Source organism: Ohtaekwangia kribbensis (genome assembly GCF_042676245.1).
GTDB classification, from domain to species: Bacteria; Bacteroidota; Bacteroidia; order Cytophagales; family Cyclobacteriaceae; genus Ohtaekwangia; species Ohtaekwangia kribbensis.
The window spans coordinates 2,018,498-2,133,840 of sequence record NZ_JBHTKA010000001.1 but is presented as its reverse complement, the minus strand read 5'-3'; the positions used below and the strand labels follow the sequence as shown (position 1 = coordinate 2,133,840).

96 protein-coding genes (2 of these 96 running past the window's edge) are annotated in these 115,343 nt (G+C 44.4%); 44 read left to right on the top strand and 52 right to left on the bottom strand.

What is annotated here, in order from left to right:
- The 5 genes from nuoL to ACFQ21_RS08595 all read left to right on the top strand — a co-directional run.
- Positions 1–1,767, top strand: the 3' portion of a protein-coding gene (nuoL, locus tag ACFQ21_RS08615) for an NADH-quinone oxidoreductase subunit L (protein ID WP_377577681.1). 147 nt of this gene lie to the left of the window's left edge; only the last 1,767 of its 1,914 coding nucleotides appear in the window; the start codon falls outside the window, past its left edge; it ends in the stop codon at positions 1,765–1,767.
- A 58-nt stretch (positions 1,768–1,825) separates the two neighbouring features.
- Positions 1,826–3,298: a complex I subunit 4 family protein gene (locus tag ACFQ21_RS08610; RefSeq protein ID WP_377577679.1), complete on the top strand. Its 1,473-nt coding sequence runs from the start codon at positions 1,826–1,828 to the stop codon at positions 3,296–3,298.
- Between the two features lie 3 nt (positions 3,299–3,301).
- Positions 3,302–4,678, top strand: coding sequence for an NADH-quinone oxidoreductase subunit N (locus tag ACFQ21_RS08605; protein WP_377577676.1), 1,377 nt, complete (start codon positions 3,302–3,304; stop codon positions 4,676–4,678).
- A gap of 105 nt (positions 4,679–4,783) precedes the next feature.
- The gene (locus ACFQ21_RS08600) at positions 4,784–5,215 is read left to right on the top strand and encodes a CBS domain-containing protein (RefSeq protein ID WP_377577674.1); all 432 of its coding nucleotides are present in this window, start codon (positions 4,784–4,786) and stop codon (positions 5,213–5,215) included.
- A gap of 274 nt (positions 5,216–5,489) precedes the next feature.
- Positions 5,490–8,774 carry a DUF7948 domain-containing protein gene (locus tag ACFQ21_RS08595; RefSeq protein WP_377577671.1) on the top strand — a complete coding sequence of 1,095 codons (3,285 nt, stop codon included), beginning with the start codon at positions 5,490–5,492 and terminating at the stop codon, positions 8,772–8,774.
- A gap of 119 nt (positions 8,775–8,893) precedes the next feature.
- Here the strand turns inward: ACFQ21_RS08595 and ACFQ21_RS08590 are convergent, their stop codons facing one another.
- The gene (locus tag ACFQ21_RS08590) at positions 8,894–9,316 is read right to left on the bottom strand and encodes a hypothetical protein (RefSeq protein WP_377577668.1); all 423 of its coding nucleotides are present in this window, start codon (positions 9,314–9,316) and stop codon (positions 8,894–8,896) included.
- A gap of 319 nt (positions 9,317–9,635) precedes the next feature.
- On the opposite strand from ACFQ21_RS08590, the gene glpK reads away from it, so the two are divergent.
- The 3 genes from glpK to ACFQ21_RS08575 all read left to right on the top strand — a co-directional run bounded on the left by glpK (position 9,636) and on the right by ACFQ21_RS08575 (position 13,464).
- The gene (gene glpK / locus ACFQ21_RS08585) at positions 9,636–11,132 is read left to right on the top strand and encodes a glycerol kinase GlpK (protein ID WP_377577666.1); all 1,497 of its coding nucleotides are present in this window, start codon (positions 9,636–9,638) and stop codon (positions 11,130–11,132) included.
- Between the two features lie 22 nt (positions 11,133–11,154).
- Entirely contained in the window at positions 11,155–12,717 is a 1,563-nt protein-coding gene (locus ACFQ21_RS08580; RefSeq protein ID WP_377577664.1) for a glycerol-3-phosphate dehydrogenase/oxidase, read from the top strand.
- Positions 12,718–12,801: 84 nt separating this feature from the next.
- The gene (locus tag ACFQ21_RS08575) at positions 12,802–13,464 is read left to right on the top strand and encodes an HAD family hydrolase (RefSeq protein WP_377577661.1); all 663 of its coding nucleotides are present in this window, start codon (positions 12,802–12,804) and stop codon (positions 13,462–13,464) included.
- Between the two features lie 62 nt (positions 13,465–13,526).
- Here ACFQ21_RS08575 and ACFQ21_RS08570 read toward each other — a convergent pair whose 3' ends face one another.
- Positions 13,527–14,648 (bottom strand): Fic family protein, encoded by a 1,122-nt coding sequence (locus tag ACFQ21_RS08570; protein ID WP_377577658.1) that lies wholly within the window; start codon positions 14,646–14,648, stop codon positions 13,527–13,529.
- A gap of 258 nt (positions 14,649–14,906) precedes the next feature.
- Here ACFQ21_RS08570 and ACFQ21_RS08565 point away from each other — a divergent pair, with 258 nt between their 5' ends.
- From ACFQ21_RS08565 to ACFQ21_RS08525, 9 genes are all read left to right on the top strand, one after another.
- The gene (locus ACFQ21_RS08565) at positions 14,907–16,598 is read left to right on the top strand and encodes a ribulokinase (protein WP_377577655.1); all 1,692 of its coding nucleotides are present in this window, start codon (positions 14,907–14,909) and stop codon (positions 16,596–16,598) included.
- Positions 16,599–16,640: 42 nt separating this feature from the next.
- Complete coding sequence (locus ACFQ21_RS08560) at positions 16,641–17,342, top strand: L-ribulose-5-phosphate 4-epimerase (RefSeq protein ID WP_377577652.1); 702 nt, start codon at positions 16,641–16,643, stop codon at positions 17,340–17,342.
- Positions 17,343–17,388: 46 nt separating this feature from the next.
- A complete protein-coding gene (locus ACFQ21_RS08555) occupies positions 17,389–19,398 on the top strand; it encodes a glycoside hydrolase family 127 protein (protein ID WP_377577649.1) in 2,010 nt (669 codons plus the stop codon).
- Positions 19,399–19,427: 29 nt separating this feature from the next.
- Positions 19,428–20,918 carry an L-arabinose isomerase gene (araA, locus tag ACFQ21_RS08550; RefSeq protein ID WP_377577646.1) on the top strand — a complete coding sequence of 497 codons (1,491 nt, stop codon included), beginning with the start codon at positions 19,428–19,430 and terminating at the stop codon, positions 20,916–20,918.
- A gap of 171 nt (positions 20,919–21,089) precedes the next feature.
- Positions 21,090–22,778, top strand: coding sequence for a sodium:solute symporter family transporter (locus tag ACFQ21_RS08545; protein WP_377577644.1), 1,689 nt, complete (start codon positions 21,090–21,092; stop codon positions 22,776–22,778).
- A gap of 38 nt (positions 22,779–22,816) precedes the next feature.
- Positions 22,817–23,506, top strand: a complete 690-nt coding sequence (locus ACFQ21_RS08540; protein WP_377577640.1) for an NUDIX hydrolase — start codon at positions 22,817–22,819, stop codon at positions 23,504–23,506.
- 268 nt (positions 23,507–23,774) lie between these two features.
- Positions 23,775–25,319 (top strand): alpha-N-arabinofuranosidase, encoded by a 1,545-nt coding sequence (locus tag ACFQ21_RS08535; protein ID WP_377577637.1) that lies wholly within the window; start codon positions 23,775–23,777, stop codon positions 25,317–25,319.
- Positions 25,320–25,331: 12 nt separating this feature from the next.
- Complete coding sequence (locus tag ACFQ21_RS08530; RefSeq protein ID WP_377577634.1) at positions 25,332–27,311, top strand: alpha-L-arabinofuranosidase C-terminal domain-containing protein; 1,980 nt, start codon at positions 25,332–25,334, stop codon at positions 27,309–27,311.
- A gap of 13 nt (positions 27,312–27,324) precedes the next feature.
- Positions 27,325–28,302: an arabinan endo-1,5-alpha-L-arabinosidase gene (locus ACFQ21_RS08525; protein WP_377577631.1), complete on the top strand. Its 978-nt coding sequence runs from the start codon at positions 27,325–27,327 to the stop codon at positions 28,300–28,302.
- A gap of 10 nt (positions 28,303–28,312) precedes the next feature.
- On the opposite strand, the gene ACFQ21_RS08520 is transcribed toward ACFQ21_RS08525, so the two are convergent.
- Both ACFQ21_RS08520 and ACFQ21_RS08515 read right to left on the bottom strand, forming a co-directional pair.
- Positions 28,313–28,957: an MgtC/SapB family protein gene (locus ACFQ21_RS08520; protein WP_377577628.1), complete on the bottom strand. Its 645-nt coding sequence runs from the start codon at positions 28,955–28,957 to the stop codon at positions 28,313–28,315.
- Positions 28,958–29,073: 116 nt separating this feature from the next.
- Positions 29,074–29,889, bottom strand: coding sequence for a head GIN domain-containing protein (locus ACFQ21_RS08515; protein WP_377577626.1), 816 nt, complete (start codon positions 29,887–29,889; stop codon positions 29,074–29,076).
- A 111-nt stretch (positions 29,890–30,000) separates the two neighbouring features.
- On the opposite strand from ACFQ21_RS08515, the gene ACFQ21_RS08510 reads away from it, so the two are divergent.
- Positions 30,001–30,621, top strand: coding sequence for an IMPACT family protein (locus ACFQ21_RS08510; RefSeq protein ID WP_377577623.1), 621 nt, complete (start codon positions 30,001–30,003; stop codon positions 30,619–30,621).
- Positions 30,622–31,161: 540 nt separating this feature from the next.
- Entirely contained in the window at positions 31,162–32,376 is a 1,215-nt protein-coding gene (locus tag ACFQ21_RS08505; protein WP_377577620.1) for a TCR/Tet family MFS transporter, read from the top strand.
- Positions 32,377–32,680: 304 nt separating this feature from the next.
- On the opposite strand, the gene ACFQ21_RS08500 is transcribed toward ACFQ21_RS08505, so the two are convergent.
- The 5 genes from ACFQ21_RS08500 to ACFQ21_RS08480 all read right to left on the bottom strand — a co-directional run bounded on the left by ACFQ21_RS08500 (position 32,681) and on the right by ACFQ21_RS08480 (position 36,678).
- Positions 32,681–33,418: a LytR/AlgR family response regulator transcription factor gene (locus ACFQ21_RS08500; protein WP_377577617.1), complete on the bottom strand. Its 738-nt coding sequence runs from the start codon at positions 33,416–33,418 to the stop codon at positions 32,681–32,683.
- Positions 33,415–34,473 carry a sensor histidine kinase gene (locus tag ACFQ21_RS08495; RefSeq protein WP_377577614.1) on the bottom strand — a complete coding sequence of 353 codons (1,059 nt, stop codon included), beginning with the start codon at positions 34,471–34,473 and terminating at the stop codon, positions 33,415–33,417. Before ACFQ21_RS08495 ends, ACFQ21_RS08500 begins: the two co-directional genes overlap by 4 nt.
- Positions 34,474–34,498: 25 nt before the next feature.
- On the bottom strand, positions 34,499–34,843 hold the full coding sequence (locus tag ACFQ21_RS08490) for a DUF4288 domain-containing protein (RefSeq protein ID WP_377577611.1): 345 nt from the start codon (positions 34,841–34,843) through the stop codon (positions 34,499–34,501).
- 86 nt (positions 34,844–34,929) lie between these two features.
- Positions 34,930–35,709, bottom strand: a complete 780-nt coding sequence (locus tag ACFQ21_RS08485) for a LiaF transmembrane domain-containing protein (RefSeq protein WP_377577608.1) — start codon at positions 35,707–35,709, stop codon at positions 34,930–34,932.
- Positions 35,710–36,309: 600 nt separating this feature from the next.
- On the bottom strand, positions 36,310–36,678 hold the full coding sequence (locus tag ACFQ21_RS08480; RefSeq protein WP_377577605.1) for a LiaF transmembrane domain-containing protein: 369 nt from the start codon (positions 36,676–36,678) through the stop codon (positions 36,310–36,312).
- Positions 36,679–36,841: 163 nt separating this feature from the next.
- Here ACFQ21_RS08480 and ACFQ21_RS08475 point away from each other — a divergent pair, with 163 nt between their 5' ends.
- Together ACFQ21_RS08475 and ACFQ21_RS08470 are read left to right on the top strand one after the other, a co-directional pair.
- The gene (locus ACFQ21_RS08475) at positions 36,842–37,411 is read left to right on the top strand and encodes a hypothetical protein (protein WP_377577603.1); all 570 of its coding nucleotides are present in this window, start codon (positions 36,842–36,844) and stop codon (positions 37,409–37,411) included.
- Positions 37,412–37,418: 7 nt separating this feature from the next.
- On the top strand, positions 37,419–37,976 hold the full coding sequence (locus tag ACFQ21_RS08470) for a hypothetical protein (protein ID WP_377577600.1): 558 nt from the start codon (positions 37,419–37,421) through the stop codon (positions 37,974–37,976).
- Between the two features lie 124 nt (positions 37,977–38,100).
- Here the strand turns inward: ACFQ21_RS08470 and ACFQ21_RS08465 are convergent, their stop codons facing one another.
- The 3 genes from ACFQ21_RS08465 to ACFQ21_RS08455 form a co-directional block, all read right to left on the bottom strand.
- Entirely contained in the window at positions 38,101–40,806 is a 2,706-nt protein-coding gene (locus ACFQ21_RS08465; RefSeq protein ID WP_377577597.1) for a family 78 glycoside hydrolase catalytic domain, read from the bottom strand.
- A 70-nt stretch (positions 40,807–40,876) separates the two neighbouring features.
- Complete coding sequence (gene nudK, locus ACFQ21_RS08460; protein ID WP_377577594.1) at positions 40,877–41,452, bottom strand: GDP-mannose pyrophosphatase NudK; 576 nt, start codon at positions 41,450–41,452, stop codon at positions 40,877–40,879.
- A 108-nt stretch (positions 41,453–41,560) separates the two neighbouring features.
- A complete protein-coding gene (locus tag ACFQ21_RS08455) occupies positions 41,561–42,211 on the bottom strand; it encodes a 3'-5' exonuclease (RefSeq protein ID WP_377577591.1) in 651 nt (216 codons plus the stop codon).
- Positions 42,212–42,397: 186 nt separating this feature from the next.
- Here ACFQ21_RS08455 and ACFQ21_RS08450 point away from each other — a divergent pair, with 186 nt between their 5' ends.
- The 5 genes from ACFQ21_RS08450 (at position 42,398) to ACFQ21_RS08430 (ending at position 47,369) form a co-directional block, all read left to right on the top strand.
- Positions 42,398–44,065, top strand: coding sequence for an APC family permease (locus ACFQ21_RS08450; protein ID WP_377577588.1), 1,668 nt, complete (start codon positions 42,398–42,400; stop codon positions 44,063–44,065).
- A gap of 342 nt (positions 44,066–44,407) precedes the next feature.
- A complete protein-coding gene (locus ACFQ21_RS08445) occupies positions 44,408–44,923 on the top strand; it encodes a DUF4442 domain-containing protein (protein WP_377577585.1) in 516 nt (171 codons plus the stop codon).
- 60 nt (positions 44,924–44,983) lie between these two features.
- Positions 44,984–45,463, top strand: coding sequence for an Mpo1 family 2-hydroxy fatty acid dioxygenase (locus tag ACFQ21_RS08440; protein WP_377577582.1), 480 nt, complete (start codon positions 44,984–44,986; stop codon positions 45,461–45,463).
- Positions 45,460–46,407 (top strand): GNAT family N-acetyltransferase, encoded by a 948-nt coding sequence (locus tag ACFQ21_RS08435; RefSeq protein WP_377577579.1) that lies wholly within the window; start codon positions 45,460–45,462, stop codon positions 46,405–46,407. Before ACFQ21_RS08440 ends, ACFQ21_RS08435 begins: the two co-directional genes overlap by 4 nt.
- Complete coding sequence (locus ACFQ21_RS08430; RefSeq protein ID WP_377577576.1) at positions 46,404–47,369, top strand: glycosyltransferase; 966 nt, start codon at positions 46,404–46,406, stop codon at positions 47,367–47,369. Before ACFQ21_RS08435 ends, ACFQ21_RS08430 begins: the two co-directional genes overlap by 4 nt.
- A 1-nt stretch (position 47,370) precedes the next feature.
- On the opposite strand, the gene ACFQ21_RS08425 is transcribed toward ACFQ21_RS08430, so the two are convergent.
- The 3 genes from ACFQ21_RS08425 to ACFQ21_RS08415 all read right to left on the bottom strand — a co-directional run bounded on the left by ACFQ21_RS08425 (position 47,371) and on the right by ACFQ21_RS08415 (position 50,590).
- Positions 47,371–48,177 carry a phytanoyl-CoA dioxygenase family protein gene (locus ACFQ21_RS08425; protein ID WP_377577574.1) on the bottom strand — a complete coding sequence of 269 codons (807 nt, stop codon included), beginning with the start codon at positions 48,175–48,177 and terminating at the stop codon, positions 47,371–47,373.
- A 5-nt stretch (positions 48,178–48,182) separates the two neighbouring features.
- Positions 48,183–49,097, bottom strand: a complete 915-nt coding sequence (rsgA, locus tag ACFQ21_RS08420) for a ribosome small subunit-dependent GTPase A (RefSeq protein ID WP_377577571.1) — start codon at positions 49,095–49,097, stop codon at positions 48,183–48,185.
- Between the two features lie 254 nt (positions 49,098–49,351).
- Positions 49,352–50,590 (bottom strand): 3-deoxy-D-manno-octulosonic acid transferase, encoded by a 1,239-nt coding sequence (locus ACFQ21_RS08415; RefSeq protein ID WP_377577568.1) that lies wholly within the window; start codon positions 50,588–50,590, stop codon positions 49,352–49,354.
- A 115-nt stretch (positions 50,591–50,705) separates the two neighbouring features.
- Here ACFQ21_RS08415 and ACFQ21_RS08410 point away from each other — a divergent pair, with 115 nt between their 5' ends.
- Together ACFQ21_RS08410 and ACFQ21_RS08405 are read left to right on the top strand one after the other, a co-directional pair.
- Positions 50,706–51,728, top strand: coding sequence for a DUF6588 family protein (locus tag ACFQ21_RS08410; protein ID WP_377577566.1), 1,023 nt, complete (start codon positions 50,706–50,708; stop codon positions 51,726–51,728).
- A gap of 98 nt (positions 51,729–51,826) precedes the next feature.
- A complete protein-coding gene (locus ACFQ21_RS08405) occupies positions 51,827–52,819 on the top strand; it encodes a DUF4421 domain-containing protein (RefSeq protein WP_377578292.1) in 993 nt (330 codons plus the stop codon).
- A 21-nt stretch (positions 52,820–52,840) separates the two neighbouring features.
- On the opposite strand, the gene ACFQ21_RS08400 is transcribed toward ACFQ21_RS08405, so the two are convergent.
- Complete coding sequence (locus ACFQ21_RS08400) at positions 52,841–53,614, bottom strand: enoyl-CoA hydratase-related protein (RefSeq protein ID WP_377577563.1); 774 nt, start codon at positions 53,612–53,614, stop codon at positions 52,841–52,843.
- 291 nt (positions 53,615–53,905) lie between these two features.
- Here ACFQ21_RS08400 and ACFQ21_RS08395 point away from each other — a divergent pair, with 291 nt between their 5' ends.
- Entirely contained in the window at positions 53,906–54,394 is a 489-nt protein-coding gene (locus ACFQ21_RS08395) for a low molecular weight protein-tyrosine-phosphatase (RefSeq protein ID WP_377577560.1), read from the top strand.
- Here ACFQ21_RS08395 and ACFQ21_RS08390 read toward each other — a convergent pair.
- Positions 54,391–55,635, bottom strand: a complete 1,245-nt coding sequence (locus ACFQ21_RS08390) for an aspartate kinase (protein WP_377577557.1) — start codon at positions 55,633–55,635, stop codon at positions 54,391–54,393. The genes ACFQ21_RS08395 and ACFQ21_RS08390 overlap by 4 nt on opposite strands.
- Positions 55,636–55,691: 56 nt before the next feature.
- Here ACFQ21_RS08390 and fbp point away from each other — a divergent pair, with 56 nt between their 5' ends.
- Together fbp and ACFQ21_RS08380 are read left to right on the top strand one after the other, a co-directional pair.
- Positions 55,692–56,714, top strand: a complete 1,023-nt coding sequence (fbp, locus tag ACFQ21_RS08385) for a class 1 fructose-bisphosphatase (RefSeq protein ID WP_377577554.1) — start codon at positions 55,692–55,694, stop codon at positions 56,712–56,714.
- A gap of 63 nt (positions 56,715–56,777) precedes the next feature.
- Entirely contained in the window at positions 56,778–57,818 is a 1,041-nt protein-coding gene (locus ACFQ21_RS08380) for a DUF6807 domain-containing protein (protein WP_377577552.1), read from the top strand.
- Positions 57,819–57,870: 52 nt separating this feature from the next.
- Here ACFQ21_RS08380 and ACFQ21_RS08375 read toward each other — a convergent pair whose 3' ends face one another.
- Positions 57,871–58,290: a DUF5606 family protein gene (locus ACFQ21_RS08375; protein ID WP_377577549.1), complete on the bottom strand. Its 420-nt coding sequence runs from the start codon at positions 58,288–58,290 to the stop codon at positions 57,871–57,873.
- A gap of 98 nt (positions 58,291–58,388) precedes the next feature.
- Positions 58,389–58,997 (bottom strand): ribosome biogenesis GTP-binding protein YihA/YsxC, encoded by a 609-nt coding sequence (gene yihA / locus ACFQ21_RS08370; RefSeq protein WP_377577546.1) that lies wholly within the window; start codon positions 58,995–58,997, stop codon positions 58,389–58,391.
- A gap of 157 nt (positions 58,998–59,154) precedes the next feature.
- Here yihA and ACFQ21_RS08365 point away from each other — a divergent pair, with 157 nt between their 5' ends.
- The 4 genes from ACFQ21_RS08365 (at position 59,155) to ACFQ21_RS08350 (ending at position 63,635) form a co-directional block, all read left to right on the top strand.
- Positions 59,155–61,317 carry an OmpA family protein gene (locus ACFQ21_RS08365; RefSeq protein WP_377577543.1) on the top strand — a complete coding sequence of 721 codons (2,163 nt, stop codon included), beginning with the start codon at positions 59,155–59,157 and terminating at the stop codon, positions 61,315–61,317.
- A gap of 137 nt (positions 61,318–61,454) precedes the next feature.
- Positions 61,455–62,174, top strand: a complete 720-nt coding sequence (gene ubiE / locus ACFQ21_RS08360; protein WP_377577540.1) for a bifunctional demethylmenaquinone methyltransferase/2-methoxy-6-polyprenyl-1,4-benzoquinol methylase UbiE — start codon at positions 61,455–61,457, stop codon at positions 62,172–62,174.
- The gene (gene porT, locus ACFQ21_RS08355) at positions 62,123–62,866 is read left to right on the top strand and encodes a type IX secretion/gliding motility protein PorT/SprT (RefSeq protein WP_377577537.1); all 744 of its coding nucleotides are present in this window, start codon (positions 62,123–62,125) and stop codon (positions 62,864–62,866) included. The genes ubiE and porT overlap by 52 nt, the downstream gene beginning before the upstream one ends.
- Positions 62,867–62,879: 13 nt before the next feature.
- The gene (locus tag ACFQ21_RS08350) at positions 62,880–63,635 is read left to right on the top strand and encodes an SDR family NAD(P)-dependent oxidoreductase (protein WP_377577534.1); all 756 of its coding nucleotides are present in this window, start codon (positions 62,880–62,882) and stop codon (positions 63,633–63,635) included.
- Between the two features lie 15 nt (positions 63,636–63,650).
- Here ACFQ21_RS08350 and ACFQ21_RS08345 read toward each other — a convergent pair whose 3' ends face one another.
- The 12 genes from ACFQ21_RS08345 to ACFQ21_RS08290 form a co-directional block, all read right to left on the bottom strand.
- Entirely contained in the window at positions 63,651–64,307 is a 657-nt protein-coding gene (locus tag ACFQ21_RS08345; RefSeq protein WP_377577531.1) for an alpha/beta hydrolase, read from the bottom strand.
- 73 nt (positions 64,308–64,380) lie between these two features.
- Positions 64,381–64,800: a hypothetical protein gene (locus ACFQ21_RS08340; RefSeq protein WP_377577528.1), complete on the bottom strand. Its 420-nt coding sequence runs from the start codon at positions 64,798–64,800 to the stop codon at positions 64,381–64,383.
- Positions 64,801–64,827: 27 nt separating this feature from the next.
- On the bottom strand, positions 64,828–65,733 hold the full coding sequence (locus ACFQ21_RS08335; RefSeq protein ID WP_377577525.1) for a hypothetical protein: 906 nt from the start codon (positions 65,731–65,733) through the stop codon (positions 64,828–64,830).
- A gap of 68 nt (positions 65,734–65,801) precedes the next feature.
- Positions 65,802–68,885: an ATP-binding cassette domain-containing protein gene (locus ACFQ21_RS08330; RefSeq protein WP_377577522.1), complete on the bottom strand. Its 3,084-nt coding sequence runs from the start codon at positions 68,883–68,885 to the stop codon at positions 65,802–65,804.
- Positions 68,886–69,016: 131 nt separating this feature from the next.
- Positions 69,017–69,379, bottom strand: a complete 363-nt coding sequence (locus tag ACFQ21_RS08325) for a DUF1987 domain-containing protein (RefSeq protein ID WP_377577519.1) — start codon at positions 69,377–69,379, stop codon at positions 69,017–69,019.
- 31 nt (positions 69,380–69,410) lie between these two features.
- On the bottom strand, positions 69,411–69,959 hold the full coding sequence (locus tag ACFQ21_RS08320) for a SiaB family protein kinase (protein WP_377577515.1): 549 nt from the start codon (positions 69,957–69,959) through the stop codon (positions 69,411–69,413).
- A gap of 108 nt (positions 69,960–70,067) precedes the next feature.
- Positions 70,068–73,544: a PAS domain S-box protein gene (locus ACFQ21_RS08315; RefSeq protein ID WP_377577512.1), complete on the bottom strand. Its 3,477-nt coding sequence runs from the start codon at positions 73,542–73,544 to the stop codon at positions 70,068–70,070.
- A 9-nt stretch (positions 73,545–73,553) separates the two neighbouring features.
- A complete protein-coding gene (locus tag ACFQ21_RS08310; protein WP_377577509.1) occupies positions 73,554–74,318 on the bottom strand; it encodes a GAF domain-containing protein in 765 nt (254 codons plus the stop codon).
- The gene (locus tag ACFQ21_RS08305; protein WP_377577506.1) at positions 74,315–74,908 is read right to left on the bottom strand and encodes a chemotaxis protein CheB; all 594 of its coding nucleotides are present in this window, start codon (positions 74,906–74,908) and stop codon (positions 74,315–74,317) included. Before ACFQ21_RS08305 ends, ACFQ21_RS08310 begins: the two co-directional genes overlap by 4 nt.
- Before the next feature lie 20 nt (positions 74,909–74,928).
- The gene (locus ACFQ21_RS08300) at positions 74,929–75,750 is read right to left on the bottom strand and encodes a CheR family methyltransferase (protein WP_377577503.1); all 822 of its coding nucleotides are present in this window, start codon (positions 75,748–75,750) and stop codon (positions 74,929–74,931) included.
- 293 nt (positions 75,751–76,043) lie between these two features.
- On the bottom strand, positions 76,044–77,891 hold the full coding sequence (locus ACFQ21_RS08295) for a GAF domain-containing protein (RefSeq protein ID WP_377577501.1): 1,848 nt from the start codon (positions 77,889–77,891) through the stop codon (positions 76,044–76,046).
- A 119-nt stretch (positions 77,892–78,010) separates the two neighbouring features.
- Entirely contained in the window at positions 78,011–78,475 is a 465-nt protein-coding gene (locus tag ACFQ21_RS08290; RefSeq protein WP_377577498.1) for a cytidine deaminase, read from the bottom strand.
- A 165-nt stretch (positions 78,476–78,640) separates the two neighbouring features.
- On the opposite strand from ACFQ21_RS08290, the gene ACFQ21_RS08285 reads away from it, so the two are divergent.
- A complete protein-coding gene (locus tag ACFQ21_RS08285; RefSeq protein ID WP_377577496.1) occupies positions 78,641–79,972 on the top strand; it encodes a saccharopine dehydrogenase family protein in 1,332 nt (443 codons plus the stop codon).
- A gap of 55 nt (positions 79,973–80,027) precedes the next feature.
- Here the strand turns inward: ACFQ21_RS08285 and ACFQ21_RS08280 are convergent, their stop codons facing one another.
- The 13 genes from ACFQ21_RS08280 to aroQ all read right to left on the bottom strand — a co-directional run bounded on the left by ACFQ21_RS08280 (position 80,028) and on the right by aroQ (position 94,130).
- Positions 80,028–81,896 carry a proton-conducting transporter transmembrane domain-containing protein gene (locus ACFQ21_RS08280; protein ID WP_377577493.1) on the bottom strand — a complete coding sequence of 623 codons (1,869 nt, stop codon included), beginning with the start codon at positions 81,894–81,896 and terminating at the stop codon, positions 80,028–80,030.
- Between the two features lie 11 nt (positions 81,897–81,907).
- Positions 81,908–84,454, bottom strand: coding sequence for a YbcC family protein (locus tag ACFQ21_RS08275; RefSeq protein WP_377577491.1), 2,547 nt, complete (start codon positions 84,452–84,454; stop codon positions 81,908–81,910).
- Positions 84,455–84,624: 170 nt separating this feature from the next.
- Positions 84,625–84,993, bottom strand: a complete 369-nt coding sequence (locus tag ACFQ21_RS08270) for a hypothetical protein (protein ID WP_377577488.1) — start codon at positions 84,991–84,993, stop codon at positions 84,625–84,627.
- Positions 84,994–85,118: 125 nt separating this feature from the next.
- The gene (gene rnhA, locus ACFQ21_RS08265; protein WP_377577485.1) at positions 85,119–85,574 is read right to left on the bottom strand and encodes a ribonuclease HI; all 456 of its coding nucleotides are present in this window, start codon (positions 85,572–85,574) and stop codon (positions 85,119–85,121) included.
- On the bottom strand, positions 85,571–86,143 hold the full coding sequence (locus tag ACFQ21_RS08260; RefSeq protein WP_377577483.1) for a MarC family protein: 573 nt from the start codon (positions 86,141–86,143) through the stop codon (positions 85,571–85,573). The genes rnhA and ACFQ21_RS08260 overlap by 4 nt, the downstream gene beginning before the upstream one ends.
- A gap of 70 nt (positions 86,144–86,213) precedes the next feature.
- A complete protein-coding gene (locus tag ACFQ21_RS08255) occupies positions 86,214–86,918 on the bottom strand; it encodes a porin family protein (protein ID WP_377577480.1) in 705 nt (234 codons plus the stop codon).
- 207 nt (positions 86,919–87,125) lie between these two features.
- Complete coding sequence (locus tag ACFQ21_RS08250) at positions 87,126–88,541, bottom strand: hypothetical protein (protein ID WP_377577477.1); 1,416 nt, start codon at positions 88,539–88,541, stop codon at positions 87,126–87,128.
- A gap of 137 nt (positions 88,542–88,678) precedes the next feature.
- Positions 88,679–89,209: a carbonic anhydrase gene (locus tag ACFQ21_RS08245; RefSeq protein ID WP_377577475.1), complete on the bottom strand. Its 531-nt coding sequence runs from the start codon at positions 89,207–89,209 to the stop codon at positions 88,679–88,681.
- The gene (locus tag ACFQ21_RS08240) at positions 89,206–91,416 is read right to left on the bottom strand and encodes a SulP family inorganic anion transporter (protein ID WP_377577472.1); all 2,211 of its coding nucleotides are present in this window, start codon (positions 91,414–91,416) and stop codon (positions 89,206–89,208) included. The genes ACFQ21_RS08245 and ACFQ21_RS08240 overlap by 4 nt, the downstream gene beginning before the upstream one ends.
- Positions 91,417–91,425: 9 nt before the next feature.
- Positions 91,426–91,803, bottom strand: a complete 378-nt coding sequence (locus ACFQ21_RS08235) for a hypothetical protein (protein WP_377577469.1) — start codon at positions 91,801–91,803, stop codon at positions 91,426–91,428.
- A gap of 195 nt (positions 91,804–91,998) precedes the next feature.
- On the bottom strand, positions 91,999–92,340 hold the full coding sequence (locus ACFQ21_RS08230) for a hypothetical protein (RefSeq protein ID WP_377577466.1): 342 nt from the start codon (positions 92,338–92,340) through the stop codon (positions 91,999–92,001).
- A 152-nt stretch (positions 92,341–92,492) separates the two neighbouring features.
- Complete coding sequence (locus tag ACFQ21_RS08225) at positions 92,493–93,548, bottom strand: aminotransferase class V-fold PLP-dependent enzyme (RefSeq protein WP_377577463.1); 1,056 nt, start codon at positions 93,546–93,548, stop codon at positions 92,493–92,495.
- A gap of 150 nt (positions 93,549–93,698) precedes the next feature.
- Positions 93,699–94,130, bottom strand: a complete 432-nt coding sequence (gene aroQ / locus ACFQ21_RS08220; protein ID WP_377577461.1) for a type II 3-dehydroquinate dehydratase — start codon at positions 94,128–94,130, stop codon at positions 93,699–93,701.
- A gap of 77 nt (positions 94,131–94,207) precedes the next feature.
- Between aroQ and xerD the strand changes: the two genes are divergently transcribed.
- Together xerD and ACFQ21_RS08210 are read left to right on the top strand one after the other, a co-directional pair.
- Positions 94,208–95,116 carry a site-specific tyrosine recombinase XerD gene (xerD, locus tag ACFQ21_RS08215; RefSeq protein ID WP_377577458.1) on the top strand — a complete coding sequence of 303 codons (909 nt, stop codon included), beginning with the start codon at positions 94,208–94,210 and terminating at the stop codon, positions 95,114–95,116.
- 121 nt (positions 95,117–95,237) lie between these two features.
- Entirely contained in the window at positions 95,238–95,786 is a 549-nt protein-coding gene (locus tag ACFQ21_RS08210; protein WP_377577455.1) for a DUF4136 domain-containing protein, read from the top strand.
- A gap of 85 nt (positions 95,787–95,871) precedes the next feature.
- On the opposite strand, the gene ACFQ21_RS08205 is transcribed toward ACFQ21_RS08210, so the two are convergent.
- On the bottom strand, positions 95,872–96,381 hold the full coding sequence (locus tag ACFQ21_RS08205) for a hypothetical protein (RefSeq protein ID WP_377577452.1): 510 nt from the start codon (positions 96,379–96,381) through the stop codon (positions 95,872–95,874).
- A 110-nt stretch (positions 96,382–96,491) separates the two neighbouring features.
- Here ACFQ21_RS08205 and ACFQ21_RS08200 point away from each other — a divergent pair, with 110 nt between their 5' ends.
- Positions 96,492–97,544 carry a quinone-dependent dihydroorotate dehydrogenase gene (locus ACFQ21_RS08200; RefSeq protein WP_377577449.1) on the top strand — a complete coding sequence of 351 codons (1,053 nt, stop codon included), beginning with the start codon at positions 96,492–96,494 and terminating at the stop codon, positions 97,542–97,544.
- On the opposite strand, the gene ACFQ21_RS08195 is transcribed toward ACFQ21_RS08200, so the two are convergent.
- On the bottom strand, positions 97,534–97,992 hold the full coding sequence (locus ACFQ21_RS08195; protein ID WP_377577446.1) for a lipocalin family protein: 459 nt from the start codon (positions 97,990–97,992) through the stop codon (positions 97,534–97,536). The two genes, ACFQ21_RS08200 and ACFQ21_RS08195, sit on opposite strands and share 11 nt — an antisense overlap.
- A 221-nt stretch (positions 97,993–98,213) precedes the next feature.
- Here ACFQ21_RS08195 and ACFQ21_RS08190 point away from each other — a divergent pair, with 221 nt between their 5' ends.
- On the top strand, positions 98,214–99,938 hold the full coding sequence (locus tag ACFQ21_RS08190; protein WP_377577444.1) for a tetratricopeptide repeat protein: 1,725 nt from the start codon (positions 98,214–98,216) through the stop codon (positions 99,936–99,938).
- An 88-nt stretch (positions 99,939–100,026) separates the two neighbouring features.
- Here the strand turns inward: ACFQ21_RS08190 and ACFQ21_RS08185 are convergent, their stop codons facing one another.
- From ACFQ21_RS08185 to ACFQ21_RS08160, 6 genes are all read right to left on the bottom strand, one after another.
- Positions 100,027–102,159: a S9 family peptidase gene (locus ACFQ21_RS08185; RefSeq protein ID WP_377577441.1), complete on the bottom strand. Its 2,133-nt coding sequence runs from the start codon at positions 102,157–102,159 to the stop codon at positions 100,027–100,029.
- Between the two features lie 194 nt (positions 102,160–102,353).
- Positions 102,354–105,014 carry a T9SS type A sorting domain-containing protein gene (locus ACFQ21_RS08180; protein WP_377577438.1) on the bottom strand — a complete coding sequence of 887 codons (2,661 nt, stop codon included), beginning with the start codon at positions 105,012–105,014 and terminating at the stop codon, positions 102,354–102,356.
- Positions 105,015–105,065: 51 nt separating this feature from the next.
- Positions 105,066–105,695, bottom strand: coding sequence for a porin family protein (locus tag ACFQ21_RS08175; RefSeq protein WP_377577435.1), 630 nt, complete (start codon positions 105,693–105,695; stop codon positions 105,066–105,068).
- 75 nt (positions 105,696–105,770) lie between these two features.
- Positions 105,771–106,115, bottom strand: coding sequence for a lipocalin family protein (locus tag ACFQ21_RS08170; protein ID WP_377577432.1), 345 nt, complete (start codon positions 106,113–106,115; stop codon positions 105,771–105,773).
- Positions 106,116–106,493: 378 nt separating this feature from the next.
- On the bottom strand, positions 106,494–107,129 hold the full coding sequence (locus ACFQ21_RS08165; protein ID WP_377577429.1) for a response regulator: 636 nt from the start codon (positions 107,127–107,129) through the stop codon (positions 106,494–106,496).
- Between the two features lie 44 nt (positions 107,130–107,173).
- Positions 107,174–110,647, bottom strand: a complete 3,474-nt coding sequence (locus ACFQ21_RS08160) for a two-component regulator propeller domain-containing protein (RefSeq protein ID WP_377577427.1) — start codon at positions 110,645–110,647, stop codon at positions 107,174–107,176.
- Between the two features lie 144 nt (positions 110,648–110,791).
- On the opposite strand from ACFQ21_RS08160, the gene ACFQ21_RS08155 reads away from it, so the two are divergent.
- The 4 genes from ACFQ21_RS08155 to ACFQ21_RS08140 form a co-directional block, all read left to right on the top strand.
- Positions 110,792–113,263 carry an FtsK/SpoIIIE family DNA translocase gene (locus tag ACFQ21_RS08155; protein WP_377577424.1) on the top strand — a complete coding sequence of 824 codons (2,472 nt, stop codon included), beginning with the start codon at positions 110,792–110,794 and terminating at the stop codon, positions 113,261–113,263.
- Between the two features lie 29 nt (positions 113,264–113,292).
- Positions 113,293–113,934 carry a LolA family protein gene (locus ACFQ21_RS08150; protein ID WP_377577422.1) on the top strand — a complete coding sequence of 214 codons (642 nt, stop codon included), beginning with the start codon at positions 113,293–113,295 and terminating at the stop codon, positions 113,932–113,934.
- A gap of 117 nt (positions 113,935–114,051) precedes the next feature.
- Complete coding sequence (gene pyrF, locus ACFQ21_RS08145) at positions 114,052–114,867, top strand: orotidine-5'-phosphate decarboxylase (RefSeq protein WP_377577419.1); 816 nt, start codon at positions 114,052–114,054, stop codon at positions 114,865–114,867.
- A gap of 309 nt (positions 114,868–115,176) precedes the next feature.
- Positions 115,177–115,343, top strand: the beginning of a protein-coding gene (locus tag ACFQ21_RS08140) for a DUF2851 family protein (RefSeq protein WP_377577416.1). 1,123 nt of this gene lie beyond the right edge of the window; 167 of the gene's 1,290 nt are visible here — the first part of the coding sequence; the start codon lies at positions 115,177–115,179; its stop codon lies beyond the right edge, outside the window.

Here is a 115,343-nt window from a genome sequence, read left to right as displayed (position 1 = left end):
ATCGCACTTTTCTCTACGCTACTTGGCAGACCGGAAAGTGATCGTTCTATATCTCTAACACTCTTTAACTGGATCGCTGCCGGAGATTTCTCGGCTTCGCTTAGCTTTCTGGTTGATCCGCTTTCATCATTATTTCTATTGATCATCACGGGTGTCGGCTTCCTCATTCATGTATACTCGATCGGGTATATGCATCATGATGAAGGCTTCAACCGCTTCTTCTCATACCTGAATTTGTTCGTGTTCTTCATGCTGTTGCTGGTAATGGGCGCGAACTACCTCGTGATGTTTGTAGGATGGGAGGGCGTAGGACTCTGTTCATATTTACTCATCGGCTTCTGGTTCAAGAACCAGGAGTATAACAACGCTGCCAACAAGGCATTCATCATGAACCGAATCGGTGACTTGGGAATGTTGTTAGGTGTAATTTTAATCTTCGTTCACTTCGGAAGTATTCAGTATACGGAAGTATTTGCAAAAGCTACATCCCTTGATACAACGACATTAACACTCATTACCATGCTGTTGTTTGTGGGCGCTATGGGTAAGAGTGCACAGATACCATTATATACATGGTTACCGGATGCAATGGCGGGTCCTACACCGGTATCAGCTTTGATACACGCTGCAACTATGGTTACAGCCGGTATATATATGGTGTGCCGTAATAATTTGCTTTACGCTTTATCACCTGATACCCTGAACTTGATCGTGATTGTTGGATTGGCCACTGCACTTTTTGCAGCAACAATAGCAGTTGCACAAAACGACATCAAGAAAGTACTTGCTTACTCAACCGTAAGTCAGTTGGGATTAATGTTCCTCGCATTGGGACTTGGTGCTTTCACCAGCGGTATATTTCACATGGCCACGCACGCTTTCTTCAAAGCGCTGTTATTCCTCGGTGCTGGTAGTGTGATCCACGCATTAAGTGGTGAACAGGACATTCGTAATATGGGTGGACTGAAGAAGTATCTGCCGGTAACGTTCTTCACATTCTTTGCCGGTGTATTGGCGATATCAGGTATACCTCCGTTTGCCGGTTTCTTCTCAAAAGACGAAATACTCGCGAGTGCATTTGCACATAATAAAATTGTATGGGCTGTAGCCGTGATCGCTTCGTTGCTTACAGCATTCTATATGTTCCGTTTATTTTTCCTCACCTTCTTCGGAAAAGAGAGAGCGAGTAAACATGCTATGGAGCATATTCATGAGTCTCCGAAAAGTATAACCATTCCATTGACAGTATTGGCTATACTTAGTGTTGTAGGAGGATTTATGGGTGTGCCGGAAGCTTTGGGTGGTTCACACTGGTTATCGCATTACCTGCACCCGGTGTTTGCAGCATCGCATGACCTTATACGGGTACATCACCTCAGCCATTCGACTGAATATATACTCATGGGTACTGTGGTGGCCTTTACGATTGTTATGATCATCATCGCGTATGTGCTATACATCAGCAAGGAACAAGTGCCTGCAGCAGAAGGTCAGCCAACCGGTGTTGTGCAACGCCTGCTTGCCAACAAGTACTATGTAGACGAACTATACCATGCTATCGTAGTAAAACCGCTGTACTGGTTCTCCGGTATTTTTGATTCGATCATCGAAAGACTGGGTATCGATAAACTTGTGAATGGCCTGGGGGAAAGTGTTGTAGCCGGAAGCCGTGTAACACGTCTTTTGCAGAACGGAGGTATAGGATACTATATCTTCATGATGGTGATAGGCATTGTACTGATCCTCGCATATGCTGTCATTCGCTGATCATTAGCGGATAACAAATAACGATTAACAGATAACGAACAACGAATAACGATATAAAATGCTTACGCTACTTCTCATATTCTTTCCACTGGTGGCAGCGCTGTTGCTCTTTGTATTCAAACCACAGAGTGCAAAATCCATAGCACTGACAGCAGCATTGCTTGAACTGGTTATTTCACTGGTAGTTGTAGTAGAATTTAATAAAACAGGAGGACCGCAGTTTGAAGTAAATATACCCTGGATCACATCACTGGGATTAAATTTTTCGGCAGCGATAGATGGTATCAGCTTATTGCTCGTGTTATTGACAACGGTACTGGTGCCGCTGATCATCCTTTCATCGTTCAGCAAAACATACGATAAGCCTTCTACTTTTTACGGATTGATCCTGACCATGCAAATGGCACTGATAGGTGTATTTGTAGCGCGCGATGGTTTACTCTTCTACCTCTTTTGGGAAGTAGCACTGATCCCTATATACTTCATCTGTCTCATCTGGGGCGGTGAAGATCGCGGAAGAATTACATTCAAGTTCTTTGTCTATACACTGGCAGGAAGTTTATTTATGCTGATAGGTTTGGTATACCTGTATTTCCAGACACCCGGTACACATACTTTTGATATACAGGCTCTATATGATGCAGGCCGTTCACTTTCATCAACAGAGCAATCACTTATATTCTGGGCATTGTTCGTGGCCTTCGCGATAAAAATGCCTGTGTTTCCTTTTCATACCTGGCAGCCTGATACCTATACCGTTTCACCGGTACAGGGCACGATGCTACTCTCCGGTATCATGCTGAAGATGGGTATATATGGTGTGATCCGCTGGTTGATACCGGTGGTGCCCGGTGGTGTTGCTGAGTGGGGGCTAACAGCCGTGATCATTTCTGTGATCGGTATCATTTACGCTTCCTGCATCGCCATCGTTCAGAAAGATTTCAAACGCCTGATCGCATATTCATCTATAGCACACGTAGGCCTGATATCAGCCGGTATATTTACACTGGATGCTGTAGGCGTGCAAGGTGCTATGATCCAGATGCTGAGTCACGGTATTATCGTATTTGCATTGTTCTATATTATTGAGATCATCTTCGATCGCACCAAGACCAGAGCATTATCTGAATTAGGTGGTATACGCAATGCAGCGCCAATTCTTACAACTGTATTTGTTATTACCATGCTGGGCAGTGTTGCGCTTCCATTCACCAGCGGGTTTGTCGGGGAGTTTTTGCTGATCAACTCGCTCTTCCAGTATAAACCGGCTCTTGGAGCTATAGCAGGTGTAACGATTATACTTGGTGCAGTATATATGCTCAGAACATTCCAGAAGTCGATGTCAGGCGAAGCGAACAGCAGAACTGCTTCCTTTATAGACCTGACCGGACAAGAAAAGCTTGTGCTATACCCAGTGGTATTGCTGATCATTATCATTGGTATATATCCTGCTCCATTGCTGGAGATATCAGAATCCGCTGTCAATACACTTTTACAATCAATTTCAGCAGTTACTGCTTCCGCTAACTAATATATGAACGCATTATTTGTTATCACCGGCTTAGGTATCGTTTCGCTTCTTGCAGAATTTGGTAATCTGAAAAGATGGCTCACGGCTTTCGTGCTTGTTGGCCTGACAGCGGCAGTTATACTGGCAGCTTTAGATTGGAATACAACCCAGCGTTACTTCAGCGATATGCTGGTGTTCGATAACCAGGCTCTTGCATTTACAGCACTCATTTCAATTTCAACGATACTGTGGTTCTGGTTGTCGGTCGATTACTTTGCAACACAAACGCATCGTACAGACCGTACTTCACTTGTGATATTTGCTGTAGTAGGTTCAGTGATCATGGCTTCATTCAACAACATGGCCATGCTGTTCCTGGGTATTGAGATACTTTCTATGTCGCTCTATGTGTTGGCCGGAAGCCGGAAAGATAGTTTATCATCTACCGAAGCTGCGTTCAAGTATTTCCTCATGGGTTCTTTTGCAACGGGCTTCCTGTTGTTTGGTATAGCGTTGATCTACGGTGCTACCGGTTCATTCCATATTCATACCATCGCACAAACTATAGCCGCTAATCCTGCTGGTTTACCTACATTCTTTTATGCAGGTGTATTGCTGATGCTGATTGGCCTTGCTTTCAAAATATCAGCCGTGCCTTTCCACTTCTGGGCGCCCGATGTATATAGCGGTTCACCTACTACCGTAACAGCATTCATGTCAACGGTAGTGAAAGTAGCTGCTATAGGTGCTTTCATTCGTATATTCTCTTCATGCTTCGTAGCTGTTGAATCAACATGGAGCCTCGTGCTGCAGGTAATTATGATTCTTACCCTGGTGATACCAAATATCACCGCGGTATACCAGAACAACGTGAAACGTATGCTCGCATACTCCAGCGTTGGACATGTAGGCTATATATTGCTGGCATTCGTAAGCAGTCCGACCGAGACCGGCACTATATTCTATTACCTCACAACCTATTCTGTTTCATCACTGGCAGCATTCAGCGTGCTTCACCTGGTGGAAGGTAACTCCGAAGAGATAACAGTTGACTACTTCAATGGTCTCTTTAAAAAGAATTCATGGCTTGCTGTAACCATTACAATAGCGTTGCTGTCGCTGGCAGGCATACCTCCGCTGGCAGGGTTCTTCGGAAAGTATATGGTGTTTGCGCAGGCTATCAACCATGGCTATACCAGTCTGGTAATTGTAGCTGTCATCACTTCCCTCATTGGTGTATACTATTACTTCCGCATCATTATAGCGATGTATTTCAATGAGTCGTCAGCGCCTTCTATTACGTTAACAGCTTCACAAAAAATGCTGTTGTTCGTACTCATCGCACTCACCTTTGCACTCGGCTTATTCCCGGATGTCATCATGACGCTGTTCCGCGCATAGTAATTTCAAGATATTTCCATATAGCAATAGCCTGTCCGCAAGGATGGGCTATTTGCTTTTTATACCTGAAAAACTTATCTTCAATCGATTGCTAAAACTTATACTATGGGAAAAGTAAAGGATATCCTCGATTTTAAAGGAAATGCGGTCTATCATGTTGCACCAGATGTTACCGTTTACCACGCCATCGAAGTAATGTGCGAAAAAAATATTGGCGGTCTCGTCATTATTGAAAATGGTAAAATGGTTGGCATCTTCACCGAACGCGATTATGCCCGCAAACTCATCCTGAAAGGAAGATCGTCTAAGGATACACAGATCAGAGACCTCATGACCACCAAAGTATTTACGGTTACACCGGATACTTCCATTGAACAGTGCATGAGAATGATGAGCGATAAAAAATTCCGTCACCTTCCCGTAGAAGAAAATGGCGAACTGGTAGGAGTAATTTCCATCAGTGATGTTGTGCGCATGGTGATAAACGAGCAGAAATCGATCATAGAACATCTTGAACAATATATAGCCGGACAATAAGGGATTCTCATCCCATTTGTCAGGCAACGTTCAGAGCTCTTTTGTCTCCTCCCGGAGATGAAAGTATAGATCCCTTTTGTGTTAACTTTTGGTGTACTATATACCCCGTTCAGATTTTTGGTTTTACAGCAACTTGCTGTTGAATGACAGGAGCAGGGTATCGTACGGGTACCGTCTTTAATCTACACATACATTCCGTTCATCTATTTCACGATCACCTTCGCGGTTGCTTTGCCTATCTATAGCGTTTTACAGGCAAGTCATGGAAAACCGCATGAACCGGAAAATATACGTTCTATTGTCATGGATACTGTCGCTGGTTTTTATACCACACCTGGCGCAGGCTGTTACAGGTTTTATTGAGAATAAAGGACAGTGGCCCGACCAGGTTTTATTTGCTGCCGATATACCCGGTGGCAAACTATATGTAGAACGTGCCCGTCTATTATATGCTTTCGTGGAAAGTCCGGAAAGCATGCATAACCATTTGTCGGAAAATATAGCTGGTAAAGATGTATCGGCTTATCACCTTGATGTTTTGCAGGCGCATGCATTCGAAGTAAAATTCCTGCATGCCAATACTACTGTCAGGGCACAAGGAATGGGAGCCTTGCAAACACAGTATAGCTATATTAACGGGAGCGATCCTTCGGCATGGCAGCAGCAGGTTCGCGCATATGAAACGATTATCATCAGTGACTTGTATACCGGTGTAGACCTGAAACTCTATACGAGCGGCTCTTCTGTAAAGTATGATCTTATTGTGAAGCCCGGTGGACATTTCCATAAAATCGAACTTGCCTATAGCGGATTGGACAGTCTTCAACTAAAAGAAAAAAATCTTCACATGAAGACCAGTCTGGGAGAGATCATCGAGATGAAACCGTATGTATACCAGGAACACAATGGCAGACGCACGGATATACCTTGCAAGTTCAACTTGAAAAACAATCACATTACATTCGATCTCGAACATCGTCATGATCCATCAGCAACACTGGTCATCGATCCGCTGATTATATTCTCGGCATACTCAGGCTCTACTACGGATAACTGGGGCAACACGGCGACTTACGATGATGCCGGTAATGCATACATGGCCGGTATAGTATATGGCACTGGATACCCGGTAAAGACCGGGGCTTACCAGGTGTCATTTCGCGGAGGTACATGGGATATAGGTATCATGAAATTTGATTCAGCCGGAACGAAGATGCTGTATGCTACATACCTTGGTGGAAGCGCTGCCGAAACTCCGCAGAGTCTGGTGGTAAACCATGCCGGTGAATTGTTGATACTGGGTACTACAAGCTCGCTGAATTTTCCGGTAACGAATGGCTCCAGCTTTGGAGGCGGAACAAGTTTTACACCGATGGATGGTGTACCGTATAACAATGGCTCTGATCTGTTTGTTGCCAAGTTAAGCAGTGACGGTACTAAATTACTCGGTGCTACTTATATAGGTGGCTCGGAGAATGACGGTGTGAATTTTGTTTCAGGATCGTTTGATACGCAAACCATGGTGCAAAGTGCCTTGTGTAAAAATTATGGAGACCAGTTTCGCGGAGATATTATTACAGATAGTGATGATAATGTATATATAGCATCCAACACACGCTCATCGAATGTTCCCAATGCGCTTGTTGATTTTGCCGGGGGAACACACGATGCACTCGTGGTAAAGCTGACCGCTGATCTTTCGGAAATAACCTGGAGCCGTTGTCTTGGAGGCTCCGCTACCGATGCGGCCTACTCGCTGAAGCTCGATAAGAACAATACTATATTTGTTGCCGGAGGCACCACCAGCGCAAACTTTGAAGGTATTAATGGTTATAAGAAAACCAAAGGCTCAGACATTGACGGATGGATCGCGCAGCTCTCCAATGACGGACAGCAAATCATTAACGCTACTTACCTCGGAACATCTTCCTACGACCAGGTATATTTTATAGATATCAACAACGATCAGAATATATATGTATACGGACAAACGCAGGGAACATACCCGGTTTCTTCCGGCGTATTTTCTCAAACCGGAGGCGGCCAGTTTATACACAAGCTTTCGCACGATCTGCAGTCGTCTGTATTTTCAACGGTGTTTGGTTCTGGGGGTTATAGTCCGAATATTTCGCCTACAGCTTTCCTCGTAAATGATTGTAACAAGATATATATAGCAGGGTGGGGAGGTGCTTTGAATACAACTACGATACGGTATCGTAATCAATTCGGCCAGGTCGTTACGGTGACGCGTAATTTTGTAGGCGGAAGCACCACCGGGCTTCGTGTTTCTGCTGATGCTTATCAATCCACAACTTCCGGTAATGATTTTTACCTGATGGTACTCGATGAAGATGCTTCTGCATTTTTATACGGAACATTTCTCGGGGGTACGCAATCGGCTACGCACGTAGATGGCGGAACCAGTCGCTTTGACAAGCGCGGTATAGTATATCATGCCGTGTGTGCAGGTTGTGGCGGATATTCTGATTTTCCCGCTGTTAACGCACCGGCTGGCCACGCTACCAATGCGGCACGCACACAATCCGCATGTAATAATGCTATATTCAAGTTTGATCTTGCTACACTTCGTGCAGTATTGCAAACAAACTCGGTTGCATTGGATGATCCGGGCATCGATACACTTTGTTATCCTTCTTCCATTGTCTTTCAGAATTTCAGCAGTGGCGCTAAGTACTTTGTATGGAATATGGGCGATGGCACGGAGATAACCAGGCAGGATACAAGCGCGATCGTATATATTTACACAGCACCGGGAGTATATAAAGTTACATTAACAGCCTACAATGCCGAGACGTGTGAAGGACAGGATATAGCAACGGTTACGGTTTCTGTATTTGATCCGGAGATAGAAGTGTCGGATGACGGCTCCATCTGCAAGGGAAGCAGCTATCAACTCTACGCATCGGGAGGTGTGTCGTATCACTGGACAAACGATAGTACATTTACTTCGTCACTCCCCAACCCCAAAGTAACTCCAACTGATACAACTATATATTATGTTACCATACAAGACGAAGTGGGTTGTGAGGTTTCCGATACAGTGGCCGTAAATGTTATCCCCGGTCCTGATTATAAACTGAACATCGAGAAGCATTACGATTGCTGGAACCGTCCCGTAGTACGATTTAGCTATACTACCAAAGACAGCTATACCTATACCTGGAATTTGGGCGATGGAACAACCGCAACCGGGAAGGACTTTACGCATAATTACCCGGCCGATGGCAGCTATACCGTAACGTTTAAGAGTACAAACGACTATTGCACGTATAATGAAAATATTTCTATGAACATCGTTACCATAAAAGTGCCCAACGTAATTACCGCCAACAGCGATGAACGCAACGATGTACTACAGATACAGGCACCCGACCAGGTAGACCTGAAAATATATAATCTCTGGGGACGACTCGTCTTTCATGACGAAGACTATCACAACACATGGTCAGCCACGGGCCTCAGCACCGGAGTATATTACTACAAGATAGACGTACAAAACGAAGCTTCGTGCAAAGGCTGGGTACATGTTATTAAATAGAAAGTGCCGGGTATAATTCCCGGCACTTCTGATCTATCTAGCTTTGCGTAACGCTGTTACATCTTTGTACCATTCGATTCTTAAGACCGTCAACAAGAACGTACTTTTCTGGTTGGGTGCTATTGCATAACCTCCCTCAACCACCCCAAAGCCGATTCAACATCCTGAAACAAATTTAGCACCAGCGGATTTTTACACTGCCGATGCGCCTCCATATACTCATTCAGGTTTATAGTCGTAAATATATTTTCAGGCACAACTACAGCATAGTATACCAGGCCGCCTGCGTAAGCATTTGCGTTCCAGTACTCCAATACCCAATTCACATCTTCATCGCAGAAAATATCAGAGTTTGTCAGGTTTGTGATCCAGGCCACCTTACCATGCTCAGCTACCTTCTTACGTATTTGTATAAGTCCCTCCTCGCACTGGCTTCGAAAATCTTCCGATAACACAAAGCCCGTATAGGTAGCAATAATGCATGGAACGGAAGCGTCAAAGTCAAGAGACCCGCCATCAATTGTAAAAAGTCTTGCAGTCATGGATATATACTTGTTTATAATAGGATTCAAAAGTATGATTAACCGGTAACAAGAAGTCTCAGTACATTTTCGGGTTCACCATGAATTAAATACGGAGACTATAATCGGTAATTCTACGCTGTCTTTTTACATGTATATTTTGTACTTATAGTAGAAATTCACGAAAGCAAAATAATGCGGTCAACGCGCGAATTGTTGAGATCAAAAACATCGACCTGAAACTCATGCCCTCGGAATGAGCGGTTTTCGGGTCATAAAAAAACTTCATACAAAACTCAGAAATGTATTTAAATTAGGGGATACCAGTATACGCCATGCTATGGATAAATATATTCTCGCACTAGACCAGGGCACCACCAGTTCGCGTGCCATCGTCTTCGATCAACAAGGAACCATTCAGTCGGTTGCCCAAAAAGAATTTCAACAGTTGTTTCCCAAGCCCGGTTGGGTTGAACATGACCCCAATGAGATATGGGCATCGCAGGCCGGTGTTGCAGCGGAAGCCATCGCGAAGATCGGCATCAATGGTAAATATCTCGCAGGCATTGGTATAACCAATCAGCGTGAAACAACTATCGTGTGGGATCGCGAAACAAGTCAGCCGGTATATAACGCCATTGTGTGGCAAGACCGCAGAACATCTTCGTATTGTGACGAACTGAAAGCTCAGGGGCTGTCTGAGACCATCAAGCAAAAAACAGGTTTGTTTATCGATGCATACTTCTCTGCTTCCAAGATAAAATGGATCTTGGATAATGTAACGGGTGCGCGCGCAAAAGCCGAGCAGGGTAGACTTGCTTTTGGTACGGTTGATACATGGCTCGTGTGGAAGTTAACAAATGGTAAAGTTCATGTTACCGATGTTACCAATGCCAGCCGCACCATGTTGTATAACATTCATACACTTTCGTGGGATAAGGAATTGCTGAAAATATTTACTATACCCGAAAGTATGTTACCCGAAGTACGTTCGTGCAGCGAAGTATATGGCGAAACGGGTACAACTATATTTGCGAGTAAAGTACCCATTGCAGGGATGGCAGGCGATCAGCAGGCTGCGTTATTCGGACAAGCGTGCTTTGAACCCGGCATGATCAAGAACACGTATGGCACCGGTTGTTTTATTGTAGCGAACATCGGAACGAAGCCCGTAGTAACAAAAGATTTACTGACCACCATTGCCTGGAAGGTAAACAGCGAAGTTACGTATGCCGTGGAAGGATCGATCTTCATAGGAGGCGCTATCATTCAATGGCTGCGCGATGGTCTGGAATTATTTACTTCATCGGCACAGGTTGAAAAAATAGCGCAGCGTGTAGAAGACTCAGGCGGAGTATATCTGGTACCTGCACTTTCAGGATTAGGCGCTCCGCATTGGGACCCGTATGCACGCGGTCTCATCATCGGGCTTACACGCGGCACAACCAAGGCACACATCAGCCGGGCAGCGCTCGATGCCATTACGTTTGATGTAAAGAGTATAACGGATTGCATACTGGACGAAGCCGGTATATCTTTCCGCGAGCTTCGTGTAGATGGTGGTGCTTCGGTAAATAACATGCTTATGCAACTACAGGCTGATGTGATGGACCGCATTGTTGTGCGACCAAAAATTACCGAGACCACAGCACTCGGTGCTGCATACCTCGCAGGACTCGCAGTTGGTTATTGGAGTGATTTGGCAGAGATACAGAAGTATTGGAAAGAAGATAAACGTTTTACGCCCGGTGCTAACAAAGAGAAACAGCAGAAACAATTCAGAACCTGGAAGCGTGCTGTAGAGCGCGCTAAAAATTGGGCGAACGAGGAAGAGTAATTTCTCAGAAATATATATAGCGATGAAAAGACCCGACATGATCAGCGCCATCGAGCAGCAAGGAGATATACCCTGGGATGTACTCATCATCGGAGGTGGTGCTACAGGGTTAGGTGCGGCTGTAGAAGCCGCATCGCGCGGGTATAAAACATTACTGGTAGAGCAACATGATTTTGCAAAGGGAACTTCGAGTCGCAGTACAAAACTGATTCACGGGGGTGTTCGCTATTTACAGCAGGGAGATATAGGGCTGGTGCTCGAAGCCTTACACGAACGCGGTTTGCTGCGACAGAACGCTCCGCATTTGGTACGCAATCAACAGTTCATCATTCCGAATTATGAATGGTGGAACGGACCGTTCTATACCATCGGCATGAAGGTATATGATATGATGGCAGGTTCGTTAGGTCTTGGAGCGTCCGAACATATATCGAAAGAAGAAACGATGCGGGCCATTGCTAACCTGAAAGAGGATGGCTTGCGCGGTGGCGTAATTTATTACGATGGCCAGTTTGATGACTCGCGTCTCGCCATCAACCTTGCACAGACAGCCGTCAACGAAGGTGGTGTTGTGATCAACTATATGAAAGTAACATCGCTGCTGAAGGATGAAAAAGAATCTGTGAACGGTGCTGTTATAACCGATCAGGAAACCGGCAAGTCCTATACTATATATGCCAGGTCAACGATAAACTGTACAGGCGTATTCTCAGATGCTATATTGAAGATGGATGATCCGCAGGCCGGCCGATCCATTGTACCGAGCCAGGGAGTACATGTGGTATTGGACCGTGAATTTTTGCAAGGTGATGCTGCCATTATGATCCCCAAGACATCGGATGGTCGCGTATTGTTTGCTGTGCCCTGGCACGATAAAGTAGTAGTAGGCACAACGGATACGCTGGTGGAAAACGAAAGTCTTGAACCCCGCGCGCTGCAAGAGGAGATCGATTTTATTCTGAACACAGCGAGTCTCTATCTCACCCGCAAGCCTTCGCGTAGTGATGTAAAGAGTATATTTGCCGGGTTGCGTCCGTTAACAGCAAGCAATAACAAACAGACAAAAGATATATCGCGCAGTCATAAAATACTGGTATCGCTCTCCGGGTTGATCACGGTGGTAGGAGGTAAGTGGACAACCTATCGGAAGATGGGTGAAGATGTAATTGATCGCGCGGTAATGGTGGGCAATTTGCCGGAGCGTAATTCAGTTACCAAACAGCTTTCTATACACGGTGCTATAGAACTTACCCATGCCGATGACCCGCTATATTTCTACGGCAGCGATAAAAAGTATATAGAAGAAATTATACAGGAAGATAAAAGTTTAGCAGAGAAGATTCATTCCTCCTTAAACATAATCAAAGCCGAAGTGGTGTGGGCTGCGCGTTCAGAAATGGCACGCACCGTTGAAGATGTACTGGCGCGCAGAACACGTGCACTTTTTCTGGATGCAGCTGCCAGTATAGAAATGGCTCCGACTGTAGCACAGCTGCTGGCCCGCGTGTTGGGGCGAGATGAAGCCTGGCAGCAAAAACAAATTGCTGAGTATACACAGCTTGCAAACGGATACAGGTTATTGTAAATTCAATGCAGCATACGCTGGCACATTTCTTTGTTGTGTAGTCATGATAACTCCTTAATATTGCATTGAATTAAATAAGGCAGCATGAGTACAAAAGCGTTTATATTCGACCTGAACGGAACGATGATCGATGACATGCATTTTCATTTGAAGATCTGGCATGATGTATTAACAAATGATCTTGGCGCAAAACTTACCCTGGAAGAAACGCGGAGTCACATGTACGGGAAGAATGATGAATTACTCGCACGTGTATTCGGTGAAGGACATTTTACTCCGGAAGAAGTAGCAGAGATATCACTACGTAAAGAAGATAAATACCAGGAGGCATTTAAACCACACCTCGATCTTTTACCCGGATTGTTCGACTTCCTCGAAGAGGCACATCAGCATGGTATACGCCTTGCCATTGGTTCGGCAGCGATTCCCTATAACATTGATTTTGTGTTGGATAATCTTAACATCCGTCACTACTTTAAAGTAATTGTCAGTGCGCACGATGTGTTGCAAAGTAAACCTCATCCGGAAGTATTTGCAAAGGCAGCAGAGTTACTTGGTGTACCTGCACATAACTGCACCGTATTTGAAGATGCTCCCAAAGGCGTAGAAGCTGCTGATAAAGCAGGTATGCAAACTGTAGTGGTCACTACCATGCACACACCGGAAGAGTTTAACAACCGCGCGAACATATTGATGTATACCAAAGACTATAGGAATCCTTTGCTGAAGGAATTGTTGCTCGGATAAAATCTTTATGGAATTTTATATACAAATGATAAACCACGAACCGGTTTATCATTTGTTATTTGTTAACTGATTGTACGTTGCTGATTTTTCACTCTGTAACTCGTACTTCTTCCTCCGCCTTCTTCCTTTTCCAAAACTCCTTTTTCAATCAAGTCCTGTATATCCCGGAGGGCAGTATCCGGAGAGCACTTGGCAATCTTTGCCCACTTGGATGATGTTAGCTTGCCGTCAAGTCCATCCAGCAGTTTGTTAAGCATTTTTCGCTGGCGGTCATTCAAAGAGACTGCCTGATGTCCTTCCCAGAACTTTGCCTTCTGCGTTACAGTTGATAAGTTTTCTTCTGATAATGAAATTGATCTGTCAAGACATTCTAAAAACCATAACAGCCAGGAGGTGATGTCAAGATTTCCTTTCTGTGTTTTCTCCAGTACATCATAGTATGTATTTCGCTCGCGTTGAATTTGTGCAGACATACTATAGAAACGTTGCTGGCTCTCGTCAGCTCTTGCTAACTGCATATCTGCAATGGCCCTCGCGATACGACCATTGCCATCATCGAACGGGTGAATGGTAACAAACCAAAGATGTGCTATAGCAGCTTTGAGTACAGGATCTATCGGTATAGGGTTATTGAACCATTCGATAAACGCATTCATCTCAACATGAAGTCTTGTAGCTTCGGGGGCTTCATAATGAACTTTCTCTCTACCAATAGCACCGGATACAACCTGCATCGGACCTTTCGCATCATCCCGCCAACCGCCTACCTGTATTTTATACATGCCGCTTCTTCCGGTAGGAAACAATGCTGCATGCCATCCGAATAAACGCTCATCGGTTAAAGACACATCATATCGTTGTGTCGCATCTAGCATCATCTCCACTATACCTTCAACATTTCGGTTACTCGAAACTTCTCCCGCTATTTCAATTCCAAGACGTTTGGCGATTGATGAACGTACCTGGTCAACGGGTAATTTCTCTCCTTCAATCTCGCTCGACTTCGTCACATCAAGAGTCAGTGTCTCTAACGTTGCTTCTTCTCTCAACCGAAAACCTAAACCTTCCAGCTTTCCAAGAAGTCGACCTTGCTTATGCCGCACCGTAGAGAGTAGCGATATAAGTTTATCATCCTCCCATTTGAAAGTCGGCCACTCCTTTAATAGATGAATGTAAGTACTCATTCTCCGCAAGATGTGCGGTAAATAACGCCAATAATCTCCGCATTCCCAAGATTTTCTCCGCAAATAATGCGGAGATAAGACGGCCTATTCCCCGCATTTCCCTTCGTCAAAATTGAGTTGACTTGCAGTTTCTGAATTACAAAATTGAGTTAACAAGCAGCTGTTGTAAAAGTTTTCGCGTTTTTTTAAATGTTGATTATACACTTATAAAAATTATCGTATCTTAGCCAACGTTTCAAACGATTGATCATCAAAAGTATGTCGAAGGGTTATGTCATCGGAGTGGATTATGGAACGGATTCCGTTCGCTCCATTATAGTAGATGCAGCATCGGGCGCAGAAATAGCGTCTTCCGTTTTTTATTATCCGCGATGGCGCGATGGATTGTTCTGCAATCCGGCCAAGAATCAATTCCGGCAACATCCGAAAGATTATGTTGAAGGGTTGGAAGCGACTATCAAGCAATGTCTTCAACAGGCAGGTGCTTCGGTGCGCAGCCAGGTAAAAGCAATTGCTGTCGATACAACAGGATCAACACCCGTAGCTGTCGATAAAAATGGAACACCACTCGCTCTTACACCGGGCTTTGAAAATAATCCCAACGCCATGTTTGTGTTGTGGAAAGATCATACCTCAACAAAAGAGGCAGCCGAGATCAATGAACATGCCGAGCGATTCGATGTAAACTACCTGCAATATGTAGGAGGTATATATTCCTCTGAATGGTTCTGGGCAAAATTACTTCATGTGTTGCGTGAAGATGAAGCAGTGCGAAGAGCCTGTTACTCATGGGTAGAACATTGCGACTGGATTCCATATTTACTCACCGGTGGTAATGATGTACATGCGCTTAAACGTGGTGTATGTTCCGCAGGTCATAAAGCATTATGGTCAGCCGACTTTAACGGATTACCTCCGGATGAATTTTTCAGTTCGCTCGATCCGCTTTTAAAAGGATATACTTCGCGATTATTTACCGATACGTATACATCTGATAAACCTGCAGGCAGGCTTAGTAAAGAATGGGCTGAACGTTTAGGACTCGCCACCGATGTTGTGGTGGGTGTTGGTGCGTTCGATTGCCACATGGGTGCTGTCGGTGGACAGATCGAACCGTATCACCTCAGTAAAGTGATGGGTACATCTACCTGCGATATGATGGTGGTGCCGGTAAACGATATGGAAGGTAAACTTGTGCGCGGTATATGCGGGCAGGTAAATGGTTCTATTATACCGGGCATGATCGGACTCGAAGCAGGGCAATCTGCTTTTGGTGATACCTATGCATGGTTCAAGAATTTACTGGCATGGCCGGTTGAGACATTGCTGAAATCATCATCGATCGTAACACCGGATATAGCAGAGAAACTGAAAGCAGAATTACTGGACAAAATTGTTCCGGAGTTAACGCGACAAGCAGCAGCTCTGCCGTTGGATGAAAGCAGCGAGCTTGCTATAGATTGGCTCAACGGAAGAAGAACACCTGATGCAAACCAGGAATTGAAAGGCGCAGTTACCGGATTGAATTTAGGTACCGATGCTCCGCGACTTTTCAAAGCATGGGTAGAAGCTACATGCTTCGGAGCAAAAGCAATTGTAGATCGCTTTAACAAAGAAGGTGTACCGGTAAAAGGTCTCATTGGTATGGGCGGTGTAGCCAAGAAGTCGCCCTATATCATGCAGGTAATGGCCGATGTCATGAACATGCCAATCCGCATTCACAAATCAGAACAAACCTGTGCTGCTGGTGCCGCTATGTTTGCTGCTACCGCTGCCGGTATATATACAAAAGTAGAAGATGCCATGAACACGATGGGACAAGGCTTCGATGCCGAATATAAACCGAATGCATCGGCAGCCGCTATATATGCCAAACGCTATAAACAATACCTGGAAACAGGTCGCCAGCTTGAGAAGGCACCTGCACCGGTATCAACCGTAGCACTATAATTACCAAATCTAAATCTATCATACCGTCCCTATATTTTAAGAATGAGTAAGTACGATTCTATAAAGCAGTCTGCCTATAACGCTAACATGCAGCTTCCTAAACTCGGCCTGGTAATTTTTACCTTCGGGAATGTAAGCGCAGCCGACCGGAAAGAAGGAGTTTTCGCCATCAAGCCCAGCGGTGTTCCCTATGAAGAATTATCACCCGAGAAAATGGTGATTGTGGATTTTGACGGAAAAACAGTGGAAGGAAAACTTCGTCCATCGTCTGATACAAAAACACATGCTGTACTTTATAAACATTGGGAAAAGATTGGTGGTATAGTACATACACACTCAACGTATGCAACGGCCTGGGCACAATCACAGCGTGATATACCTATATTTGGCACTACCCATGCCGATCATAATACGGTAGATATACCCTGCGCTCCGCCTATGGACGATAAAATGATACAGGGTGATTACGAATATGAAACAGGTTTCCAGATCATGAACTGCCTGCAGGAACGCAAGCTTAGTTACGAAGAGATCGAGATGATACTGGTAGGCAACCACGCGCCATTCACCTGGGGTAAAACTCCTGAAAAAGCAGTATATAATAGTGCCGTGCTGGAATCGGTAGCGCAGATGGCATTGCTTACCGAGCAGATCAATCCGAAAGCACCACGGTTAAAAGATGCGCTCATTAAAAAGCACTATGAACGCAAACATGGTCCTGATTCCTATTACGGCCAGAGCTGACTATAGATATCGATCCTCCATGTCAACCCAACACTATGCATAGATCATGAAGAAGCTGTTTTTAATTTTACTGCTGCTGCCAGCGTTACCCGTGTGGTCGCAGCATCGCGATTACCCGATTCAGGCAGTGCCGTTCACGCAAGTGAAGCTATCGGACAATTTCTGGTTGCCGCGCATAAAAACAAATCATACGGTAACTATACCGGCATCTTTTGAGCGCTGTGAAAATACCGGTCGCGTAAAGAACTTTGAGATGGCCGCAGCCAAAAGCGGAAAGTTCTGTACCGTATTTCCGTTTGATGATACCGATATCTATAAAACAATTGAAGGTGCTTCTTTTTCATTATCGCTATACCCGGATAAAAAGCTGGAGCTATACATTGATACACTTATCATGAAAGTGCAGGCAGCGCAGGAGCCAGATGGATATTTATATACTGCCCGCACTATCAACCCCGAAGAACCACACCACTGGTCGGGTAAAGAGCGTTGGGAGAAAGAACGTGAACTGAGCCATGAGCTTTATAACTCCGGTCACTTGTACGAAGCAGCTGCAGCTCATTATCAGGCTACAGGCAAGCGTAATCTGCTGAATATAGCACTTCGTAATGCAGACCTGGTGTGCGCTACATTTGGTCACGATAAGAAACACGTTGCACCGGGCCACCAGGTTGTGGAGATGGGACTGGTAAAACTCTATCGCATCACCGGTAAAAAAGAATATCTGGAAACCGCGAAGTATTTCATAGAAGAACGCGGACACTTCGATGGCTATGATGCCAAGAGTAAAGATCTGTGGAAGAACGGAGCCTACTGGCAAGATCATATACCGGCAGCCGATCAGCGTGAGGCTGTAGGACATGCCGTGCGTGCAGCCTATCTATATGCTGCCATGGCAGATATAGCAGCGCTGACCGATGATAAAGGCCTTTTGAATGCTATCGACTCGATCTGGAATAACGTAGTAACTAAAAAGATATATGTGCAAGGCGGTATAGGAGCGGTTGGTGATGGTGAACGTTTTGGCGAAAACTATGAACTCCCCAATGCAACGGCATACAATGAAACCTGTGCAGCGATTGCCAATGTATACTGGAACCACCGCATGTTCCTGTTGCATGGGGAATCAAAATATATAGATATACTGGAGAAGTCGTTGTACAACGGATTGATCTCCGGTGTAGGCATGGATGGTAAATCATTCTTTTATACCAACGCCATGGAGATCAAAAACAGTTATCAGCATAAACACATGGAAGCCGAGCGTTCAGGATGGTTCCCATGCTCATGCTGTCCAACAAATGTTACGCGACTCATTCCTTCTGTTCCCGGGTATATATATGCACAGAAGGCGAATGATGTATACGTGAACCTTTTTATAAGTGGTACATCTACACTTACGGTAAACAATAAGCAGGTACAGATCGAGCAAAAAAATAATTATCCGTGGGATGGTAAACTTGCTTTCCACATAACGCCCAAAGCAACGCAGGCCTTTACCTTACAGGTTCGCATTCCCGGTTGGACTCAAGGACAAGCCATGCCTTCGAATCTATATGCCTTCGAAAATGCAACGGGTAATAAAGCAACGATCACAATTAATGGTAAGCCGGAAAATTATGCCGTTGCGAATGGCTACGCAGTGCTGACTCGTAAATGGAAGAAAGGTGATGTGGTAGAGGTAAATTTACCGATGGATGTTCAGCGTATTACAGCCAACAAGAAAGTGGAAGACGATCTTGGTAAAGTAGCAATACAACGCGGTCCGCTGATCTACTGCGCGGAATGGCCTGATAACAACGGGAAAGTAAGTAACATTATATTACCGAAGGGCACTACACTTACACCCGAGTATAAAGGTGACCTGCTGAATGGCGTAACCGTATTGAAAGGCGAAACCCCTGCGGTAAAAATCGATAGTCAGAATAATACTATATCAACCGTAAAACAGAACTTCACAGCGATACCCTATTACGCCTGGGCACACCGTGGTAAAGGCGAAATGACTGTGTGGTTTCCTGAAAAAATTACCGATGTGAGTATCATTTCCAAATAGCATTTAAAAAGTATAAAACAATTACGTCAATGACCGATCTGAAAAAATTAGAAGTGTGGTTTGTTACCGGTAGCCAGCATTTGTATGGTGAGGAGACCTTGAAGCAAGTGGCCGAGCATTCTCAACAGATAGCCCGAGCGTTGGATGGTTCCGCTGCGATACCGGTAAAAGTTGTATTCAAACCCGTATTAAAAACACCGGAAGAGATCTATCACCTCTGCCAGGAAGTAAATACAGCGAAGAATTGTATCGGTATAATTGCATGGATGCATACATTCTCGCCAGCGAAGATGTGGATCGGTGGATTGAAAGTCCTGCAGAAGCCATTACTACATTTGCATACACAATTCAACCGAGATATACCGTGGAAAGATATCGACATGGATTTCATGAACCTCAACCAGAGTGCACATGGTGACCGCGAGTTTGGTTTCATTATGTCGCGCATGCGCCTGGAGCGCAAGGTGGTTGTAGGACATTGGGAAGATAAAGGTGTACAGGAGCGCCTCAACGTATGGCTACGTGCAGCCAGCGGGTGGCATGATCTGCAAGGCGCGAAGTTCTGTCGCTTCGGTGATAACATGCGCCAGGTAGCCGTTACCGATGGTGATAAAGTAGAAGCCGAGATTAAATTCGGTTATTCTGTAAACGGATATGGTATAGGCGACCTCGTGAAAGTGATCAACGCAGTATCAGACGATGCCATCGCAAAACTTGCCGGTGAATACGAACAACGATATACACTAGCCACTGCGTTGCGTAAAGGTGGCGACAAGCATAATTCACTACGCGAAGCAGCGAAGATCGAAATAGGACTTCGTACATTTTTGCAGGACGGTAACTTTAAAGGTTTCACCGATACCTTCGAAGATCTGCATGGTCTCGTACAACTTCCCGGTATAGCCGTGCAACGCCTGATGGCCGAAGGCTACGGCTTCGGAGCAGAAGGCGATTGGAAAACAGCTGCATTAGTTCGCGCGATGAAAGTGATGGGTTCCGGCTTGAAAGGCGGTAACTCGTTCATGGAAGACTATACATATCACTTCGATCCTGCCAACCAAATGGTATTAGGTGCGCACATGCTGGAGATATGCGAATCTATAGCAGATGGGAAACCTTCATGCGAAATACATCCGCTTGGTATAGGTGGCAAAGCCGATCCGGTTCGTCTGGTGTTCAACAGTGCACCGGGTGCAGCATTGAATGCATCGGTAATAGATATGGGCAATCGCTTCAGACTATTGGTGAACGAAGTGGAGGCCGTAGCACCGCTGCATGATTTGCCAAAACTCCCGGTAGCGCGTGTACTCTGGAAACCGTACCCCGATATGCCAACCGGTTGTGCCGCTTGGATACTCGCAGGCGGAGCACACCATACCTGCTATAGCCAGAACCTGACTTCCGAACACTTACAGGATTTTGCGGAGATGGCCGGAATCGAATATGTACTCATCGGCAAACAAACCAACCTCTACCAGTTCAAAAATGAACTGCGGTGGAATGAAATATACTATAAATAGTTGCGAGCCGTGAGCTGCGAGCTTCGCGTAGTTTGCAGCTCATGGCGCAATTTGTATTACTAACATGTACTTATTGATCAATAAACTATACTACTAAATAACAACGTCTTGTGAGCAGTTGGCTATCTCGTAGCTAGCAGCTGGCAACTCGTAGCTCAAAACCCAGGTGCCATGAACAAAACCTTAGTCTTCTCCGATTACCTCGTATTTGTTATATACTTTATCATCGTTGCCGGTTACGGGTATTGGGTATACCAGCGAAAGAAAAAAGCGGTTACCGATACGAAGGATTTCTTTCTGGCGGAAGGCTCGCTTACGTGGTGGGCGATTGGTGCTTCGCTGATTGCTTCAAATATATCAGCCGAGCAGTTCATCGGGATGAGCGGTGAAGGATATTTTGTAGGTATAGCCGTTGCAGCGTATGAATGGATCGCAGCCATAGCGCTGATCATTATCGCAGTGTGGTTTATTCCGATATATCTCAAGAACAAGATCTATACCATGCCGCAGTTTTTGAAGACACGCTACAATGAAACGGTAGCGTTGATCATGGCAGTGTTCTGGTTGTTCCTGTATATCTTCGTTAACCTGACTTCTATTTTATACCTCGGTGCTGTTGCTATCAACGGACTGGTAGGAGGGGAGTCGCTGCATATACTCATGATTGGACTGGCTATATTTGCACTGGTGATTACACTGGGTGGTATGAAAGTGATTGGCTATACCGATGTAATCCAGGTAGGCGTTCTGATCATTGGTGGTCTGGCTACTATATATTTAGCATTGACGATTGTGAGTGAAAAATTCGGAATGGGATCAAGTGCTATTACCGGTTTCAAAATTCTGATGCAGGATGCACCGGATCATTTCCGTATGATTCTCGCCAAGCCGGAACCGGATGCTCCACAAGAGTATATCAATAAGTATCTCGTGTTGCCGGGCATTGCCATGTACTTTGCCGGTCAGTGGATTGTAAATTTGAACTACTGGGGTTGTAACCAATATATAACACAACGTGCACTCGGGGCCGACCTGCAGACAGCACGCACCGGTATTCTGTTTGCCGGTCTTATTAAATTGATGATGCCTATCATCGTGATGCTTCCAGGTATAGCTGCGTATGTACTCTACAAGAATGGACACCTGCCGCAATTGGAAGGTGGCAGTAAAGATGGTGCTTACTCTGCCATACTTGGTTTTCTTCCGAGTGGCTTAAAAGGTCTTTCAATTGCTGCGCTCACCGCGGCTATCGTGGCATCGCTCGCAGGGAAGCTCAACAGTATATCTACGATCTTTACATTGGATGTATATAAGAAGTATTTCAATACGAATGCCGATGAAAAGAACATGGTATGGATTGGTCGCCTTACCGTGTTGGCTTCCATGGTACTTGCACTCATCTTTACCTGGGAAGATCTGCTGGGTATAGGGGGCGAAGGAGGTTTTACCTTTATTCAGAAATATACCGGCTTTATTAGTCCCGGGGTGTTTGCCATGTTTATACTGGGTATGTTCTGGAAACGGACTACGGGTGCGGCCGCTATAGCAGGCGTTGTAACGGGTTTTGCACTGTCAGTTTTCTTCAACCAGTTTGCACCAACGGTGTTGGGTAACGAAACAATTTTCTATACGGCGTATCCGAACGGAAAAGGTGGCTATGAAATTCCGTTCCTTATTTGCATGGGGCTCGCCTTCTTCTTTACCATGGTCGTGATGATTGTAATGAGCCTGGCAGGACCGAAAGTGAACCCGAAAGCCTTCGCGATAGACCGCGAAATGTTCAAGGTAAAACCATCAACCCTGGTGCTCATTATACTAACACTTGTGATTTTGACAGCTTTATATGTTAAGTTCTGGTAATATTTTAGATATTTCAGGACACTTAGAGCTATTATCCAATGGACATCAACAAGTATAAGAGTCATGATCGCATCCTGGTTGCTGTAGATTGTATCATTTTTGGCTTCGATGGTCAGCAATTAAAAGCATTGCTGATCAAACGCGGCTTTGAACCCGAGAAGGGTAAATGGTCGCTGATGGGAGGATTCGTAAGTAAAGAAGAGAGCACCGATGAGGCCGCTGCGCGTGTATTGCATCAGCTAACCGGTATGCACAATATATATATGGAGCAACTCCATTGCTTCAGCGATGTTAACCGCGATACGGCAGGTCGTGTTATATCGGTAGCATACTTTGCTCTCATCAACATTGCAGACTATAGTGAGCAACTTCAGTCGGAACACGAGGCGCGGTGGTTCCAGTTGAATAAGACACCCGAACTCATCTTCGATCATAGCGACATGGTAGCGCTCGCCAAAGAAAGACTTCGGCAGAAAGTGTCCAACCATCCGATCGGTTTCGAGCTACTTCCGGAGAAATTTACCTTGCCTTCCCTTCAGAATTTATATGAGGCGATCTACGAAGAGCCTCTTGATAAAAGAAACTTCACACGCAAGATTCTTTCACTCGGCATTCTGAACAAACTTGACGAGAAAGAGAAAGAGACATCCCGTAAAGGAGCTTTCTACTATATTTTCGATAAAGGCAAGTACAATAAACTCCATCAGGAAGGAGTGAAGTTTATCTGATCGTTCCTCAGTTATTTGTTAAATCCCATCAGCTCTCCTTTCGGAGGAAAGCCTGAATTTCTTTTTGCCAATCCTCCGGCAATTCTTTGAAAAAAAATCATGCAATCGTTTTAAAAAAGATAAGTGTATTATATACATTTTAACTGAATAAGTGTAAATTGAATTGTTATTTGAAATAACACATTGATCTGTTGCGCCTACCCGTGGAGCTGATCAATACTCAACGCTTATATATATAGTGTACATATCAATTAAACTTAAACCAGTAATGAAAAAGTATTTCGTATTGTACTGTTTGCTCCTGGCACTCGCATCGCAGAGTACATTTGGCCAGTCGCAAGCCAAACTCAGTTTACAGCCGGGCACGCCTCAGCTTACCATCAATAAACATATCTATGGAAATTTTGCCGAGCATCTTGGTAAATGTATTTACGGAGGTTTCTACGTTGGCGAGAACAATACAAAAATCCCTCACACAAACGGAGTGCGTAACGATGTTGTGGCAGCACTCAAGAAATTAAAAATACCAAACCTGCGCTGGCCGGGTGGATGCTTTGCCGATACCTACCATTGGAAAGATGGTATAGGTCCGAAAGACAAACGTCCTGCCATCGTGAACCGCTGGTGGGGTGGTGTTACGGAAGACAACAGTTTTGGTACACATGATTTCCTTAACATGTGCGAACTGATCGGAACAGAACCATACCTCGCAGCCAATGTGGGGAGCGGAACGGTAGCAGAACTAACGGACTGGGTACAGTATGTAAACTTTGATGGTGTAAGCCCTATGTCGAAGCTGCGCGCGGAGAATGGAAGAGAGAAACCGTGGAAAGTAAAATTCTGGGGTGTAGGCAATGAAGCGTGGGGTTGTGGTGGTAACATGAAGCCTGAGCACTATGCAAATATATACCGCCAGTACGCTACATTTATGGCTGACTCACCTGGCCAACCACTGTATAAAATTGCTTCCGGTGCAAGTTCATCAGACTATAATTGGACAGAAGTATTGATGCGCGATATACCCCACAACATGGTGTCGGGTTTAGCACTTCACCATTACTCTGTAATTGACTGGAACAAGAAAGGGCCTGCTACAGGTTTCTCCGAAGAAACATATTTCCGCACCATGAAGTCTGCACTCTTTATGGAGGAGCTCATCACCAAACACACGGCTATTATGGATAAATATGATCCGCAGAAACGTGTTGACCTGATAGTAGATGAGTGGGGTGGTTGGTACGATGTAGAGCCCGGCACAAATCCCGGATTCCTCTACCAGCAAAACACCATGCGCGATGCTATGATTGCCGGTGCTACGCTAAATATATTCCACAAACACTGCGACCGCGTGCGCATGGCAAATTTAGCGCAGTCGATCAACGTGCTGCAGGCGGTAATTCTTACCAACGAAGAGAAGATGATTCTCACACCTACGTATCATGTACTTGAGATGTATAATGTGCACCAGGATGCAACACTTCTTCCATTGGAATTGCAGACGGTTGACTATACATTCGGTACGGATAAATTACCGGCTATATCGGCATCAGCATCCAAAGATAAAAATGGTGTAATCCATATATCACTGGTAAATATAGATCCTAAAAAAGCACAGGATATTACGCTTACGCTGGATGGAAAAGCTACTGCAGTTACCGGACGTATACTGGCTTCAGCTACGATGACTGATCACAACACGTTCGAAAATCCGGAGAAGATCAAGCCGGCCGCTTTTAAAGGTGCGCAGTTAAAAGGCAACAACCTGCAGGTAAAATTACCGGCATGTTCCGTGGTTGTTCTGGAACTTAAATAATTATACAAAGTCATGAGTATATATCGGTATTGTAAAAACCTATTGGCTATAGGTATAGCATTTGCCAGCGTTACTGCGCAGGCGCAAACAACGGTGCTTACTGTTAAAGCTGATAAACCCGGTGCGGCTATACAGCCAGCCATGTGGGGTATATTTTTCGAAGACATAAACTTTGCGGCAGACGGTGGTATATATGCCGAGCTGGTAAAGAACCGTTCGTTTGAATTCTATGAGCCGATGATGGGCTGGAAAGAACAACGCGATGGTGGCGCAACAGGAAGAGTATTGGTTTTGAACCAGAGTGCTACCATGCCGTCCAATCCACGCTATGCCCATTTCGTGTGGGATGCTTCACAAGGCTCCTATACACTTGCCAACGAAGGTTTCCGTGGCATAGGTATAAAGAAAGACATGCAGTATAATTTTTCGCTATGGGCGAAAGCACCGGAAGGTGATGTTAAACTGAAAGTAGAATTACTTGCAGCCAACGGTACGCCTATTGGCGGAACAGACGTTACAATCTCCGGTAACGACTGGAAGAGACACACAGCATCGTTTACCGCATCGGCTACAGAACCAAAAGGTAAATTACTGATTACGTTTCAGGGTAAAGGAACGCTGGATGGTGACATGATCTCGCTGTTTCCGAATGATACCTGGAAGAACAGGCCCGGTGGTTTGCGTGCAGACCTGATACAGTTACTGGCCGATCTTAAACCCGGCTTCGTTCGTTTCCCCGGTGGATGTATAGTGGAAGGACATGAATTGGACACGCGCTATCAATGGAAGAAAACGGTTGGTAATGTAGAGAGTCGTGAGTTGATCGTTAATCGCTGGAACACGGAATTCAAACATCGCCCGGCTCCCGATTACTATCAGTCATTCGGTGTAGGTTTCTTCGAATATTTTCAACTGGCGGAAGATATAGGGGCCGAGCCGCTGCCGATCATCAACTGCGGCATGGCATGTCAGTTCAATACATCTGAGGTTGTTCCGCTCGATCAGCTTGATCCATATTTACAAGATGCACTCGACCTGATTGAATTTGCCAATGGCGGCACTGATACGAAGTGGGGTAAACTCCGCGCAGATATGGGACACCCGGCACCGTTCAATTTAAAATTACTAGGCGTTGGTAACGAACAGTGGGGACCTCAATATGTGGAGCGCTATATAGTATTTGCGAGTGCTATCAAAGCTAAATATCCGGCAGTAAAGATTGTGACCAGCGCAGGACCATCGCCTGATGGACCGTTGTTTGAATACCTCAACCCTGTACTGCGTAGTCTCAATGTTGATTTTATTGATGAGCACTACTACCGTTCACCGGAATGGTTCCTCAAAAATGCAAGTCGTTATGATACTTATGATCGTAAAGGCCCGAAAATATTTGCCGGTGAATATGCAGCACACACTGAGAAGAAAGTTCAACCCGAAAACAAGAACAACTGGGAGAGTGCACTGGCAGAGGCCGCTTTCATGACGGGACTGGAACGCAACGCAGATATAGTACAGATGGCTTCGTATGCTCCGTTGTTTGCGCACGTGGAGGGCTGGCAGTGGACACCCGATCTGATCTGGTTTGATAACCTTCGCTCTTTCGGTACACCGAATTACTACGTGCAAAAGTTATTCTCGCTCAACAAAGGAACAAATGTACTTTCTATTCTGGCAGGCAATGAGACTGTAGCCGGTAAAAATGGTTTGTATGCTTCAGCGGTAGTGGATAACAACACGAAAGAAGTAATTATCAAGGTAGTAAATACAAGCGATAAAGAACAGGCTGTTGATATACAGATACCCGGTGTAAAGAAAGCTTCTGCTGCCGGAACCATTACTGTATTGAAGAGTACAAACCTCGAGTCCGTTAATACATTGGACAATCCATTTAACATAAAACCGGCCGAGCAAGCTGTCAGCCTGAAAGGTAAAGCTATAAAATCAACGTTGCCGCCTGCATCGGTAACGCTTATAAAAGTTAAAGCGCTATAGTATATAGCACGCGATGAAGAAGATAGTCTGTATACTGAGTTATGTGTATATTATTACTTCATCGCTATATGCACAGGATATTCGCGTACACGACCCTGTGCTGGCAAAAGATGGAAATACCTATTACCTGTTTAGCACAGGAATGGGTATTTCTGTTTTTTCATCCAATGATCTTCAACACTGGCAAAAAGAGAGGCCGGTGTTCGATTCTCCACCTGCGTGGGCTGTTGAGGCAGTTCCCGGTTTCAAAGGACATATATGGGCTCCGGATATAGCGTTTCATAACGGGCTATATTATTTATACTATTCGGTTTCTGCATTTGGCAAGAATACATCGTGCATCGGTGTCGCTACGAATAAGACACTCAATCCTAAGAGTCCGGAGTATAAATGGACCGATTATGGTAAAGTAATTGAATCTATACCCGGTCGTGATCTGTGGAATGCGATCGATCCGAATCTCGCGTGGGACGATCAGTATCAACCGTGGCTTGCCTTTGGTTCTTTCTGGAGCGGTATAAAACTGGCAAAATTAAATAACGATCTTATCACGGTGGCCAATCCGCAGGAGTGGTATACCATTGCCAAACGTAATCGTGATTATAAAACGGCTGACGCCAACGGAGGAGATGCTGCTATAGAAGCTCCGTTCATCTTCAAAAAGAACAACTACTATTATTTGTTTGTGTCTTTCGATTTCTGTTGTAAAGGTGTTGACAGTAATTATAAGATGATGGTTGGTCGGTCAGAAAAAATACAAGGGCCGTATCTCGATAAAGACGGTGTTCGCATGGATGCCGGTGGCGGAACGCTGGTGCTGAAAGGCAATAGTGCATGGCCAGGTGTAGGACATAACTCCGTATATACTTTTGATGGAAAAGATTATTTAGTATTTCACGGATACGATGCTGCCGATAACGGAAAACCCAGGTTGAAGATACTCACGTTGCAATGGGACAGCAATGGCTGGCCGCAGGCTTCTCTTCCCTGAATATATACCGCTAGTATTCGTATGACTTTACGCGTGTATCATGCGAGAGAAATACATTGAAGGCATGCAACTTTTTTTCGCTTCCGAAAACTTCATATAGCAAAATATAATCATCCGTATTTTTCATCTGGCGTTCCTGTAGAAATTTCAGATTCAGTTTCTTTAGTTCCGTCTCCAATAATGCTATGAATGAATCATCCTGTGGTATAGTAATCTTGTACGTGCGCGCCTGGTGAATACGACTGATCACCTGCTTGGCATTTTCAAATACGGTTAGTACGATCAACACAACCACGGAACCAGCCAACGCTATAAAATATTCACCGGCACCTACAGCCATACCCAGTGCCGCGGATATCCAGATCGTTGTAGCCGTAGTGATACCGCTGATGGTAAGATTATCTTTAAAAATTACTCCGGCACCCAGAAAACCTATACCGGTAATAATGTTGGATGCAATGCGATCGGGCGAAGAAGCTCCGATGGAAATGGATATCTCGGTAAAGATCGTGGAGCCTAAACAGATCATGATCATCGTTCGCAACCCCGCAGCTTTGCTCCGGTATTCCCGCTCAATGCCAATTGCTGTACCTATAAAGAACGACAGGAGTAATTGTATCGCTGTCTCATATTCAATTGTAAACTCAGTATCCATACCTAAAAGATAAGAAAAAAGCATGCCTTCCACGTATGCCAATAAAAAAGGCAGCCTGTCTCAAAACAAACTGCCTTTCGCTGCTATAAATATATAGCAGTATATATTTCCGGCTGCTACATCTTTCTTACTTTACCGCTTCCGGCCGAGTGGCTGCTCAACTTTTTAGGATCGCCTTTATAGAGCACGCTTCCGCTTCCGCTGATGTTGGCATCGAGCTCATCGGTAACGTTGATCTCCACATCACCGGAACCGGATATACGCACATCGCATTTGCTGGTAACAAGATCAGCTGCCAGTACTTTACCTGAGCCACTGATTGCTGTTTTAACAGCCTTTGCTGAACCGCTTGCTTCGATCTTTCCGGAACCCGATATACCAAAGTCGGCAAGTCCATCAACAGCCAATGCCAGGTTTACTTTGCCCGAGCCACTTACATCGCTGTTAAAGCTCTTGCATGTACCTTTCACAATAACATCACCAGAGCCCGATACATCCGCTTCTAATGAACCGGTAACTTCTACTTCAATACGCATGGAACCGGAACCACTTACCTGCAGATCCAGATCCTGTGATTTGATTCTTGTCTCAGCTATCAGATCACCTGAGCCACCTACACTTAAACCTTCTATAGTCGGCATGGTGATATATACATTTATATTGTCATCATCATTCCAATGCCAGTTAGACCATTTACCTTTTTTACCGATCACCAGCTTGGAGCCTTCTATTTCAGTTTCAATTTCCTGTAGAAGTTCTTTTTTACCTTCCAGTTCTACTTTGGTGGTGCTGCCCTGGCGCAGGTAAAATTTGCCAGGTACCCGGAATGATACTTTTGTAAATCCTGACACGTTTCGTGTTTCGCGTGTTTGTGCGAAAACGGACGCGCTTGCCAGGAGAATAATGAGTAACAGCGAAGTATATCGTTTCATAATCGTTGGGTTGATACTTTTTACAGACTTATTTCGCAACGTGAAGGTTGCATCGCAAAGCTTATTATTTTTTATTCTTTTCTTTGACGACAGAATTGAGCCTGTCGTTACATGCCTGTATATGCCTATCGAACTATTCAGCAACCTGCTGAAGGTATTTATAAAGAGAAGGGAAGTAAGTTCCTGGCATTTGCATATCCGGTAAAATCAGAAGGAGACATCCGTGAAAAACTGGATGCATTGCGAAAGGAATATTTTGATGCGCGCCACCATTGCTATGCCTGGATGTTAGGACCGGAACGAAAGATGTTTCGTGCGAATGATGATGGTGAACCGAATCACTCGGCAGGCGATCCGATCCTCGGACAAATCCGTTCGAAAGAACTAACAAATATACTGGTGGTGGTAGTGCGTTACTTTGGAGGAACGAAACTCGGAGTAGGTGGTTTAATCAATGCCTATAAAGTGTCTGCTGAAGATGCACTGAACCATGCAACCATTACTGAACTGGAAGTTACCGAACCCATTACCATTCTATATGATTACGCTTCCACTCCGGAAGTAATGAAGCTTGTAAAAGATTTTGATCTTAAAATTATAAGTCAGGATTTCTCCAACGGCTGTAGTATGGAAGCGGAGATCAGGTTGAAAGTAAAAGATAGTTTTACAGAGAAAGTAAAACTCATGAAAGCACTCGGTACTGCGATTGATGTACCAGCCCTGCCGTTGTAAACGCCGTTACGCTTTTCACCGTCCGGGTATATTTCAAAAGAGTGTAAATATTCCCCAAATAATGATGGACATAATCATGCCTATCAGGATACTTAGATTATTTAAATTTCTGTTTGTCATCGTTACCATCGGATTTTATTATAACAATGTGTAAAGATCGTGCCCGTTGCATGTGAACGGGCCATGTAGAAGAAATTTGTATATAGATGTAACGAAATGTTGTTAGAAACGTAAGAGAGCAATTCTGATTGTTTGTTTCCGCAGAGGAAAAGTGCAGAGGCATTTATGTATTGTGTGGCGGTGTGGGCAACGAAGTAATTCTATGCTGTGTCGCGACAGACAAAGTATAGAGAGGTTTGATCTGCGTCCTCTGAGGGCAAAAAAAATCCGCTATATGTGGAGAAGTACAAATTCCTCGTTTACTTTGTGGGGCTTTTTCAGAACGTGATCTTGAGCAACGCGAACATGAGAGTCGTGTTTATACAATTCCCGTATCGGCTTCTGAATTTATTTAGACTTTATCTATAAACATACTACACCATGATCGCGAAGAAAAATGCAGCGCTCGGATTTATCTTTGTTACGTTACTGATCGATGTGATCGGCTTCGGTATCATTATACCGGTAATGCCGCGCCTGATCAGTGAGATGCTGCACGTAGGTATTCCGGAAGCTTCCGAGTATGGCGGCTGGCTCATTGCTGCGTTTGCTATTATGCAGTTTTTGTTCTCACCGTTAATGGGTAACCTCAGCGACCACTTTGGCAGAAGACCGGTGTTGCTGGCATCACTCCTCGGTTTTGGTATAGACTATATATTCCTGGTGTTTGCTCCGAGTATCGAATGGCTTTTTTTAGGCAGGATCATTGCCGGTATAATGGGAGCAAGCTTTACCACCGCCGCAGCCTATATTGCCGACATTAGTGAACCAGAAAAGCGTGCGCAGAATTTTGGTATGATCGGAGCAGCCTTTGGTCTTGGGTTTATTATTGGTCCTGCATTGGGCGGTATACTTGCCAAGTATGGCTTGCGTGCACCGTTTATAGGTGCAGCAGCACTCACGTTGCTTAACTGGCTCTACGGATTTTTTGTTTTACCGGAGTCACTGAAGCCGGAGAACAGAAGGCCGTTTCAATGGGCGCGTGCAAACCCGGTGGGGTCACTGGAATTTTTCCTTCGCTATAAAGTAATTCTTGGTCTGGTTGCATCCATTGTGTTGATCTATATAGCTGGTCATGCCGTGCAGAGTACATGGTCGTACTATACCATGGAGAAGTTCGGTTGGAACGAAGAATGGGTAGGATACTCGCTGGCTTTCGTTGGTCTGATGGTTGCCATTGTACAGGGTGGACTTATTCGCTTCATCATTCCGAAACTCGGACAGCAACGAAGTGTATATATAGGTATAATGCTTTACGCCATTGGATTCTTCCTCTTTGGTATCGCATCGCAAGGTTGGATGATGTTTGCATTCCTGGTGCCTTACTGCCTCGGAGGTATAGCAGGACCGTCTCTACAAGGTATTATGTCAGCGCAGGTTCCTCCAAATGAACAAGGCGAATTACAGGGAGCACTCACCAGTCTCATGAGTCTTACCTCAATTATAGGCCCCGTTATGATGACGTGGATCTTTCATCACTACTCCGATAAAGATTCAGGAGTATATTTCCCCGGAGCCGTAATGATAGCGGGCGCTGTGCTGACTATAGTAAGTGCGTTCTTGGCGCGCCTCAGCCTGAAAAAAAATAGCCACTAGCTTCCGCTGCCAGTAGTTAGCGATGATGCTGCATGTCTATTTTCCAGAATGAATAGCTGTGAGCTTCTGGTCACTAACTGTTAGAAGATCTTGCTGATGTAGCGAGCATCTTTTTTAGTAAAGCAGCAGCTATGGATTATGACAGATTAAAAACCGGACGCTTGCAGCCTGAAGCCTTCAACCTCGCTCAAGGTAACTATATCATAGTATCCGTTAGCAGTAGCGTTTACTAACACGAAGTGTCCTGCAGCCAAGATACCAGCGGCAGCTTTTCTCTTGCAGCTCAAGGCTCGCAGCTATTTCTCTACAGTCCGAGTACTGCTTTCAGCTTCGTATATCCGCTCTTGCTTAGTGGTACGCGCACGTTGTTTTTCAGGAGTGCTACGTGTGTGTCTTTTTCGAGGGGTTCGATGCGGGTGAGTTGATTGAGTTGAATGATATAGGAACGATGGACACGCACAAACTGGTTGGCATCCAGGGATTGTTCGTAGAAGCTCATGGTCTTCTTTTTCAGGAACATCTCTTTCTGGGTATATATCTTCACGTAGTCATCGTACGCTTCTATGTATTGTATTTCATGTACCGGTATAATGCGAATGTTACCGCCTTCTTTTACAACAATACGGTTGCGCTCTTCGGGTTGTCGTATTTCCTCCTGTAACAACACCTGCGCGCTTTTCTCGGAAGTGCTGCGTTGCTGCGACCATTTCTGTAACGCTTTATCAAAACGATCTTTACTGAAAGGCTTCAGCAGGTAATCGATCGCGTGCGCTTCAAAAGCTTTCATGGCATACTCATCGAATGCAGTGGTAAAGATTACAGCCGGAGGTTGCTCCAGCAGTTCAAGCATCTCAAAGCCGTTGATCTTCGGCATTTGTATATCCAGAAAGATCAGATCCGGTTTGTGAGTTGTTATAGCTTTTACACCTTCAAAGCCATCATTACATTCCTGTACAATGTCAAACTCGGTATGTGGCTGCAGGTATTCGCGTGTAATGCTGCGTGCCAAAGGTTCATCGTCTATGAGTATAACTTTAATCATGCGGTCTGAGGTATGCGTACTTCGGTTATAAATACAGGGAGTTCGTTTTCTTCTTGTTGTTTGGTTGTCATCAGGTCGGTACGTGCGTACAGCAGGTAGAGCCTCCGTTGCACGGCATTCAGTCCGAAGCCCGTACCTTGCCGGGGTTGTGCTGTGGCAGGATCAAACGGATTCTGAACCGTGAGTACCAGGTGATGATCTTTAATAGCAGCGTCTATGCGGATCGTTATCTCACCCGTAGTATCATACAGTCCGAACTTTATGGCATTCTCTACGATTGGTTGCAACAGCAGCGAAGGTAACTTCATCGCAAGCGATGTCTCCTCTTTCGTCACCTCGGTGCGCAGGCGGTGACCGAATCGTACTTTTTCAATATCTAAATATAGCTGTAAATGGTTCAGTTCTTCTTCGAATGTTACCAGTTGCTGGTCATCGCGTTTTATAGTACCGCGAAGAAAATCTGAAAGCTGTTGTATCATGAGTCGTGCCTGCTCAGGTCGTGAACCTGCCAGTGCACTAATAGAGTTGAGACTATTAAATAAAAAATGTGGTTGCAGTTGCTGGCGTAGTGTAGCCAGTTCTGCTTCGCGTGCCATGCGTGCCGCATCTTCTTCACGCTTCTCGTAAGCCTGCTGGTCCTGCATCACAAACCATACCCAGCTTAATACAGCAATCAAGGCAATCATCAGCCACGCTACAACCCCACGTAATAAATGCGAGCCGTTTAAAAACATCAGGTACGGTTCATTATCGGCAAACATATAGGTTGCCATGAGCCAGCGGTGCAATACAACAATGATAACCGCGAGTGTTATACTCCACACCACCAGGTAAAATGCATTCTTCAGGCTGGGCTGATAGAAACGCAGGGAGTTAAACATAAAATATCCGGCTGTCGCAATCAGCAGATTCATGTTCACCGCATCTGCCAGTGCTATTGTATAGCTGAAGTCAAATGTACTGCCAATGGCATAGGTCTCCAGCAATACCAGTAGCAACCACCACGCTATATAGGCAATCGTAATTTTTTTAATGGACAGACGGTTCGGGCTCAAGGTATATATAGCGTATAGTTATCGATTAAAACAATGGCATCGCGTTCAGACGAAGTGCCATGGCCTTTTGGTGGATAAAGTTAACATATGATTTCGCTTCATCCATTTCGTGAATGCGGGAATATACTTCAACGCCATCTTCCAGCCTTTTTATGTGCATGAGCTCGGCTACATTGATGAACTCCCACTTCACCATTTTATTCTTGTCGTTCACGAATGAGTCTTCTTCACTCAATCCGATCATTCTTGCTTTCAGAAAAGCCTCTTCCTGCGTTTCAGCTTCAATGAGCCGCAGTTGTTCATCAAATTGTTTGGTGTCTTTGTTCTCCGCTGTGATGCCAAAGACGATTTTTGCGATGTACCAGTTCATGAGTAATGCTTGAAGGGTTATTAAAACGATATACATAGTTTGGGTCGTGAGCGATTCGCCCTTCATTTGCAGAAGGGCAGAAGTCGCTAGTAGTTTTTAATGTCGATTCCACCAAAGACACATGTACCTTTCAGTACAAGAACCTTGTCAGGATCAGGCGTAGTGATATTCTTACGCTTATCGTCCAGACCACCGAATACACTTACCAATTCTTCCGTCTGAATTTTCCAGTTAGAAGGAACCACCAGTTTTGTTCCGCCAAAAACCTGCACGAGTTCGAGCTCGGCTTTGCCATTTATATCCGCTTGTGTCAGGTTGATCTCAACACCACCGAAGAAGGTTACGGCTTCTCCGCCTTTAAAATCTTTCGAGATGATTACTTTCTTGGCGCCACCAAATACAGTAACGGCGTTGATATAGTCTTCTTCCGTATTTTGTGTATCCACTACTGAAAATTGACGACTGTCACGTCTTTCATGCCAGCGTCTCCATACGTGGTCGCGGTTTCTTTTCGGTTTGAAGATCATCATCAAACCAACGATGATAATGATCACGGGCCAGAAGAACTGTTCGATAGAAATGTCTTCAATAAATTCATCCGATAAGAAAACCAACCCTATGGCTACTGGCATGAGCCATCCCCAGTGACGGAAGTTATGTTTAGCTCCGATAAAAAAGCCAAACGCGATCAGTGCCATTTGCCAGGTAAAGATCCAGGCAGGTAAATCGGCTCCGGCTTTTCTTGCCAGTAGCAAAGCACCTACGCCTACTATGATAAGACCTGCCCATGCGCGGCCTGAGTTGTTCGGTATTTCTTCGGGTGTGCGACTTGAAGGAGTAGTCGATATATTTTCCTGCGTATTCATTTGTGCTTGATTTTTATGTAAATGTACGCGCAGACCACGCCCGCGACTATGGCAGATAGGCCGGCAAGGGAGCAGCGTAGGTGAAAGGGAGTTTGGGGGCGGTGAGTTTTTGGGGAGCTGCGAGTTGTGAGCTTTGAGCTGCGAGACGAGTAAGAAGCCAGGAGTAAGAAGTAGGAAGGGCTGCTGGCCTCAGGATGTATAGCGGTGATGTAAACGTTGCTAATTAGTAGTGAAGTAGCCATCAGATAAACAGCTAGGAGCTGGAGACTGGGAGCTAGCAGCTAAATTGTGTCAGGAGTAAGAAGCAAGAAGGCTGCTGGCTGCAAGATGTATAGCGGTGATGTAAACGTTGTTATTAGTAGTGAAGTAGCCATCAGATAACAGCCAGGAGCTGGAGACTGGGAGCTAGCAGCTAAAATGTGTCAGGAGTAAGAAGCAAGAAGGCTGCTGGCTGCAAGATGTATAGCGGTGATGTAAACGTTGCTGTTAGTAGTGAAGTAGCCATCAGATAAAAAGCTAGCAGCCAGAGGCTGGCAGCTAGCAACTAAAAAAGGCTCCACCAGTTCAGCAGAGCCATTTTGATACGTAGTTCTTTTCAGACTATATACAGTCGTGTTTGCGTTTGGGGCGGAGCATAATGCTGAGGCCTATCGCAATAACGATGATGGGCCAGATATAGTGACCGAGGGAGAAGCCTTCAATGAAACGATCGGCCATGAACAGTCCACCAATGGCCACGGGTATGAGCCACTGAAAATCACGGAAGCTGCGTCTGGCACCTGAATATATACCGATGGCTATAATGATCATGGGCCAGGCAAATAACCACTCCGGTAAAACAGCACCGGCTTTGTGTGCAAAGAGTACAGCACCTGCTGCAACAATAACGAGGCCACCTAGAATGCGACCTCTCTGTTTGCGCTGGTATTTTTTGTCTCTGTTTTCTGTAGTATATTCAGTGGTTTGCATGGTATGAATTTTTTTATTCGAATATACGGCAAGACTATACCAATCGGCCATCAGCTTTAGGCGTGTCGGGGATGTGCGTAGGTGAATAAAAGAACCCGGTCGGTGAAATGGGCTGTCGGTAGACTGATAATTTTTAGCTATTTTAACAGAAATAAAAACCCCTATGAAGAAAAACAATTTACTATTGTTGGGGGCATTTTGTGCCCTGTCTATTTTCTCAAGCTGTGATGACGATGATATTCCTGCCATTGAATACGAAGAGCAGGGCGTGATCAAAGGTACAATCACCGGTACAGCATCTGATGATGCAACAGCTATCAATGAACAATTCAGTTATTCGAAGTATAATCCGAGTTATTATACCGGCCCGTATTCATCTTCGTATGACCTGGATGACGATGGTTCTATCGAAATGCAGATCATCCGCCAGGACGTAAAGACGGGTGGTGGTGTGCAGTTGAACCTATACCTGGAAAATGCCACCGATACATCTCCCGAATATGAAATTAACGTGGTGTACATCGAAGAGAGCGATAAGATTTTATACTTCTCTACGTCCGGTGACTCGTATGAAGATTCTGATAACGAATCTTCGATCACGAATTTCTCATTTGATTTAGCGTCTGGTCGTGTAAAAGGTGACTTCAGTATTTCGGGTAGCGATAATACCACGGATAACAATTCTACTGTAACCGGATCTTTTGATGTAGTTGTAAAGCAGACCATACAGTAACATGAATATGAAAAGTATATTTAGAATATTCGGACTTGCTGTTATAACACTGATATTTTCGCAGTGCGGTGATGACGATGTTCCGGCATTGGAGTATCAGCAACAGGGTGTGATTAAAGGCACGATAACCGGTACAACAAGTGAAGGAAGTGTGGCGATCAATGAATCGTTCAGCTATTCGCAATATCAGCCGGGACTATATGGTATACAAAGCATCTCCTATTATGAGATCGATGACGATGGATCCATTGATATATACATTGTACGGCAGGATATGAAAACCGGAGGGTATTTTACGTTCCGTTTTTCATTGGATGATGCCGCAGATACTGAACCGAACAGCTATATGACCATGCAGTATCGTGATAACGACTTCAATAACAAGATTCTTGATTTCTACATGAGCTCATCCGGTAATGACCTGACTATATCTGATTTTTCTTTCGAGAATGCTTCCGGCCGCACAAAAGGCAAATACGTTGTGGAAGGTTCTGAAAACAGTACAGGCAAAAACGCTACGGTAAGTGGTGAGTTTGACGTGGTGGTGAAGCAGGTTGTTTTTTAGTGGCTGCGGGTTACTGGCTTCTCGAAAGGAAGTAAGAAGCAAGGAGTAAGAAGTAAGAATTTGGAAGTAAAATAAAATAGCCACTCGTTTTGAGTGGCTATTTTTATGTGGTAGCTATATATATTTATAAGGGATATTCGAAATGGTACGTGCCTGAGCCTAGTGTTAGTATCAAATCTTTATCCCGGCTTTCTGTTTTGAATTTTTGTTGTTCTATATCCTTCGCCTGTTCGGTAACTTTTTTACCGCTGGCTTGCGGAAGGGTAACTGTTGCTGTTGTGTTGGCTGGTATAATTATATCGAGTTTCAGAATACCATTCTCAGTTTTCCATGCAGATTTAGCAGCGCCATATATAGTCTTGAGTTCGGCTGCAGCTTGTGTTAGTTTGCCTCCGGGTTGAGGTGCAATGGTAATTTTCTTATAGCCTGGTGATGCTTCCTGTAATCCGGCTACGGTGCGATACATCCAGTCGCCTATTGCGCCATAGGCATAGTGGTTAAATGAGTTCATGCCCGGTGTCTGAAATGTGCTGTCGGGTTTCATGCCGTCCCAACGTTCCCATATAGTGGTGGCACCCATTTTTACCGGGTATAGCCATGAAGGATATTCTTCCTGTAGTAACAGGTCATACGCTACATCGGTATAGCCGAAGCGTGTAAGCACATGGCAGAGATACGGAGTGCCCAGAAAACCGGTAGTAAGGTGATTGCCATAGCTCTTTACATTCTGTGCGAGTTTATCGGCAGCCTGCGCACGCAAAGTTTCCGGTAACATATCAAAGTGCAATGCAAGTGTATAGGCTGTTTGTGTACTGGATACCAACCGGCCGGATGGTGTTACATACTCTTTGAGAAAAGCTTCTTTGATCTTTTTTAATTGCGCAGTATAGTGCTGCACATCGGCAGGCTTGTTTAATACCTGTGCCGTGTTCAGCATCAGTTGTGTGGAGTATGCCCAGAAGCATTGTGATATCAGGTATTTATCAGTCACCGCAGAGCGGCCGTCATTGTCATCAAAAGGTCTGTAGAAAAGCCAGTCGCCAAAATGAAAGCCGCGGTTCCAGAGATCATTTTTACTTCTGCGTTCCATATAGCCAACCCAGCCTTTCATGCTTTCATATTGCTGTTCCAGAATTCGCTGGTCGCCGTAGGCCTGGTATAAATTCCAGGGTATAATTACAGCTACATCGGCCCAGCCCGTGGAGGCAGCAGCACTGTCTCCTAATACATTGGGTATAACAAAAGGCACAGCGCCATCTTTACGCTGATCGGCTTCCACGTCTTTCAGCCATTTGTGAAAGAACGATGCAACGTTCATATTATACGCAGCCGTGCGAAAGAATACCTGTGCATCGCCTGTCCAGCCCAAACGCTCATCGCGTTGCGGGCAATCGGTAGGTACATCAACAAAGTTTCCTTTTTGCCCCCACTGAATGTTATGCTGAAGCTGATTGATTAGCGGATGAGACGAAATGAAATTACCAGTAGGCTTCATATCCGAATATACTGCCGTGGCCGTTATCTTGTCGGCTGTAAGTGTGCCGGGATAACCTTCCACCCATGCATACCGGAACCCGAAGAAACTGAAACGCGGCTCGTATATTTCTTCTTCACCACCTTTCAGTATATATACGATCTCAGCCTGTGCAGCACGCAGGTTTTCAAGGTATACATTCTTTTCTTTGTCCAATACCTCGGCATGACGAATCGTAATCTTGTCACCGGCATTGCCTTTTACTTTTAGTGTAACCCATCCTACGAGGTTCTGTCCGAAGTCTACAACGGTTTGGCCTTTCGGTGTTTTAAATATTTTGAGTGGTTTGAATGTTTCATGCTTTCGCACGGGAGGTCCATACGATGCCACTATATTTTCTTTTCCGCCCGGTATCACGTTTACACCCTGCCAGTCGCTATCGCTAAAGCCGGCTTGTGTCCAATTCTTTTTCTCAAGCCGCGCATCGTATGCTTCACCATAATATATACCCGCTCTGCGAATGGGACCGGTGGAGGATTTCCATTGCGCATCGGATGTAACGAGTTCGGTTGAACCATCCGTATAGGTTACTTCAAGTTGATATAGCAGCCCGAGTGTTTTTCCGTAAATGTTTTTCAATCCGCCCCACGCCAGGTTTCCGCGATACCAGCCATCGCCCAGTAGGGCACCCGTTGCGTTGCGACCTTGCTTCAGTAAACCTGTAACATCGTACGTTTGGTATTGCAGTCGCTTGTTATAACTTGTCCAACCGGGAGTAAGATACTCATCACCTACACGCTTCCCGTTGATGTGCGCTTCGTATAGCCCATGCGAGGTAATATAGAGTCGTGCTGATTTTACAGCCTTTTTCAAGTCGAACTCCCTGCGAAGTATAGGAGCAGGACCAGCCGAGCTATCGCCTGGTATAGCGGGTTCGATCCAAGAAGCTTTCCATTCATCCGGGGTAAGCAATCCAACTTCGAATGATGCAGGTTTACTCCAGGCTGAAGCATTCCCTTTGTTATCCCACGCACGTGCCTGCCAGTAGTATTGCTGTTTTGCCTTTAGTGGAGTGCCGCTATAGGAAATGAATGCTGATTGATCGGAGTTTACTTTACCGGTTTGCCAGGCTATACTTTTAAAGTTGCCATCGGTGCTTACCCGCAGTTCGTAAGCTGTTTGAAGTATATCCCGCTGAGGCGACACCAGCACCCAACTGAATCGTGGCTGGGTAACATCCAGGCCGATCGGGTTCGTCTGATATTCGGTGGTAAGCTCAGCGAGCTGAAGTTTTTGAGCGATGCCCGGTATACCGGCAGCAACGCAAAGTACGAGTAGAATTAGTTTACGGAACATAGTGTCTGGTTATGCTCTGTAAAATAAAAAGTTGCCGGTAATTAACTACCCTGCTCTTTGCTGGTGTGCCTTAGAAAATGTTGTGAAGTTTGGCGTATTGCAGGAGCATGATGGTTTTGGCATCGCGTATTTCACCCGAAGCAATCATGCCATAAGCCTTTTCGAAATCAAGCTCGAGCACTTCAATGTTCTCGTCTTCATCCACACCACCACCTTCGTTCACTTTTTGTTCATGCGAATATTCTCCGATGAAGAAATACAAGATCTCCGTAACTGACCCGGGCGACATATATACTTCAAAAATCTTTTGAACATGCGAAATGCGATAGCCGGTCTCTTCTTCGGTTTCCCTGCGAATGCAGTCTTCCGGATTATCAAGATCCAGCAACCCGGCACAGGCCTCTATGAGCATTCCATTTTCGTTACCGTTTACAAAAGTTGGCAAGCGGAACTGGCGTGTTAAAATTACCGTACGTTGCTCTTTATTATAGAGGAGGATGGTAGCACCGTTACCACGGTCGTACGCTTCACGACTTTGCGTTAACTCCTGACCTTGCCGGTCAATGAAGGTAAACGTGTATTTGTAAAGCTTGTACCAGTTCGCAGAAAGAATTTCTTTCTTCAGAATTTTAACAGCGGGAGTCATTTGTTTTTGTGATGGGAGAATAACCTTGAACACCTTTAAACTTGATCCTCATCGGTTTTGTTACAGAACGGCTTCTGAAAAAAGAATATATACTATAACTATAGCAATCTATAGTATAGTGACAGGCTGCGCTGCGATCAGTTTTCTATATATCTCCAGGCATACCCAGGCATCGGTAGCGGCATACTCCAGCTGCTTCTCCGTAAGCGTAGGAGCTTCCCAGTTCGAAGTCTGGGCACTTTTTGAAATGCGGAAGCCGAGCAGCAAGCCGGTAAGTTTCTTTACACTTTCCACCTGCAATCCTTTTTCTTTAGACAGCGTGGCCAGTTCAACAAATCCCTGGGGTTGAAAGCGCTTGTTCTTCTGCAGTGCTTTTATATCGTCACGGATGGCCACACCCGCTTTCATGATATTCTCGTTTTCAAAAAATGCAGCGAGCTCATCCGTTACCCCGGTATGGTGCAACCTGATGAGGAATACTTTATGTGGTAACGCCAGTTGCAATAAGGCAACGTTGTACGATTGTCCCTTTTTAAAACTGGGGCGGGTTTCGGTATCAAATCCAACGGCATCATATTTCTCCATCTCCTTCAGCGCTTTGGAGAGCTTTTCTGCATCGGTGATCACGCTCACCTTCCCCGTAAAAGCTTTCAGCGGCAGCAGGTTAAGCTCTTCGGCCGTAATATTGGTCTTAGGATCTACGCTGTGTTCGGCAGCGTTGTTCAGATGTTCTTTCGGAGGAGTCATTAAAAAGTCCAAATTGAAAGCGTTTAAAAAATTTCCTTCCACTTAACGCCATTAAGATAATTTAAAAAATCATCTCCTCTCTGACCAAGTATAAATTTTCATTCGTATTCATATAAACAAAGCGGTGGCTCCCTCATTTTCAGTGCAAAACCTGTTTAATTTTTACTTATTTTGAGCCCACCTTAAACCTGAAACTGAATGCTTGACTCCCTTTTCCGAAAGAAACCGCTTGCCAAAATCCTGAAAGATGTTGAAAGTAATGAGAGCCACGGTGCTGGTGGACTTCAAAAAGTACTCGGTGTACGCGACCTCACGGCCCTCGGTATTGCCGCGGTAATCGGGGCCGGTATCTTTTCAACTATCGGCCAGGCTGCTTATGACGGTGGTCCCGGAGTTATATTCCTCTTTATCATTACGGCTGTTACCTGTGGCTTTACCGCGATGTGCTATGCTGAATTTGCATCGCGCGTTCCGGTGGCGGGCAGTGCCTATACTTACTCGTATGTTACGTTTGGTGAAATTGCCGCCTGGGTTATTGGCTGGGCGCTCATTCTGGAGTATGCTATCGGTAACGTGGTAGTGTCTATTTCATGGAGCAGTTACTTCGCCAATTTACTGGAAGGTGTCGGGCTGCATTTACCTGCATGGCTATCCACCGATCCGACAACCGCGATGAATTCGTACGAAGAAGCAATTGCAGCGGGCACAAGTACGGAAGGCCTTGCATGGACAACGGCTCCGGTTATTGCAGGTTTCAGATTCATCTGCAATTTACCGGCAGCCATCATTATTATACTCATTACTATGTTGGCATATGTAGGTATAAAGGAAAGTCGAAGCAGTGCAAACTTTATGGTGGGACTAAAGCTGGTGGTACTCGCGATCATTGTACTGATCGGTATATTTTATATTGATGCTGATAATTGGAGTCCGTTTCTCCCCAATAGTTTTACCGGTGTGTTGAAAGGTGTATCGGCTGTGTTCTTTGCGTATATAGGTTTCGATGCGATCTCTACTACAGCTGAAGAATGTGCTAATCCCCAGCGCGATCTGCCGCGCGGCATGATATACTCGCTGATAATTTGTACCATCATCTATGTAATCGTTACACTGGTAATTACCGGTATGGTAAATTACTCGGAGTTTAACAATGTAGCTGATCCGCTGGCGTATGTATTCGAGAAGATCAACCTGGGCAAAGTAGGATTCTTTATATCCGTTAGTGCTGTTATTGCTGCTACCAGTGTATTGCTGGTATTTCAGATCGGGCAACCGCGTATCTGGATGAGCATGAGCCGCGATGGTTTGTTGCCAAAACGTTTTTCTAAAATCCACCCGAAGTATCAGACTCCTGCTTTCTCTACTATCGTAACGGGATTCATTGTAGCTATACCTTCTCTATTTGTAGAAAGTGCTTTGATGACAGATCTTACCAGTATAGGAACTTTGTTTGCCTTTGTACTGGTATGTGGAGGTGTACTGATGCTGCCACGCGAAGAAAATACAGCGGGCAAGAAATTCAACCTGCCCTATATCAACAGTCAGTGGATTGTACCCATTTTGTTTATCGTATTCCTCTACGGTTTCCGCGAGCGCATTATAAACTCTGCCACCAACATCAACCACGAATCACACCAGGAAATTTTATTCCTTATATTCATTGTGCTGGCTACGGTAATAACCATTGCTTCGTTCATAAAAAAACTCTCCCTTATACCGGTGCTGGGTATGCTTTGCTGCTTATACCTGATGATTGAAATTCCGGCCCGCAGCTGGGGTGTATTTTTCGGCTGGATGGCATTCGGCCTCGTGATATACTTCAGTTATGGCTACTGGCGCAGTAAACTTTCTACAGAGAAGGTATAGCTTCGCGTGTGTGGAAGTTAAGAAGTCGGGAAGTCCGAAAAGACGGGAAGTCTGGAGACGGAAGAACCGAAATCAGTAACTCACAGCCAACGATGAAAGCAGATATAGTTTGAGGATATATATAGTTTAATACGCAAATGAAAATATACCATACAACAATGCTGCGGCAGCAGGGGCTATCAACACAAGGTCAATAAAATTAAATTTGGGTTTCATTTTAGTAGTTAAGGCCATGGCCTTTGTTAGAACATACAAGAATATATTCTAATACCATGCCAATCGAAAAAAAGAGTTACTACATCGGTTTTAAAGCCGATAAATTAACGTAAATCAACGCCAGATATGCTCGATCCGAACCGTATTGTACAAAAAGCAAAGACTTCCTCCTTCTACCTGGCCCTGCTTAACTGGTCGCTGAACCGGATGATTCCCTTTAACAAGCCACACGGTTTCCGGATATTGGAAATTGGTGATCATCACTTGAGAACGCTGATCCCTTACCGGAGAAGGAACTTTAACCACATTCGTGGGTTGCATGCCTGTGCGCTCGCTACGATCTCGGAATTTACCACGGGTTTCCTACTGGTCAGTAAACTGGACGCCAAGAAGTATCGCCTCATTATGCAACGCCTGGAAATGGATTATCATTACCAGGGAAAGATGAATGCAACAGCAACTTTTACGATCTCGGAAGACTGGTTGCAACAACAGATATACGACCCCTTGAAAACGCAGGATGCTGTTGTGATTATCTGTGAAATAAAGATTCACGATGAACAGGGAAATCATCTTACAACGGGAAAAGTATACTGGCAAATAAAGGACTGGCAGAAAGTTAAAACAAGACTTTCGGCATAGGTGCTAATCGTTTGAAGATTCACAGGAATACACTAAATTTCTTATACTAAACTGACGTGTATGCGAAGGATTGATCAGTTGCTATTGGAGTATGGCGAGAGTCATCAGAATGAAACAAATAAATCTATACACTGGATTTGTGTGCCGCTGATATTCTTCAGCATTGTAGGGTTGATCGCTTCTATTCCTTCGCAGGCTGTACAATCCGTATTGGGCGAAGGAAATGTATATGCCAACTGGGCAACGGTTGTGCTGGTGCTTGTTACTATATATTATGTAACACTTTCTATACCTTTAAGTATAGGTATGATGTTGTTTGGCGTACTGTGCCTGGCCCTTGCCAATCTTATTATACGTTTGAATATAGCCCCGCTGTGGGCGGTATGCATAGGTGTATTTGTACTGGCATGGATCGGCCAGTTCTACGGCCATAAAGTGGAAGGAAAGAAGCCATCGTTTTTTAAGGATGTTCAATTTCTGCTGATAGGCCCCGCGTGGCTCATGCATTTTGTTTATAAGAAACTCGGAATTCCGTATTGATATTGGAAGAAGCGTATTCATTTTTTGAGGGTACACCGCCCGGGGAGTATAACGAGGATTTTAGCGCAACGATCTTTCATCACGTACGTCATCTTTTTTTACAGGACGAATCGAACTGGTATACCTATTATATACTTCAGCGCGAGAATAATACCGTTCAGGCCATTATACATTTTCATATTACGGGTGAGAAGGCAAAGAGCCCGTTGCAAAGTCCGTTCGGATCGGTTTTGTTTTCAAGACATTTGCCGGTACAGGTTCTTTTTAAATTCCTGGTGTTTGTTGAAGAACAATTGCGACTGAAAGGAGTAAAACAGATCACGATAAAAAATCCGCCTGAGCTATATTTTCCCGAGAGTATGGCAGCGCTGCAAGTCTTGCTATTCAACCTGAATTACCACGTAAGCCGGGCAGAGGTAGGTTCGCTGATTCCCGTTGATAATGAAGTATATCTTGATAAGCTCGAATCCTGGGAACGAAGGAAGTATCACATGGCACTAAAGAAGGGTTGGAACGTCCGGCAGCTTTCATTGGATCATCTTGAAGACGTATACCGGTTTATTGCACGTTGCCGTGAGCTTCAATCGCGGACGTTGTCACTTTCATGGGAGCAACTGAAACGAATTGCCGATGCGTTTCCGGATCGGTTTATCCTCTTCGCTATATATCAGCAGGATGTACTGGTTGCCGCCTCGATCAATATAGTTGTTACGAAAGATGTACTCTATAATTTTTACGGAGCGCATGATCGGGAGTTTAATAAATATAGCCCGGTGGTAACGCTTATGAATGCTATGTATACTTACTGCCAGGCAAACGGGTTTACATACCTGGATCTAGGTACATCGGCCACCGGGAATGAACCTAATTTTTCACTGCTGGATTTCAAGGTGAGGTTAGGGGCAAAGTCGACACAGAAGTTAACGTTTCATAAAACGCTATGAAGCAGGCGCCACTCGTTTCGGTTATATGTCTTTGCTATAACCACGCACGCTTTGTGGAAGAGGCTATACAGTCGGTACTCGCGCAAACCTATACGAACATCCAGGTTATTGTTGTTGACGATGCCAGTAGCGATAATAGCGTAGCTGTAATTCGCGATGTCATTTATCGAAGCGGACGAACCGATATACAGTTTCTGCCGCTATCTGAAAATATAGGTAACTGCCGGGCTTTTAATCAAGGTCTGGCGTTGGCAAAAGGCGAGTATATAATTGATTTAGCTACGGACGACTATATCGTGCCGGAGCGGATTGAACGCCAGGTGGAATTCTTTTCATCATTGGATGAATCGTACGGTGTTATCTTTTCAGACGCGATCTACGTGAATGAAGAAGGTAAATTTCTATACAATCACTTTGAAGAGTTACAAAGGAAACGTCTTGTATATACGATTCCGCGTGGCGATGTGTTTAAAGATCTACTAACCACCTATTTTATATCATCTCCCGCGATGATGACTCGTAAAAAAGTATTTGATACGTTGAATGGTTATGATGAAGAACTCGCCTATGAAGATTTTGATTTTTGGGTGCGTTCATCCCGGTTGTATAAGTATAATTATACCGATGAGAAGTTAACGGTTGTGCGAAAGAGTGCGCGTTCGATGTCAACAGGTTGGTATAAAATCGGTGACAGGCAATTGCATTCTACATACCTGGTATGTCGCAAAGCTCAAAAGCTCATCCGTACACTGGAAGAAAGAAATGCTCTCATCAGTCGTGTGCGGTATGAATTGAGACAATCGATTCTCTCGGAGAATTTTTCGGAAGGTGATTTATTTTTAGCGCTGCTAAAGGAGCTCGCACCATTGTCTCTTAGCGACAGATTTTTATCTTCTATGCTGAAGTTTAAACTGCCATTAACATCCTTCCGTAATCTATATCACAGAATACGGTTCAGATAAACTATCGCGTCCACAAGCGAATCTCAATGGAAATTCTTGTCTGGTCAGGTGATGAATTTATAGCGCCACCGTGGATAAGATAAGGTGAGAATACCAGCACTTCGTTTGCCGCTGGAGAAGGACGCACTACCGTAAAATCATCTTTGATGGCCGTTACTGCCGGTACGTTAAACTTTATACCATTAATGAGTGCACCGGCAGCCGTACGTTCTATTTTCGACTCCGCCCAAAGATGACTGCCGGGAATTATCATTAATGAGGTTAATTCATTGCTGCCGGCTATGGGTATATATAGATTGATGCAGTTATCATAATCCTCCAGCCATACATCGCGGTGCAGCGGGTTGTTATCAGTTTTGCCAGGTCGTATCACACGAAAGTGAAATATAGCTTGCTGGTCAAATGGATTTTTTGCGATAACCGGAGTTTTGCAAAGTGCGCCTATCCGTTCTTCAAGCAGGTGAATCGGTACCGGGAAATCATGTACAGATAACAGTTTTGTTTTTTCAACGGCTCGTAAATGTGTTTCAAAATCCGTTGCAATCTTATGATAGTCTTGTAGGGAGAATTGATCGGTAATCGGTAACCCGGCTTCACGCCAGCAATTGATCAGAAGCGAGTATACATTTTTAGAAAACGTGGCGTAGAGGTCATCATCAAAAAGTGTCTCAATGGTATAGCCTGTTTCGTGCCAGGGTTTGTTGGCAGTGAGATCTATACTATTTTCCAGCAGAACGGAGTCAGCTCCCCATATTTTTTCACCGTGCGCCTCGTATCTGAAATGCTGTCCGTTTACTGAGTACTCCATAATGTTTACTTTCGATTATCCTCATCCATCATCATGCTATAATAACTTTGATAGCGACTCAAAGCGATAGTCTGATGTTGCACAGCATCCAGTATAGCACATTTGGGTTCGTTTATATGAATGCACCGTGCACCATATTTACACTCAAGGCGTAAGTCGCGCATCTCGGGAAAGTAGTCCGATAACTCCTGTTCGCTCATTTCTACAAGTCCCCATTCTTTAACACCGGGTGTATCAATCACAAAAGTCTTGTCATCGAGCGCAAACATTTCGGCAAAGGTGGTCGTGTGAGTACCCTTTTGTGAGAACGAAGATATATCGCCAACGGCCTGGCTAATAGACGGAGCAATGGCATTTAACAACGTAGATTTACCTACACCCGAATGCCCGGCTATAAGCGTAATTTTACCCTGAAGAATCTTCCGTATCGCTTCCGGATCATCCTGCTGCGCAGAGATAGAGAAGCAGGTAGTACCTATACTTTCATATAGTTTGATCAATTCATCCAGTTGAATCAGATCATCTTCACTGAGTAAATCGCGTTTGTTAAAAACAATGATCTGCGGAATTCGATACGCCTCAGCACTGACCAGGAAGCGATCGATAAAGCCAAGCGATGTGCGGGGCAATGCAAGTGTAACCACCAGCAACGCCTGATCTATATTAGCTGCCAGTACATGCGAGTGACCAGTCTTCTTTACAGACTTGCGCATGATATGATTGGTGCGCGGCAGAATTTCAGTGATCGAACCGATTTCATGTTCAAGATCCACGATAACATGATCGCCTACGGCTACCGGGTTTGTTTCTTTGATACCTTCCAGTCTGATCTTTCCACGTACGCGACAGTTATACTTCTTGCCGTCTTCTGCGAGCACATCATAGAATGATCCGGTAGAGCGCATGACAGTTCCCTTCATGGGGTAAAGTTAATCGTTATTCTGTTATCCGTTTAACCGTTGCAGGTTAATCGTTATTCGTGAGGAGTGTGGTTGCAGATATAGATGAACGAGGTACTTGGAAGGCGGTAGTAAAAATCCAATGGCACGAAGAACTCAAAGAAATCACGAAGATTTCACAAAGAAAAGCTATACACGAACTTGGTAAGGTATATAGCACCTCAAATTGAATCTTACGAATAACTATTAACGGATAACGATTAGCCTTGTAATGATTAACGGCTAACAACTCCCCGGCAATACTGCATGATCTTCTCCGTGGCCCCGAGGTTTTCCTCTACATAGAGTCGTGTTACATCGCAGGCTAGCAGAAAGTTTTCCGGGAGATTTAGCATTTCGAATTTTGTCTTCAGGTCGGTATAGTCGCCTACTTCAAAGGCACCACCGCGGTTTATCAGGTCGCGTGCCTCCTGGAATTTTTCGAAATTACGATTGCCAAAAAGTATAGGTACTCCATAGCAGGCTGCTTCCAGTATATTATGTAGGCCTTTGCCGAAGGCTCCCCCTATATATGCAAACTCGCCGTAACGATACAGGCGAGAGAGCATCCCTATATTATCAATAATCAGTACCTGGCAGTCGTCAAGATTCTGATGCGCTGCGGCCGCGGTATAGCGTATGGATTTTACCATGAGCGCTTTTTCAAGAGAAGCTATAAAGGGTTCGGAGATTTCGTGCGGAGCAATGATGAACTTCAGCTTGTTCTCGTTGATGAACGGAGCGAGCACTTCCATATCTTCCGGCCAGCAACTTCCTACTACCATAGTGCGCTGATCGTTCTTGAAGACTTTGGCAATTTCTATTTCACCACCTTGCTTCACGATCTGGTGTACGCGGTCAAACCGGGTGTCGCCAACGCGCTGGCTATTGGTCAGGTGGATGGATTGCAGCAGTTGTTTGGACTCATCGTTCTGAACAAAAAAGAATGAAAAGTTTTTGAGTATGCGTCTGTAAAAACCTCCATACGACTGAAAGAATAATTGGTCTTTACGAAAGATCGTTGATACGGATATCAATGGAATGCCATGTGCGTGCAGTTCTTTCGAATAATGATACCAGAATTCATACTTCACAAAGATGGCCAGCACTGGCTTGGTAATGCTGATGAATTTGCGGGCGTTGCGTTTGGTGTCTAACGGAAGGTAATAAATGTAATCAGCGTTGTTGTAATTCTTGCGCACTTCGTAGCCGGAAGGGGAGAAGAAGGTGAGCAATATTTTAATGTGTGGAAACTCGTTTTTCAGAGCTTCGATCACAGGGCGTCCCTGCTCAAATTCACCTAACGATGCACAATGAACCCACACCAGCGGAGCTGTGTCGGTAATGCAGGCCGATAACCTGCTGAAGAGCTTTTTACGGCCTGAGACAAATGCTTTTGCCTTTGGGTTGAAAGGACTTGCGAGTTTCAGGATAAACCCGAACAAACCTATAAAAACACTATACAGAACCTCCATTGGGCATAAAAATACAAACCTGAATCTAAGTGATGTGATAATTTGCACATCTTTCCTCAAAGAAAGATTACCAAATCTTATATTTTGGGATGAATTAGCGTTTAATTAAAAATTTATGAACCTACTCCAAAGAACAGCAGTTGTATTCGGACTATTTTTTGCGATTTCGATACCATCTTTTGCACAGGATGATATTGATGAGTTGTTGAGAGAAAGCATTGATGATGGTGAGAAACTGATAAATGGTTATATCTCTCCGTTCATGAAAAGTGTTTCCCTCGGATTGAACTCAGGCTGGTATAACACGGCAAAGACACACAAGCTTGTTGGTTTTGATCTTACCATTACCGCCAGCGCGATGTCGATTCCTAAAAGTGATTTGTTTTATGATGTTACCAAGTTAGGACTTACAAAAGTGGAGCTTACTCCTACATCATCTGATTACCCGAATGCGCCCACCATCTTTGGTCCTGACAGATCTCCTGTCTATAGAGAAAAAGATAATTTAACTGGTGAGACATTTGAAGGACCAGGCGGTCTTGACCTGAAAGGCGAAATTGGCAAGAACTGGATGCCGGTGCCGATGGTTACACTTGGTATAGGACTACCGAAAGGTACTGATCTGCGCGTGCGCTTTACTCCGGCTATCGACCTGGATGATGACTCTCAGTTTAAATTGTTCGGTGTGGGCGTTATGCACGATGTAAAACAATATATACCAGGTCTAAAATTATTGCCGTTCGATCTTTCCGCTTTTGTAGGCTATACCCGCCTCTCACTGGATTATAAATATACCAACACCGATATTACTACCGAGAATGCCCGTGGTGAAATGGTAATGAATGCAACTACTATACAAGCCGCTATCTCTAAAAAAGTTTCTGTCCTTACTGTATATGGTAACGTAGGTTACAACATTGCCAAGTCGAACCTGAGCATGTTGGGTAAATGGGACGTTGACAACGATGGTACGTACGAAGCACAGGAGATCGATCCGATTGATATGAAATTTGCTGCCTCTGGTCCACGTATTGGCGCGGGTTTCAGATTGAAACTTGCCGTGTTCACATTGCATGCGGATTATACTTTGCAAAAATACAATGCGCTTACTGTTGGCTTCGGTATTAACGTGCGCTAGTAGAACCTTTAAAGAATACATGTAGAATAAAAGCAACGGTTTAAGTACCGTTGCTTTTGTTTTTTAGTGGTATCGCTTTTTTAGCAGATACTGTCGTGATGCGTTTCCTTATACTAGCGTTGTTCCTGGTGCAGGCTCTTGTCGGAGCAGCACAATCCAACAATGCATACTATACTTCTTACGACAAGATCATTACCGGGCGTTTTTACTTTTCGCAGAAGTATACTTCGTTTCGATACCGGTACGATAACGAGAGCATCAACGTTCGTTACAGACCGAATACGACTTTGAATATGGGGGTAGGGGCCACATACAAGTGGGCTACACTAAACCTGGCGTATGGTTTCGGATTTCTAAACCGCGATCAGGAAAAAGGAAAGACCCGTTATCTCGACCTGCAATCGCATTTATATGGTCGAAAGCTGATCGTTGATGCTTTCGGTCAGTTTTACAACGGGTTTTACCTTGACAATGATAAACTTGCACCCGCTATAGATGGATATTACCTGCGCCCGGATATCAAGTTGCGTTTCCTTGGTGCTTCGGGGCAATATCTCTTTAACCATGAAAAGTTTTCGTATAGGGCATCCTTTCTACAAAGTGAATGGCAAAAGAAATCGGCTGGTTCGCTGTTGGTGGGACTTGAGTTTTTTCTCGGACACACCAAAGCAGATAGTGCTATGGTTCCATCAACGTTAAGTGGAGAAACTGCGGAGTCTAATCTTGACCAGGTAAATTTTATAGAGCTGGGCCCTAATGTAGGGTATGCATATACCTTTGTATTTAAAGAGCACTTCTTCGTTACCGGACAAGGAACGGTAAGTCTGGACTACGGAACCAATACCATCATCAGCAACGGAGAACGCATACGCTCATCTTCATTCAGTCCGAATTCATCGCTCAGTTTTTTTGCAGGCTATAATTCTGAAACATGGGCTTTCAGTTTTGTATTTGTTAATAAGAATATAGGGCTTGCATCGGGCAACGACAGGCGGATCGATTTTAATACTGGCAACCTGCGTTTAAACATTGTGCATCGCTTTGTGCCGCGTGGTAAAACGAAAGAAGTATTGAAGGATGTGATCCGGTAAGGTATATATATACTTTTAGATTTATTTACCTTTGAAATCCGCTTTGCGTCTTTCCATAAATGCTTTCATGCCTTCCTTCTGATCTTCTGAGGCAAACGTGAGGTAAAAATTCTTTCGCTCGAATGATAAGCCTTCGTCAAGATGTGTTTCGAATGAGCGGTTCACAGCTTCCTTAGCAAGTTGCACGGCTATAGGCGACATCTGTACAATTTCTTTGGCAAGCTGTATGGCTTCGTATAGGTACATCTCAACGGGTACTACTTTATTTACCAGGCCATAGGACAATGCTTCTTCAGCACCTATAAATCTTCCTGTGAGAACAAGCTCCATGGCTTTGGCTTTACCAACGGCTTTGGTGAGTCGCTGTGTTCCGCCAGCTCCGGGTATAACACCGATCTTGATTTCCGGTTGTCCGAACTTGGCCGTTTCAGAGGCAATGATCATATCGCACATCATAGCCAACTCACATCCGCCTCCTAAAGCAAATCCCGATACAGCTGCAATGATGGGCTTCTTTACTTTACGGATCTGGTCCCACGTGCTGAACTGATCGATCAACAACATATCAATAGCACTCTTGTCTGCCATCTGCTTTATATCAGCACCTGCGGCAAAGGCTTGTTCATTTCCGGTAATGATAATAGCGCGAACAGCATCGTTACGATCGAGTTGTTGCAGAGCATCGCGGAGTTCCTGCATCAGTTGGGGGCTCAATGCATTTAGCTCTTTCGGGCGGTACAATTGTACGAGCGCTATAGCAGGTTCGTGCTGTTCAGTAACCTTGATGAATTCCATGGGTTGCTATTTTTTATAAATGTATAAAAACGGCCTGAACGATAGAGCAACCCTATAAAAAGAGAAAAGCCCCCTTTTGCAAGGAGGCCTTTCAAACCAAAAGGCAGTACTTAAAAAAGTGTGCTATGCGTACATAAATAATATTTTGAGTGCTTTTGTAACCCTTTATCTCAATTATTTTTGCACGGAATTTTTGAACGACAAGTTTATAGACTGTAAAACAGCGTTTTACGATTAGTTTTGCACCTTTTTAAGAAAGAATGTAGTGAATTTTGTCCATGTAAAGATTTTATGGAACGCGTAAAAATATTATTTGTATGCCTCGGCAATATCTGTCGGTCGCCCCTGGCCGAGGCTGTTTTTAAGCATAAAGTGAAAGGCACAGCCCTGGAAAAACTGGTGGAGGCAGACTCCTGCGGCACGTCAAACTATCACATTGGCGACCCGCCGGATAGCCGAACCATTGCCAATGCTCTGAAGAATGGTGTAAGCATCAAGCACCTTGGCCGACAACTTTGTGTTGACGACTTCGATCAGTTCGACTATATATTGGCGATGGATCACAGCAACCACCGGAATATACTCAGGCTTTCTACCATCGATCATCATTCAGAAAAAGTAATGCTGATGCGTGATTTCGATCCGATAGGAAAAGGTATGGAAGTGCCCGACCCGTATTATGGTGGTGAACAGGGATTTCAGGAAGTGTTTGATATACTGGATCGCACGATGGACAAGTTCGTGAAACACCTGGAAGAACGTTACCTGTCGCAGCACTAAGGTCTGACCAACACTTGCAGTGTTGAGCGTGACGATTGCTCCAGGAGTACGTTCTGGTGTTTACGATATTTCTCGAACGTCTTCTCATCATAGTTTTTTACCGTGATGAGCGTAAGTCCTGTATTATAGTATACTTCGAAATGCTCCTGAAGTTTGTGAATAAGCGACAGTACTTTGTTTTCACGGAAGTCGAGGCAGAACGAAAATGATATAGCCGAGTTCTGCATTACGTTCACACGAAGATCAAGTGAAGAAAGTGCATTGAATATCTCGCTGAGATGTTGTTCGGTCACGAAGGTATAGTCTGTTACCTTACAGGAAATAAGACACTGGTTGTCTTTAAAAACGATCAGAGGTGGTAAGTCGTCCACTTTGCATTCGTGAATTTTTGTACCCGGCAGTGAAGGGTCTTCAAAATTCTTTACGAGTAAAGGAATGCCTTTGTTTGCCAAGGGCTTGATAGTTTTCGGGTGAATAACACTGGCTCCGTAGTAGGTCATCTCAGCCGCTTCCTGGAAAGGTAGTTCATCAAATACAATGGCAGCCGGCAATCGTTTCGGATCAGCGTTCATTACTCCCGGTACATCTTTCCAGATTGTAACCGAATCGGCCAGCAACGATGAAGCGAATATAGCGGCCGAAAAATCAGAGCCTTCACGACCCAGTGTTGTTGTATAGCCATCGGTTGTCTTTCCGATAAAGCCCTGGGTAACGATGATGTTCTTGTTGAGTGTTGATCGCAGCTTCTGGATGTTCGCAGTTGTTTTGTCCCAATCCACTTTTCCTTCGCGATAGCTGTCATCGGTAATAATACAACTGCCGGCATCAAGCCAATGCGAAGCTACATTCATCTCCAGCAGATAGTGGTCAACGATTACTGAAGATATAATTTCTCCCAGCGATACCACCTGGTCATATATCATGTCAAACTCACCGGTTTCGGCAAGTTCAGTCTTTAGCTCTTCAAAGCATGTATCAACAGCTTTATATGCCGCATGACCAGCCGGAAATAAATGTTGGAGGATCTCTTGATGGTACTCGTACAGCGTGCTAATTTGAGATGAAGCATTTTGACCGGCAGCAGCGATAGCATGAATCTTTTCAAGGGCATTGGTAGTCTTGCCCATGGCTGATACCACCACCAATAGTTGGTCAGGGCCATGTTGTTGAATGATGGATGCAACATTCTTTACTCCGTCAGCATTTTTCAGCGAAGCTCCTCCGAATTTAAAAACCTTCATTTTGAGTTGACTAAATCGTTTGCAAAATTAACTTTAGATAAATTTTTGAACACGCTATGCAAAGATCAATCAATAAAGCCAACACACCAAGCATTGAGACCTCCAGAATTGCACAACCGATAGGAAGTACGTTGGACCGTTTTATAAAAAGCAACCAGGATCAGTTCGCGTATGCCAGTGGAGAGCTCTCGCAGTTGTTGCGCGATATAGCGCTGGCGTCCAAAGTGGTGAACCGTGAAGTAAACAAAGCAGGCTTGATTGATATTATGGGTGCTGTTGGTTCACAGAATATGGCAGGCGATGATCAGCAGAAACTAGATGTACTCGCCAATATTCGCTTTACCCGGGCGCTGGCAAAAGGTGGCGAAGTATGCGCGCTTGTATCCGAAGAGGCCGATACTTTTGCTGATCTTAACAACGAAGGTAAATATGTAATCGCGATCGATCCGCTGGACGGTTCCTCCAACATTGATGTGAATGTTTCGATCGGCACTATATTTTCAATATATAGAAGAAAGAGCCCGGCAGGCACTCCGATTCAACAGGAGGATATACTGCAGCGCGGTGCCGATCAGGTTGCTGCCGGTTATGTTTTGTATGGCTCGTCTACCATGATGGTATATACTACCGGTCATGGTGTAAACGGTTTTACGTACGAGCCAACACTCGGTGAGTACTTTCTTTCACACCCCGATATGCGCATGCCCGCCGATGGAAAGGTATACTCCATCAACGAAGGTTCTGCCAATTCGTTTGCTCAACCGGTTAAAGAATACGTGCAGTATTGCAAAGATCAAAAATATACCGCACGCTATATAGGCTCGCTCGTAGCCGATTTTCATCGCAATATGTTAAAAGGAGGAATTTATATTTACCCGGCAACGGCAAAAGATCCGAATGGTAAATTACGCCTGATATACGAGTGCAATGCCCTCGCCTTTGTTGCCGAACAGGCAGGTGGTAAAGCTACCAACGGTTCTATGCGCATACTCGATATTGTTCCGGAGTCGCTGCACCAGCGCACCGCGTTTTATGTTGGCTCTAAAAACATGGTAGATAAATCAGGGTCGTTTGCATAACGGCACGTCTTATAGAGTTAAACGCAGGTGTCTTAAATATATATCGATCTAAACATTTCCTTCATGAACATACGTACCGGTATTCTGTCACTCTTGTTATTCATGTTTGTAGCTTCTGCATCGGCACAGAAAGGTTTTTCGGTTGTTGAAAAAAAGGCCGATAAGAAAATTGAGATTTTGTATGATGGTAAATTACTGACTGCTTACTGCTATTTTGATTCTACTGAGAAGCCGGTGCTCTTCCCGGTAAAAACACTAACGGGCAATGTTGTAACGCGTGGATTCCCGATAGCACCCCGCGCTGGCGAACGCACCGATCACCCGCATCATGTAGGTATATGGCTGAATTATGAAAGTGTAAATGGTCTGGATTTCTGGAACAACAGCGATGCTATAGCAAAAGAGAAGAAAGATAAATATGGATCGATCCGTCACCAACGCACGTTACTTGCCAAAGGAAGTAAAGACAAAGCTGAACTCAGAACCGTAAGTCATTGGGTAGACATCAATGGTAATGTACTGCTGGAAGAAACTACAGATTTTGTGTTCACGGCAAAAAACGGAAACTTCATTATAGATCGTGCCTGTGTTTTGAAAGCTGTAGCGCAGGAAGTTCTGTTTAAAGATGTGAAAGATGGTTTTATAGCCATACGTGTAGCCCGGGCGTTGGAAATGCCTTCGAAGCAGGAGGATAAATTTGTGGATGTACACGGTAATGTTACCGCTGTATCAAAACTTGATAACGCGGGTGTTACCGGCTTATATGTAAACAAGGAAGGCGTAACGGGCGATGCTACATGGGCTAAACGTTCCGTATGGACTTGTTTAAATGGAGAGAAAGATGGAGAGAAAATTTCCATCGCGATTATCGATCATCCTAAAAATGTCGGGTATCCTACCTATTGGCACGCACGCGGTTATGGGTTGTTTGCTGCGAACCCGTTAGGACAAAAGATTTTCAGCGAAGGAAAAGAAGAGTTAAACCTGAAATTATCGAAAGATCAAACCACGCAATTTCAATATAGAATTGTGGTTCATGCCGGAAAAGGTCTTACTACAACAGACTTGAATACGCTGGCAGATAACTTTGCTGCTGGCAAATGATATATATCCGTTGAGAGGAAGCATACTACTACTTTCTCTCAACGTGAATACATTATTTTGTTTCTTTTTCTTTAGCTCCGGTCAGAATATCAGGAGCGTGCTTTTGAATAAGCTCGTACCATTTCACCAGTTTCTTGATATCAGAAACATATACCCGGTTCTCATCATACTCCGGCAGTACAGCTTTCAAAAAAGATTTCAACTCAGCTCCGTCTGAGTTTGAGTCAACCCCGAGGTCGTTGCCAAAATCGGTATGAATTTTCTTCAGAACATTTTCAAGTGCTACGGTGCCTTCTTTGGTTGTTGTATAGATAGAGATCTCATTCAACAAAGAAAGTTTGTTATTGGCTGTCGCTATCACTTTTGTTTTGGTATCGTCCAGCGACTCCAGGATCACCCCTGATTTAGTAGGTGCCATTACTTTAAAGAGTCCTCCCTTTCCGGAGATCGTTGCTATTTCCGCTAAAGTCATATTATAATTATAATGCGCGCAAAGCTAACTAAAACAAAAAGCAGGCAAAAGTTGATAATGAAAATAGTGAAAAGGATTGCGTGCAGTGCGTGCGTTGACTATCCCTGTTGTTTGTAAACTTTCAGGGCATCGTCTATAAAGTCGAGCAGTTCATCGCGGCCGGTTTTCTTTTCCGATGATGTAATAATCATGGGCGGAAGTTCTTCCCAATCGGCCAGCACGGCTTTTTTGAATTGCTGAACATTGCGTTGAAGTTCATTCAGCTTCAGCTTGTCCACTTTTGTGAACACAATGGCCAGGGGCACTCCTTTGCTTCCGGCCCAGTTGATAAAACTCAGATCACTTTTCTGTGGTTCAAGTCGTGAATCGACCAGCACAAAAATGCACGAAAGATTTTCACGCTTCTGAACATAATCTTCAATCATTTGCCCGAAACCTTCGCGTATAGTTTTGCTTACACTGGCATAACCATACCCCGGAAGATCAACCAGGTACCAGGTTTCGTTGATCAGAAAATGATTTATGGTTTGAGTTTTACCAGGCGTGGAGGAAGTCTTGGCGAGATCTTTCGTCTGCGTTAACATGTTGATTAGCGAAGACTTACCTACATTTGAACGTCCTATAAATGCGAACTCCGGCTTATCCGGTGCCGGGCATTTATGTACATCGGCATAGCTTGAAATAAACTCGGACTTCGTAATCTTCATCTGTTAAAGTAATAATTGAAGCCCAAAATACTAAGTTTGTAATAAATGTGAATTTATGGCATCAAATTTCTGCTCCAGAATCCACAGTTTTTCCTATCTTGTAGTATTATTGTGAAGCTTTTTATTCATAACTTTTAGTGTAAAAATTTTTTAAGCGATGTCCAGTATCCGAAGTGTACTGATTTTTTTGACTCTCATTGTACTAACCAAACCTGCATTTGCTCAGCAACCTCCCAAGGAGCTTGCGCAGGAGTACATGACGCAGGCGGAACTTACCTTGGAAGCTACCAAAGCTCTTGATGACGCCCGTGGTCTGGTGGTGACAGCTGCCGACCTTGATACCACTTTTATAAAGGCAAACTATGAAGCGGGGCGTCTTCATTTGATAACCATCGATAAACATCTGGCGGCAAAATACCTGTTACGTGTTTACAGACAAGATCCGTCTTACCGCTTTGATATAGAGTATTCTATCGGAAGAAGTTTTCAGTATGGAGAAAAGTTTGATGATGCTATAAAATTCTATAACCTCTATAAAGAGAAACTTGCTAAAAAATCAAACTATCAAGGTAAAGATAAAGTAGAGGAAGCTGTAGTAGATCGTGCGATCTTCGAGTGTCAGAATGCCAAAGAGTACTTCGCGAATCCCAAGAACTTCTCGATTGTAAACATTGGTCGTGAGATCAACTCTGAATACGAGGACTATGTACCCGTGTTGAATGAACAGGAAACAGAACTGTTCTTTACTACACGCAGAAGAGACGACAACTTGAACCAGAACGTGGCTGACGATAACAAGCCATGGGAAGATATATTCTTTGCCACCAAGCAAGGAAACACGTGGTCGTATGCCAAGAACATTGGTATGCCGGTTAACACACCGTATCACAACTCAAACCTCGGTTTGTCTGCAGATGGTAATACATTGTTCATTTATATGGATGACGGTGGAGGCGATATATACTATAGCGAACGTGCCAACGGTGTATGGAGCGAACCTGTACCAATGCCCGGCATTATCAACTCAAGCTTCGAAGAAAAATCAGTTTCTATATCGGCTGATGAAAAGACTTTATACTTCTCCAGTAACCGTCCCGGAGGATTCGGTGGACTCGATCTATACCGCGCTACAAAAGACAGCAAAGGAGAATGGTCGAATGTGAAGAACCTCGGCCCGAAGATCAACACCGACCTGGATGACGATGCTCCATTTATCGACTACGACCTTGTAACACTATATTTCAGTAGTAAAGGCCATAAGGGGATGGGAGGTTTCGATGTATTCAAATCAACCCTGGATGCAAAAGGTAATGAGTGGTCTGATCCGGAAAACCTTGGCTATCCGATCAACACTCCAGACAACGATATATACTTCGTGTCGTCAAAAGACAGTAAACGTGCATACTACTCTTCTGTTCGTGAAGATGGTATGGGTTATACCGATATATATATGATCACCATTCCGGACGGTCTTAAAAATCCACAACCTGCTGTAGCGAAAAATCCGGAGCCTCCCAAGGATACCGCACAAACAACAACAGAACCAGTTGTAGTGAAGAACGAACCGAAGACCGACCCGGTAGTAGTAACGCCAACGGAGCCGAAGAACAATCCTACGAAGAACGAGCCTAAGACTGAGCCGAAAACAGAGCCTAAGAACGAACCGAAAAAGGAGCCTAAGAAACCAATCGTTCCGCTCAAGTACGTTGTAACGGTACTCGATGCCGCAGACAAATCGCCATTGGATGCTAAAGTAAAACTGGTAGGCGCGAAGGATAATATAATTGTAGGTTCTACATCACAAGGCAATGGTGTATATGAATTCACGATCAAGAACGCACAGGCTAAAGATTACAGACTGTCGATCGATCGCGATGGCTATGCATTCCAGAATATGAATGTAAAAATTCAGGGTGCTACAACCGAAGAGAAAGTAGTTACGCGCACCATTGAGTTGCGTAAACTTTCGGTAGGTGTTACGTCAATCCTCCGCAATATTTACTTTGATTTCGACAAGGCTACATTTGAGACAGAGTCCTATACCGAACTCAATAAACTGGAAGCAATGATGCGTACCAATAACAACATGACCATCGAGCTTGCCGGTCACACCGATGCTATCGGAACAAAAGCCTATAACATGTACCTCTCGCAAAAACGCGCGGAGGCTGTAAAAGATTATCTCACCAAGAAAGGTATTGATACCCGCAGAATCAAAGCGGTTGGTTACGGTAAAAGTAAACCACTTGCCAGCAACGATGATGAGTCGGAGGGCCGCGAACTTAACCGCAGGGTGGAATTTAAGGTCCTCTCGAATTGACGAAGCGTTAATCGTTATCCGTTTTCGTTAGCCGAAAGTACGCAACGAATAACGGATAACCGGTAACGATTAACGATTCACATATTTCATTCCTATCATCAAACCATCTACCTTCGTCCCGGTTTATTACAGGTGAGATGGTAGTTCCGTATAAAGAAGAAAACACAGGCAAGAAAGAGCAGGTAGCGAAGATGTTTGATAACATCAGTCACCGCTATGATTTTCTTAATCATTTTTTGAGTCTGGGCATTGATAAAGGCTGGCGCAAAAAAGCTATACAACACCTCAAACCATTTAAGCCCAAGCAATTGCTGGATGTAGCTACCGGCACAGGCGACTTCGCCATTCAGGCGCTTACACTCAATCCGGACAAGATCATTGGCATTGATATTTCGGCAGGGATGCTGGAGGTAGGGAAGAAGAAAGTAGCGGAGAGACGCCTGACCGATCGCATTGAATTGCAACTCGGTGATTCTGAAAATATTCCGTTTGCCGACAATACATTTGATGCCGTGACGGTGGCGTTTGGCGTTCGTAATTTTGAGAACCTGGAGCGTGGTCTTCGCGAAATTTATCGTGTATTGAAGCCTGGTGGACAATTAGTGGTGCTCGAATTTTCAAGGCCGCGAAAATTTCCTTTCCGACAGGTATATAATTTTTATTTTAAATTCGTTTTGCCTAAGATCGGTAGAGCGGTATCCAGTGATAAAGCTGCTTATACGTATCTCCCTGAATCTGTAGAGGCTTTTCCGGATGGTGAAAATTTTCTTCACATCCTTAATATTGTTGGATTTAAACATGCGAAATGCAGAACACTCACATTTGGAGTAAGCTCAATCTATACCGGCTCAAAGTAATCTTTGCTGTTGTACTTATGGTATGCGCGGCCACAGCGCATGCTCAGATACAACGCACCACGCGCTGGGTGCAGAAGAATAACCCTAACTATGACGATCGTAAATTAACCTATGGTTTTCTCATCGGGTTGCATACTTCTACTTACCAGTTAAAATATTCCGATCAGTTTGTAACGTCTAAATTCGATACCGTTCATTCGGTGGTCGGGGCATGGTCTGCAGGTTTTTCGTTGGGCTTTATTGTGAATTACAGACTCGATGATCAGCTCGATCTGCGCCTCACACCCAAGGTAGGATTCTACGAACACAAAGTCAGCTATATCTATACCGATGACACCCCACGCGATGATCAGTTGGTGGAAAGTACAATGGTTGAATTCCCGGTGTTGCTGAAGTATAAATCGCAGCGCAGAGGGAATATTCGTATGTATATGATTGGTGGTGTGGTACCTGCGCTCGAAGCATCCGGTAAAAAGAAAACCGAAGAACGCGAGCTGGGTATAAGAACTTCCAACATCAGTCTTGATGCCGGGTTCGGTTTCGATCTATACTATCCGCTGTTCAAGTTTTCGCCGGAGATACGCTTCTCCAGGGGAATTGTAAATATGCTCGATCGCACAACCGATGCATACGGTGCTCCGTTGAAACGTATCAACACGAATACGGTAACACTGTATCTTCTCTTCCAGTAAGTATATATAGTATATGCAAAAACGAATTGCTTTGATCACCGGAGCTACATCCGGCATTGGTGAAGCCACAGCAAGGCTATTGGCCGCGAATAACTTTAACCTGATACTCTGTGGCCGCAGGCAGGATCGACTGGATAAACTTCAGACTGAACTGGGTAAGTTGACATCCACCACTACGCTTTCATTTGATGTACGCAACCAGCAATCTGTTGCCAATGCTATAGCATCGTTACCGGATGCCTGGAAGGGAATAGATGTACTGGTGAATAATGCCGGTAATGCGCATGGTCTGGATCCTATTCAAAATGGAAGCATTGAAGATTGGGACGCCATGATCGATATCAACGTCAAAGGACTTCTCTATGTATCAAAGGCTGTATTGCCGGTAATGACTGAGCGGAAGTCAGGTCATATTATTAATCTTGGTTCTATAGCAGGCAAAGAAGTATACCCGAACGGCAATGTATACTGTGCCAGTAAATTTGCTGTAGATGCACTCACGCGCGGTATGCGTATCGACTTGAATGCATTTGGTATAAAAGTTACTTCGATAAATCCCGGCATGGTCGAGACCGAGTTCTCAGTTGTTCGATTTAAAGGCGATAAAGAGAAAGCTGATTTGACCTATAAAGGACTCATACCGCTTACAGGTAAAGATATAGCCGATATAATCTTATATGTATTGCAGGCTCCTCCTCATGTTCAGCTTGCGGATATCACCGTTTTCCCAACAGCACAGGCGAGCAGTACCGTGGTGAAGCGAAACTGATTCTTACTGGATATATTATATAAACTTCAACAGGGTGGGAGTGTCGATATCGTGCTTGCCTTCAAATTCAATCAGGGTTGGCTCAATGCCCAGCGTTGATGAAACGGATTTCATTTCAGCAAAACGGGTGTCATTTATAAACGGGTCAGATTTTCCGTATACCAGGTATGTCTCCTTATCTTTTAATATAGATTCACTTTCCTTGAAATTCATGTCGGGTGGAAATATACCGGCCCACAGGATGAGTCGTTGAAAGTTTACGTTGCCATGTGTCACCCATCGGGAAACTGTTGCCGATCCTTGTGAAAACCCCAGCATGGTAACGGGTATATTTATACCAGCAGGAATTTCTTTATGATAGAGTGCATCGAGGTATGCTATATAATTGTCGATATCCATCAGCCTGTTTTCCTTCGTCATCCAGGTTGCGCCTACGCGATTGTTGCCGCTTTGCATGCGTGATGTTACATCTTCCAGGTAAAAACGCGATAGTGCCTCCGGGGCAATAACGCATACGTTGTGCGCTTCCAATGCTTTGAATTTCTGAATGAAATACTGCGCTAGTTGCCCGTAGCCGTGCAGTACAAACCATACCTGGCGTGTAGCCGGTGTTACCGCTCCCAGTTTATAGTAACGTGCGCTACAGTTGAAAGAGAGTTCTTGCTGTTCCATGTTACGAAAGGTATAAATAAAAAAGCCTTCCCGCGGGGGGAAGGCTTTTTCTATGACGAAGATCAGTTAAATCTTATCGTTTAAAACCAAGTGCGCTACCTCCGCAATATGAAGAGGAACCATCAAACGTATACTGGATATAGTATATACCGGTGGTGTTGCAAGGGTATGCTATAGCAGAGATAAACTGGCCGTTTACTTTGCTGGTAGCAACTTTGTTACGGTTTGAATCAAAGAGGCTCACCACGATACCATCCGTTGGTTCTTTTGGTGCGCAGATGTTGATCATATACTGTGTGCCTTTGGTGAACACATAAGAATACTCAACGAAATCTTTTCCTCCCTTTTCAATTTTATAGCTTTTCAAAAAATTGAAGCCCGCTGCCAGCTTAGGGATACACTGGTTGCTCATAGCTTCAGAGTTGCACTGTCCGATAACATCTAACGTGCTTAGAACGCATACGGATAGAGCAATGAGTATTAACTTTTTCATAGTGCAAATAAAATTATACTTGGCTTATTATGCTATTATCTTGTTTCTGATAGAAGATGTTGCAGCGCTGATGCTGGCGATGTCTTCCGGTGTTATTTCAATGGTACTAGTACTGTTGTCTTTAATTACCATTACACCGTCAACAACTTCAAAAGTAGATTCTTTATAGGTATAAGTAATCTTTACTTTGTCGTATATCTTCTTCAACTCTTCCATGTCTTTCAACAATGATGCCATATTCTGGTCAGTGTCTTTATAGAAGGAGAGAAGCAGCATAATGTTTTCAAGAATGATTTTCTGCTCACCGATTGTTTCTTTCAGTTGCTGGTTACCTGGATTAGCAGATGCCACACCACAAGTAATGTGAAGCGCTTCCAACCATCCACCGGTAAGGAACAATACGCTGAGGTTTGCACGATCCTGTGTTTGCAGATAGCTATTGATCGTGTTGAAGTTCTGTGTAGTGATGAGCAAAAGTGAATCGAGGTTTTTGCTGTTGGTAGCTAACCTGGCGATAGTTTCAATATCAAAAAACTGTCCGATGCTTAATCCATCCGCCAGCCCTTTAATGGAGGTCATATATTTTGCTCCATCTTTACTCTGCTCATAGATGTTGGTATAGCCAAGGTCAGTACCATATATACCAAGATTAAGAGCTTTCTTATAGTTGGTGTTATACTTGGATGCATTATCTGCTGAGTTCAGAAAAGCAGGGTTATACGTTTTACCTGATTCTTTCAGCAATACTGAAATTTCCAACGGGCTGGGTATCTGTTGGAGAATGTCACCAATAACTTCTTTCGAAATAGGTGTTTCCTCTGCAGTGGCGGTCGTGTCCGGCTTGTCTTCCGTGAAAATGGGCTCATCCGTTTTCTTACCGCATCCAGCGACTGTAAAGAGTGCCAGGATCAACCCGATAAGTAGTATTCTCATAAATATAAAATTATACAGTTACAAAGTTAAAAATTAAGCATTCCGCGCCAAAAAGTTACGTTGTTGCTTTAATTCTTTTTCTGTGAAGTTCCTTTCATCTTGCCGGAAACCTTGTCAAAAGAGTTAATCAGTTTGCGTAACAATTCGAAATATAAAGTGACATACAGGATGACGGTCATTAACCAGATCACCAGTATATCGAAGGTATACGTACTAATGGATGTGCCGAATATTTTTTTCACCGGTGCAAAGAATGGCGTCCGGTAATTCAATAGTCCTTCTGGTTTGGGGTCAAGGAAAATAGGATTGATCTGCTGGATCAGCTCACCATTGTATTCGATGATGCGTTCCTTTTCCGTAACGTTCTTTACAAGGTCAGCGAGACTCTCGTTGTAGTATGCATCCTTCAACTGATTGATGTTCTTGCCGGCTTTTTCGATCGTAGCAAACTTGGCTTCGCGCTTCGCTACTGCTTTGTTATACGTTCCCTGATAGAACGTTTTATAGGCTGCAAAAAACTCTTCAAGTTTTTTGTTAAAAGCAGGTGTAAAATCTTTCAGTGTCCACGGGGCAGCAAGTTCTTTCTCCAGTCCTTTCTTGAAAAAGTCATCCTGCAAAGTAGACTGTATAACATATAAATCTTTTTGCATGATGAGTCTCACGGAGTCATTCTTCTCATTGATGTTTTCAGAAATGAATCTCCGCTTCTTGTCCAATTCATCCACCAGGAATGAAGAGTGGAAATCCGATAATGCTTCAAGTCTGTCATCATCATAGAATGGCTCTTCATACGAGTTGTTCTTGAAATGATATACCGCCATCGCTTCATACGCCCAGCGTGAAGCCATCATATCGGCTACCACAGGAACTTTGCCTTTGGTACTGATCAGATCGTTCAGCTTATCAAAGTTGAAGAGCAGACCGCTTAGTATCATTTGTGGAATCAGCAGCAATGGTATCATTACATATACCGTTACAGCCGAGTTGAATGCTGATGAAATGTTAAGTCCGAGCACACTGGCGAAACATGATGTAGTAAACAACACGAGCCAGAAGGGGAGAAGCATGCTCCACTCGATTTCAAGGATCAGGTTACCGATCAATACAAACGTAAAGGTTTGTATAGCCGAAAGTGTAAAGAGTATAACAAGCTTCGACATGAGATAACTGTTCCAACTTAAATTGAGGAATGATTCTCTGCGAAGTATCTTCCGATCACGGATGATCTCTTCGGCACTCACTGTAAGGCCCATGAACAACGCTACAATTATACTCATGAGCATAAAGGCAGGGAAATTCTCGTTGAAGCGGAATATATACTCTCTGCCGCCCGGTGCACTTTTATACTTGATGATGAACGCCAGGATCAACGCGAGCAACGGAGCTTCCAGCAGGTTAATAAGCAGGTATTGCTTGTTGCTGAGTTTGGCGAGTGTATCGCGCGTAGCAAAAATTATAGTTTGCTTGATGCGAGTCGGGAGCGTAAGCGAATGTGGAGGTTCTTCTTTAATGTCCTCTACCCTGGTTATTTTAAAACGCTCTTTGTACAAGTCATACCATTGTGGAGGAGTGATCTTACGCTTGCTAGTAGGCTGACCGTATTCATCAACCACCTTCGCTTCAATGATGTTGAAGATCTGCTCCGGGTTAACGTTACCACATGTCTCACACTGTCCGCGGTTACTGTCAACCTGGTGGGTTGATTTCTTAAAGTAGGTTACTGCTTCTACCGGAGGACCGTAGTATGCAGGGTATCCACCGGTATCCATAATCACCATCTTGTCAAACATCTTGTAGATATCGGATGATGGCTGGTGAATAACCACGAATATAAGTTTACCCTTGAAGGATAATTCTTTCAGTAAGTCAATTACGTTTTCAGAGTCGCGCGAAGAAAGTCCCGATGTAGGTTCATCGAGGAAAAGTATAGCAGGCTCGCGTATCAACTCCAATGCAATGTTCAGGCGTTTACGTTGTCCACCGCTGATGGTCTTGTCCAACGGGTTCCCTACACGAAGGTCTTTGCGTTGATCAAGGCCGAGGTTCTCAAGTACCTCCATCACGCGCGTGTGTAGTTGCTCTTCGGTAAAGTGAGCAAAGCAAAGCTTCGCGTTATAGTATAAATTTTCGTAAACCGTAAGCTCTTCAATCAACAGATCGTCCTGCGATACATAGCCGATAACACCGTGTATCTTATCTTTCTGCGTATGTATATCGAAACCGTTGATCAGTATTTGTCCTTTGGAGGGCTCTACCAATCCGGCCATTACGTTCAGCAACGTAGTTTTACCGGCACCACTGGCACCCATTATACCGATCAGTTTTCCGGGGCCTTCAGCGATCAACACGTTACGCAGACCGATAGCGCCATTCGGGAATTTTAATTCATCGATAATAGCGTTGAAGGAAAGCTTGGTGGTTTTTAACTCCTCGTTGTAGTTGGCAACAAGGTCGCTATAATATAGTGCATCACCGGCTTGTGTCTTAATGGTGCTACCATGCGAGAAAAGATATACCCGGTTCGGTTGCATGGTAAAACCGTTGAGTATATTCAGCTCTTCGCCCAGGTATTTTGTGAAATACATTTCAACACTCTGCACGCGCATAAAGATCAGGTTACCCTGTATATGGCCGTGTACGTGTTTATATAGTTTACCTTCTTCTGCCTTGTGATTAGAGTTGAGAAGAAGTATATCAGCAAAATTCAGGGATGAAGAATCTTCCGAGCGTATAAAGCTTTCAATGAGATCGTATTCTCCCTGGATTATATTAAATACGGTGGAGACGGTGTTGATGATCTCCATCCGTTGCGGACTAAAGTTTTTATCGGTACTTACCAGCTCCAGCAATTTTATTAATACAACGACCTTCTGTTTCTGAGTAAGGGTTTTGTTGATCTTCTTACAGATACCAAGTGTCTTAACAGAGTCTTTTACAGAAGTGAGTTTCTTCTTTCCGTCTTCATCATCGTCTGCTTTACCGTATCCGGAGAATTGATCGTAGAGGTCCAGATACTCTTTAACGGAGTCCTGGTCTAGTTCAGTCTGGAAAAAGGTGATGACGTACAGACGCTCGCGCTCTGTAACACCGCCATCCTGTTTTGTTATAATTGCAAAAAGTTGTGTGAGGGCTTTGAGTATTTCTTCACTCATAGGTTAGATATAGCAATTTTATAAAGGTATAAAAAAATATCGGCTACCAGTCCCTTCAGAACACCTCTTTCCGGGTTCGTTTGTTGACTGGTAACCGATTCATCCTTAGGAGATTAACCCCCTCAACGACATTAGTATGTCTTAAACTCGAACGGTATTTCTACCAGCTCTGAAAACTCCTGACCGGCCTCTTCCATGTCTTCATCATCTTCATGAAAGTACCACAGGATCTTCATGCCTTTAATGTCTTCCAGTGCAGACAACACATCCAGTATAAGTTTGGACGATGCCGTATTGAAGTATTCCAGTTTAAAAACGAATTCAGTAGAAGGGTTTGAGTCGCTGCTATATTTCTCAATCCACTCCAATACCGGGCGGTAAAACTCGGCAGAGTCTTCAGGCAGTGAACGACCGGAGATTTCAAAGATTCCGTTTTTCTTATCGAGGATTATTTTCGGTGTGTCTTCTGTTCCTTCCAGATTCAAAATTTCCATGGTATAAAGCTATTTATATTTCTAAATCAATTTATTCGTTATCTCTCGGCACATTTACTTTCAGACAAAAGAAGCAATACTCTTCGTTCATCTCAGGAAACTCAAACTCTAACTTCTCACCTGATTTTCTTGCCATGTCTACAAAGCCAAGTCCGGCACCACCTTTATCAGAGATCGTGGTGTTCTTGATGATCTCCTTGTAAAGATCTTTCAAACCATCTTTATCAAGGCCATTGATGCGGTCGAGTGCACCTTTCAGTTTGACAACATTTTCCTTGCGGATCGGGTTACCCGTCATGATCGAATAACGGTTGGCCTCCTTGCCGATCAGAAAGATCGCGGCATGGCTTCTTACCTGCCCGTCTACCAACTCATCGCTATGTTTCACAATGTTCTGGAGCGCCTCAACCATCACATTGAACACCTTGCGCTTAATACTCGATTCCTCGCCGGAAGAATCAAGGTTTCGCTCGGCCATGGACAGTATAGACTTGGTGCTCTCCTGGGTAAAATCACCCTGAAACACCAGAATCAGTTTCTGCGACATCATGGTGCGGTGCAGGTCATAAATAAAATTCATGCGTCAGAAGATTAGATTAAAATTGATTGAGATTCACTAAGTTAAAATTTATTTTATTTTAAAATCCACCTTCGCTTTTCAAAGCGCGAGGTTCGGTCTTTTACTGGTTTAAAACTTTATCCCGATCAGCAACACGTCATCCGTCTGCTTGTGGTCGCCTCTCCAGCCTTCCCATTCCTGATCAAATATAGTTACTGCTTCGTTCATGGACGATGTATGAACGCGTTCAATGATATCACGCACGCGCTTCGGTCCAAACTTACGCCCTTCCGGTCCGCCAAACTGATCCGGGAAACCATCCGAACTGAAGTAGATGGAGTCACCTTCATTTAACTTAACGTAGGTATTGGTAAAGTTAGTCTGGTTCTTAAATATACCACCACCAATCGGGAATTTATTACCTTTCACTTCTTCCATGGCACCGCTCTTCATAATATATAGCGGGCGGTGTGCTCCGGCATACTCTACTTCGCGTGTAGCCATGTTGATCTTACACAACGCGATGTCCATACCGTCTTTCGTAGTGGAGTCTTCGTCCTGGCGCAGGGTAGTTGTTACACCTTCGTCCAGCAAGTCGAGTATCTTGCCCGGCTCGGTAATCTTACGGCTTCGCACGATATCGTTCAGCAGGAAGTATCCGATCAATGACAACAAGGCTCCCGGTACACCGTGACCTGTACAGTCAACGGCTGCAATAAAGATTTCTTCTTTGATCTGTACGAACCAAGGGAAGTCTCCGGAAACGACATCGCGAGGTTTGTAAAGTATAAATGAATCTGGTAATGCACGGCCTATCACGCGGCTGTTCGGAAGAATAGCCGTCTGGATACGCTTTGCATAGTTTATACTTTCTGTGATCTTCTTGTTCTTGTTCTGAATCTCGAGCTCGATCATCTTACGCTCGGTGATGTCGTGTGATACCACCAGTACAGATTCCAGTTTATTAGACTCATCAAATTCAGGTATAGCGTTTACCTGCATAATGCGTTTACCCATCTCAGAAGGGAAGTCCATTTCGGTATCCGCTTTCTGGTTGGTAGCATTTACCTGTTCAACAACTTTCAACCAGCCTTCGAGTACGGACTGATCGAGTTCTGCATCTTTTACCTTCTTGTTGAGGAAGTATGCAGGTTGTTTACCGGTGTATTCTTCGATCACCGGGTTGATATAGGAGATCGATTCTCCTTCGAGACGTGTAATAAGGTCAAGCGAGTTTTCGGAGAGAGCCTGCATCTTACTGCGCATGCGTTGCTCTTGTTCTGCTCTTCTGCGTTCAGTTATATCGCGTGAGTTCAGGATATAGCCGTGGATGGCAGCGTTCGACATGAAGTTTGTTCCGGTCGATTCGATCCAGATAAAGCTTCCGTCTTTGGTGCGATACTCGTATTGTGTTGTAACTTTTTCGTCTGGATTTTCAGTCAGTTTTCGGAACAGATCTTTAAAGTTGTCACGGTAATCCGGGTGCACTTTGTCGATGTCGCTCTTGCCGATCATCTCTTTCTGTCCGTAACCAAGAATGGTCTCAACCGATGGTGATATATAGCGGATGCTTTCGTCTTCTTCGTAAATCGTAATAACCTCGGAAGCATTTTCGAGCAGAAGCTGCATACGCTTTTGTGTACGGTTCACTTCTTCGATCTGCTCTTCAAGTTTCTGGTTCGAGCGTTGCAGTTCTTCCTGTGTCGCCTGCATCTCTTCTGCATTCTGACGAAGTACTTCCTGCTTCTCTTTCAACTCATTACTCATTTCCTGCGATTCTGCAAGGAGTATACGGGTACGCTCGTTTACCTTAATGTTAAAGATGGTACGCGCAAGAATGAGCGAAAGCTCCTGTACAAATTTTACCTGTGACGGATCGAATTTACGGAAGCCGGCAAACTCCAGCACACCATAAACTTCTTCGTTGGTAATAAGTGGTACAATGAGTACACATGAAGGACGCTGGTCGCCTAATATACCGGATGTGATCGTTACATAATCATCCGGTATCTCGGTACGCATTACAGTATCTTTTTCAGCAGCAGCTTGTCCTACAAGTCCTTCAGCAAATTTGAATTTTGCTTTCAGGTATTTTTTACGATTGTAGGCATAGCTCGCGCGCATTTCAATTACGGCTGGTGTACTTTCATCATTCACCACGTAGAATGCACCCTGTATAGCACCGATCTTTTCAAGTATAAATTTGATCACGTCCTCACCGAGGGCATCGATGGAATCGTGCATACGAAGAATCTCACTGATCTCGGCAACACCGCGTACAATCCAGTTTCGCTCTTTATCTCTTCTTTCGTTCTCGATCAGGTTGTTACGCATGTCGATAAGCGAGAGACCAAGTATATCATTTTCACTGGCAGGTTTAAAGGCCGTGTCATATTTACCTTCACCAATGCGCTTGGCAAATTCAGCATTGCCACGCAGGGTGTGAACGAGTTCATTTACTTTGGTGCCCATCTGTCCGAACTCATCGCTGCTGGTTTGTTCAGAGTTCTCGGGCAACACACCTTGTGCCACCAGGCTTATAGTATTACGCATGGCGTACAGGGGGCGCGTTAACGAGCGTGAAAAAAGCATCGCCAAGAATATGGCCAGTGCTACGATACAAAGACCAGCATACGTAAATGTGCTTATCAAACCTTTTGCATCACCGTGTGCTTCTTCAAGATCCATCTTGGCAATAAGGGCCATGTTCTTGCCAACCTTGCGCGCTGTTTGCAGAATCGGATTACCGTTCAGGTCTTTACCGGTAGTCGGTATAGATCTACCTTCCACAGCATCGGCAAAACCTTTTACAAATTGTTCATTCGCATTGTAGAGCATGATGGCGGATGAAGTATCGCCACGCAACGGACTTACAATTGCTATTTTCTTGGATGCAGGATCTACACGGCCCAACAGCAGTTCGCCGGTTTGGCCGAGACCATGGTAGTTCTTCAGTATTTTATAAGCATTCGTAAGGTTGAGCTTTACGATGATAAGTTGCTGGCTGCCGCTGTTGGTGGTAACAGAACCCGCTACAAATGAAAAGTAATTATTTTTTTTATCGCGATGTACAGATGTAAAGTGTATATCGTTTTTAGCGCGTTCGAAAGTTATACCATCCGGATCGATGAAGTTACCTTTTACATTCGGGTCGGTAGAAGCTACAACGGCACCGGTAGGCGAAGTGATGATGATGTCATCTACTTCAAATATATACTTCTGTTCTTCCAGGAAACCGTTAAGGCCCCCGCTTGCACTCTCGGTTGGTGCACTGGCAGTTGTAGAATCAGCAGGCGCTGCGGTCTCATCCGGAGCTCCCATCATGGCGAGCATGTCCATACCACCACCGCCACCTGCTGCAGCACCATCGCCTTTCTTGATGGTTTCTGAATTCTTTAATACTTCCACGGCCATGGCAGCCTTGTCGAAGTAAGTGTTCAGGTATGCAGCACGATTATCGGCCAGCGCATTGAGTGTAGCTGAATATTTTTCCTGGTTTGCTTTCAGGTGATAGTCGTAACTAAAAAAACTGATCGCGGCTACAGCCACGAGCGACACCGCGAGTATTAAAATCGTAATCTTGGTGCTGACGTTTATGCTTTTCATCGCTTCCGTTTAGGCTCTGGTTGAAATTTTATCGGCAATTAATTCTGCAGATTCCTCTACAAACTTGCGCTGGTCTTCGGTAAGGTTTGTAAACGATGCGATCTCGATTACTCCCAGTACACGTTCTTTCTTGATCGGAACAATCAATAAAAATTTAGGAGAGGCACTGCCCAATCCTGAAATGATCTTGATATATCCCTGTGGCACATCATCAACATATAGGGTCCGTCCGCTGGAAGCAGCCTGTCCTATAAGTCCTTCGCCAAATTCGTAGCTGATCACCGTGCTTTCACCGATCGTAAGAGCATATCCGTTTTTCAATTCTACTTTGCGCTTGCCATCTTCTTCTTTCACTATATATACAGCGCCCTGGCCGGCATCCAGCTGTTTACACACAGCCTGTAAACCTGCCTGAAGTATATCTTTTACTGCATTCGCCTGGTTAACATTACTCTTTACCGTATCGAGGCTGATGGTGGTTTTGCCCGCCTGCTCGGCAGCTTCACGCTCGGCAGTGGCCGCATCTACTATACGGTCGCGCATTACCACGACTTCTTTTTTATAGCGAAGCGCTGACAGAAGTGTTACAGCTCCCAACACAAAGGTGAGAACGAGTATGATATAAATATTTACAAGCTCTGCCTGATAACCATCGGTTAAACGAAGGTTAGCGGGCAGGGAGTAAATAAGATATAGTGAAATGCCTATACCTGCAGTAAAGACTGCTGCCAGTATCAGGTTCAGGTAATAGCGATCGTTAAATAGACCTGTCATCGATATTGTTTATCTAGTTCCTTTAAAAACTCTACAATTTGATCAACCTTCATGATGTGATCAATTTTTGTTGCGGCCAGTGCAGCGCGTGGCATGGTATCAATCATACATTCCGAAGGTTCCTGTACGATGGTCAATCCGCCACGGTCGTGTATATGTTTCATTCCCAACGCGCCATCTTTGTTGGCGCCGGAAAGAAGAATTCCGATCAGCTTCTCTTTATAGACAAAGGCACTGGTGCCCAAGGTTATATCAATAGCCGGTCTGGAATTGTTTATCATCTCTTCGGTAGAGAGGGCAAAGTAAAGCCCGAGTTCTACAGACATGTGATAATTGGCCGGAGCCAGATATACACTTCCTTTTTTAATATTCTCTTTATCATGGGGCTCTGTAACCTGCACAACGCTTTTAATAGAAAGAGCTTCCACAAACCCATTACGCACGTGCTTCAGCCTGTGCAGGCACATGATAATTGGTAACGGAAAACCTTTAGGCAACTGTGACAGGATCTTTACCACACCCTGGAAGCTGCCTGCTGACCCACCGATAACAACGGCTTTATAGCTGTTATTTAGGTTGTACTTACTCATTCGTAAAAGGCAAACTTCACTTAATCTTTTATTTTCTTATAAATCTTCTCTTCATTATTTACCACGATGAAGCGATTGGCATAGTCGCACCAGATCAAAGATTCCTTTGAACCAATGGCGAGGTAGCCATACTTAAATAAACTCTCGTGGAATTTCTTCAATACCTCGTTCTGCAAGGCCTGGTTGAAGTATATCATCACGTTCCGACAAAGAACAAGATCAAATTTGTTGAAGATATCGCCCGTTACCAGATCGTGTCTGCGGAACGAAACGTTCATAAAAAGATCTTTATTGAAAACAGCATTACCGTTTTCTTCGCGGTAGTAGTCTTTAAAACTCCTGGTGCCCTGGAAGCGGATATAGTTCTTCTCGTTCAACTCCATATTCTTGATAGGATAGGAGGCAAGCTTCGCCCGCTCAAGAATATTTACATCGAGGTCAGTAGCAATGAGGGTAACATCGTGAAGTATACCCATCTCTTTAAGCATGATGCACATGGATACAACTTCCTCACCAGAGGAACAGCCGGCATGCCATATCTTGAACTGCTTGTGGTTAAGCATGATCGCGGGAATAATTTCCTCGCGCATGATGCGCCAGAAACTCGGGTCACGAAACATTTCTGTTACGTTTACCGTGAGTTCGTCCAGGAACTCATTAATAAAAGAAGGCTGTTCGGTAAGCTTTTTCAAAAGGGCATCAACGGAAAGTTTCTTTAACTCCATGATGCGTAGTACACGCCTTTTGAAAGAAGACATCGCGTAATTCCGGAAGTCATAGTTATACTTCTGGTAGATCAGCTCCGAAATTCTTTTAAGGTCTGCAATATCAATATCGAGCATGAAAAGGTCTTTATAAAAAGGAACCCAAAGTTAATTTCTATGTTAAACTACCGAATGGATTTGAACATTAAATCTTACATGTGTTCAAAAGCCTTCGTAGCACACAATTTTTCTAAGTAAATGAAATTACTGAAATCGTCCTAATTAGCGAGAAAAAGGAACCAAAAACTTTACTCACAACCCGGTAGAAGAGCTTCATTAAAAATAGCACAGCATGTGCACGAACGATCACGAATAGCTTGTATTTCCTGATTTATGCTTTCAGGATCTTCCCCTCTTTGGTATTAAATGTTTTACCTTGTTTTACGTGCAAGCTCTTGCTGCGTGATTTCCAGCGCTTCTAAATTTATTTTCAGTGTTTTTGCAATTTCTTCTGCGAGCTGCCAGTCATCTGAACGCACAGGCTTTTGTGCGAGCTCTTTTTCTAACGTGGCGATCTTGTCCAGAAGAGCACGTTCTTTGCGTTCCAACGTGAGTGTTGCCTCTTCCAGTTTACCCGTTGTGCCGGATATATTTCCAAGCTGTTGTTCCAACTCCTGGATGCGCTCTATATAACCGTGCTCCTTGCGTGCCACTTCTTCCTGTGTGGCCTGCATCTCTTCCATATTCTGACGCATCTCTTCTTCCTGCGCACGCATTTGTTCGGTTTGAGACTGGAACTGCTCTATGAGGTATTTATTTTTCTGCGCGGCCCGCACGGAAGCAATAGACGATGCTATGGTTTCTCCCAGCTTTTCAACAAAAGTTATTTCATGCTGTGCATACTCGTTGAATGAGGCAAGTTCTACGATACCATATACCTGTGTATCAACCTTCAGCGGCACAATGAGTATAGACCGCGGGTTGGCATCGCCTAATCCGGACGTGATACGGATATATTCGTCAGGGAAATTTGTATAGTAATTGGTTTCAGCTTCCAGGTACGTTTGTCCGAGTAAGCCTTCGCCAAGCTTGATCCTGCGTGTCTCAAACTTCTTGATGTCGAATGCAAACAACGATACCAGTTCGAGGTGTTTGTTGTTCTCATCTTCGTCATTCAATATATATAGTGCGCCCTGGTTAGACTTGGTGTATTGTACCAACGCGGCAATGATCTTGTCTCCAAGTGTAACAATATCGTCACTGGACGAACGCATGATGTCCACAAATTTTGCAAGACCTTCATTGGCCCACTGGCGTCTGCGCTCCTCTTCATTCAATGATTTTAGTTTGCCCTGCATGTCAATGAGTGAATCAGCCAGTTTGTTTTTGCCGTGATTATAGCCACTGTCCAGTGTAGCCTTGTAGTCTATATCCAGGTTGCCCTGTCCAATGGCGGTAACAAAGTCCGTAGCATCTTTCAGGTTCTCCAGTGTCTCATTGATCTGGTTTGAAAGTTTGCCAATCTCATTCTCAGGAGAGTCAGACGTTTGTTGATGGTTGGCTGTGTTGATGCGAAGGGCATTGAGCGGACGAAGTATATAGCGCTCGAACACCAGAAAGATCAGCGTAAGCAATACTACATCAAATATAATAATGGCGATAACCCAACGGTGCACGGAAGACTTCTCTTGCATAACTTCCTTCTCTACATCGTTGAAGAGGTTGTCATACCACTGCGACAGTGTTATCGATAAACTTTCTTCTTTTAATACAGCTGCAGCCCAGGCTTTATCCGGGATAGACGTTGGCTGTGTTACAACGGCATTATACGTGCTGTCACCTGCCGGTGAGTCAGAAGTTGTTGTCGGGATTTCGTGAATGGTCAGCACATCTCTTACCGAACTCTTATATTCTTCCCAGTATTCTTTCAGATTGTCGTACGAGATACGGGGCAGGCGTCTGAGAGGCTTCAGCATAACATCGGTGCGATCGATTCGTCCTCCTTTGCCAAGGATCTCGAGCTGGTGATCCTGGTTTACGATCTTCGCTTCAATCTCTGCTGAAAGATCTTCTTTCTTGGTAAAGTGGCGTTGCACCATCAGTGATATCTGCTGGCTGGATATCTCTGCGCTGCGTATGAAATCAAGTTTCTGCTCTACTTCATCCAGTACATTGATGCGATATTGAATGATATAATACTCCGCGAAGTATATCAGGAACATGACAACGAGCAGGTAAATACCGATCAGCCGCAGAGATGTATTGCGCAGAAATTTCATAATCACCAAATAAGGTAAAATACCCTAAACCCCAAAACTGCTGTATGGAAAAAGCTGAAAGTGAAAAATCATGGGGCATTTATTACTTCCGCCCCCTATAAATCAAACGCTTTGAGACACTACAGGCTGTCGTTGGTAAACCCGAAGGGCAACAACGAAAGGGCCGAAGGAGCTTTAATCCACTGATGCTGCTGGCTTTGCATGATGATCTCGATCGGAGCCTTCTGCCGGTTCTCAAACTCCAGTAGCACCTGCCGGCACTCGCCACAGCATGTAGCCGGTGTAAGCTCGCTCTCGCCACGTTTCTGTGCTGTTACCGCTATCTTGATAATCTTAACATGCGGATAAAGTGCATACGCTGAAAACAGTGCCACGCGTTCTGCACATAGCCCGGAAGGATAAGCCGCGTTCTCCTGGTTCATGCCGGTAATAACCGAACCATCGTCCAGTAACGCTGCAGATCCTACCATGAAGTTGGAGTAAGGAGCATACGCATGTGCCAGTGCTTCGCGGGCTTTCATCACCAGCTCCTGCGCACCAATGTCCAGATCACTGATATGATTAACAATGATAAATTCTTTCATAGATAGCGTCTTAAAAAGAATGAAAAGTTAATGAAAAAGCAGAAAGTGAAAAGCATTTATATAAAAAGCAGAGATATAGCAGCGCTGCTCAGCAGTTTAACCTTTATACTTTCTGCTTTCATCTTTACACAGATCGTATAACTTTACGATCAAAGTATTATGTCCATGAAAACTATTCTAGCACTCGGGGCCGGCCGCTCTTCATCGGTGTTGATATCCTATCTGCTGCGACAAGGTGAAGCGAACGGATGGAAAATTCTGATTGGAGATATATCGCAGGATGCCGCACGCGACCGGATCGGTAGGGCTATCGTTGGTGAAGCGATTGCTTTTGATATTACACAAGAGGAGGCCAGTAAACAATCTATAGCGCGTGCCGATGTTGTGATATCGTTATTGCCGGCACATTTTCATCCGATGGTGGCGCAGCATTGCCTTGCGCTGGGTAAACATTTATTGACGGCAAGCTATGTATCAGACGAGATGATGGCGCTTCATGATGCCGCTAAAGCAAAAGGTTTACTCTTTCTGAACGAGTGCGGTCTTGATCCGGGTATAGATCACATGAGTGCCATGCAGGTAATCGACAAGATCAAAAACAGCGGAGGAACGCTGGTATCATTCGAATCTTTTACAGGTGGACTGATCGCTCCAGAAACGGATCCTGAAAATCCATGGCGGTATAAATTTACCTGGAACTCGCGCAACGTTGTTATGGCCGGACAAAGTACAGCTAAATATATTCAAAATGGCACGTACAGATATATACCCTATCAACAGTTGTTCAAGCGCATTACACCAGTGTCGGTGCCGGGCTATGGTGAATATGAAGGATACGCCAATCGCGATTCACTGAAATATATAGATACTTATAAACTTCAGGGGATACAGACGATGCTGCGCGGCACGTTGCGTAATAAAGGTTTTTGCAGTGCGTGGAATGTGCTGGTGCAGTTAGGATGCTGCGATGATACTTACCCGATGGAGGGTGTCGACCGCATGACGCATCGAAGTTTTATAGATGCATTTGCAGATGCCGATAAAACTGTATCGCTGGAAGAGAAACTCATGCGGACATTTTCGCTTGCAAAAGATGGACCTGAACTTACGCGCCTGCGCTGGTCAGGTTTACTGGATGACGAACCCGTTGGTTTAACCAGTGGAACACCAGCACAAATACTTGAATATATACTGAATAAGAAATGGAAGCTGAAACCTGCCGACAATGATCTGATTGTTATGTGGCATCGCTTTGTGTATGAGCAGAGCGGAAAGCGGCGCGAGATACAGGCCTCCCTGGTGGCGCGTGGTGAAGATGCTGTCCATACTGCCATGGCTAAAACCGTGGGGCTCCCGTTGGGTATAGCTGCCAAACTTTTGCTACAGGGTAAAATAAAGCGTACCGGGGTCGTGATACCGGTGGATGCAGAATTCTATACACCTGTTCTGCAGGAGTTGAAGACACTTGGCGTAGAACTGACCGAAACGGAGAAATAAAAACAGGTACATCGCCTGTGATGTACCTGTCTCTTTTATATTATATATATACTTCTTACGAAGAACGATATGCCATTTCGTAAACTGATTTTACGTGTGGTCCGAGGAACACGCGTGCATATATACGAATGATGGCCAATCCATCGATGATGAAACTAAGCGACACAAAGAATGCAAGCAGCGCCTGGTCTTCGTGTATGTGACTGAAGATAACATCTTCTCCGATGAAGGTTGGTGTTATCGGAAAACCGGATAATCCTAAACAGGTAAGCAGGAAGAGAAACGCCAGACCACTATGTTTGTATGAGTGACCATGAAACTGATCGAGGTCTATGCTGCCTTCCAGCGTTTTCAGTTTACGCAGGCAGAGTATACCGATTATACCCGATACCGTTATACCACTCAGGTATAGAAATGTGTGATTGGAACTGAAGTGCTCGTTGAAAGAAATAGCCAGCGCCACCCAGAAGTGATTCATAATTACCAACGTCCAGCTCATCTGCGCATGCTTTCTTTCCGAGAAAGCTTTCAGAACCATAACAAGTCCTATTAATGCAAAGAGTATAGGAAGTTGCCCGTGGATTGTAGCGGGTATCAACTCTTCATTATACAAACAGAATAACCCGGCTGCATATGCGCCTGCGAAGAAAATCAGTACCCGCTTCAGAGTAAGGAAGCCTAATTTGTTACCAGCCCACTTCAGCGGGTTCCATAGGTAGCGATACATGAATGAATCCAGATTCCATTCTTTGAGACAGAGCATGTAAAATGTATACTCGATCTTTTTAGGTAGAGAATCTTCAAACGTATGCTCGCGTGGAGTAAAGTTATAGAACTGCTCGCGGATGAGGTAACTCACCACCGATGGTGATACCAGGAGCTGATACGTTCTCAGGAAGGCGTTGCCAGCAAAGTGGAACAGTGCGAGTGTCTCCAGACCTGCTGCTACTTCAATAAAGATCAAACCAATTTGCGCTATAGATGCATACGCAATCTGACTTTTTACAGATGATTGAACCCTTGCTATACCGGTTGCTATAATACTGGTTAACAACCCTACGATACCGATAAGAATTCTTACGGAGAGTTGATGCTCCCAGAACGGAAATGTTCTTACCAGCAAAAATACTCCGAGGTGAACGGAGAGTGAACCATAAAAGATAGCGCTGGATGGTGTTGGACCTTCCATGGCGCGTGGCAGCCACGATGAAAAAGGAAACTGTGCCGACTTGGCTGCTGCGGAGATCAGGATCATCAGCGATATAAATACTCCGATGAGACTATGCGTTTGCAACTGTGCATCTACTAAAGTATAGTTGTTCAGTTTGAGAAAAGTAATGTTCTCGTGCCACAGGTGGTGACTCAGCCACATCGCCAGAATGATGCCGACATCGGCAATACGATAGATAGAGAAGATCTTTACTGCATTTTTTACCGGCAGGTAACGATCTCTGTAAAACGCAATGAGCAGGAACGAAGCTATACCCAGTATCTCCCAACCTATAAATAAAGTTTCCAGGTTGCCGGAGAAGATCACAATGTTATACCCGAGGTAAAAGAAAAGAATCGTGTTGAAGAATCGCTTGTAGCCACTCTCGCGGTGTAAGTATGCACGACTATAAAGTGTTACCAGGAATGTAAGGAATGAACCTACAAAAAGATACATCGCGGTGATCTTGTCGAAGTAAAAATCAACGAAGAATTCATAGCCCGGACTGCGGAACAACGCAATGTCTTTGATGTTCAAGGTAGGATGTCCGTTCAGCAACCACCACCCGAGGAAGCCAACCGCTATAGCCAGATGCAAACCTGCTGATACAAACGCTGTGCGTGATATCAGTGTCTCCTGTCGCGCAGGGATCAGCAGACTAATTATATACCCGACCAGCGGGAGAAGTATAAATAAATTAAGAATCGATGTCATATAGCGAGGGCTTAAGAAAGTAAGTGAACTGGTATATTTTCCTGGTTAGATTCGATGAGCGATGCTACATCCGAAACAGGATCTACGGTTTTTACCGTTGTCTCATACGGATAGAACGCTCCCTCACGAAATACCGAGAGTGCTTTTGTTTCCGGATTAACCGTAATCAGGTTTACCCATTCGTTGATGAACCATTCGTATGTCTCTGCATTTTTTTGAATCGTGCGTAATACAACATCCGGGAAGTGCTCAACGATGATGAGCAGACGAACTGGGTCGTGTACTTCGATCATCTGGCTCGGCAGTCCGGGCCGCAGATCACCATCTATACCGTTGGCTACTCCGAAGAGTCCCATCACGTTGTGTGGCAGTTTTGTTCCGGCACCCAGTTTCTGATTGTCCACGCGTGAGAAGAAATATTCGAGATTTATACCTCCGCATACCGGGGCAGCAGCTTTCAGAATGTTGAACAGGTAAGTTCCCTCCGGATCTACTTTATAATCGAACGAGTTCATGAACGATCGCCTGTCCAGAAATATACCTTTTGATAATTCTCTGCGGCCTACAATACAAAGTGCATTGGTAGCGTGGTTAAGTTCAGGACGTGGTTCGAATAATGAGACCGAACGTATTTTGATCTTATCGTGAATTTTTGCCGGAGTAAGCGTTGTGTCGATGGACTCGAATCTTCGCGATCTCTCTTTTGAGTTATAGTCCAGCGCGTTATTAAATATACCCTCGTTCTTTTGATGGTGCGCGTGGTTTACAGGTGTAAGTGAATCTTCATCAAAGAATACAATCTCATCGCGTGTCGTGTCGTGAAGACCACCCACAAATTGTGTCTCATTCGGAATTACGATGCCTTTACCAGCGAGGATCTCGCGCACCTTCGGATGGTTTGCCATAAAGCATACCACGCGTGAGTTAACGGAACCTGCTCTACCTGAACATGCACCACAATCATACGCGGCATAGTGCGGGTTGTTTACACTGCTCGAACCATGACCTACTACATATACTACAGGGGCAAAGTCTTTTACAAGACCTATACTTTTTAAAAGTCCTTCCACACGCACTGCCATTTCATCAATCGTGAATCCTACCTGCAGATCGTGTTCACGATGCTCCGGATTTTTATTTTCGATCGTGAGCTGCGCATGCTTATCCATATGACGGAACGAGTATGCTGCAGCTGGTCCCATCGATGGTCTGAATATATTGATGAAGAGCTTCAGTGCCGACCAGAAACCCAGTGTATGAGTAATTAACCAGCCGCGGAACAATGAATGTGTTGGCTTGGTGAAGTGTATATCTTTACCACGCTTGCTGCGTGTACCTACTTCCTTGATCAGGTATTTCGGTGTTACGGGTGCAGGACAAAGTTTAGTATGAAACTTTCCATGCTCCGGACGGAAGTAAAACTCAACACCAAAAAATCCCGGAGTTCCAAAGGTCTCGCATGACGGATCAAGTTTTTCGAGGTAACGTCTCAATGAACATTCGCGATCGTCAATGCAGAACATTGCCTGAAAGCTTTTTACTTTCTTTTCAGTCGGAGTATTGGAAGACAATTGGATACCGGCAAGTACCTGGTCGTAGTAACTCCACTCGAACGCCTGCTGCCAGATGCCCAGCACTTCGTATAGTTCTGTTGACGGAACGTTTGCAAAGAGCTCGGTTGGTTTATCTTTTAATTTAGCCGTAAGCGGAAGCCAATTGTCTTTGCCGAAGTGATAGTCCAGTGCATCAATCTCCAGCAGTAATTCAAACGAGATGAGATCATGCAGCGATATCTTCTTCGGATCAAGCAATGTCTCCGGCTGGCTCTCGATGGTGGACACCATACCAGACCAACCCTGATGTGCAAATTGCTGATCGAATATATACTGTTCGTATAGCGACTCATTACCAACCAGTATCTTCAGTAAATCCGGTATAGCTGTTTTACCTTTCAGTAAAAGTTCTTTCGCCCGCCTGGTCCGGAAGAAGCTGGTAAAGCTGTTGCGCTCCATCTCTTTTACGGAAGGGAGAAAACCTTTATGCCACACCGGAAAATTCCACATTGAAATTCCCTGATCGAGATAACTGCAGAGTATACGGAAGAGTATAGGATGTACAAGTGAATCGAGGTCGATCTTGAAATACTTTTTCCAATTTGAACGCAGGGCACCGATGCGGGGCGTTGCTGCGTTGTCGTATGTTTGGGTCAGGAGTTTTTCTCTCCATGTAGCAAGGGCATCTGCACCTTTTTGTTCGCTGATTATTTTTGAGACAACCTCTTCGCGGATTTTACCAGACTGGTAAAGCGATCTGTATTCTTTCAGCGAGAGCGTTACTTTATAGCCGAAAATTTCAGATGCATGTCGGATCGCATCCGGGAATTTCAGTTTTTGAAAAGCGTGAAGTGTATTATGATGAACGAAATCTTTCAGGGGAGCCTGTGCAGGCAGATAGTGCTTCAACTCGTGAAGTACATCGTGTTCGTTGAAGGATGAACCGTGAGCCTTTTCTTCATGAGCTCCGTCCAGTTCAACGATAGAGGAATGTTGCGTTTTCATTTATAGTATATGAATATTTTTGAATACTGCCGGTGATAGGCGTGTTTCCTTTTTGCAGATGATAGCTGCAGACAATGAAAATGCTTTAGGGAAGCAGCTTCATTGTCAGAACGTCTGTATGAGAAGCTATCAGCCTGTGATGCCAGTGAAGTGGCGAACAGAAAAACGAATCAGATAATCAGAGACCGCTGGGTAAGATATAGCGGTATACTTGCTGCATGTTCACACGAGTGTGAAGGATTATGTATGCTATAGTCCTGCGACTCGGTAACAGAAGCAAGCATGAGCGCGTCAACGAGACAGATAAAGAAAAAATGATTATCGGAGCGATCGTCTCCTTTCTCTTCTTCTATCTCTTTTTCCTCGTAAGGAAGTTGTGTATCAGATTTGGAATGTGCCTTTGCTTTCTTGGTGATAACGAATTCCCTGGTTTTGCCGGGCGCAGCAAAACCGGTAATAGAAGTGCAAACGATTGATGCTAATAGAAGAATAACCACCGCAGTGCTCAAGAATGACCTGATGTGATTTTCTTTTTTCATCTAAGACAAATGTAAAGAAATTATAGCAGGTTTATATACAGAAAACCAGGCACTTGGTAACTAAAAAACAGCAAAGACTATGGGTGTACTATATCCGGATACTTTGTAATGTTTTCAGGCAGGTTCTACATTTTACTCCGCTCGTAAGCATCGTCAATGAGTAGCCTGGCACCGCGGGCGGCCTGCACAGCCAACTGATCGCAGCGTTCATTTTCCGGATGACCCGCGTGCCCTTTTACCCACGTGAACCGTGGTTGAAACTTATGATGCAGCGGTATATACTGTTGCCACAGATCGGGGTTGGCCTTGTCTTTAAAATTCTTTTTCTGCCAGCTCCATAACCAGCCTTTTTCAATAGCATTAATAACATACTCGGAGTCTGAGTAGATCATTACCGGTATACCTTCTTTCTTGATAGCCTGCAATGCCTTGATCACCGCCAGCAACTCCATGCGGTTATTGGTTGTAAGACGAAAGCCTTCTGATAACTCTTTAACAGCGTCTTTGAACTTCAATATTACGCCATAACCTCCGGGACCAGGATTACCCTGTGCTGCACCATCTGTGTATATCCGGATCATAATGACAATGCATGAGTTTTAAAGATCTTCACCGCGATGGCCAGCAATATAACTCCGAATACTCTGCGCAATACAGCAAACCCTGATTTACCAATAACGCGTTCGAGCCAAACCGATGAACGCAACACGAGGTATACGAAAATAAGATTGAGTAAAACGCCTACCAGTATATTTACCTCCTGGTAAACAGCACGCAATGAAAGTATAGTGGTTAATGTACCGGCACCGGCAATGAGTGGAAAGGCGAGGGGCACTACTGATCCTGAACCTTTTGCATCCGGATCGTCTTTGATCAGGGTTATACCGAGTATCATTTCCATGGCTACAATAAAAATTACAATAGCACCGGCCACTGCGAAGGATGCAACATCAAGTCCGAAGAGTGTGAGTATAGATTGCCCCAGAAACAGGAAGCTAACCATTAGTGCTGCCGATATGAGTGTGGCCTTCTCTGCATGAATTCTTCCTTCGCGTTTGCGAATGATGATGATAAACGGAATGGATCCGAGAATATCAATAACAGAGAAGAGGATGAGGGTAACTGAAAATATTTCCTTGAAATTAAACATAGCGCAAAACTAACGAAAAAAGCCAGATATGAATCCGGCTTTTTGAGAGGGCTTTTTTGTAAGGTCTTCGTTAAAAGCGCAGCGGCACACCTACTGATAATTGTAACACACGATTCTTGCTTTTCTCTTCGTGGTTCAGGTTGGTCATGCTCATACCGTATCGTACATCCAATGCTATACGATCGAATATGGTTACACCTGCTCCGGCTTGTAAACCAAAATCAACGTTGTGGTCGAATGAAGTTGTATTTACTTCATCGCTGTCGTAAAAGCGAATGTCGCCTTCGGTGTTGGTTGTCTCATCGTATTCAAATTCATCCTGAATGTGCATGGTACTTTTATATTTACCATCTAGCCCGAACCCTAATGATGGTCCTGCCTGCAGTGCTATGCGCAGCTTCTCAGAACCAAATTCATATTTAGCCAGCACGGGTATCTCCAGGTAATTGATGGTATACTCCTGGTGTGTGGTGAAGTGATAGTATGATTCACTTCCGGCAAAATCACCGGTAGCATCCACCTTGAATCCTTTCTGCACAAATGAAAGTTCAGGCTGAAGCGAAAATATACCTTTGGCGAATGTGCCAACCGATATATTATAGGCAAGCCCTATGACATACCCGGACTGCGATTGTATTTCGTTATCCATTTCCTTTACAAAATCATCGGCTTGTAAGGTGGAGATGGTTATGCCGGCACGCGGTATAAAAGTTTGGGCTTGTACCGCGGCTACACTGGCAAAAAGAAAAAGTAAGATTAAAGCTTTCTTAGACATAGGTGTTTATACTGATTTCTGCATGCATACGGATACAACGTATGGGCTGGTTGCAGAAACTACATGCTTATGGAGGCGGTATGTTGCACAGTATATAAAACGAAAGTGCCGGAACAATGTCCCGGCACCTGTCTACCTAAACCTAATCTAACCCCTTAGTGAAGAACGCAGGTAACGGTAGAATTACCTGAGTAGCCTTTGATATTATCAGAAGTATATCTGGTATTGCAGTAATACTTGTCCTTTTGTACCATCTTTTATATAGTCGCCTCCCTGGTTGATGAACGCAGGTCGGTTTTGATAGTCAAGTGTAATTTTGCTGTTGTGTCCTTTAATGAACCAGTTCACACCAACATCCCACACATTCATCTGGTCTTCGAGACGATCGTAGTTGGCGCTCATCAGCGAAGCATATGGCATCAGTGTTCCGTTACCTTCACCCAACAGGTCCTTCTTCAACAGGTATCCTACCTGTGCATATAACACTTGTCCGGTGCCAAACATCGGGAATGCATTACCTGTGCTGCCTGCAATATACTGTGAGCCAGTAGCCAGTCCGTTGGCTGGGTTCATAGAGCCATTATAGCGCAGGTAATTTGTTCCATAATCAAGATTGTAATAGCCTGCATACGCGGATAGTGCTGTTCCTTTATCTGCATTTAGCGGTGCATCATAGAACAATGCTGCAGACCAAAGTTTCATATCCTGGTAGTTGGTTGTTACACCTCCATCGGTGGAAGTCCACATGGCATTTTTCTGTGTGATGAAACCAGCTTCGAGGTTAAACACTTTCTTTTTGCCAAGGTATGTGCCGGTCATATACGGTGTTACATTGGATTCTTTATCAAAGAAATTCCACATGAAGAATCCCTGATATTGTTTGTGGTGTCCGGTTTGTGCAAAGGTTGCATTAGGACTTATAGCCGGTGCAGCTTGTCCGTTGCTGGTTACCGGAAACGGATCACTCAATACAACGCGGTAATCAAATTTACCCACCTGGCCGCGTGCATATATACTTAACTTGCGGGAGAACTCATCGGTCTGATCTACGGTAGCCTGTGCAAACACAGGAACGTCCAATGTCATAATAGTACTAACACTCGGCTGACTGAAACGTGAAAGTCCGTTGGCAATGGTTAAACCGCCACCCAGTTTCAGCCAGTCGTTGTCTTTCCAGATTTTATATTCACCCAACGCATCGTGGAAGAACACCTGGAATTTACGATTGCCACTGTTGGAAGCATTTTGACCCGAGAGAAAATTAAAGTTATTCTGTCCGAATTGTGTATAGAAGAAAACGTGATCGGTTAATTGCCCATAGAACTGAATACGTGTTCTGCGTAAACCTATATCAAATGTTTCGTTAGCGCCTTCACCCAAAACAGTAGTGCCCGGGTTACTTTGATTGTAGCGAATCCAAACCTGGTTTGAAAATGTCCACTTCAGGTAGTGACTTCCATCTTCATTCAGTTTTAGTCTCAATTCTTCAATTGTATTCGCTTTTGGTTTGGGTTGAGCTTGTGTGGTAGTAGTCGTTGCAGTCTGCGGGTCTGTTTGCGTTTGTGCCGAAACAAAAACCGGCAGCGCAATACCCGTCAAGATCATAAGTACTAATTTTCTCATTCGCTATGCTTTTAGTTTTTTCTAAGGAGTTTCTAATGTGTACTATATATCCTGCTGTCTTTAGATGCAGCAGGTATATTATAGTCACATGTCCAAAATTATTTTTTTTCTGCGGGGTAATATCGTCCGCTTGTGTATTAGTTGTAAGAAATGACCTGGTTGTGCGGAATGCCGTTGTAGAATACGCGTAGTGCTTCTTTACCTTTGGTGGCGCGGAGTACACCCATCACGGTAAGCTTCTTTTCGCGGATGCGCTTCTGTATAAAGTCATACGCCAGCAATACATTGCATTGCTGCACTATGTTGAGTTCGAGCAATGCTCGCTCAAAAAATGCCGGATCTGTTTTATATTGAATGGAGAAAGGATGCAGATTAAACGTGAGGTCAGCAACCAACGGTTGGGTTAGTGCATCTTTCATAATTCGCTCCACGGCTTCCGTGTGATGGTTGCCGGTAATAATAATTTGTCTGCAGCCGTTCTCTTCAACACAATGCTTAATCTTCTGAAACTGCGAATCGCTATGCTGATTCAGAACATTACCCCGGGAACTGATGAGCAGTATATTTTTATTCCACTCACGCTTTATGCAGTCATCTTTTTCATGACATGCAATAATGAGTGTCTTCTCCTCCCGAAGTAATGATCTGAATGGCATCAGGCTTTTCATATAGAAGCCGGTTGTACCTGGTGTTTGTTGAGTACACTTACAAAACCTTCTACAAACTCAACCACTTCGCGGATGTCGTCTGCAGCAAGTTCTTCACGCTTCTTATATACCAGCAGTTTATTGCGATGTGATTCGATGTGTATGCCGTTGTGATTTTCAAGATATACCAATGCGCTTTCAGAGAAGAATTCGCGAACTGCGGCTTCGTCATCACCACGCAGATAGTATTTCCTGGAGAACACCGGGTGATCTTTGAAGTCTATATCTTTTCCGAAAGTAAGTTCCGAGAATTTAGTCCAGAGGTCTTCAGGCTCCAGTGCAAAATCAGGAATGGTAATATTCAGATCCGTTACATGCAGAATTGTGATGTGTGTATCCTGCTGTGCTGTGCGTGCACCTTCGCTTAGCGTGATATCCGAAACTTCAATCTTGGCGAAGTCGCTATATTTCAGCAATACGTTTTCTTCGTATTCGATCTTGTTTCCTTTCTGTATCGGGAAATCTTTATACTTGGCAGCTGTACGAACCTTTTGCGGATAGAAGTTGAAATCATTTTTGTCAGCAAGGGTACGCAGTGTTATCTGGCGCGGTGTAAGACGTATCTCAATTTTGTTTGCAGAGTCTTTTGATATTTTACGCGCTGCCAGCGGGTGATTGGAGAATGGACTGAATCGCTCAAGACCATTCCATACTACTTTACCGCCCGTCTGATGATAGTCTTCTTCGAAGTGATGGAGTTGTTCCATGAACGAGTGATCTACCAGTTTAGCATCGCCAAAGCTGAACGTGATCAGTTTACCTGGCTTGAACTGGCTGAACAGTTTCTTGTAGCCCAGGAAGTTCGAGAACGTAGCAGCACCTTTTACTTTTACAGTATACTCGTCATTCTCCTCGGTAAGTGTATAGTCTGCTTTGAATAAACTTGTGAACGGAGCACCATTAATGATGTGGAAGATAAATTTGGTAAGGATACCAGCTCCTACACCTAATAATAAATCTTCGGCCACGGTAACAATGATGGTTACTACGAATATTACAAATTGCTCAGGACCGATCTTGTAGGTACCTATAAATTCTTTAGGCGATGCCAAACGATACGCTACAGCAATAAGCATGGCAGCCAACGCAGCATTCGGTATCATTTCAATTACCGGTATAAGCAGCAGCATGGCAATGAACAGGAACAAACCGTGAAAGAAGTTTGCCCAGCGTGTACGCGCCCCGTTGTTAACGTTCGCTGAACTACGTGCCACTTCCGAGATCATTGGCAAACCGCCAAGTAAACCAGATATACCATTACCCAATGCTAACGCTCTTAAATCTTTGTTATAGTCTGATTTCCGTTTCCATGGATCAAGGCCGTCAATCGCTTTTACTGTAAGTAATGATTCGAGGCTGTTCACAAACAGGAACATGAATACATATTTCCAGAATACAAATGTATCGATCGCAGCAAAGCTCGCACTGAAGGTTACGTTCTTCCAGAAATCGCCAATGCTAACCAGTGAACCTTTATACAGATTTTTGAAATCAAGTACTAATGCCAGGGGAATCATGATCACCAGCACCAGCATAGGCGCAGGTATCTTTTTGAATACACCACCGAGTGCAGGTAGACCAAAGATGATTACCAAACTTAGTATACCGACCAACGCTATATGCCAGTTTGCATTGGCAATAAATACAGGTATATGGGTATATAACTGAATAGGGCTAAGACCTTTTGTTAAAGCCGAATCAACACCGAGTAATACGGGAAACTGTTTCGCGAAGATCAATACACCAATGGCAGCAAGCATACCGTGTACGGCTGAGTGTGGGAAGAAATCACTGAGTGATCCGAATTTCAGTACACCGAATAATACTTGTATTGCAGCCATGATCACAACGGCACCACATGCAAGTTGTGTAGCAGAAACGCCTTCAATATGCAGTGCACCTAAATCTGTTACGGCACCGGCACATACTGTGATGAGTCCTGCTGCAGGACCTTTGATGGTGAGACGACCACCTTGAAATATACTTACAACAATACCACCTACCATGGCTGTAAGCACACCCATGGCGGCATCAAAACCGCTGGCCTTGGCTATACCAAGACTTAATGGTAATGCTAATAAAAATACCAGGAACCCCGATAGGGAATCGGTCTTCCAGTTTTCTTTCAGGCCTGCGAAGCCGTCTTTTGGAATATTTAAAGCTTTCATGTTAAATTATTATGATCGTTGGGGATTAGATGCATTTAAGTACAAAAAGTCAATTCCGAAATTTTTAGCGATCTCATTTTCGAAAGGGGACATCGAAAGGAAATCTTTGGAGAGCGAAACCAATTGTTTTCTGCCCGCGGTCGGAAGTTCATGACTCAGGATTTTTATCTCTTGATCAAGATCATTTTGGATATAGCAGATGAACTTTATCCGATCGCCATCTTCGGCATACGCTGTATATAGTGTACAGTGATTGCCCGGTTGCTGCAGTAATTCTGCTACTACGGTATAGAAGTGGCTATAGGACAGGACCGGAATTTCAAGGGTTGAAACGTGGTCAGTTTTTTTCACCGCCAGGTAATGCGATGAACTGAGAGTCTTGTTCATAACTGAAATAATTAGAATGAATTGATGAATATGTTCTTTGACGGAACCGACCCGAGCGGACTTACCTAATGTTGTATGCGGAAGAAATGATCAGGTCGGCTAAATCACAGGAGAACAAAAGAGATTTAGCGCGACTATGCCGAATAAGGCATGGCGTTACAGGGACTTGCGAAAAGTCAGCCTGGAAAAGAGAAATCAGATTATAAATGCGCGATGCAGCGTAAACAAAGGCGGATGCCTGTCAATGCGATTGCTAAAAGCAAGTGGATCAAATTTACTTTCATGCAGTTGCGTCAGCACGAAAGAATGATCAGAAAAATCAATGAGTGGGGAAAAGTCAACGAGGTCAATTACCTCAGCTTTATATTCTTCAGTCTCATCCTTTTCTTTTAACAGTAACGGAACAACAATCGAGCTGTGATGAGCATGAAGAACAAGTCCGTGATGATCGTCAATCACACCGGAGTTTTGTGTCACTACGGTAAAAAATGCCGGTGACAAAAACTGGAATAGCAATGCCAGGAGCACTATTCGCATAAGTTGTCTTGAGATTCCGGTCATCTTAACGTATTGAGTTACACAAAGGTGTATAGTTTTTTGAGAAACTAGATTGTGAATATATGATTTTTTTTGGAATGTAATACCCGATTCGCTTTTGTCAACTTTTGTGTTAACGATTGCAAATCAGATTAATACTTCTCCAGAAACTTCATCAAGGTTTTTATTTCTTTCTCTTTCAAAGCCGGGAAGTTGGCGATTCTGAAGGTAACAGGCTTATAATTGCCATAGCCTTCGCCCAGTAAAATACCTTCTTTCTTCGCGCTCTTTTTAATGGTTGCTACAGTTTGTTCATCCGCTGTTACCGGTATCACCGTGTAGGATTGTACAGCTTCTTCATTCACGAAATGGCGTATGTTTTTTCTGCTTTTCAGAAAAATGATCCACTTGTTGTAGCGCTCTTCGATCAGATCGTGCGTGGCTTTTATAGCGTCCATATTTTCCAGTACGCGCATTAGTAAGTAAATGCCGAGCACGTTGGGAGTAAACGGTGTCTGCCATTTGTCCATCATCTCCGTCATAAACATAAGGCTGTTATAGTGATTCTTCTCGTTGATCGTCTTGACACGCTCGATGGCTTGAGGGGAGCAAACCATCAGTCCCAATCCTGCAGGCAATCCAAAACATTTCTGTACAGAAGCCAGCCATATATCTGCTGATTTAAAATCAAGATCGATACCTGCCATGGAAGATGTAGCATCGATCGCGAGTAAATACGAAGGATTGTTTTTCTTGATTGCACGAATAATCGCGTTACTCACCTGCGTGCCGTTGGAGGTTTCGTTTTGCGTTACGCAGATGAGACCTTCTTTTAAATCGAAGATCAGTTTTTTAGGATCGAGTTTTTCATTTACATCAAATGGAAGCGGTTCTGCAAAGGGATGAATGCGTTTGGTATAGTCGAACCACTTCTGTCCAAAAGAGCCGTTGTATAAGTGGTAACTCTTATCCGTTACAATAGACTGCGCGATAATCTCCCAGCACTCCGTTGCTGAAGATGTAAAGAATACGGTATAGTTGCGCGGTATATTCAGTTTCTGTTTCAGCAGTTTTATAGTCTTCTCCGACATGCTCACGAAATCATCGCTGCGGTGATTGATGCTCATGATGCCTGCTGTAAAAGCATCTTTTACATATTTAGGTATTTCGTCATGTACACGTGATGGACCTGGATAAAAGGAGATCATGAGAATGAGGGTTTATTGCTGTTTAAGAAAATTCAACTATATATTCCGTGCTATACTTGTACTGCCAGGAGTACAAGGCTGTAGGTAATGATACGAGTATAAAATATTTAGGTTTATGTGTGACTTCACTGTTCATCGCGCATCTAACCTTTATTTCGCAGCTGTGCGTGTCTTGAAGTATTCAATAGCGAGTGCATAGCCTTCCATGCCAAAGCCTGTCATCATACCAACACATTTTGAAGTGATAAGACTTTTATGCCTGAACTCTTCGCGCGCATATACATTGGAGATGTGAACTTCCACTACGGGTGTAGAAATGCCACCAACAGCATCGTGAATGGCAACGGAAGTATGGGTATAGGCTCCGGCATTGAGAATGATGCCATCGAAGCTGAAACCGACTTCGTGAATCTTGTTGATGAGTTCACCTTCTACATTGGACTGATAGTAATGAAGCTCATGTTCCGGGAAACGCTTTTTCAGTGTTTCGAAAAAATCTTCGAACGAAAGGTTTCCGTAAACAGTAGGTTCTCGTTTGCCGAGCAGATTTAAATTAGGGCCGTTAATGATCTGTAGTTTCATTGGGGGGTGTTGCGATATTTCGAAAGTTAAAGGCACAGGTGAAGAATAAAAAACTTTCTTTCGCTTAATATTGAAGTATGAACTGGGAAATGCAGATGCGACATTTTAATAACTACCTGAAACTGGAGCGATCGCTTTCAGAGAATTCGGTAGAAGCATACCTGCATGATGTAGCCATGCTACAACAGTTTATCACGATGAAATATCCGCAGGTAACTCCGGTGCAGGTGACTACAAAATTACTACAGGAGTTTCTGCAGTATATAAATGAGCTGGGCATGAGCGCCTATAGCCAGGCGAGAATTCTCTCAGGCATCAAGGCTTTTTATAAATACCTGTTGTTCGAAGAGCTTCTTGAGAACGACCCGACTGCGCTGATAGAGGGCCCCAAGCTTGGACGAAAATTACCGGATACGTTAAGTTACCCGGAGATAGAAACGTTATTCAATGCTATTGATCTTTCTACGCCCGAAGGTGCGCGCAATAGGGCCATGCTGGAAGTATTATATAGTTCCGGACTCCGCGTAAGCGAACTGGTTGATCTGAAACTGAACAATATTTATTTCGACATAAATTTTTTGCGTGTAGTAGGGAAGGGCAATAAAGAGCGCCTGGTGCCTATCGGTCGCGATGCCGTAAAGTTCACGAAGATCTATATAGATGAAATTCGGGGTAAACATCCGCATAAGCCTCCCCATAAAGATTCGTCTGTTTATGTATTCCTGAATCGCCACGGTAAGAAGCTCACGCGCGTAATGGTGTTTACCATTATCAAGAACCTGGCCCTGAGCATCGGGTTGAATAAAACGGTTAGTCCGCATACATTTCGTCATTCGTTTGCTACGCATCTTATAGAGGGTGGTGCCGATCTGCGTGCTGTTCAGGAAATGCTCGGGCACGAATCGATTACTACCACCGAAATATATACTCACCTGGATCGTGATTATTTACGTCAGGTTATACAGGAGTTTCATCCCCGCTCCTGATTGGTAATTTACAGTAATTCATACGGGCGCGATTTTAGTACGCACCTGAAATGCTGTAACTTTGTAGCCTGTTGGACACGAGTCAAAAACGGTATGAAAAAAATATTTACGTATTAGAAGTATGAACATGAAGAAATATACTATAGCCGCCCTTGTATTGTTTTGCTGTTGCGTTACAGCAATGGCGCAGTCGTTTAAAGTTGTGGAAGCTCCCAACGCAGATGTAACCAGGTATGAAACTTTTACCGTTGTGAAAGGTGAAGTGATTACTCCAAAAGATGAGCGCAAGATGAGCGAAGAGCAGATCTTCGAGAAAATGAAAGCTGCCATCATTAGCGAGCTCGAAGCCAAAGGCTATCGCTACGTGCCGGATTCTACTGCGCAGATGGTAGTTAGCTATGTAACCGGATCGTTCAAGCAAACGGAAACTGAAAACCTCGGACCATTAGGAGAGACGCCTGCTTCAACAGCGGCTGACGTTGATCAGTCGCGTTCATGGTCACGCGATTTTAGGGAGACTTTACTGGAGATAGAAATAGATCACATGCAGTCGAAAAAAGATCTTTGGAAAACGAGCGGTACTCTGCTGATGGATACTACCGATATTAAGCTGATTGATGGAACAGTGTATAAAGCATTGCGCAAGTTCCCGAAACGCAAGAAGAAGTAATATATAGTTCGATATAGACTAAGTATATAAATAAAAATGCCTGGCTATATAGTCAGGCATTTTTATTATGAAGTAAAAGTTTTTCTTAGCGTAAGTTGAATTTTAAACCGCCGCTGATTACGATTTGATCGAAGTCACCGATCGTAGCGCGAATCTCAGAGAATGGCACAACGCTCTTGCCAAGCTCGAAGTTGATACCGCCACCCAGGTTCAAACCTACTTCAACATCGCTGTCATTATCACGATTGTAATCGTAATCGATGTTCCAGCGTGTAAAGTTCAAACCTCCAAAGCCATAGAATTCGAAGATGTCTTTGTTGTAGAAGTAGTAGTTTGCGTTAACGTTTACTTCGAAGAAGCTTACATCAGCGTTACCGCGATCCTCCGGAAAGTATACTACGAACTGAGGAGAGATAGTTACTTTGTTCGCTACTTTGAATTCACCGATACCACCAATTCCAACTTCATCAATGTCGCCTGATGCTGCTGCCAGAAAGAAACCTAAACGGTTCTTTACTGCTTGCTGTGCCTGCACATTCCCTGCTAACATAAGTGTCAAGCATGTAAGTGACGCAATAACTAAAAGTTTTTTCATAGGATAAACTAAATTTTATTTAGGGCGCGAACATACCATTTTTTAGGAATATCAATAGGAGAAATCCGCCAGTAGTTATTATCCTTGCCTAAGTGTATATCTTTGCCTTCATGTACAAATTTCTCATTCGCCCGCTCTTTTTTCTGATCGACCCGGAAAAGATCCACCATTTTGTGATTGCTGTTCTCCGCATAAGCGGAAGGATACCAGGGGGTAAGGCTATTCTTCGTTTTTTATTCCATTTTGAACATCCGCAATTGGAGCGTGTAATTTTTGGACTGAAATTTAAAAATCCTGTGGGCCTTGCCGCAGGCCTGGATAAGGACGCACGCATTGTTGACGAGATGGCGTGCCTCGGTTATGGCTTTATCGAGATCGGTACATTAACGCCGAAACCTCAACCTGGCAACGATAAACCCCGGTTGTTCCGGCTTCCGCAAGACCAGGCACTTATCAACCGCATGGGATTTAATAATGAAGGTGTAGCGGCCGCTGTAGAAAGGTTAAGAAAACGGAAATCGCCTGTGCTGGTAGGGGGTAATATAGGCAAGAACAAAGTTACCCCTAACGAAAATGCAATGGACGATTATGCGTATTGCTTTGAGGCGCTATATCCGTATGTAGATTATTTTGTTATCAACGTAAGTTCTCCGAATACTCCGGGTTTGCGCGAACTGCAGGAAAAAGAGCCGTTGCAGAAATTGTTAAGCCATGTTATAACGCTCAGCAAGCAGAAAGAAAAGTATAAACCTGTATTACTAAAGATAGCACCTGATCTTTCACCTTCACAACTGGATGATATAGTCTATATACTCAAGCAAACAAAAACCGATGGTGTGATTGCTACCAACACAACTATAGACCGAAGTGACCTGATTACACCCACTGCCGAAGTTACGGCTATAGGAAACGGAGGCTTGAGTGGAAAGCCATTAACGCTGCGCTCAACACAGGTTATCGCCTACCTGCGCAACATGCTGGGTAAAGATTTCCCAATTATAGGTGTAGGCGGTATAATGACTCCGGCAGACGCTGTTGAAAAACTAAAAGCCGGTGCAGACCTTGTGCAGATATATACCGGCTTTATATATGAAGGTCCTTCGGTTGTAAAGCGAATCAACAAGGATATACTAAATTATATCCAGGCAAAAGCTAAGGTATAGCCGTAAAGTATAGCGTGGCTTTTAGTGTTCCGTCAACTTCCAGGCCGGTGTCGGGATCTTCGTAGGTCTCGTCACGTTCAGCATAGATAGTAAGTTTTGTATCGGTAAGTTCCTTAATGGTATAGTCTCCGGACAGACTGATGTTCTCAATGGTATAGTTTACGCTAAGTGTTAGCGTATTGCCGTTTTGTACCCAGGTGCCGGTAGCCGATTGCCCTTCGTCTTCAATGGTTACGAAGCCATTCGCTTTAAACTCCAGGATGGCGTTAAACGAGTCGTCATCTTCATTGCGTACAGGAATACCAAAGGCTTCCAGCGTGAACTCCATGCGTGTGCCTTGCCAGCGTCCTTCTACCGTGCGGCTTACCTCTTCTTCATCGTCATCGCAAGCACTGAAACCTATTACCAGCAGGCCCAGCAGCAGCCATGCGTTAATTCTGCTTTTCATAACTTCTTTGTTTTTATTCCTTCGATATTCTTTGCGGAAGTTACTAAAACTAAATTATTGTGCCTGGTAAATATACCGCATCAAATAACCGACTGGCGACCCATAAAACTTTCTATATAGGTCTGTAACCAGAACGGTTCTTCGGCAAACATTTCGTAACTTCCAATCGTACCACGGGGTGAGGCGCTGAAAAAACATACGCTGAAAAATACTCTCTCCTTATGAAAAAGAATATACCTCTTAAGGCAGTTCTGTTACTGCTTTTATCCACGATTATCCTCTGGTCGTGGAAAAGATCTGATGGTCCGGACAAGATTGTTTATACCAAGCCTGTGGAAACGCGCATTACCATGTGTGGTTCCTTTCAGCCATACTTTCTGGATACAACCTATACGGCTCGTATTTTACCGGGGCTGGGTAATCTGCATTACCCGGTAACAACCACTTCTATCAAGGCCCAGGAATTTTTTGAACAGGGCTTGCGACTTGTCTATGCCTTTAACCATTGGGAGGCTATACAAGCTTTTCGCGAAGCGATACGAATCGATCCTGAATTTGCAATGGGCTATTGGGGCTTGGCATTGGCGTACGGTCCTAACCTGAATGATGTAAACCCGAAAGACCGCGAACGTATTGCATACGAATCAGTACAGAAAGCAAAAGCGCGCATGGGTGTTATATCGCAGGTGGAAAAAGATCTGATTGCTGCCATGGCTGCGCGGTATAATGGTAAAGCGTATGACAATCGCGATTCGCTAAACCGGTCGTATGCGGAGGCGATGCTCAAGCTTACACGTATATACCCTGACGATGCAGAAGTACAAACATTGTGTGCCGATGCGATTATGAATACCATGCCATGGGACTACTGGAATAAAGATGGATCACCAAAACCGGAAACGGCTACCGCGAAAAATGTTCTGGAGCTTGCGCTGAAAAAACATCCGGAACATCCCGGGGCGCATCACCTATATATACATCTTGTGGAGGCATCACCTTCTCCGGAGTTGGCGTTACCGAGTGCCAAGTTTCTGGAGACAGCCATGCCGGGGGCAGGACATCTGCTGCACATGCCAACACACATCTATATTCGTACGGGGCAATATGCTCGTTCCATTGAATGGAATGTAAAGGCTGTTCAGGTTGATGAAGATTATTTGTCAGCTTCTGCCAACCAGGGTATGTATCGCATGGGGTATTATCCGCATAATATAGACTTCATCAGTTTCAGTTCCTATATGGAGGGCAGAAGTGCGATGGGTATACAAAATGCGATGAAGCTGGCCTACAAGGGAAGTATGATTACTGAAAGTAATCCTGTTATTGCACAATACTATAGCGTTGAGCCGATGCTTGCCTTTGTTCGCTTTGGTAAATGGAATGATATACTGTCGTTGGCTGCTCCGCATAGAGACATGGTATATATGAATGCGATCTGGCGTTTTGCGCGTGGTATAGCATTTGTGAGGGCAAAGAATATAGATCAGGCGTCTATAGAATTGGTTAAACTGGATTCGCTTTCAAAACACGAGGCTCTTAAATCTGTTTACTTTTCTTTTAACCCGGCTTCTGACATTGTGCAGGTGCCGCTTCATATTTTAAAAGGTGAATTGCTGCTGAAGCAGAATAAGCTGAACGAAGGACTGGCTGCTTTACAGGATGCCGTTAAGGCGGAAACAAATCTACGCTACATGGAGCCCCCGGACTGGAAAATTCCTTCGCGCCATTTTCTTGGCGCTGCGTTATACGATGCCGGTAAATTTGCAGAGGCTGAACAGGTATATATGGAAGACTTGAAAGTAAATCGTGAAAATGGATGGTCGCTGCTGGGGCTGCAACTGAGCCAGCAGAAACAGGGAAAAAAGACAGATGCTACTACTATAGCAAAACGATTTTCCAAGAGCTGGAAGAATTCTGATGTAGTGGTGACTGCCTCGAGGTATTAAAATCCAGGGACACAAAGTATACAAAGAAGGCTCAAAGTACACAGCGTAAATATACCCTGTCCTTTGAGCCTTCGCTATTTATAGTATGTTATTCTTTTATACCCACCAGCTTCAGCATAAAGGCATCTGCAAGGGCTTCATCTTTCAGGGCCTGAAATCTTCCGGATGATCCTCCATGGCCTGCGCTCATGTTGGTTTTGAAGAGGAGGAGATTTTTGTCTGTTTTCATCGTGCGTAGTTTGGCTACCCACTTGGCCGGTTCCCAGTATTGTACCTGGCTGTCGTGCAAGCCGGTTGTTACCAGTAAATTCGGATAGTCTTTCTTCTCCACATTATCGTATGGCGAATAGGACAGCATATACTCATACTCTTCTTTTACGTTCGGGTTGCCCCACTCTTTCCATTCAAATGTTGTTAACGGTATACTTTCGTCCATCATCGTAGTGATAACGTCAACAAACGGAACTTCGGCAATAACACCTTTATAGAGGTCAGGGCGCATGTTCGTGATAGCACCCATCAGCAAACCTCCAGCACTGCCGCCATTGGCAAACAGTTTATCTTTCGCTATATATTTACTCTGCACCAGGTATTCCGAGCAATCGATGAAGTCGGTAAACGTATTTTTCTTCTTCAGCATCTTGCCGTCTTCATACCATTTGCCTCCCATCTCTTGTCCTCCGCGAATATGGGCTATGGTAAATACAAATCCGCGATCGAGTAGACTTAGGCGTGTAGAACTGAAAAATGCCGGCATCGAAAAACCGTACGATCCGTATGCATATTGTAATCCGGGATTACTTCCATCTTTTTTGAAGAGATCTTTGCGATACACGATCGATACCGGTATCATAACGCCATCGCGTGCTTTAACCATGACACGTTCTGACTGGTAATTACTCTTGTCAAAACCACCGAGTACTTCCTGTTCCTTTAGCAATTTTTTGTCGTGCGTATCGACATTGTAGTCGTAAATCGAGTTTGGCGTAGTAAGCGATTGATAATTGTAACGGACAATAGCAGTGGTAAACTCAGGATTGGCCGACAGACTGGCATAATATACCGGCTCATCAAAGTTTACGGTGTGATCAGCTTTATCGCTCCAGCGCACGATGTGTATTTTGCTTAGCCCCTCCGTTGTTTCCTGTAAGGCGAAGAAATCCTTAAACAGATCAACCTCTTCCAGGAATACCTTGTCGTTGTGAGCGATCACATCAGTCCAGTTTTCTTTTCCGGGTTTTGTCACCGGGGCCTCCACCAGACGGAAGTTGGGTGCGTTCAGATTGGTAAGTATGTAGAATTTATTGTTGGCGTGATCAACGCTATATTTCACATTGGCTTGTAAAGGTTCGATGATGGTTGCCTTACCTTTCGGATGATCAGCATCCAGGTAACGTTCTGCCTGTGCATCGGTTCGGTTACTGGTAATGAATATATACTTTTCTGATTTTGATTTGTGAATGGAGCATTCCAGCGTGGAGTCCTTTTCGGTATAGATCAGCTCGTCCTGCGATGCCGGTGTGCCCAGTGTATGGCGGTATACTTTATTGCCGATAAGTGTTTCCGGATCGCCCTGTACATATATAAACGTCTTGTTGTCATTATACCATACCATCTCACCTTCGGTGCCACCAATCTTGTCAGGATACAGGTTGCCTGTTTTCAGATCTTTTATACGGATGGTATAAAACCTGCGCCCTACTGTATCGGTTATGATGCCGGCCAGCATGTGATTGGGACTTACCTCGGCATCAATATCAAAAAAGTCGTGACCTTTACTCAGGTCGTTGCCATTTACGATTACTTCTTCGGCTGCTTCCAGCGATCCTTTCTTCCGACAGATCACCGGGTATTCATAACCTTCTTCGTAGCGGGTATAGTAATAATAATCATCAAGCCTGTAGGGAACCGATTCATCTTTCTCTTTGATGCGCCCCTTCATTTCACGGAACAGTTTTTCTTGCAGGGATTTGGTATCACGGAGCATCGTGTCTACATAAGCGTTCTCAGCTTTCAGGTATGTAATAACAGCGGAGTCCTCGCGATTCTTGAGCCAGTAATAATCATCCACGCGCTTGTGCCCATGGCGTGATACAATTTCATAAGGCTTTTTTTCTGCTACCGGTGGTTTAACATCCGGGTATTGGGTCGTTTCTTTTTTAGGATTGCACGCAGCCATAATGACTATGCCTGCGAGTGCAAACCAGTGTAGTGTTTTCATAGGGTGATAGGGTGAGTTGATTCAGACTCGCAATATCCGCAGATTGACGCTATACTAAATGGCGTGGCCAATAATCTTTTATGAGCGGTTGCTACGAACCATTGGCTCGTAAATAATGAATGCTGTTTGTATACTCGGCTCGTAAAAAAGCGGCTCTAACAACGCAGTGCCTGCAGTAAACTAAATCAAGTAACCTAGTTGATCTTTACCACCTTGCGAATTACTTCTGTATTGTTATAGCGAATCTTTATGAGGTATGTACCTTCCGGCAGGCCGTTCATTCCAATCCGGTTTTCACGCTCGATGCCTTGTATATTCTGAATCGTCCTCCCCATGACATTCAACAGGGTGATGGATGAAGGTTGAGCTTCCGAAAAGCTGATGATAATTTCGGATGATGTCGGATTCGGATATAGTATAATATTGTTATTGGTCGCTGTCTCATTTCCTGTGATGAGGTATACAAAATCGGCCGAGCGTCCGGTACATCCGTTGGCGGTTACATCTACCGAATATATACCGTTCTCCAGAAGACTAATGTCCAATGTCTGGCTGGTTGCCCCGGTGATAGCTTCGTTGTTCAGATACCACTGGTAACTTCCACCGGCTTGTGCCGATAAGGTAGAGCCGCTTAGGGTAACGGCAGCTACAGCGTTGCATAATTCATACTCGGCATAATTCCCGCGGGGTTCATTTCCTACATAGTAGAATCCGCCACCGACAGACAAGCGTATATCGGAAGCAGCAATGGTATATACATAGAAACCTCCTTCATCTTCGACAATGTCCGGGTTCCAGTCGTTGATTGTAGTCGTTGTAAGATTGAAAGATGCTATACCATTTCTCCCGACTCCTGCCGCTTCACTAAAATACCCGGCTACGTACAGGTCGCGGTTGTTGGCTGCAATGTCATTTACAAGTCCATTGAGAAAGGTTGGATTCCATGCAGTGGCCAGTCCCGAAGTTGCATCCAGGGCGGCAATACCATACGGTCTGTATGCGCCACCAATTGATTTGGGAAAGTCTCCCAATACATATACAGTATTACTCTTCACGATCAGTTTGGTGATGTATGATCCGTTTACTTCCGGTGCCCACGCGGCAAGGGCTCCTGTGGTTGCATCGACAGCAGCGAGGTGCGTTCGCGCTGTACCATTGATCTGGTTGAATGCACCCCCTATATATACTGTGTTACCGGATATATCGAGCGTGTTAACATACTGGCTGGTGGTTTTTCCATCGCCTGCTATCGGGTTCCAGGCATTGAGCGCTCCCGATGTAGCATCAACGGCAGCCAGGTTCGGGCGGATTGATCCGTTTACATTCAGAAACAAACCACCGATGTATAGTAAGTTGTCTTTGATCTTCATGCTGCGCACAATGGTATTATCAAATGTGGCGGTGGTTCCGTTAACTACCGGTGCCCAAGACAGAAGGGCTCCGGTAGAAAGATTAAAGGCCGCCAGATTTTTACGATTCGATCCGTTTACGGTGGAGAATGCACCCCCTATATATACCGTGTTACCTTGTATTGTCATGGTATATATTTCACCACCATCGTTCACTACGATAGGATAGGGCCATCGTTCACTCGTGGCTTCATTAAAGATAATGGCACTGCCCGGTACCTGCGAATTAACGATGGTAAAATATCCGCCTGCAAAAACAATACTGCCGTTAGTAGCTACAGCCTGTACATCAGAATTAAGATTGGGATTCCAGCTCTGCAGTGCTCCATTGCTGATCGCTACAGCTGCTATACCCGGCTGATCGGTGGAATTAATTTGATTTATGTAGCCTGCTATATATAGTGTTGACCCGGATAGAGCAAGTGCATAGACTGTAGAGTAGGCTCCCAGTTTTGCATCCCAGCTGGTAACATTTCCATTGGTTGTGCTGACAGCCGCTACTGAGTTGCGGACTGTACCATTGATCGTTGTGAAGAAGCCCGCAACGAACAGGCTGCTGCCCGACAACGAAACTTTATATATATAGCCGGTGCCGTTAGTGTTAGCTACCCAACCGACAATCACAGTGCCGGTGGTTGTTCCAATGTTGATGGCGGCTAAGCCTGTGCGGGGCTGTCCACCTACTGCATCAAAAATTCCACCGATATACATAGTGTTTGTTGCTGTGTTTACAGCGAGGGCATATATATCGTTATCAATGGTTGGAGGAACCCAGGTGGTAGCGGCCCCGGTGGTGGAGTTAAGAGCTGCAAGGTAATTTCGTGGTTGTCCGCCAATGGAAGAGAATTCACCGCCTGCATATACCGTTGTGCCTACTACTTGTATAGCATGTACAAAACTGTTTGGGTTCGGATTCCAGGGAAGGAGTGTATTGGTAGAGACATCAATGGCAGCGAGGTAATTTCTGGTCTGTCCCATTATCTCGGCAAAGTTACCGCCGATGTATAGCGTGGTGCCCTCCAGTACCAATGTACGCACATACGTGTTGGGATCGGGGTTGAAGTTGGTATCAAGTGTCTTGTCGGCTTTGATGTGGATAAGATTCCCGATCGGCTCATTATCAATAGCCGTTAACGATCCGCCTATATACCAACCACCCTGTCCATCAGAAATAACAGTTGCTATATTTCCGCTTATCCTCGGGAAGTCTGCATCGTATATACCGGTAGCGGCATCTATAGCGACAGCATTTCCTGAAAATTTACCGGTTTCATACATGCCTGATCCCATCAGCATGGTATATCCATTGCTGTGCGCGATGCGATCGGGCCCGTTTCTTACGACATAGGCATCAAGTCTGTGCGTGTTTGATTGTGCCGATACCTGCTGTATTAGAAACAGCATGAACAGCACACCAATGAACCGGTATATAGATTGGGTTTGCATAGGGATAGAGCGTATTATATATACGGATAACTTACAATTGTACAGGCTGAGTTAATTTCCGATCGGTTTCAGGTAACTGATGCCGATGATCCACGCGCGGTTATTATTGCGTGTGTCATCGTTTAGTTTCTTTTGCAGATCGAGTAATCCCATTTCATAACGGAAATCAAGCGACACACTTCCATTCCTGAGTATATATTCGATGCGGCCGCCTGCGTTGGGCCCTATATCAAATCGTGAAGCTTCACTTTTTTCAAAATCAAAATCTTCACTGGCCTGATCAAAACCTTCCATTTTGTATTTGCCGCTGATCCAGTACGCTGTATATATACCGACTGTGAGGTGAGCTTTAAAATTATCGAGTGCCGGAATAATAAAACCATAATCCAGCATGATGGGCACTTCAAGGTAGTTGGCTTCAAGCTGGTCGGTTATACCATCGCATACTTTATGGTAATATCCTTTCTGGGTATACTGCAGCTCTAACTGTAAACCGATGTTACTGTTTACCTGTTTAAAGGCAATGGCTCCAAAGGTAAATCCCATGTTGGATACTTCCTTCCACGGAGTTTTTGTTTTGTAGTTGGAGAATGTGGTGCCGGCTTTCGCGCCGATAGACCACAGCTGAGCCTGCGCAACAATGGGTATGGAAATAAAAAGACAGAGTATAAGTTTTTTCATAGACAGAATATAGCGTACCAAAAATGATTAAAGCCTGCGGTATACATAGAATGTATGTATACTATATATCCAGTATCAATAAGGTTCCAGAATAAACTCTATGGTAGAGGGGCCGTCTTTTATACCCGTGTCGCGATTGATAATGAGAATCATTTTGCGGGGTGTAAGACTTTCAATTACCCATTGTTCTTTGGGGGCATCGGCCGGCAACAACTGCAGAATGGTGTTGTTGTTTTTGACAGACCAGTTGCCTGAATCTGTTTTACCGCTGACCTGTATCCGATTGAAAGTGGATGTGGTGTCGGTGGTTGGGGAGGGTTCTGCCAGAGTCAACCTGTACTGACTCAGATCGCTGGTGTTGTCCTTCACACCATCAATATATACCTCTGTAAGTTTCCAACCACCGGCCACAATGCACATCCTCGATGGGCAGTCCGGAATACTTTCCGAACAGGACGCCGAACAAACTGTTGCTAAAGCCAACGCAACAACTATAATATTTTTTTTCATACTGAGTAGAGTATTCCTGAACTATGCAATGCTATATACAACTGACTGAATCATGGTAACGGTACGGCTATCGGTTCTATAATCATAACTGATACACTGGCCTGCAGCTATAGTAGTATATGAGTTTGCATAAGTCAAGAATAGAGAGGGTCTTTCAGTACGCATAACTTTCTTAAGTGAGGCGAAGGTAGTGTATGGGATCTATTGAGTGCATCACACGAAAATGTGAGCGAATAGGTTACATAGAAAAGATATTTATATACACTGATTTACGGCCAGTTTAGGAAGTTAAACAAGCTTTTCATTGATAGCTTTGGACACGGCTTCCGTCTGACTGCGCACTTGTAATTTCTCGTAAATATGTTTGATGTGTGTGCGCACAGTATCGATACTGATACCGAAATGTGCTGCGATGAGTTTATAGCTGTTGCCTTTGGAAAGGCTGGCGAGAATTTCTTTTTCGCGCGCGGTGAGTTGGTATTTATTGGCTTGGTCTGCGGGCAGTTGTTGCAACTGTGCTACGACCAAACGCGCTATGCCGGGACTCATCGGTGCACCACCATTCATCACTTCGTGTATCGACTCTATTAACTTTTCAGGTAAATATTTTTTTAACAAATAACCGGAAGCCCCGGCACAGATGGCATCCAGCACGTGCTTGTTATCATCAAACACGGTAAGCATCAGTATATAGATAGATGAGTTGAATGACCGCACTTTTTTCACGGCTTCTATGCCGTTCATACCCGGTAAATCAATATCCATCAGGATAACTTCGGGTTGCAGATTTTTTACCTGTTCTTCTACATGCAATACTTCACCGAAACTGCCGGTAAGTACAAAATCAGTTGAAAGCGATATCAGCGCGCTGACACTTTCGCGCAATTGCTGATTATCTTCATATAAGAGTAGCCGGATTGACACAGTCTGCAATATAAGTGAAGTGATTATTTCTACGGATACCCTGATTATGTGAGTGGAATACGAACGATGATACTGGTACCTTCTGCGGGCACGGATTCAATCTGCAAAACAGCATGAATCGACTCGGCCCGGTAACGCATATTTTTTAAACCATTCCCGTTGGAAACCAGCGTACTATCGAAGCCAATACCATCATCGCTGATGCGCAGGCGTATACCCCGGGCGAAACGTGTAAGGTGCACCACCAATCTTTTACAACGGCTATACTTGGCAGCGTTGTTTATGGCTTCTTTAAAGATGAGGTAAAAATCCTTGCGTACATGCAGGTCCATGCGGGCTGTGCTAAAGTCACCATCTTCAATAAACTCATAATATATATCCTGCGGCTCCAGAATCTCCGCGGTGAATTCTTTCATACGGATAATTACTTTTTCGAGCGAATCATTCTCCGGGTTGATGGCCCACACGATGTCACTCATACTTTCCTGCATGAGAGCAGCGTTCTGGCGAATGGATTTCAGGTACGTCTGCGATGCTTCTGTTTCGCGTTTCTCCAGTGCGATGTTGCTCATGATCTTGATACTCGACAGTGTAGAGCCCATATCATCATGCAGGTCGCGGGCAACTTTACTGCGGATCTGTTCCTCCACAAAGTAACGGCTTATCTTGGCGCTGCAGATCGCGGCAATTTCTTTCATCATGTGCAGGTGCCACGAGTTAAAGTATCGTTTACGACTGTTCTCTGAATCAATCACACCAAATACTTTTCCTTCTACAATAATAGGTACGGTTAATTCAGATAGTCGTGTCTTATCATCTACAATATAGCGCCTGTCTTTGGAGGTGTTTGCTATAATTTCAGATTTACCGGTTTTGGCAACGGTGCCTACTATACCTTTACCGATGGGAATCTCGATCGGGTTTACGATCTGGTACGGCTCGTGACTCTTCGGGCCTGCCGCTGCTTTTTGTACTAATATATCATGTTCGGGTATAACCAGGTATACTACACAATCTTCAAACTTGAGCAACTCAACACAATTAATGGCGATGGTCCAGAATACATCCTTCACTGTATTTTTGTTGTAGAGTGAAGTGGCAAACTGATTTAGGATTTTTTGTGCTATAAATGTTCGTTGTAATGAGACAATGCCGGAATATAGCGCATACCCCGCTATACCGATGAGTATACCAATAAACCAAAACTGTTTCCAGAACGGAGGCGTAATGGTAAATTCAATGGAAGCAATGTTGGATGATTCCTGTCCGGTGGGATCTATAGCTTTAACCTGAAAAGTATAGTGTCCATCGCGCAGGTTTATATAGTGCGCATTGTGTTTGTTGCCGGCATCGATCCAGTCATCATCAAAGCCATCAAGCTTGTAAAAATATTTTACCTGTGCAGGAAACGTAAAGGTTAGTGCCGCAAACTCTACCAGTAATTCATTTTGCTTGTAGGAGAACACAGGATCTTTATCGCTGGTAACAACGCTGTCGCTTACCGAGGCGTGCGTAATAACCACCGGAAATTTTTCGGTGTGATGCGCCAGACTATCCGGATGAAATTTGATAAAGCCATTGCCGGCACCGGTAAGAAGTTCTCCTTTACTATTCCGCGAAATGGCATTGCTCAGGTTTGTGAATGGAAGTCCGGCCGCTTTGTCATAGTGACGTATAATTTTCCCTTGTGTATCTATACAGGTGAGTCCTTTAAATGATGCGAGCCACAGGTGGCCATGTTCGTCTACCTCGATCGCATGAATCGTACTTTCAGGAAGACCGTTCTCGATGGAAAAGGTAGTAAAGTTTTTACCGGGTGGTGCCTTGTACGAAAATTTACTGATGCCGCCTGATGTAGTGGCAATCCATATGTTTCCATCCTTGTCTTGTGCCAGATCGTTTACCAGTGCCGAGTGCAGGCGATTCGGATTGTTAGGATCTACTCCGCTATAATGAAATTTTTTAGATAGCAGGTCATATTGAAATATACCGTAGCTATAGTCGCCAATCCATACTTTATGATGTGCTGCATCGGAGAGCAGTGATGTAGGTCGTGATGCAAAGAGTCCGTCTTCGCGTTCCGTAAAGAGCTTCCACTCCTGCGTTTGCGGGTTGTAATGAAATATACCATAGTGCAGCGATGCAAACCAGAAGTTACCTTCTGCATCTTCAATCATATCGTTGAAGAGATAGTCGTCTTCTTTAGCCGGATGCGGAAAAACAGAAAAACGTAGGTGAGTAGAATCTGAAACAAATATATACCGGCTTGTTAATACCCAGAGCCTGTGGTTGGAATCTTCAAAGGTATAGGAACATTTCAGAAGTGGTTTACCTCCGATGGATGCGATCTCCTGTATCGTGCCATTCCGTTTGTTAATAACCATGAGCCGATCGCGGGTATAGGAGCTGACATAATATTTATTGTCTGCAGCGTGATCGAGTACGTGGTAACAATTTCCGGCTGGCAAAGCGCTTGTATTGGTAAATACCGGGGTAAATGGAAAGAGATTGGTGTGCTGATCGTAAATGCGTATACCCCGCGAAGTGCCGATCCAGATGATGCCATTGTGCTGGTATACACAGGTGGCTTTCTCGTGATGTATACTAAACGGATTGACGTCATCCACCATGAGTGGAGATGCTTCTTCGGTTTGTGGATTCACCGTCCATACACCCTTTAGCGTTGGTACAATGAGCGGTTCTGATTGTGCTTTGATCAATGACGAAGATTTGCCCGGTATAATTTCTTTCAGCTCGCTGCTGTCTGTTCTGAAAACATATAACCTTTCCTGCCCGAAGAAAACCTTGTGATTATTTTCGGCTGAACGAATGTAAACGAAGTCTGAAGTATAGTCGCCACCGTAGTACAGGAAGGTGTGCGTTCGCGTATTAAAACTGAATAGCCCTGCTGTTGTGCCCAGCCAGAGTTCATCCATCGACTTACGGGTAATTTTCTGTATAGCGGTGTAGGCACTGGCTGGTCGCCACGGTAAGGCTGTATGCACAAACTTACGCCACGGAAAATGTGTGAATGTATTGGATATAAGATCGTAGTAGCAGAGGTCGCGAGCATCCGGAGCGATCCAGATACGATCGTATGCATCGGCATATATATCCCAGACGAGCGCGTTGCTTAACCTGTTTTTTTTCGGCTGCTGACTGTCAACACTCGCGGTGAAAGTATATAAGCTGTCTTTTTCGGTGTTCAATACGTTGAGACCATTCCAGGTGGCGACCCACAGCCGTCCTTTACGATCTTGTTCGATGTCGTTGACGTGCTCGTGCGAAATTTTAAAAGGTGTGTTGCCCGGCCGGTAAATTCTGAACTGAAAGCCATCGTAACGATTTAATCCGTTAGCCGTTCCGATCCACATAAACCCGGACCGGTCTTTTAAGAAACAAGTAACGCGGTTGTCAGACAATCCATTCTGCTCTGTGATCGTTTCAAAATGGTAGTACTGACCTTTCGCCAGTGAAGCGAAGAGAAAAAGAAATATAAAAGTCGCGTAGGGTCTCACAACTCGATAAGTTAGTAATTTTTAGAACGATCAAATACGATACATGGCAAAGTAAGGTTTGAATGAACGGCAATTTCGCTTTTTGAACAACGTAATTCATACCTCACTTTCAGGGTTTTTATTTAGTTTTGCGGGAATCAGAGCATGGCACAGAACACATATAAGTCAAATACATTTAAGAAGCCTGAGAAGGAGAAGAAGGGGAAGGCCTCTAAATCAAAATTTGATCTTTCATTTTTAAAAGATCCGCGCTTCAAACTTGCATCGGGATTCTTTTTGATGATTGCCGGTGTGTATTTATTCCTCGCGTTATTCTCTTTCCTGTTTACGTGGAAATCGGATTTTGATATTGTACATCCGCAGGAGAGTGAATCCATAATTGAATCAGGCAAAGAGATCCGGAACTGGCTCGGCTACTACGGTGCTGTTATCTCCGATTACTTTATCAACCGCTGGTTTGGTATCTCTGCGTTCTTTATTCCACCGTTTCTGTTTATTGTTGGCTTCAAGATCGTATTCAATAAAGAGCTGCTTCGTATTTTCTCGTACTCAGTGTTCTCCATTTTTGCCGGTGCTTGGCTTTGCCTGTTGCTCGGCTATATGATCTTCATCAACGAAGGGGTAAGTGAATGGAGCTTTTTAGGTGGCGGCTTCGGACTTCAGCTTGCTGAGTTAAGTGAAAGTATGTTTGGCTGGGGCACGTTCCTCATTCTTATACTATCGCTTTTTGTTTTCATTATCTTCTATTTCAATGTAACGGCTATACCATTGTTCCTTCCGAAAGATCCGAAGCCGATGGGCAACGATGCTATTCTGGATGATGACGCTTTGGCGGCTGCAGTAGCGGGAGAGCCTTCTTTCAAAGAGTATACTGATGAAAAGGATAACTGGCCTGAGCAGAAGAAGGAAGAGAAAATTGCAGAGCCTGTTGTACTGGTAAAAGGTCCGGTGGAACCTGTGAAGCCGGTGAAAGAAGTGAAGCTCGAAGTAGAAATTACGGAACCAGTAAAAGAAGAAAAACAGGAACCGGAGTTTACAGTAGAGGAGACGTTGGATACGGATGAACTTGCTGAAAAGCTTGTAGCCGAACAAGGTGTTTACGACCCGACTCTCGACCTGAGTAATTTTAAATTCCCGACTCTCGATCTGCTTAACGAGTATGATATGGGCAAGGCCGGTGTAAGCCAGGAAGAGCTCAATCAGAATAAAGATAAGATCGTTGCTACGCTGGTAAACTTTAAGATTGGTATCCAGAGTATAAAAGCTACGATCGGTCCTACCGTTACACTCTATGAGATTGTACCGGATGCCGGTATAAAAATATCACGGATCAAAAACCTGGAAGATGATATCGCGCTGAGCCTGGCTGCTTTGGGTATTCGTATCATCGCGCCTATACCGGGTAAAGGAACTATTGGTATAGAAGTGCCGAACAAAAACCGCGAGATGGTAAGTATTCGCTCGGTGTTTGCTTCGCAGGCATTTTCTAAAACTGATAAAGAACTTCCGGTGGCTATGGGTAAGACTATATCCAACGAAGTGTTGGTGATGGATCTTGCCAAGATGCCGCACTTGCTGGTGGCAGGAGCAACTGGTCAGGGTAAATCTGTAGGGTTGAATGTGATACTTGCTTCTCTATTATATAAGCGTCACCCGTCACAGCTCAAGTTTGTGCTGGTCGATCCGAAGAAAGTGGAGATGTCGCTCTTCAGTAAAATTGAACGACATTATCTCGCCAAACTTCCCAACAGCGAAGAGGCAATCATTACCGATACAAAGAAAGTCGTGCATACCCTAAACTCGCTTTGTATAGAAATGGAGAACCGCTACGAAATTCTGAAAGATGCCGGAGCGCGAAACCTGAAAGAATACAACGCGAAGTTCATAGCCCGCAAACTCAACCCGAAAGAAGGTCACCGTTTCCTGCCGTATATAGTGTTGGTAATTGATGAGTTGGCCGACTTGATGATGACAGCTGGTAAAGAAGTTGAAACACCGATTGCCCGTCTCGCGCAGCTTGCCCGTGCTATTGGTATTCACCTTGTGGTAGCTACGCAGCGTCCTTCGGTAAACGTTATTACGGGTGTGATCAAAGCGAACTTCCCAGCACGTTTGTCGTTCCGCGTTACTTCGAAAGTTGACTCACGCACAATTCTGGATGCAGGTGGTGCAGATCAACTGGTGGGTCAGGGTGATATGTTGTTGTCATCGGGCTCCGATGTAATTCGTATTCAGTGTCCTTTTGTCGATACACCGGAAATTGAACGTGTTGTTGAATTTATCGGATCACAACGTGGTTATGATTCTGCCTATATGCTTCCGGAGTATGAAGGCGATGATGAAGGTGGCGTTGCTGATGTGGATCTTTCAGATCGCGATGCTCTCTTTGAAGATGCTGCCCGTCTGATTGTTATGCACCAGCAAGGGAGTACATCACTCATCCAGCGAAAGCTGAAGCTCGGGTATAACCGTGCCGGACGCCTGATCGATCAACTCGAAGCTGCCGGTATCGTGGGGGCGTTCGAAGGAAGCAAGGCGCGTGAAGTTTTAATAAAGGATGAGCTTAGTTTGGAACAATTATTGACCGCATTGAAAGAAAGACACAATCAATTTTAACTTTGCGGACATTTTTAAGTTATTAAGGAATGAAAAACTCGATTTTAGCCCTCTGCGCGATGATTTTAGTGATCACAGCATCTGCGCAATACGATCCTAAGGCCCTTCAGTCTCTGGATGCCATGAGTAAAAAGTACAAGGCAATACCTGCATTTGAAGCCAACATATCGTACGTGCTGACCAATGATGTTGAAAAAGTGAATGAGGAATTTAAAGGAAAGATCACGGTGAAAGGCGACAAATTCCGCCTGGCTCTTCCGGAGCAGGAGGTAATAAACAACGGCTCTACCGTTTGGACCTATTTACCGGAAGCGAAAGAAGTAAACATCGACAACTACGATCCTAACTCCGAAGATGTTAACCCTTCCAAGATCTACGACATCTATAAAAAAGGATTTAAGTATCTATACCTGCAGGATAAAACAGAAGGTGGCGTATTGTGCGAAGAGATAGACCTGGTACCTGAGAAAAAAGATGCTCAGTTCTTCAAGATCAAAATGTTCATCAGCAAAAAAGATAAAAGCATTCAGAGCTGGGTAATGTTTGATAAAGGTGGCAACCGTTATAAATATACCATCAGCAAATTCAACCCGAACATTAAAGTGGAAGACAGTTTCTTCGCGTTCGACCTGAAGAAATACCCGGGTGTTGAAGTAGTTGATCTGCGATAATGATCAAAGCAAAAATGAAATTAAAAGAGAAGCAGCCTCGCAAGGGTTGCTTCTTTTGTATGCAGGCTTTTTTACATTTGCCTCTGCTTTAAAAAGACCACGCTTAACAAAAGCTCCATGAATCGATCACAGCTCTTTGAACAAATCAAAAAGAAGAAATCATACCTCTGCGTAGGGCTCGACACTGACTTGCAGAAAATACCCAAACACCTGCTGTCCTCGGCTGATCCGATTTTCGAGTTCAACAAACAGATCATTGATGCGACCCATGAATACACCGTTGCCTACAAACCAAATATAGCGTTCTACGAAGCACTAGGCCCCAAAGGATGGGAGAGTCTGCAACGCACCCTGGAATATATACCGAAAGATATTTTTACCATAGCCGATGCCAAACGCGGAGATATAGGCAATACATCATCGCTCTATGCGCGAGCGTTTTTTGAACAGATGAACTTTGATTCCATCACGGTTGCCCCCTACATGGGCGAAGATTCCGTGAAGCCATTTCTTGAATTCAAAAACAAGTGGGTAATTCTGCTGGCGCATACATCAAACCCAGGCGCAAGTGATTTTCAATTACTCGAATCCAATGGCCGAAAGCTATACGAAGAAGTGATACGCAAATCACAGGAGTGGTCTACACCCGATCAACTCATGTATGTAGTTGGCGCTACCCAAGCCGACAAGATGCAAAGTATACGTGCATTGGCACCAGATCATTTCTTTCTCGTACCCGGTATAGGAGCACAGGGAGGCGACCTTGAAATGGTATCCAAATACGGCATGAACAAACAATGCGGCCTCTTAGTAAACTCAGCACGCGCGATCATCTATGCGTCATCTGAAACTGACTTTAACAAACGAGCGGGCGAAGAAGCGAAGAAAGTACAACAAGAAATGGAAGAACAACTGCTAGCTGCCAGCCTCTAGCTGCTAGTAGTTTGTGTCAGGTTAAACGTCTTTCTTCTTGTAGACAAAATCATTGCTATAGTATAGTAAAGTAAAAGTTAATTTTGTTCAAATCGCTGTTTTAGAGTGATTCGATGCCTCACAAGTATCAGTCTGGCATCCAGCAGCTATCGCGGTTGATTTACTTCAAATCATTGTGCTTAAAGCCGTTCGCCACCTCCCGACCGTCAGTATAGCAGCTTGTAGCTGGCAACTTTTTCCAATTGGGTGATTGACTGCACGCGTGCAAAATTGTAACTCGGCATCTGTTAGCTAAACTATATATACCCGATGTCTGAATCTTTTATTCACTACCTGTGGCAGTATCAATATTTTAATAAGCATGATTTGGTAACAAGCGATGGCGAACCGGTGAGTATATTTCATCCGGGCTATCGTAACACACATGCTGGTCCTGATTTTCTGGATGTGCGTGTACGCATTGGCGATATGGAGTG

Excerpts from the sequence above, each read along its gene's own strand:
- ACFQ21_RS08610 (WP_377577679.1), top strand. The coding sequence starts at position 1,826 with ATGCTTACGCTACTTCTCATATTCTTTCCACTGGTGGCAGCGCTGTTG.
- ACFQ21_RS08605 (WP_377577676.1), top strand. The coding sequence starts at position 3,302 with ATGAACGCATTATTTGTTATCACCGGCTTAGGTATCGTTTCGCTTCTT.
- ACFQ21_RS08600 (WP_377577674.1), top strand. The coding sequence starts at position 4,784 with ATGGGAAAAGTAAAGGATATCCTCGATTTTAAAGGAAATGCGGTCTAT.
- ACFQ21_RS08595 (WP_377577671.1), top strand. The coding sequence starts at position 5,490 with ATGAACCGGAAAATATACGTTCTATTGTCATGGATACTGTCGCTGGTT.
- ACFQ21_RS08590 (WP_377577668.1), bottom strand. The coding sequence starts at position 9,316 with ATGACTGCAAGACTTTTTACAATTGATGGCGGGTCTCTTGACTTTGAC.
- glpK (WP_377577666.1), top strand. The coding sequence starts at position 9,636 with ATGGATAAATATATTCTCGCACTAGACCAGGGCACCACCAGTTCGCGT.
- ACFQ21_RS08580 (WP_377577664.1), top strand. The coding sequence starts at position 11,155 with ATGAAAAGACCCGACATGATCAGCGCCATCGAGCAGCAAGGAGATATA.
- ACFQ21_RS08575 (WP_377577661.1), top strand. The coding sequence starts at position 12,802 with ATGAGTACAAAAGCGTTTATATTCGACCTGAACGGAACGATGATCGAT.
- ACFQ21_RS08570 (WP_377577658.1), bottom strand. The coding sequence starts at position 14,648 with ATGAGTACTTACATTCATCTATTAAAGGAGTGGCCGACTTTCAAATGG.
- ACFQ21_RS08565 (WP_377577655.1), top strand. The coding sequence starts at position 14,907 with ATGTCGAAGGGTTATGTCATCGGAGTGGATTATGGAACGGATTCCGTT.
- ACFQ21_RS08560 (WP_377577652.1), top strand. The coding sequence starts at position 16,641 with ATGAGTAAGTACGATTCTATAAAGCAGTCTGCCTATAACGCTAACATG.
- ACFQ21_RS08555 (WP_377577649.1), top strand. The coding sequence starts at position 17,389 with ATGAAGAAGCTGTTTTTAATTTTACTGCTGCTGCCAGCGTTACCCGTG.
- araA (WP_377577646.1), top strand. The coding sequence starts at position 19,428 with ATGACCGATCTGAAAAAATTAGAAGTGTGGTTTGTTACCGGTAGCCAG.
- ACFQ21_RS08545 (WP_377577644.1), top strand. The coding sequence starts at position 21,090 with ATGAACAAAACCTTAGTCTTCTCCGATTACCTCGTATTTGTTATATAC.
- ACFQ21_RS08540 (WP_377577640.1), top strand. The coding sequence starts at position 22,817 with ATGGACATCAACAAGTATAAGAGTCATGATCGCATCCTGGTTGCTGTA.
- ACFQ21_RS08535 (WP_377577637.1), top strand. The coding sequence starts at position 23,775 with ATGAAAAAGTATTTCGTATTGTACTGTTTGCTCCTGGCACTCGCATCG.
- ACFQ21_RS08530 (WP_377577634.1), top strand. The coding sequence starts at position 25,332 with ATGAGTATATATCGGTATTGTAAAAACCTATTGGCTATAGGTATAGCA.
- ACFQ21_RS08525 (WP_377577631.1), top strand. The coding sequence starts at position 27,325 with ATGAAGAAGATAGTCTGTATACTGAGTTATGTGTATATTATTACTTCA.
- ACFQ21_RS08520 (WP_377577628.1), bottom strand. The coding sequence starts at position 28,957 with ATGGATACTGAGTTTACAATTGAATATGAGACAGCGATACAATTACTC.
- ACFQ21_RS08515 (WP_377577626.1), bottom strand. The coding sequence starts at position 29,889 with ATGAAACGATATACTTCGCTGTTACTCATTATTCTCCTGGCAAGCGCG.
- ACFQ21_RS08510 (WP_377577623.1), top strand. The coding sequence starts at position 30,001 with ATGCCTGTATATGCCTATCGAACTATTCAGCAACCTGCTGAAGGTATT.
- ACFQ21_RS08505 (WP_377577620.1), top strand. The coding sequence starts at position 31,162 with ATGATCGCGAAGAAAAATGCAGCGCTCGGATTTATCTTTGTTACGTTA.
- ACFQ21_RS08500 (WP_377577617.1), bottom strand. The coding sequence starts at position 33,418 with ATGATTAAAGTTATACTCATAGACGATGAACCTTTGGCACGCAGCATT.
- ACFQ21_RS08490 (WP_377577611.1), bottom strand. The coding sequence starts at position 34,843 with ATGAACTGGTACATCGCAAAAATCGTCTTTGGCATCACAGCGGAGAAC.
- ACFQ21_RS08485 (WP_377577608.1), bottom strand. The coding sequence starts at position 35,709 with ATGAATACGCAGGAAAATATATCGACTACTCCTTCAAGTCGCACACCC.
- ACFQ21_RS08480 (WP_377577605.1), bottom strand. The coding sequence starts at position 36,678 with ATGCAAACCACTGAATATACTACAGAAAACAGAGACAAAAAATACCAG.
- ACFQ21_RS08475 (WP_377577603.1), top strand. The coding sequence starts at position 36,842 with ATGAAGAAAAACAATTTACTATTGTTGGGGGCATTTTGTGCCCTGTCT.
- ACFQ21_RS08470 (WP_377577600.1), top strand. The coding sequence starts at position 37,419 with ATGAAAAGTATATTTAGAATATTCGGACTTGCTGTTATAACACTGATA.
- ACFQ21_RS08465 (WP_377577597.1), bottom strand. The coding sequence starts at position 40,806 with ATGTTCCGTAAACTAATTCTACTCGTACTTTGCGTTGCTGCCGGTATA.
- nudK (WP_377577594.1), bottom strand. The coding sequence starts at position 41,452 with ATGACTCCCGCTGTTAAAATTCTGAAGAAAGAAATTCTTTCTGCGAAC.
- ACFQ21_RS08450 (WP_377577588.1), top strand. The coding sequence starts at position 42,398 with ATGCTTGACTCCCTTTTCCGAAAGAAACCGCTTGCCAAAATCCTGAAA.
- ACFQ21_RS08445 (WP_377577585.1), top strand. The coding sequence starts at position 44,408 with ATGCTCGATCCGAACCGTATTGTACAAAAAGCAAAGACTTCCTCCTTC.
- ACFQ21_RS08440 (WP_377577582.1), top strand. The coding sequence starts at position 44,984 with ATGCGAAGGATTGATCAGTTGCTATTGGAGTATGGCGAGAGTCATCAG.
- ACFQ21_RS08430 (WP_377577576.1), top strand. The coding sequence starts at position 46,404 with ATGAAGCAGGCGCCACTCGTTTCGGTTATATGTCTTTGCTATAACCAC.
- ACFQ21_RS08425 (WP_377577574.1), bottom strand. The coding sequence starts at position 48,177 with ATGGAGTACTCAGTAAACGGACAGCATTTCAGATACGAGGCGCACGGT.
- rsgA (WP_377577571.1), bottom strand. The coding sequence starts at position 49,097 with ATGAAGGGAACTGTCATGCGCTCTACCGGATCATTCTATGATGTGCTC.
- ACFQ21_RS08415 (WP_377577568.1), bottom strand. The coding sequence starts at position 50,590 with ATGGAGGTTCTGTATAGTGTTTTTATAGGTTTGTTCGGGTTTATCCTG.
- ACFQ21_RS08410 (WP_377577566.1), top strand. The coding sequence starts at position 50,706 with ATGAACCTACTCCAAAGAACAGCAGTTGTATTCGGACTATTTTTTGCG.
- ACFQ21_RS08405 (WP_377578292.1), top strand. The coding sequence starts at position 51,827 with ATGCGTTTCCTTATACTAGCGTTGTTCCTGGTGCAGGCTCTTGTCGGA.
- ACFQ21_RS08400 (WP_377577563.1), bottom strand. The coding sequence starts at position 53,614 with ATGGAATTCATCAAGGTTACTGAACAGCACGAACCTGCTATAGCGCTC.
- ACFQ21_RS08395 (WP_377577560.1), top strand. The coding sequence starts at position 53,906 with ATGGAACGCGTAAAAATATTATTTGTATGCCTCGGCAATATCTGTCGG.
- ACFQ21_RS08390 (WP_377577557.1), bottom strand. The coding sequence starts at position 55,635 with ATGAAGGTTTTTAAATTCGGAGGAGCTTCGCTGAAAAATGCTGACGGA.
- fbp (WP_377577554.1), top strand. The coding sequence starts at position 55,692 with ATGCAAAGATCAATCAATAAAGCCAACACACCAAGCATTGAGACCTCC.
- ACFQ21_RS08380 (WP_377577552.1), top strand. The coding sequence starts at position 56,778 with ATGAACATACGTACCGGTATTCTGTCACTCTTGTTATTCATGTTTGTA.
- ACFQ21_RS08375 (WP_377577549.1), bottom strand. The coding sequence starts at position 58,290 with ATGACTTTAGCGGAAATAGCAACGATCTCCGGAAAGGGAGGACTCTTT.
- yihA (WP_377577546.1), bottom strand. The coding sequence starts at position 58,997 with ATGAAGATTACGAAGTCCGAGTTTATTTCAAGCTATGCCGATGTACAT.
- ACFQ21_RS08365 (WP_377577543.1), top strand. The coding sequence starts at position 59,155 with ATGTCCAGTATCCGAAGTGTACTGATTTTTTTGACTCTCATTGTACTA.
- ubiE (WP_377577540.1), top strand. The coding sequence starts at position 61,455 with ATGGTAGTTCCGTATAAAGAAGAAAACACAGGCAAGAAAGAGCAGGTA.
- porT (WP_377577537.1), top strand. The coding sequence starts at position 62,123 with ATGCAGAACACTCACATTTGGAGTAAGCTCAATCTATACCGGCTCAAA.
- ACFQ21_RS08350 (WP_377577534.1), top strand. The coding sequence starts at position 62,880 with ATGCAAAAACGAATTGCTTTGATCACCGGAGCTACATCCGGCATTGGT.
- ACFQ21_RS08345 (WP_377577531.1), bottom strand. The coding sequence starts at position 64,307 with ATGGAACAGCAAGAACTCTCTTTCAACTGTAGCGCACGTTACTATAAA.
- ACFQ21_RS08340 (WP_377577528.1), bottom strand. The coding sequence starts at position 64,800 with ATGAAAAAGTTAATACTCATTGCTCTATCCGTATGCGTTCTAAGCACG.
- ACFQ21_RS08335 (WP_377577525.1), bottom strand. The coding sequence starts at position 65,733 with ATGAGAATACTACTTATCGGGTTGATCCTGGCACTCTTTACAGTCGCT.
- ACFQ21_RS08330 (WP_377577522.1), bottom strand. The coding sequence starts at position 68,885 with ATGAGTGAAGAAATACTCAAAGCCCTCACACAACTTTTTGCAATTATA.
- ACFQ21_RS08325 (WP_377577519.1), bottom strand. The coding sequence starts at position 69,379 with ATGGAAATTTTGAATCTGGAAGGAACAGAAGACACACCGAAAATAATC.
- ACFQ21_RS08320 (WP_377577515.1), bottom strand. The coding sequence starts at position 69,959 with ATGAATTTTATTTATGACCTGCACCGCACCATGATGTCGCAGAAACTG.
- ACFQ21_RS08315 (WP_377577512.1), bottom strand. The coding sequence starts at position 73,544 with ATGAAAAGCATAAACGTCAGCACCAAGATTACGATTTTAATACTCGCG.
- ACFQ21_RS08310 (WP_377577509.1), bottom strand. The coding sequence starts at position 74,318 with ATGACAGGTCTATTTAACGATCGCTATTACCTGAACCTGATACTGGCA.
- ACFQ21_RS08305 (WP_377577506.1), bottom strand. The coding sequence starts at position 74,908 with ATGAGTAAGTACAACCTAAATAACAGCTATAAAGCCGTTGTTATCGGT.
- ACFQ21_RS08300 (WP_377577503.1), bottom strand. The coding sequence starts at position 75,750 with ATGCTCGATATTGATATTGCAGACCTTAAAAGAATTTCGGAGCTGATC.
- ACFQ21_RS08295 (WP_377577501.1), bottom strand. The coding sequence starts at position 77,891 with ATGAAATTTCTGCGCAATACATCTCTGCGGCTGATCGGTATTTACCTG.
- ACFQ21_RS08290 (WP_377577498.1), bottom strand. The coding sequence starts at position 78,475 with ATGAAAGAATTTATCATTGTTAATCATATCAGTGATCTGGACATTGGT.
- ACFQ21_RS08285 (WP_377577496.1), top strand. The coding sequence starts at position 78,641 with ATGAAAACTATTCTAGCACTCGGGGCCGGCCGCTCTTCATCGGTGTTG.
- ACFQ21_RS08280 (WP_377577493.1), bottom strand. The coding sequence starts at position 81,896 with ATGACATCGATTCTTAATTTATTTATACTTCTCCCGCTGGTCGGGTAT.
- ACFQ21_RS08275 (WP_377577491.1), bottom strand. The coding sequence starts at position 84,454 with ATGAAAACGCAACATTCCTCTATCGTTGAACTGGACGGAGCTCATGAA.
- ACFQ21_RS08270 (WP_377577488.1), bottom strand. The coding sequence starts at position 84,993 with ATGAAAAAAGAAAATCACATCAGGTCATTCTTGAGCACTGCGGTGGTT.
- rnhA (WP_377577485.1), bottom strand. The coding sequence starts at position 85,574 with ATGATCCGGATATACACAGATGGTGCAGCACAGGGTAATCCTGGTCCC.
- ACFQ21_RS08260 (WP_377577483.1), bottom strand. The coding sequence starts at position 86,143 with ATGTTTAATTTCAAGGAAATATTTTCAGTTACCCTCATCCTCTTCTCT.
- ACFQ21_RS08255 (WP_377577480.1), bottom strand. The coding sequence starts at position 86,918 with ATGTCTAAGAAAGCTTTAATCTTACTTTTTCTTTTTGCCAGTGTAGCC.
- ACFQ21_RS08250 (WP_377577477.1), bottom strand. The coding sequence starts at position 88,541 with ATGAGAAAATTAGTACTTATGATCTTGACGGGTATTGCGCTGCCGGTT.
- ACFQ21_RS08245 (WP_377577475.1), bottom strand. The coding sequence starts at position 89,209 with ATGAAAAGCCTGATGCCATTCAGATCATTACTTCGGGAGGAGAAGACA.
- ACFQ21_RS08240 (WP_377577472.1), bottom strand. The coding sequence starts at position 91,416 with ATGAAAGCTTTAAATATTCCAAAAGACGGCTTCGCAGGCCTGAAAGAA.
- ACFQ21_RS08235 (WP_377577469.1), bottom strand. The coding sequence starts at position 91,803 with ATGAACAAGACTCTCAGTTCATCGCATTACCTGGCGGTGAAAAAAACT.
- ACFQ21_RS08230 (WP_377577466.1), bottom strand. The coding sequence starts at position 92,340 with ATGCGAATAGTGCTCCTGGCATTGCTATTCCAGTTTTTGTCACCGGCA.
- ACFQ21_RS08225 (WP_377577463.1), bottom strand. The coding sequence starts at position 93,548 with ATGATCTCCTTTTATCCAGGTCCATCACGTGTACATGACGAAATACCT.
- aroQ (WP_377577461.1), bottom strand. The coding sequence starts at position 94,130 with ATGAAACTACAGATCATTAACGGCCCTAATTTAAATCTGCTCGGCAAA.
- xerD (WP_377577458.1), top strand. The coding sequence starts at position 94,208 with ATGAACTGGGAAATGCAGATGCGACATTTTAATAACTACCTGAAACTG.
- ACFQ21_RS08210 (WP_377577455.1), top strand. The coding sequence starts at position 95,238 with ATGAACATGAAGAAATATACTATAGCCGCCCTTGTATTGTTTTGCTGT.
- ACFQ21_RS08205 (WP_377577452.1), bottom strand. The coding sequence starts at position 96,381 with ATGAAAAAACTTTTAGTTATTGCGTCACTTACATGCTTGACACTTATG.
- ACFQ21_RS08200 (WP_377577449.1), top strand. The coding sequence starts at position 96,492 with ATGTACAAATTTCTCATTCGCCCGCTCTTTTTTCTGATCGACCCGGAA.
- ACFQ21_RS08195 (WP_377577446.1), bottom strand. The coding sequence starts at position 97,992 with ATGAAAAGCAGAATTAACGCATGGCTGCTGCTGGGCCTGCTGGTAATA.
- ACFQ21_RS08190 (WP_377577444.1), top strand. The coding sequence starts at position 98,214 with ATGAAAAAGAATATACCTCTTAAGGCAGTTCTGTTACTGCTTTTATCC.
- ACFQ21_RS08185 (WP_377577441.1), bottom strand. The coding sequence starts at position 102,159 with ATGAAAACACTACACTGGTTTGCACTCGCAGGCATAGTCATTATGGCT.
- ACFQ21_RS08180 (WP_377577438.1), bottom strand. The coding sequence starts at position 105,014 with ATGCAAACCCAATCTATATACCGGTTCATTGGTGTGCTGTTCATGCTG.
- ACFQ21_RS08175 (WP_377577435.1), bottom strand. The coding sequence starts at position 105,695 with ATGAAAAAACTTATACTCTGTCTTTTTATTTCCATACCCATTGTTGCG.
- ACFQ21_RS08170 (WP_377577432.1), bottom strand. The coding sequence starts at position 106,115 with ATGTGCATTGTGGCCGGTGGTTGGAAACTTACAGAGGTATATATTGAT.
- ACFQ21_RS08155 (WP_377577424.1), top strand. The coding sequence starts at position 110,792 with ATGGCACAGAACACATATAAGTCAAATACATTTAAGAAGCCTGAGAAG.
- ACFQ21_RS08150 (WP_377577422.1), top strand. The coding sequence starts at position 113,293 with ATGAAAAACTCGATTTTAGCCCTCTGCGCGATGATTTTAGTGATCACA.
- pyrF (WP_377577419.1), top strand. The coding sequence starts at position 114,052 with ATGAATCGATCACAGCTCTTTGAACAAATCAAAAAGAAGAAATCATAC.